Here is a 115,343-nt window from a genome sequence, read left to right on the forward strand (position 1 = left end):
AGCAGCGCCAACTACGCGATAGACCTCAAAGCACCCACGGCCAGCATCGCCCTGAGCGACAACGCGCTCAAAGCAGGCGAGAGCGCCACGGTGACCATCACCTTCAGCGAAAAAGTCAAAGACTTCAGCAACGCGGACATCACAGCGCCCAACGGAGCCTTGAGCACATTCACCGCCAGCACAGACGGCCTGATCTGGACAGCCACCTTCACGCCAGCAACAGACACCGAAGCGGCCAGCAACACGCTGAGCCTGGGCACGGCCTACACCGACGAAGCGGGCAACGCAGGCACGGTAGCTACAGCCACGTACGCAGTGGACACAAAGGCACCGAGCTTCACGGTCAAGCTCGATGACGCGAGCAACAGCGGCACGCTGACCGATCTGATGACCTCTGACGCCACACCCACCATCAGCGGTTCGGGTGTGGAGGGGGACCTCATCCGTGTCACCATGCCTGGCACACTGGAAGTGATCAGCACCACGGTGGCCGCAGACGGTACTTGGACGGTGACGCCCACTCTGGCTATCAACACGGGCACGGTCAGTGTGGTGGCCATTGACGCGGCGGGCAACATCAGCACTGCGCAGTCGCTGAGCTTGGTCATTGATCAAGTGATCGCAGTGCCCACGCTCACCCTCACTTGCGACAGCGGATCGAGCAGCACCGACAACAGCAGCCGGTTTGCGGCCTTGACACTCGCAGGCGTTGAGGCAGGCGCACAAGTGGCTTACAGCACCAATGGTGTCCTCTGGACGACCACCTTTAATGCGGCAGAAGGCGTCAACCAAGTCACCGTCAAGGTGACTGATGGGGCAGGCAACAGTGCCCTGTCTGCGCCGCTCAATTTCACCCTGGACACGACAGTCGCTGCCTTTGCCGTGGCGCTTGGCTGTGACAGTGGCACAGCGAGTGACTTGATCACCAACACTGCGAACTTGAGCCTGTCCGGAGTGGAGGCGGGTGCCCAAGTGCAGTACAGCACCGATGGCACGAGCTGGACAAATCATTTCCAGGCGAGCGAAGGTGCCAACTCCGTCACCGTGCGCGTGACGGACTCGGCAGGCAATCAGAGAACGCAAAACCTGGCCTTCCAGCTTCAGAGCGTCAAACCCAGCGCGCCCGTGATCACCCTGGTTTGCGATGGCGGGCTGGACAGCAGTGACCTGATTTCTGCCAAAGGGGGCATCAATGTGTCCCATGGTGCAGGCACGGTCCTGGCTTACAGCACCGATGGCAGCACCTGGGGCACCACCTTTGTGGCCACTGAAGGCGTCAACAAGGTGTATGCCCGGGCCACCGATACGGCAGGCAATGTCAGTGATGCCAGCAGCCTGAGCTTCACCCTGGACACCACGACACCCGCCGCTGTGGTCACCACCCTGGTCTGCGACAGCGGCAGCAGTGGCAGCGACCGACTGAGCAAGCAGGCCTTGCTGCAAAGCGTGTCCAGCGAAAGCGGTGGGCAAATTGAGTACAGCACCAATGGCAGCACCTGGCTGACCACGTTCAGCGCCATCGAAGGCGCCAATGCTGTGCAAATTCGGGTGACGGACGCCGCAGGCCATGTGGGAGCGGTCAGCACCTTCAACTTCACCCTGGACACGCTGGCCCCCACGGTGCCCACTTTGGCGCTGGTCTGTGACAGTGGCAGATCGGGCACCGACAAAATCAGCCAGAACGGCAGCATTTTGGCCACGACCCTGGAGTCAGGCGCCACCCTCCAATACAGTGTGGACGGACTGGCTTGGGGCAGCACCTTTGCCGCAGGCGAGGGCAGCAATACCGTGCAGGCCCGGGTGGTGGATGCTGCGGGCAATGCAGGGGCTGCCAGCACCTTGACATTCACCGTCGACACCTTCATCAGCACACCGACCTTGACGCTGGTGACCGACACGGGCACGCCGGGTGACAAAGTGACGATTGATGGCTCGCTCAATGTGCCCGGTAGCGCAGGCGGCTCTGCCATTGAAAGCGGTGCCGTGGTGGAATACAGCACCAATGGCACCAGCTGGACAAACACCTACAGCGCGGCCGAAGGCAACAACACCGTGTATGCCCGTGTCACGGATCAGGCGGGCAACAGCGCCGTGTCGGACATGCTGACCTTTGTGCTCAACACCAAGGCGGGCACCTTCACGGCAGGCCTGAACAACCTCAGCAACAGCGGTTCACTCAACGATCTGATCACCCGTCAGGACACGCCCGTCATCAGCGGCACGGGGGCAGTGGGCGACCGCATCCGCGTGACCATGCCCGGCACCAACGAGGTTCTGGACGCCGTGGTGGACATCAATGGTCTGTGGTCGGTCACGCCATCGCTGACGATTTCCACGGGCAACGTTCTGGTGGCCAGAACACTGCAGGCGGGCAGCAGCGTGGACTCGACCATCAGTCTGGCGGTAATCATCGACAAAATCGCGGCCTCACCCACAGTCAGCCTGCTGTGCGACTCGGGCACCAGCAGCAGCGACAAAATCACCACGGTGGGCAATCTGAACATTGGGCAGATTGAAAGCGATGCGGTGCTGGAATACAGCACCGACGGCAGCACTTGGGGCAGCACCTTCACGGCGCAAGAAGGCCTGAACACCGTGCAGGTGCGTCAAACCGACAAGGCCGACAACATCAGCACACCCACGGTGTTCAGCTTCACGCTGGACACGCAAGTGCCCGTGCCCAGCATCACCGTGGCCGCCATTGGCGGTGACGACGCCGTGGGGCCTGCCGACGCCGCCAACCTGAGCACCACCATCACGGGTGTGGCCTTGCAGGCCAGCCAGGGCGATCTGGTGCAAGTGCAGGTCAATGGGCAAACCTACTCCGGCACCGTGAATGCGGTGGGGGGGTACAACATCCAGATTGACACGCTGGACTTGGTGGACGATGCCGACAAGAAACTGGAAGTGTTCATCAACGCCACAGACGCTGCAGGCAATGCCGCCAACGCGCAAGCCAGCCGCGCTTACAGTGTGGACACATCGGCACCTTCGGTGCAAAGTGTCACCCTGGATAAAACCTTACTCAAAGCCGGTGACACCGCCACAGTGACGGTGCGTTTTTCAGAAAAAGTGCAGGCCTTTGACCTGGGCGATTTGATCGCTGACAACGCCAGCCTGAGCGCTTTGGCCAGCACGGACGGTGGTTTGACCTGGACCGCCACCCTGACGGCCAGCAACCTGATCGAAGACACCAGCAACCTGGTGCAGGTGTTTTCCAACTACACCGACCTGGCCGGCAATGCGGGCACCACCGGCAGCAGTGGCAACTACAGCCTGGACACCAAAGCGCCCACAGCGGTCATCGCTCTGGCCGATGAAGCCCTCAAAGCGGGCGAAACCACGACCTTGACCATCACCTTCAGTGAAAAGGTGCAGGGTTTTGGCAACGAAGACGTCACGGTGCAAAACGGCGCTCTGGGCACGCTCTCCAGCGCCGATGGCGGCATCACCTGGACCGGCACTTACACCCCCAACGCCAACACCGAGGCGGCCCTCAACACGATTGCGCTGCTCAACACCTACAGCGATCTGATCGGCAACGCCGGTGTGGCCGTCACCAGCGGCAACTACAGCGTGGACACCAAAGCGCCCAGCGCCAGCATCGTCCTCAAAGACAACACCAACTCGGTGGTGACCAGTTTGACGGCTGGCCAAAGTGCGGCGGTGACGATCACCTTCAATGAAGCGGTCAAAGACTTCAGCAATGCCGATGTCAATGCCCCCAACGGACAGTTGAGCACGCTGGCCAGCACGGATGGCGGCATCACCTGGACAGGCACCTTCACGCCGAACGCCAATGTCGAAGTGGCCGTCAACAGCCTGAGCATCAACCCAGGCGCCTACAGCGACTTGGGCGGCAATTCAGGCGGCGCGGCCTCCAGTGCCAACCACGCCGTGGACACGCAAGGCCCCACAGCCACCATCACCCTGAGTGACACCGACCTGCAGGCCAACGAGACGGCAGTCTTGACCATCACCTTCAATGAAAAAGTCAGCAATTTTGACAACGCCGATGTGACGGTGGACAACGGCACATTGAGCATCCTGAGCACCACCGACGGTGGACGCACCTGGGTGGGCACCTTCACCCCCGCCAATGCGCAAGACAACAGCAATGTGGTGAGCCTGTCCAACGGCTACACCGATGTGGCCGGTAACCAGGGCAGCAGCGCCGTCAGCGCCAACTACACACTGGACCGACTCGCCCCCACAGCCACCATCAGCTTGAGCGACACCGCATTGACGGCCGGTGAAAGTGCCACCGTGACCATCGCTTTCAGCGAAGCCGTGAAAGGGTTCTCCAATGGCGATGTGAGCGCGCCCAACGGCATGCTCAGCACCTTCACCCCCAATGCAGACAGCACGGTCTGGACGGCCACCTTCACCCCCACGGCCAACTTCCTGGCCTTGAACAACACCCTGACACTGGCCAGCACCTACAGCGATCTGGCCAACAATGCTGGCACGACGGCCAGCGCGCTTTACAGCGTGGACACCCGTGCGCCGTCATTCACCTTCCAGCTCAATGACGCCAGCAACAGTGGCACCACCAGCGACCGCATCACCAACGATGACACCCCCACGATCAGTGGCACGGGCGCGGCCGACGACATCATCGTGGTGACCTTCCCGGGCTCTGGTGAAGTGCTGTCCACCACCGTGGACGCCAACGGCCAGTGGTCGATCACCCCCAGCTTGACCATGGCCAGTGGCTCGGTCAGTGTGCAGGCCAGGAACAGTGCCGGTGCGGCATCGCTGCCGCAAACACTGGCTTTGACCATCGACAATTCTGTGGCCAAGCCCAGCGTGGCCTTGGTGTGCGACAGCGGCTTCAGTGCCAGCGACCGGGTATCCCAAAGTGCTGAACTGGTGCTCAGCGGCCTTGAAAATGGGGCCTCGCTGAGCTACAGCACCAATGGCACGGCATGGGCCAGCACCTTCACCGCCACCGAAGGAGTCAACACCATTTATGTGCGCCAGACCGATGTGGCAGGCAACGTGGCCACCTCGTCTGCCTTGACTTTCACCCTGGACACCACGGCACCTGTGCCCACATTGAGCATAGAGCCCGTTTTTGGCGATGACGCCATCGGCCCGGTCGATGCGCAAGCCTTGACCTCTGCGGTGTCCGGTGATGTCACGCAAGCGCGCGCAGGCGATCTTGTCAGCGTGTTCGTCAATGGCCGCACCTTCACCGCCACGGTGGACTTGTCAGGGCATTACAGCGTGGATGTGACCACCACCGATTTGATCGCTGACACCGACCGAAGCCTGGATGTGGTGCTGAGCGCCAGCGACGCAGCAGGCAACCTGGCCAATGTCTCAGCCAGCCGTGCTTACACGGTGGACATCGTGGCTCCTGTGGTGCAAAGCCTGAGCATCGACAAGAGCAGCCTCAAAGTGGGCGAAACCGCCACGGTGGGGGTGGTCTTCAGCGAAAAAGTCACCGCTTTTGATGTCAGTGACATCACCGCCGAGTACGGCAGTCTGAGTCAGTTGATCAGCAGCGATGGCGGCATCACCTGGAGCGCCGTGTTCACGCCCAGCTTGAACATTGAAGACACCAGCAATGTGCTGCAGATCACGGCCACCTACACCGATCTGGCGGGCAATGCGGGCAGTGGGCTGAGCAGCGCCAACTTCAGACTGGACACGAAAGCGCCCACGGCCATCATCCAGCTGGCCAATGAAACCCTCAAAGCCGGGGACACCACGACACTGAGCATCCGATTCAGTGAGGCGGTGCAAAACTTCAGCCAGGACGATGTGACGGTGCAAAACGGCAGTCTGGGCACCTTGTCGAGTGCAGATGGCGGCTTGACCTGGACGGGCAATTTCACGCCTTTGAGCAATGTGGAAGATGCCAGCAATGTCGTCACCCTGGCCAACACCTACACCGACCTGGTGGGCAATGCCGGGCAAACAGGCAGCAGTGGCAACTACAGCCTGGACACCCAGGCCCCCATGGCCACGATCACGCTCAAGAGCGCAGGCGTGGCCATCAGCAGCTTGACGGCAGGCCAAAGCGCGGATGTGACCATCACTTTCAGCGAAGCGGTCAATGGGTTCAGCAACGCCGATGTCCTGGCACCCAACGGCACGCTCAGCACCCTGACCAGCGCAGACGGCGGCATCACCTGGACGGGCACATTTGCAGCCGATGCGGCCATCGAAGACGCGACCAACAACATCACCGTGGCAGTGGCCAGCTATACCGACAGGGCAGGCAATGCCGGGGCAGCGGCCGCCAGCGCCAATTACGCCATTGACACCCAGGGGCCAAGCGCCAGCATCAGCTTCAGCGATGTCGATTTGCTGGCCGGTGAAACCTCCTCGGTCACCATCACCTTCACGGAAAAAGTCACAGGTTTCAGCAACGCCGATGTGACGGTGCAAAACGGCACCCTGAGCACCTTGGCCACGACCGACGGCGGCCGCACCTGGGTGGGCACCTTCACACCGGGGCAGGTGCAATCGGCGAGCAATGTGCTCAGCCTGGCCAACAGCTACACCGATCTGGCAGGCAACCAGGGCGCAGCGGCCGCGAGCGCCAACTACGCCATTGACCGCCTCTCGCCCACAGCCAGCATCAGCCTGAGCAACACGGCCATCAAAGCCGGAGAGACCGCCAGCGTCACCATCACCTTCAGTGAGCGCGTCAGTGGCTTCAGCAATGCCGATGTGTCTGCGCCCAATGGCACGCTGAGCACCTTCACCGCCAGCTCCGACGGCCTGAGCTGGGTGGCCACGTTCACGCCATCTGCCAACATTCAGGTGCCCGTCAACAGCTTGTCCCTGGCCAGCACCTACACCGATCTGACAGGCAACGCCGGTACCGTGGCCACTGCCAGCTATGCGGTCGATACCCGCGCACCCAGCTTTACCGGACGTCTGGATGACAGCAGCAACACGGGTGCCAAGAGCGATCTGGTCACCAGTGACGACACCCCCACCATCACGGGCACCGGTGCCGAGGGTGATGTGATAACGGTCACCATGCCCGGCACCGGCGAAGTGATGACAGCCACCGTCGGGGCCAATGGCCTGTGGTCGGTCACGCCCTCATTGGCCATCGGCAGCGGCAGCGTCACTGTCAGCGCCACCAGCACCGGAGGTGCCACAGCTGCCACGCAAACACTGGCCGTGGTCATTGACAAAACCATTGCCAACCCTGTGGTGGTGCTGGCCTGCGACAGCGGCATCAACGCGGTCGACAAAGTCACGCAGCAAGGCACCATCAGCGTCACGGCCGAGGCCGGTGCAACGCTGGAATACAGCACCAACGGCATCTTGTGGTTAACCACCTTCACGGCCAACGAAGGCCTGAACACCTTGACCGTGCGCGCCACGGACGGTGCAGGCAATGCGGCCGTCTCCAGCCCCTTGAGTTTCACCCTGGACAGTTCGGTGGCTGATTTCACCGTGTCCTTGCTGTGTGACAGTGGCGTGGCCACAGACAAGGTGTCCAACACCTCCGGGCTGCAGACCACAGGGGTCGTGGCGGGCGATGCCATCAGCTACAGCCTCGATGGCGGCAGCACCTGGCTGAGCACGTTTGTGCCAGTCGAGGGCGGCAATGCCTTCAAAGTGCGTGTCAGCGATGCGGCAGGCAATGCGCGCATCAAGGACATGGCCTTCACGCTGGACACGGCGCGGCCCGATCAGCCCGTCATCACGCTGGTGTGTGATGGGGGCTTGAACGGCAGCGATCGGGTTACCGCGCAAGGCGCGATCAATGTGAGCCATGAAACGGGTGCCACAGTGATGTTCAGCACCGATGCGCTCACTTGGGCCACCACGTTTGCAGCCGCTGAAGGCGCCAACACGGTGTATGCCCGTGCCATGGATCTGGCGGGCAACCTGAGCGCGGTGGGCAGTCTGGTGTTCCGTCTGGACACCACCGCCCCGTCCAATCCCACAGTGTCCCTGGCCTGTGACAGTGGCAGCTCTGCCAGCGACAAGCTGAGCTTGAATGGCAGCTTGCAAGTCACCACTGCCGAAACCGGTGGCTTGATTGAATACAGCACCAACGGCAGCACCTGGGCCAGCACGTTTGCGGCCTCAGAAGGTGCCAACACCGTGCGTGTGCGGGTCACCGACTTGGCCGGCCTGGTCTCGGGTGTCAGCGAATTGAGCTTTACCCTGGACAGCCAGGCGCCCATCGCCCCCGCCTTGTCCTTGGTGTGTGACAGCGGCAGCACGGGTACCGACAAAATCACCCGCAACGGGGCCATCACGGCGGCCACATTGGAGACGGGCGCAAGCTTGCAATACAGCACCGACGGCGTGTCCTGGGCCTCCACCTTTGCCGCAGGCGAAGGGGTCAACACCGTCAAGGCGCGGGTCATCGATGCGGCGGGCAATGCCGGTGCCGTGTCTACGCTGAGCTTCACGCTCGACACCCAGATCACCAAGCCCAGTGTGGCACTGGTCTGTGACACGGGCACGCCCAGCGATTTGGTCACAACACAAGCGGGGCTCCAGGTCATTGGCGTCGATGCAGGTGCGGTGATCGAATACAGCACCAATGGCAGCACTTGGGTCAGCAACTACAGCGCCGTAGAAGGCAGCAACACGGTGTATGTGCGCAGCACCGACGCCGCAGGCAATCAAGCCATTTCGGAGCCCTTGACGTTCACCCTGAACACCAAAGGGGACACATTCACCGCGGCGCTGGCCAACACCAGCAACAGCGGCAGCGTGACCGACCTGACCACCAACGACGACACGCCCACCATCAGCGGCACAGGCAAGCCGGGGGATTCGGTCAAAGTGACCATGCCCGGCACCCTGGAAGAGCTCAACACCACGGTGGACATCAATGGCCTGTGGAGCGTCACACCCGTCAACCCGATCAGCTCAGGGCTGGTGGTGGTCAACTACACGGGCTCCACCATCGCCACGCAAAACCTCACGGTGGTCATTGACAAAACCGTCAGCAACCCTGGCGTGAGCTTGCTGTGCGATTCGGGCGTGAGCAGCAGCGACAAGATCACCACCATCGGGTCCTTGAACGTCACGGGTGAATCGGGGGCTTTGCTGGAATACAGCACCAACGGCAACACCTGGAGCGTGACCTACACGGCCACCGAAGGTGCCAACAGTGTGCAAGTGCGTCAAACCGATGTGGCAGGCAACATCAGCACCCCTGTGGTGTTCAATTTCACGCTCGACACCACCAGCCCGGTGCCGGTCTTGACGGTGGGTGCCATCACGGGTGACAACGGCATCGGACCGGTGGACGCCCAGGCAGCCCTGACGGCCGTGACAGGTGCTGTCACCCAAGCGCGCGCAGGTGATGCGGTCAGCGTCATGGTCAATGGCCAAACCGTGATGGGTGTGCTCGATGCGGTGGGCCAGTTCAGTCTGGACGTGGACACCGCTGATCTGATTGCCGACCCCGATAAAACCGTGACGGTGTTGGTGATTGCCACCGACGCCGCAGGCAACAGCCGCAGCGTCAGCCAAAGCCATGCCTACACGGTGGACACGCAGGCCCCCGCGGTGCAGAGCATTGCCATCAGCAAGGCGTCCCTGAAAGCCGGGGAAACGGCCACCGTCACCATCGTCTTCAGCGAAAAAGTCACGGCCTTTGATTTGGGCGATGTGGTGGCTGACAACGCCGTGCTCAGCAATTTGCTCAGCAGCGATGGCGGCCAAACCTGGACGGCCACTCTGACCCCCGCCAGCAACGTGGCGGACACCAGCAACATCATCACCCTGGGGAATGTCTTCAACGATCTGGCCGGCAATGGCGGCACAGGCAGCACCAGTGGCAACTACAGCCTGGACACGCAGGCACCCACCGCCATCATCACATTGGGCAGCGAGTTCCTCAAAGCGGGCGAAAGCACCACTTTGACCATCAAGTTCAGCGAGGCTGTGCAAGGCTTCAGCAACGAAGATGTGACCGTGGCCAATGGCAGTCTGGGCACCTTGACGAGTGCAGACGGGGGCATCACCTGGCAGGGCAACTTCACGCCCACGGCCAACGTGGAAGACGCCACCAACCTGGTGGCACTGGCCAACACCTACACCGATGCCTTGGGCAATGCGGGCAGCAGCAGCGTGAGTGGCAATTTCATTCTGGACACCAAGGTGCCCAGTGCCCAAGTGACCCTCAAGGACGCCAGTGGCGCTGCCGTCACCCGCCTGACCGCTGGGCAGAACGCCACACTGACACTGGTCTTCAGTGAAGCGGTGCAAAACTTTGACAACAGCGATGTGACGGCACCCAACGGCACGCTGAGCACCCTGGCCAGCAGCGATGGCGGCATCACCTGGGTCGGCACCTTCACTGCCAACGCGGGCCTGGAAGTGGCCAGCAACAGCATCACCGTGGCCTCGGCGGGTTACAAAGACCTGGCGGGCAACCTCGGGGGCACGGCGTCCAGTGTCAATTACGCTGTGGACACCCAAGGGCCCACGGCCAGCATCAGCTTGAGCGATGTCAACTTGCAGGCGGGCGAAACCGCGCAGGTGACGATCGCCTTCAGCGAAAAGGTGACCGGCTTTGACAACAGCGATGTGAGTGTGCAAAACGGCACCCTCAGCACGCTGGTGTCCACAGACGGCGGCCAAACCTGGTTGGGCACCTTCACGCCCGACGCGGTGCAGTCGGCGACCAATGCCCTGCGCATCACCACCGGTTACACCGACGTGGCGGGCAACAACGGCGTGGCAGCCAGCAGCGCCAACTACGCCATTGACCGGCTATCTCCCGTGTCCGTGGTTCGCCTCAGTGACACCTCACTCAAGATGGGCGAAAGCGCGACGGTGACCATCACCTTCAGTGAAAAAGTGTTGGGCTTTGGCAGCGGCGATGTCACCGCGCCCAACGGCACGCTGGGCAGCTTCACCGCCAGTCCGGACGGACTGGTGTGGACGGCCACATTCACCCCATCCGCAGGCGTGGAGTCGGCCAGCAACACCTTCGTGCTGGCCAACACCTACACCGACGAAGCGGGCAATGCGGGCACCGGGGCCACCGCCAGTTATGCGGTGGACACGCGCGCACCTGACTTCACCGTCAAGCTCAACGATGCCAGCAACACCGGCAACCTGAACGACCTCATCACCAGCGTCGACATCCCCACGCTGAGCGGCACCGGCCTCAAAGACGACATCATTGTGGTCACCATGCCCGCCACGGGCGAGGTGCTCAGCACCACCGTCGATGCCAGTGGTGCCTGGACGGTCACGGCCAGCCTGGCCATGAGCAGTGGCACCATCAGCGTGGTCGCCATCGACCCGGCGGGCAACACCAGCGCCGCCCAAACACTGGCCGTGGTGATTGACAAAACCATTGCCACGCCCACTTTAGGCCTCGCGTGCGACAGCGGCGCCAGCAGCAGCGACAAAATCACCAGCCTGTCCACCCTGAGCCTGGGCAATGTGGAAAACGGCGCCAGCGTCACTTACAGCACCGATGGCAACACCTGGAGCACCACCTTTGCAGCGGCCGAAGGTGCCAACACCGTGACCATCAAGGTCACCGATGGCGCGGGCAACACGGCCAGCGCCATGCCCCTCTCCTTCACGCTGGACACGGCGGTGACCAACTTCACCCTGGCTTTGGCCTGTGACAGCGGCACCAGCGCCACCGATGCCATCACCCATACTGCCATCCTGGCCTTGACGGGCGTGGAAAGCGGCGCAACGCTGGAATACAGCACCAACGCCACCACTTGGGCGAGCACCTTCACGGCTTCTGAAGGGTCAAACACCGTGAGCGTGCGCGTCACCGATGCGGCGGGCAACCAGCGCACCCAATCGCTGGCCTTCACGCTTGACACCACCGCCGCAGCAGCGCCCGTGGTGGCTCTGGTGTGTGACGGTGGCCTGTCAGCCACTGACCTGATCAGCCAGCTCGGCGCGGTCAATGCCAGCAGCGCAGCGGGCACCACGGTGCAGTACAGCACCAACGGCAGCACCTGGGCATCCAGCTTCACGGCCGTGGAAGGCGTCAACACCTTGCAGGTGCGTGCTGTCGATGCGGCGGGCAACCTCAGCCCGATCAGCCAATTGAGCTTCACGCTGGACAATGCCGCGCCACTGGCACCCACGGTCAGCCTCAGCAGCGACAGCGGCACCAGCACTTCAGACAAGTTGAGCAATTCCGGCGGTTTGCAAGTGAGCACCCCCGAAACGGCCAGCCTGATTCAATACAGCACCAATGGCAGCACCTGGGCCAGCACCTTCAGTGCGGCAGAAGGCCTCAACGCGGTCAAAGTGCGCGTCACCGATGCGGCCGGCTTGGTGGGCGCGATCACCGATTACAGCTTCACCCTGGACACCACTGGCCCGGATGCACCCACGGTCGGTTTGGTGTGCGACAGCGGCAGTCTGGGCACAGACAAGATCAGCAATGTGGGCACCGTGGTGGCCAGCTCTTTGGAGACGGGTGCCGCCTTGCAATACAGCACCGACGGCAGCACCTGGAGCACCACGTTTGCAGCCGGTGAAGGTTTAAACACTTTGCGTGTGCGGGCCATCGACAGCGCCGGAAATGTGGGCACGCCTGCAACGCTCAATTTCACGCTGGACACCCTGGTCACCAAACCCACCTTGGTGCTGGCCTGCGACAGCGGCACCTCGGGCGACAACATCAGCAACAACGGTGCCATCTCCGTGGTGGGGGCCAGCGTGGGTGACACGCTGGAGTTCAGTACCGATGGGACCGTCTGGATGGGCACATTCTCTGCCGTGCAGGGCAGCAACAGTGTGCGCGTGCGGGCCAGTGACGCAGCGGGCAACCGTGTGGTGTCCGAGGTCTTGACCTTCACACTCGACAACACGGCCCCCAGCCCCACAGTGACATTGAGCTGCGATTCGGGCACCAGCGCGATTGACCAATACACCAATTCGGGCGGCATCTCGGTGGCGGGCTATGTCGCCGGTGAAGTGCTGTCCTATTCCACCGATGGTGGCGCGACATACTCCAGCACCTTCTTTGCGGTGGACGGGCTCAACACGGTCAAGGTCCGAGCCATTGACGGCGCTGGCAACGTGGGCTTGAGCAACAGCCTGAGTTTCACGCTCGATACGGCGCTCAACAGTCCCAAATTGAGTTTGACCTCGGACACCGGCTCCAGCAGCACCGACCGGGTGACCTCGAATGTGGCCCTGTCCCTGAGTTTTGACCCCGGTGCCGATGCGCTGGCCGATGTGCGCACTTTTTACAAAGTGACCCTGGCCAACGGCACGCTGGTGCGGGATTGGGCGGCCAGCTATGTGCAGCCCACGCTGGACGCGGATTACACCGTCAGTGTCAAAGTGGTGGACAAAGCGGGTAACGAGCGCACCGATGCGCTGGACTTCACGCGCCTGACCGTGAGCCCGATCACACCGACACTGAGCCTCAAAACCGACAGCGGCCGCAGTCTGCTCTTCATGGCCGACCGCATCACCAACGACGGTTTGGTCAAGTACACACAGACCTACGCCTCAGGCGTGACGCTCACCTACCAGTTCAGCACCAATGGCGGCAGCACTTGGAGCACACCCACCGCCACCTTTGCCCCCATCACCGATGGCGCCTACCAAGTCCGGGCCATCGCCACCGACCAGGTGGGCAACTTCAGCACCAGCACGCCCCTGACCTTCACGCTGGACACCACAGGCCCTGCAGCGCCCACGGTGGCACTGCTGTGTGATGCCGGGGTGGATGGCGATTTGCTGACCAACGACGGGCGCATCCAGGTCACCGGTGTGGAAGCCAATGGTCTCGTCCAGTACAGCATCGATGGTGGCAACACCTGGACCACGACTTTCAGCGCCATAGAAGGCATCAACGTCGTGCAAGTGCGCGCGGTGGATGTGGCCAACAACAACGGCACCGACCGCGTGTTCAGTTTCCTGCTCGACCTGAGCACCCCTGCACCGACCTTGACCTTGACCTGCGACAGCGGCAGCAGCAACAGTGACAAGATCAGCAAGGACGGCCGCGTCAGCGTGGACAACGTCGAAAGCGGCGGCACGGTGTCTTACAACTTGAACGGCGGCGGCTGGTTGCCGACCTTTGCGGCACCCACCACCGATGGCGAGCACACCTTGCAAGCCCGGGTGACCGACCCCTTTGGCAACGTCAGCGCCATCACCAGCTTGACCTTCACGGTGGACAACACCACCTCGCGGGCGGAGAGTTTCTTCAGCAGCAGCTTGCTCAATTACGCCGTGATCAATGGTGTGGCCACGGGTGGTGCGGTGGTGGGCTCTGCCATCAATGTTTCGGCCACGATCAACGAAACCGTGCAGGCGGGCTCTTTCATCCGTGTGTCATTGGACACGGGTGCTGTGGTCACCCTGACGGCGGCCACGAACGGCCGCTTGCTGGAGGGCACCTACACCGTGGGAGCCAACCAGTCGACCGCTGACCTGACGATCAACAACATCCTGAGCGCGCGCCTGACCGATCTGGCCGGCAATGTGATCAACGAAGCGGCCATTCCCCTGGGCTTTAACCTAGGTGACAGCAGCGCCATTGTGGTGCGTTGGGGCATGTCGGGCACGGCGCAGGGTGACTTTTTCAATGGCTTGGTGCGTGGCAACGGCCTGAACGACGACTTTGATGGTCTGACGGGCAGCGACACCATCAGTTACAGCACAGCGGCCAATGCCGTGACCATCAACTTGCAAACGGGCGTGGCCACCGGCACCGATGTGGCTGCCAGCAGCGACAGCCTGGTGTCCATCGAAAACGCCGTCGGTGGCGCGGGCGCTGACATCATCTTCGGCAGCACGGAGGCCAACATCATTGACGGTGGTGCGGGCACCGACAGCGTGTCTGCGGGCGCTGGCGACGACACGCTCATCAGCGGCGCAGGCAATGACACGATCGATGGCGGAACGGGCGAAGATTGGTTCATCTTCGATGGCGCAGCGACTGTGGGCGCCAGTGGCACTTTGGCCGGTGGTGCCATGGCCTCGTTTGCTGACGGTGTGGGGTCAACCGACTCCCTGGTGAACATCGAACACATGCTGGGCACGGCTTATGCCGATACCCTGGGCGGTGACAGTGGCACCAACAGCATCATTGGCGGCGCGGGTGCCGACACCTTGTGGGGTGGCGCGGGCAACGACAGCTTGCGTGGCGATGACGGCAACGACTCTTTGGCGGGCGGCTCTGGGGACGATACCCTGGTGGGCGGCTCAGGCAACGACACCTACTTTGGCGATGCGGGCATTGACCTGGTCAACTACGACTTCGACCTGAGCGCGGTCAATGTGGATTTGTTCGCATCCCTGGGCACCGACGGTTATGGCAACCAAGACTCCTTGGTGGGTGTTGAAAACCTGCTGGGCAGCAAGTTCAATGACACCCTGATCGGCGATGCCGCCAACAACCTGCTCATGGGCGGCACGGGCAACGACTACTTGTGGGGCCGTGCGGGCGCTGACACCTTGCAAGGTGGTGCCGGAGACGACACCCTGGCCAGCAGCGGCGGTGCCTTGCTGGTGGGTGGGGACGGCAGTGACTGGGTCAACTATGCCCAGGTGGCAGTGGGGGTCTCGATTGACTTGACCGCCGGTCGTGCCAGCGTGGGGGCAGCCACAGACTTGATCAGCCAAGTTGAAAACGCGCAGGGTTCCACCAGGAGCGACCGCATTGTGGGTGATGCCCAAGACAACATCCTGGTCGGCGGTCTGGGCAATGACACCATTTTGGGTGGCTTGGGCAACGACACCATCTACACCCTGGGCAGCGACAGCACCTCGCTGATCGACGGCGGCCTGGGCAATGACTTCATGAACATCAGCGCGGCGGGGGTGATCACCGCAGGTGACGGCAATGACACCATCGTGTTTGAGCAAATGGGTGGAGATTTTTCGGGCATCAATTTGCAAGGCGGCGCAGGCACCGACGAATTGCAATTGGTGGGCAGCGGGCAAACCTTTGAACTGACGGTGGCAGACATTGTCACGGGCGGGCGGGTGCTCGGGGCTTTGACCAGCATCGAGGTGATCGACATCGGCAGTGGCCTGAACCAGCTCAAACTGGGCACGGACATGGCCAACGTGGAAGTCATCACCGGGCAAAGTGGTGCGGCTGCGTTCTTGCGCATTGACGGGGTGAACGGCAAGGTCTTCTTGCCCGATGGCTGGGACATCCTGGATGTCAATGCCGACTTGGCGGCCGACACGGTGCAGATTGAAGGCAGCAGCTATTTGCTCTACACCAACCGAGGCAGCACCGGGGGCAATGACACGGTGGCGGTGCAAAACGGCGTGAGTGCGGTGTATTTGTCGCAACTGTCATCGGCCAACACCTTCTGGATGGGCACAGCCGGCCCCGACTTTGCAACCGGCCGGGGGGGCAACGACACCATGAACGGCTCGGGTGGCGACGACACTTTGCGTGGCGGCACTGGCAACGACACCATCAATGGTGCCTCGGGCAATGACTGGGCCGACTTCACGCCCAATTCGGGCGATGCCACGGGCCCCGTCACGGTCAACCTGGTGGCCGGCACGGTGCAGGGGGCCACGGGCAATGATTCGCTGTTCAGCATTGAAAACGTGCTGGGCGCAGGCGGCAACGACTCCTTGGTGGGCGACGGCTTGAACAACTGGCTCAATGGTGCGGCAGGCCAGGACACCTTGAGTGGTGGCTTGGGCGACGACACCCTGACCGGTGGTGCAGGCAACGACACCTTGCTCGGCGGTTCGGGCATTGACTGGGCCGATTACAGCCAGGCCGCATCTGGCGTGACCGTGTCCCTGGGCATTTCCCTGGGGGCCACGGGCACAGCCTTGGGCGTGGGCACGGCAGTCCTTGGGGGCAACGGCAGTGTCTGGGGGGCTGAGGGCACCGACATCCTGACCGGCATTGAAAACGTGTACGGGGGCTTTGGCGCTGATTTGCTGGTGGGTGACACGGTGGCCAACTTCTTGCAGGGTGGCGCAGGCCGCGACACCTTGAGTGCCGTGGGTGCCAACGACACCCTGTGGGGCGGCGCGGGCGATGACAGCCTGGTGGGCGGATCGGGGGCCGATGCTTTTGTGCTGGAACTGGGCAACGACACCTATTTGGGGGGCGAAACCGTCAGCGGGGGCCCGGCGGACACGCTGGACCTGCGCGCCTTGAGCGGCGATGTCACGGCTCTGGCCACCTCCGCCAACAACGTGACCAGTGTCACCGTCAATGGTGGCCAGACCTATGGCACAGACGAAGTCCGTTACATGGATGTGTGGTTGTTTGGCAATGGGAATGTGACGTTCCAAAATGGTCTGGGTTCGGGCAGTACGGTGACCGGCACCTGGGCTGAGACCATCACCACGGGAACGGGCAATGATTCCATCTGGTCGGGTGGTGGCAACGACATGATCAATTCGGGGGCGGGCAATGACACGATCAGCCCCGGAGCCGGGGCCACCAGCGATGACTCTGACACGGTGGATGGCGGCGCAGGTGTGGATTGGTTGTTCTACCAATCTGTCAATTCGGTTTGGGTGAGTCTGGATGGCGGGTCCGCCAGTTACCAGCAGGTATCCCTCAGTGGTGCGACCACGGGCATGGACTATGTGCGCGGCTTTGAGCACATTTGGTTGGGCTCGGCGGCTGACAGGGTGAATGGCTCAGCGGCCTCGGAAAGCATCATCGGGGGCAACGGCGCAGATACCGTGTGGGGTGGCGGCGGCAATGACTTCATCAACGTAGCCGGTACGGATGTCGGTGCTGTGGATTACGTCTATGCGGGCATGGGCAATGACACCATTTTCACTGGCGGAGGTGCCAAGGAATTCGTGAGCGTGACCGGTGGTGACAACTACATAGACATGGGTGACTTTGCCGTGAACAGCTACACCGACTACCAGAGTGACACCGTATATGCGGGGGCGGGCAATGACACCATCGTCAACTTCATGGGTGGGCCCTACTACGGGACCTGGAACAGCACCACCATCACCTACATCGATGCAGGCAACGGCAACAACTGGATTCAGGCCGGGGCGGGTGCCTATGGCGCGGAGCGGGTGGTGACCGGCAGTGGCAATGACTACATTGACGTGGGTAAAACGGGTGAAACATCTCTCGCCACGGACACGGTCAGCTCCGGTGCGGGCAACGACACGGTGTATGTGGGCACGGCCTACGACACCTATGTGCAGCGGGTCGATGCAGGCGATGGCAATGACCAGGTGTATGCCTCGGGCTCAGGCTATAACTACTTGCTGGGTGATGCAGGCAACGACACCCTGGTGGGCGGCAGCGGCGTCAACACCTTGTTGGGCGGCGATGGCAACGACTCGATTGTGGGCGGAGCCAGTGTCGACAGCATCAGGGGGGATGCCGGTGACGACACCCTGATCGGTGGCACCGCTGCCGATTACCTGTGGGGGGGGGACGGCAACGATTCTGTCGTGACCGATGGTGTCAGTGCCAGCGTTTTCGGCGGGCTGGGCAATGACACCGTGATCAGTACCGGCACCAGCAAATACCTGCAAGGCGATGACGGAAACGACTATTTTGTGCAAACCGGTGGCGCAGTCAGCGTGATCTCTGCAGGCCTGGGCAACGACACCATTTTCACCACGGGCAGCTCGTCGGTGGAAACCATTTATGGTGGCTATGGCAACGACTTCATCGATGCGCGCAACGGCGGATCCACCAATGGCGAATACCTGTTCGGCGATGAGTCCTTGATCGAAACCATTGGCGGCAATGACACCATCTACAGCTCGGACGGGGCCAGTTCGGTGTATGGCGGTGGCGGTAATGACCTCATCACCACCGGGTTTTCAGCCGACTCTGTCAGCGGTCACACCGGCGACGACACCATCAACACCAATGCCGGTAACGACACCGTGTTTGGCGGCTCGGGCAATGACGTGATCAACAGTGGTGCCGGCAGCGACTCCATTTACGCCAACGATGGCTTGGACACGGTGTATGGCGGCGATGGTGCGGACAGCATCAGCGGCGGCATTGGCGACGACTGGCTCGACGGCGGCGCGGGTGATGACAGCATCGTCGGCGGCGAAGGCACGGTGGGCACCATTTTTGGCAACGACACCATCGTGATGGGCGCTGGCGCCAACACGGTCTATGGCGAGTTGGGTTCGGATGTGTTCATCTTCAATTTCGACTGGCAAAACGATGCGAACTCGGACACCGTCAGCGGGGGCGCAGGCATGGACATGGTCAAGTTCGATGGTGCCGGTCTGGTGCTGGACTTGACGCTGAGCATGCACGCCACGGGCAACTGGTTGAACGTGGAGCGCATTGACCTGACCGGCACCGGCAACAACACCTTGAAGCTGGCTGCCGCAGACATTGTGGATCTGTCCGATTTGACAGTGGGTGACGCCTCCAGCAGCAACTTCACTTTGCGACCCTTCCTGATGATGGACGGCAATGCGGGCGATGCGATTGACATGAGCGCCTTGGGCTCAGGCATGACCTTGGCCAGAATTGTTTCGGGCACGCTCAGCTATGACTTCAACGGCAACACCGTGATCGATGCGGTCGAGACTGCTGCGATCCAGAGTCCCGGCAGGGTCACATTCACCACCGCATTGACCGGTTTGCAGACCTACAACGTCTACAACGTGCTCAACTCATCTTCGGTGTCACAGGGCATGCTCTTGATAGACACGGACATTTCGATCACCGGCGCGGTGCTGCCGGTGTGATGAGGGACCTGTGCCGAAGCGGACAAACGTCGGACTCTGCGAGTACCGACCTACGGGGCGCTGCCATCACGTAGGTCGGCGGTCGAAGACCCCGACATGGTGCCTGCGCCGGAGGCTGAAAACGTCGGACTCTGCGAGTACCGACCTACGGGGCGTTGCCACCTCGTAGGTCGGCGGTCGAAGACTCCGACATGGTGCCTGCGCCGGAGGCTGAAAACGTCGGACTCTGCGAGTCGCCGACCTACGGGGCGTTGCCATCTCGTAGGTCGGCGGTCGAAGACCCCGACATGGTGCCTTCGCCGGAGGCTGAAAACGTCGGACTCTGCGAGTACCGACCTACGGGGCGCTGCCACCTCGTAGGTCGGCGGTCGAAGACCCCGACATGGTGCCTGCGCCGGAGGCTGCAAACGTCGGACTCTGCGAGTACCGACCTACGGGGCGCTGCCATCACGTCGATGTTCGAAGACCCCGACATCGCTCGTAGGTCGGCGGTCGAAGACTCCGACATGGTGCCTGCGCCGGAGGCTGAAAACGTCGGACTCTGCGAGTACCGACCTACGGGGCGTTGCCATCACGTCGATGTTCGAAGACCCCGACATCGCTCGTAGGTCGGCGGTCGAAGACTCCGACATGGGGCCTGCGCCGGAGGCTGACAACTGGATTGCCACGTCGCAGGCTCCTCGCAATGACGGGGTAAGTGGTATTGCACAGCATCACCACTGTCATTGCGAGCGAAGCGCGGCAATCCAGTATGTTTGTCGGTGGCAACAGAGCCGACAACTGGCTGCGCCCCCATCACCACGGCGTGTCACACGTCGAAGGACTCGGGCGGGAGGCCTTGTTGGTGACGTTGGTCCATGCGCAGATAGGCCGCCTCCATGCGGGAGGCCAGGCGTTGGCCGTCAAACAGCTCGGCGCGGTGGGGGCTTTTGAGCACGCGCTGGCGCAAGGCGGCCAGTTGCCCGGGTTGTTGGCACAGGGCCAGGGCCTTGGCGCGGTATTGGGCCAGGTCGTGCGTGATCAGCTCGGGCAGGCCCAGCGTGCTGAGCAAGCTGGCGCCCACGCGTGAGGCAAAGCTGCGTCCGCGCAGGGTCAGCACCGGCAAGCCCACCCACAAGGCGTCGCTGGCCGTGGTGTGGGCGTTGTAGGGGGCCGTGTCCAAAAACAGGTCGGCCAGGCGGTAGCGCGACAGGTGCATGGGCAGCGGGGCATAGCCTGCAAAGACCAGCCGTTCAGGCGCAATGCCCCGCGCTTGCGCCACTTGCCGCAGGGTGTCTTGCACTTGACGGTTTTTGTCAAACAGCCACAGCACGGCTTGGGGCAGGTCGTGCAGCAAGCTCAGCCAGGTGTCAAACACTTCGGGCTTGATCTTGAAGGTGCTGTTGAAGCAGCACAGCACCAGGGCATCGGCGGGCAGTCCTGCGGTTTGCCGACTGAAGCCGGGGCTGGCCACGGCTCTTTGGGTGTCGTTGGCCTGGTAGCAGCCGGGCAGGCGCACGACTTTTTCGCTGTAATGCACCAGGTCTTCGGCTTGGATGACGTGGGTGTCGGCCACCACATAGTCCATCCACGGTGAACCCAATGTGCCCGGAAAGCCGATGTAGCTGACCTGGATGGGCGCGGCACGCCAGGCAAAAATCTGGGGGCGTCCTTGCCGTGTGTGGCCTTTGAGATCCACGGCAATGTCGATGCCGTGCGTGCGCGCGAGTTCGGCAATCTGGCGTGCGCCCAGGTGATGCACCTGGTGAAAGTGTTCGATGCCGCGCACCAGTCGTTGGCGGTAAGCATGGTCTTTGGCATCAGGCCCAAAGCTGTAGGCAAACACTTCAAAGCGCTGGCGGTCATGCGATTCGAGCATCTGCGCCATCAGGTAGCTGGTGGCGTGGTCGTGCAGATCGGCCGAAAAATACCCGATGCGCAGGCGCTGGCCCGCAGGGCGGGGCGCTTGGCTTGCAGGGGGCCAGGGAATGGGTGTGATGTTTTGTCCGATTTGCGCCGATTCGAGTTCGCCCACCCGCAGTTGCAGCGCGGGGTCATCGCTCACGATGGTCATCAAAAACGGGTTGACCGGCACATCGCTGTGCTCGGCGGCGTGCAGCACCTGCGCCAAACTGGGGGTGTGGTGCTGCCAGTCGCCCACGCAGCGTTCGGCACGCATGAGGGCCGACAGGGCGTGCACATTGTCCGGCGCAATGCGCAGGGCCTGCACATAAGCGTCTTTGGCCTCTTGGTCTTTGCCCAGCGAGGTGCAGCTGTGGCCGTATTGCAGCCAGGCTTCAAAGTTGTCCGGCTCTGCTTGTGCGGCTTGGAGGAACAAGTCCATGGCTTGCTGCGTTTTGCCCAGTTGTTCTGCACCGTGCGCCTGCAACAGCAGCACGTCGGCGGGCGGCGTGCCCGGCAAATTCAGCAGGCTTTGCCACCAGGGCAGGGCGGCGCTCAGGCGGCCCAACTCATCGAGTGTGATGGCGATGTTGGACAGGTAATAGGGGTTGGCAGGCTCCAGGCGGTGTGCGCGCTCAAAGTCGGCCAGGGCTTGGCTTGTGGGCAGGCCGTTTTCGCGCCCCAGCAGGCCACGCAGGTTCAAGGCGTCAGCGGCATCGGGGGCCAGGCGCAGCGCCTCTTGCACGCTGGCTGTGGCGGGCACGGCTTGTTGCAGCGCCCAGTGCGCCGAGGCTTGCTGGGTCCAGGCCTGCGCTTCAGAGGGTTGGCGCTGCACCCATTGCTGGCACACGGCCAAGGCCGCCTCGAGCTGGCCCATGCTGCGCAGGCAGCGCACATGTTTGAGGGGGTATTGGCTGTCTTGGGGGGCCTGCGTTTCCAGATGCGCCAGGTGCTGGCAAGCGGCGGCGACATCGCCCGATTGCTCCAGCGTCAGCGCCAGTTCAAAGCGCAGGCGCTCATGCGTGGGGTCGAGCTGGTGGGCGCGCTGCAAGTCGGCCAGGCCTTGGGCGCGCAGGGCCGCTTCGGGCAGGCGCAAGGCGGTGTGCGCACGGGCCCGCCACAGGGCCGACTCTTGCGGGCGCGCCTTGAGCGCTGCATCAAACACGGCCAATGCCAACTGCGGCGGCCCCGAGGTCAGCAGCCCCAGGCTCAGGGTTTGCAGCTGGCTGGCCGTGGCTTGTGCCAGGTCGGTGGTCACAGGCTGAGTCTGTGCTTGGGCTTGGGATGGCACAGGCGCTGAGCGGGTCGGTTCGCTGGCGGCAATGTCCATGGCCGCTGGGGCCAAGCCCGCTTGCCAGCGCTGCCACATGGCGCTGTAAGCGGCTTGCAGGTGGTGGCAGGTCAGCTCAGCATCGAACAGCGGCAGACGGGCGCGCTGCATGTGCAGGTGGTCTTTGAGGCGCTGCAAACGGGCCGGGTCACGGGCCAGATCAATGGCGCGCTGCACATACCCATCGCTTTGCTCCACCGCCAGCTCTTGCACCAGCGGCGCGCCGCCGGGCACTTGGCAGCCGTGCAGCAGCGAATAGGCCACGCGGCTGGAGAAACTGCGCCCATAGCGGCTGAGCACGGGCAGGCCCATCCACAAGGCGTCGGCGGCGGTGGTGTGTGCGTTGACCGGAAAGGTGTCCAAAAACAGGTCGGCCCCGGCGTGCCTGGCCAGGTGCTCGGGCGTGGGCACTCGCGGGGCAAACAGCAAGCGGGCCGGGTCCACGCCCTGCGCGCTGGCTTGCTGGCGCAAATTGTTTTTGACCCAGTCGTTGGCTTCGAGCAGCCACAGCACGCTGCCCGGTGTGGCCTGCAAGACTTGCATCCACTGGGCAAACAGCTCGGGGGTGATTTTGTAGCTGTTGTTGAAGCAGGCAAACACAAAGCCCTGGGTGCCGTTGCCGCGCTCGGGCAGGCCCAGCGCCTGGCGGCTGGTGGGTGGGGGTGCCACCTCGCGTGTGGGGTCGTTGGCCTGGTAGCTGTGCGGCAGGCGCACCAGGTGTTCGCTGTAGTGCACGCTGTCTTCGATCGCGATGACATGCGCGTCGGCGATCAGGTAGTCCATATAGGGCGCACCCGAAGAGCCGGGGTAGCCCAGATAACTGACCTGAAGGGGGCAGGGCCGGTGCGCAAAAATGCCCAGGCGGTAATGGCTGGCAAAGCCCTTGATGTCCATGCAGATGTCGATTTGCTGGGCATGCAGCCACTGCGCCACCTGTTCGTCGCTCAGTTTGGAGATGTCGATGAAATGCTCGACCGCGTTGCGGATGCGCTGGTGCATGGCGTCTTGCAGCGGGCTCCAGGACAAGGCAAAGATTTCAAACCGGTTTTTGTCATGCAAGGCCAGGACCTGCGCCAGCAGCACCGCCGTGGCGTGGTTGCAAAAGTCGTTGGACACATAGGCCACTTTGATGCGCGTATTCGTCCAGCGCTGACCTTGCCACAAGGCTTGGGGTTTGGCGGGGTGGCGGTCGGCCACCAAGGTGCGGGCGCTGGTCAGGTGTTCGGCCGGATCGTCGCTGAAGCCCAAAAACTCAAACGGAAACGCTGCCGTTTGTCCGGCGTTCAGGGCCTGCTGCAAGGCTCGTATTTGCGCGTCATCGTCGCGCCAGTCGGCCATCAGGCGGCGGGTGTAGGCCAGTCGCCCCATCACATAGGGGGCTAACTGGGCTTGCCCGGCAGCGGCTTGCAGCCAGCGCTGCAGATGCTCGGCGGCCTGCTCATAGCGCTGGGTGCGGTGCAAGAGTCCGGCCAGGTTTTCCAGCGCGTCGGCATGCAGGGGCTGGTGTTGCAGGGCCTGAGCAAAATAGCCCATGGCTTCTTCATGGCGTCCCATGCGCGAGAGCACGGCCCCCAGGGCGTTGAGGATTTCGGGGCTGCTGGGGGCCAGTTGACGGGCTTGCTCGAAGGTGGCGAGCGCCTGCGATCCATCGAGGCGTTTGTCGGCGTGCAGTTGCGCACCCAGCGCGAACAGGGCTTGGGCCTTGGCCAGGACGGCGGGGTCCAAAGCTGGCAAAGCCGCAGGAGAATCAGAAGAAGCAGAAGAAGCCATAGGTCAACAGGGGCCTAGGTAGGGTGGTCATGCGGGCATGGGCATGCCGGTGATGATCTGGTGGTGGCGCGGTAGGCAAACCTGTTGGTAGTCGTAATGCTCAACCACATGCGCACGCGCAGCTCGGCGGATGTCTTTGACATCTTTCGGCCGGGCCAGCACATCGCACACCTGGCGGGCAATGGCTTCGGGGTCAAAAAAGTCCACCAGCAAGCCGTTTTGGCCGTGGGTGATGACTTCTTGCACCGGCGGCGTGGCCGAGCCCACCACGCAGCAGCCCAGGCTCATGGCTTCGAGCATGGACCAGGACAGCACAAAGGGCACCGTCAGGTACACATGCACGGCCGAGACGCGCAGCATGTTGACCATGGTGGTGTAGGGCACCTGGCCGACAAAGTGCACCCGCGACAGGTCGATTTTGTCTTGCACTTCACGCAGGAACTGGGCCTTGTAACCCCCGCCTGTGGGTGGCGCCGGGCCATAGCTGACTTCGCTGCCGCCCAGCAAAATGACGCGGGCATTGGGACGTTCGGCCAGGATGTGGGGCAAGGACCGCATGAAGCTGTGGTAGCCGCGCATGGGTTCGAGGTTGCGGTTGATGAAGGTGATGATTTCATCGCCCATCTGGGCCTTGATGTTGTCGCGGCCCAGCTGTATCCAGGCGTCTTCCCGGGGCGTGAGGCGGTGGGTTTCGATGCCGTCATGACAGACTTCGATGCGCTGGCGCAAAAACGCTGGGAACTGGCTGGCCTGCCATTCGGTGGGCGAGAGCCCCACGTCGGAGTCAACCAGCGATGAGGTCAGGTGCAAGTTGCGCACATGGCAGCGCATGACGGCGTCCGGGGCGGCGGAAAACTCGGGGTCAAAGTCCACATCGCTGCCTTTGCCGTTGTAGAAATACTCGCAAAAACTGGTGATGCGCGCGTGCGGTGCCACGTGGCGCACCAGCATCATTTCGCCCCAACCGGCGTGCCCCACGATCACATCGGGTGTGAAGCCGTTTTTCATGAGTTGCGTCAAGGTGCGGGCCACCGCTTCGCCCCGGATGACGGCCGCCTCGGTCGAGGTCAGCCAGGGGTGGATGGCTTTGCTGGACCCCCGGGCGTTGTCGTAGCTGACATTAGGGATGCCCTGGATGGTGGTTTCCTTGCGGCTGGAGATGGCCATGACCTCGTGGCCCAGCTTGGCCATGGAGGGTGCCAGCGCCCGGTATTGGCCGGGAAAATTTTGATGGATAAAGAGGATTTTCATCGTCGGCACGGGCGGCGGCTTGCGCGTTCAACCCAGTTTGGATTTGAGGAACTTGGCGTCCATGAAGGCCGGGTTGCTGATCGGGCCTTCAAAGCCGGTGGCCAGGCTCATGGGCGGGTTTTTGCGGCGTTTTTCCATGACGATGACCGAGTCAAACACCGAGATCGAATACAGGTGCCTGCACAGGTAGTTTTTGGCAATGGCTTCATCGCTTTGGTGGTACCAGCCGTGCATGTCGTCGATCATGCCTTTGACAAACTCGTGGAAGGTGCCCGGCTTTTTCAGGCCCCCGCCGAGCTTGGACAGGTAGCTGCTGTGGGTGTCTTCGCAGATGTAGAGCCCCCCATCACTGAGCGCCGGGAACAGTTCCACAAAAGTGGTGATCTGCTGCTCCATGGTGTGGCCGCCGTCATCGAGCACGATGTCCAGTTGTGGGTGCTTTTGCTTGAAGCCCGCCCAGAAGTCCTTGCTCGCTTGGTCACCGATCCAGACTTCCAGGCCTTCTTTTTCGAGTGATTGGCAGCGTGGGTCGATGTCCAGGCCGATGTAGTGGAAGTTGCTCTGCGTGAAGTATTGGTTCCACATCTGGGCGCTGCCGCCGTTCTGGATACCGATCTCCAGGAACTTCAGGTTTTCCAGGTGGCGATAGGGCGCCAGGCAGCGGTGGTAGATCTCGAAGTAGTGCGTCCATTTGTGAATGGCCCGCTGGTTGTTGTTGATGAAGTAGTTCAACAAGGGGTTGTCGGCAAGGGGCTTCATGGGGTGCTCTAGTCTGCGGCCAGGGGCTTGGTGGCTGCGGGGTTGGGGGCGACTTTGTCCGCTTTCTGGGTGGCTTGGGGCCAATGCAGTTGGCGGTAGGTTTTGTAGGCGTTTTTCCAAGACTCAGTGCTGAAGTCGCCAGCACTGAAATGGGTGATGGCAATGGGCCAGACCCCCAGGCGCAAACCGGCGCGGTGCGCTTGCAGGCAAAAGTCCAGGTCGTAGAGGTGAAAAGCCAGCTCCGGGGCAAACTGCACATGGGCTTCTTGCAGTGTGCCCGCCCGCGCAGCGATGAACACGCCATCCAGCAAGCGGGCGGCCGCTCGCGTGGGGCCATACAGGCTAAAACCGTTGGGGTGTTTGGGGGTGATGTGGTGGAGCCCACCCAGCAGCTTGTGCGGCAAGTCCCATGTGCCCATTTTTTCGGCAAAAGCCCAGGCACCCTGGCCTGGGTTGACGCCTTTGTTGCCCGCGACGCCCACGACATCGAACACGGCCAGTGCTTCTGACAAGCGTTGCGCGATTGCAAAATCATCGAGCCGAACATCGTCGTGCAAGAACACCAACATGCTGTCTGCTTGGCTCAGCGCGATGGCCTTGTTGTAGTGCGTGGCCAGCGGGCTGGTGTTGTGGCTGGCCAGTTCCAGCCGAAAGTCCACGCCCCGGTTTTGCAAGTCGGTCAAGGCAAGGCCCAGGGGCGCTTGTGTCCAGAAGTCTGCCGTGCTCAGGCGCGTGGCGCAGACAAACACCAGTTGGCCAGGCGGGGGGGCGGGATAAACCAGGGGGGCATCAGCCAAGGCTTGCTTTTTGGATTTTTGCGCGACAGTGGCGGGGCTCAGGGCCACAGGCCAGTCGCCTGTTGGCCGTTGGTGTTTTTGTGCCGCCTGCTGCAAAGCCGCATAAATCCGGGCCGATGGGGTGGGCCAATTCAAGTTTTGCAAGGCTGACTTGGCCGTCAATCCTGTCAATTGGACCAGCAGGTCGTGACGAATGGCCAGTGCATTGGGCGAGAGCTTGACCAGCGCGAATCGGGCAAAGGCATCGTGCAGGCGTTCGACCAGCCAGAAGTCATGCAGCGTTTCTTGGGGCGAGAGCAGCACCGCATGCCCGCCGCTCAGCTGAATCTGGTGCAGCTGTTCTTGCAAAGTGCCGGGCGTCTGGCTCAGCAAGCAGCGCTTGTCGGTCAGCAGCCTTCGGAGATCGGCTTGCGCGGCGTGCTGTTTGTCGCCTGCGATCAGGTGCACGCTGCGCAAAGCGCTGTCTGGTGCCGGTGGCTGCGTGCTGGCCTGACCGATTTTGATCAGCCAAGCCGCCAGGCGCAGGCTTTGGGGGCGGCTCAGTTGCTGGGTCTGGCCCCAGTGCTGAATGCTTTGCGCTTGTTCCGGGTGCAGCGCCAGTGTGGCTTTGCTCACTTGATCAGGGCCTGCAATCCAGTGTTGGGCCAGAAAAGCCCACATGTCCCACTGGCGCGCCGCTTGGGCAGCCGAAGCAGCCGCTTTGCCGGTGTAAACGCCAGTGGTCGGTGCCAGGTACAGGGGGGTGTCGGGTGTCAGGCGCTGGGTGGGGTAGTGGCGAAACAGGTCGGCCGGGCTCAGTTGCGCCGCATTCACGCGGGGCAGTCTGATGCCTCGGTGCTGCGCCTGGCGCGCCGTTTGTTCGGTCCACAAGGCCTCGTACTGCGCCACCACGCCAGCCCAGTCGTAGTGCTGGCGCACATGCGCTTGCCCTGCGGCACCCATTTGCTGGCGCAGATCGGGCCGGGTGGCCAGGGTTTGCAGGGCCTGCACGGTCAGCTCCACGTCCACCGCCGTCACGGCTTGCATGTGGCCGATGTAATGGTCGTAGTTCAGCTGCTCGCTGGCAAAGCGCTGCTCGATGCGGTCCAGTCCCGATGGCCCCGGCATTTGGGTCGGGATCAAAAAGCCATGCTGGCCGTGCTGCAAGGTTTCGCGGTAACCGTCCCAGTCACTCAGGATGCAGGGCAGACCTGCCGCCATGGCTTCGATGGGGGTCAGCCCGAAGGTTTCCTGAATGTTGTCCGACAGCGAGCAAAACACGTCGGCCGCAGCCAGGCTGCGTTTGAGGGCGTGGGGCTTGCGGCCGTCCAGGCGCAGCACCTGCACGTTGTGCTGCAAGGCCACTTCATTGAAGGCTTTTTCAGTGGCGTCGTTGGCAAACCAGCCGCATTCCAGAATGCGGATGCGCTGGCCGGTGCGCACCGCCACCTCGGCCACAGCGCGGTACAGGGCCACCGGGTTGGCCTTGGCATGAAAGCTCAGCCGCCCCACAAACAAGACCACCAGATCCTGTGGCGAAAAACCCAGCGTGGTGCGGGCCGCCAGGCGGTCCGCAGGGCTGAAGGCAAAGTCCTGGGTGTGCACGCCCAGGGGAATGATGGGCAGGCCGGGCAATTCGGGCTGGCGTTCAAACTTGCCAAAGCGGCGCTGCAACACGGCTTTTTCCACCCGCCAGATGCGCTCCACCGCTGTGCGCACCGACTGCGAGGTGCAGATCAGCGCATCGCTTGGGCGGGTCGGAGCGCTCACATAGTCGGCCAGTTGCTGCATGACGTGGGCCGAGCTGATGGTGTGGGTCACGCCGCTGAACACCAGGTGGTTCAGGCGCCAGGCGCTGCGCTGGCTCATTTGCAGATTGGCCAGCGGGGCGGGCATGTGCAGCACATCCAGCGCGGCCCACTGGGCAGGGGCGTTCAGGTCCAGACAGGGCAGGGGAGCGGGGGAAGATTCTTTGGCAGTGAGAGACTTGACCACCGCCTGCACCGCTTCGCGGGGTTTTCCGCTAGGGGTGACCAGGGTGATGCGCTCACGCAGATCGGGGTTTTGCAGGCAGGCCTTGAGGAACCCATGCCCTGCAGACTGCCTGCCCATCAGCTTGGGGGTGTCCATGGACACAGCATCTTCGGTCATGATCAAACCGATGCGCGGCTTTTTGACGTGTTGGGTCATGTGACAAATTCAAATGTGAATTCAAAAGCAGGTGCAAAACGGGTTTTGCGTGTCCTATCTGTCAGAACATTGTCTCATTGAAAACGGGTAGTGCCCGATGCGCATCGACTGGCCAGCTGAAGCCTGCTGGCGCCGCCGCTTGGAGCCGGTCATCACAAAGAAGTTGCAGGTCGGCGGTCGAAGACCCCGACGCGGGCCGTAGGTTTTCGCAGGTCGGTGGTCGAAGACCCCGACGTGGGCCGTAGGTTTTCGTAGGTCGGTGGTCGAAGACCCCGACGTGGGGCTGTGGGTTTTCGTAGGTCGGCGGTCAAAGACCCCGACGTGGGCCGTAGGTTTTCGCAGGTCGGCGGTCAAAGACCCCGACGTGGGCCGTAGGTTTTCGTAGGTCGGTGGTCGAAGACCCCGACGTGGGCCTGTGCCGAAGCCCATCACGTCGGACTCTGCGAGTGCCGACCTACGAGAAGACATTTCTCACGCATTTCAAATTTCTGCGTGCCGGGTCCATAAAATGGTCGGATATGTTTGTTCACCTGCGCCTTCACTCCGAATTTTCCGTCGTTGACTCCACCTGCCGCATTGACGAAGTGCTCAAGGCGGCGGCCAAAGACGGCCAGCCCGCTTTGGGCCTGACCGACCTGAATAACCTGTTTGGCGGGGTCAAGTTCTACAAGGAAGGCCGGGGCAAAGGCGTCAAGCCGGTTCTGGGCGCAGAAATCAACCTTGAAGGCCTGGGCGGGGACCAGGGGGTCATCAGCCGTGTGGCCTTGCTGGTGCAAAACCACCAGGGTTACCTGAACATTTGCGAACTGCTGGCCCGGGCCTGGACCCAAAACGTGGTCAAAAACGTGGCGGTGGTCAAGCTGGCCTGGCTCAAGGAGCTGGCCGAAGGCCTGATCCTCATGTCTGGCGCGCAGGCCGGCCCCGTGGGGCAGGCCCTGGTGCAAGGCGACAGCGACAAGGCCGCCGATGTGGCGCTGCAATTGGCGTCCATCTTTCCGCACCGTTTTTACCTGGAACTGCAGCGCGCAGGCCGCCCCGAAGACGAGCCGCAAGTGGCAGGCGCGGTGGCTTTGGCGGCCCGCTTGCATTTGCCCGTGGTGGCCACTCACCCGGTGCAGTTTTTGGCGACCGAGGACTACGAAGCCCACGAAGCGCGGGTGTGCATTTCCGAAGGTGAAATCCTGGCCAACCCGCGCCGGGTGCGGCGTTTCACCCGGGATCAGTATTTCAAGTCCTCGCAAGAGATGTGCGACTTGTTTGCCGATGTGCCCAGCGCCATCGCCAACACGCTGGAAATTGCCAAGCGCTGCAACCTGACGCTGGTGCTGGGCAAGCCGCAGCTGCCGAACTTTCCGATCCCGCCTGTGAATGGCGTGGTCATGTCGGTGGACGACTATTTCCGCCACGTCTCGTTTGAAGGCCTGGAAGAACGCCTGCAGCACCTTTACCCCGACGAAGCCAAACGCAACGCCGAGCGAGCGCGCTATGTGGAGCGGCTGGAGTTTGAGCTGGGCACCATTTTGAAGATGGGCTTTCCGGGCTACTTCCTGATCGTGGGTGACTTCATCCAGTGGGCCAAGGCCAATGGCTGCCCTGTGGGGCCAGGCCGGGGCTCAGGTGCGGGCTCGCTCGTGGCCTATGCGCTCAAGATCACCGACCTGGACCCGCTGCAATACAGCTTGCTGTTTGAGCGCTTTTTGAACCCCGAGCGGGTGTCCATGCCCGACTTCGACATCGACTTTTGCCAAGGCAACCGCGACCGGGTCATCGACTATGTGAAGGACAAATACGGGCGCGACGCGGTCAGTCAGATCGCCACCTTCGGCACCATGGCCGCGCGTGCGGCGATCCGCGACGTGGGCCGCGTGCTCGACATGAGCTACACCTTTTGCGACGGCATCAGCAAGCTCATCCCCAACAAGCCGGGCATGTCGGTCACGCTGCAATACCCGCCCGCCACGCCCAAAGAAGGCGACAAAAACAACTACGCCATTGCCATGGAGCCCATCCTGGCCGAGCGCATCGAGCGCGAAGAGGATGTGAAGACCCTGATCGAACTGGCGCAAAAGCTCGAAGGCATGACGCGCAACATCGGCATGCACGCCGGGGGTGTGCTGATCGCGCCAGGCAAGCTGACCGACTTTTGTCCGCTGTACCAGCAGCCCGGCAGCGAATCGGCGGTGAGCCAGTACGACAAGGACGACGTGGAAGCGGCGGGCTTGGTGAAGTTCGACTTCTTGGGCCTGGCCACGCTCACCATTTTGGAGATTGCCCGCGAGTTCATCATGAAGCGGCACAAAGGCCAGGAGAACTTCGCCTTTGAAAACATCGCCATCGACGACGCGGCCACCTACAAACTGTTTTCGGACGGCAAGACCGAAGCCGTGTTCCAGTTTGAAAGCCGAGGCATGCAGGGCATGTTGCGCGACGCCCGCCCGAGTCGCCTGGAAGACCTGATTGCGCTCAACGCCTTGTACCGCCCGGGGCCTATGGACCTGATCCCCAGCTTTGTGGCGCGCAAGCACGGGCGCGAAGTGGTGGAGTACCCGCACCCGGCGGTGGCCGAGATGCTGAGTGAGACCTACGGCATCATGGTCTACCAGGAGCAGGTGATGCAGACGGCGCAGATTCTGGGCGGTTACTCGCTCGGAGGCGCCGACTTGCTGCGCCGCGCCATGGGCAAGAAAAAGGCCGAAGAGATGGCCGAGCACCGCGAGAAGTTCCGCGCGGGGGCACTGGCCACCCACGGCATTGCGCAGGACAAGGCCGACGAGGTCTTTGACCTGATGGAAAAATTTGCGGGTTATGGCTTCAATAAATCGCACGCGGCTGCGTATTCATTGCTGGCCTATCACACCGGCTGGCTCAAGGTGCACTACACCGCCGAGTTCTTCTGCGCCAACATGACGGTGGAAATGGACGACACCGACAAGCTCAAGGTGCTCTACGAAGATGCCCTGAAGTTCGGCATCACCTTCGACCCGCCCGATGTGAACCGGGGCACGCACCGCTTCGAGCCGGTCACCGACAAAATCATCCGCTACGGCCTGGGCGCCATCAAGGGCACGGGCCAGCAGGCCATCGAAGCCATTGTGGCCGCCCGCAACGAAGGCGGCCCCTTCACCAGCCTGTTTGACTTTGCCGTGCGGGTGGACCGCTCGCGCATCAACAAACGCACGGTGGATGCGCTGATCAAGGCCGGGGCCTTTGACTCGCTGCAGATGAACCGGGCGGCGCTGTCGGCCAGCATTGACAAGGCCTTTGAATTTGCCAGCGCCACAGCGGCCAACGCCAACCAGGGCGGGCTGTTTGACATGCTGGGCGACGACTCGCACGGCTCCAGCACGCAAGAGCCTGATCTGGCCGATGTCATGCCCTGGGGCATTAAAGAGCGGCTGACCTTTGAGAAAACCGCCGTGGGCTTTTACCTGTCGGGCCATTTGTTTGATGCGGTCGAGCGCGAGGTGCGCCAGTTTGCCCGCCGCAAGATCGACGACCTGATCGACAGCCGTGAGTCCATGGTGCTGGCGGGCATCGTGAGCGACTTGCGCATCATCAACGGCCAGCGCGGCAAAGTGGCGATCTTCAAGCTCGACGACAAATCGGGCGTGATGGAGGCCACTGCCGATGAAAGTCTGATCAATTCGGCCAAACATTTGCTCAAAGACGACGAGCTGATCATCGTCACGGCCAAGATGCAGGCCGACCGTTTTTCAGGAGGCTTTCGCCTCAAGATGGAACAAATCATGGACCTGGGGCAGGCCCGTTGCCGCTACGGCAAATTCCTGCGCGTGACCGTCAATGGCCGAGCGCCCGACGTGGCCCGCCTGGTCAAGGAATTCCCGGCCCAGCGCGAAGAAACCGAACAGGGTGAACTGGTGCGCGGCCTGCCCGTGCGCCTGACACTGGAGCGACGCAGCGACACCGTAGGCGCCCGCGCCGAGCTGGCGCTGGGCGAGCAAGCCCGATTCTTCCCCTCTGACGCCGCCCTGGCCAGCTGGATGGCCCAAGCCGACCAAGGCCAAGCCGCCATCGTCTACGAAGACAACCACCCCATGCTGAACCTGCGCACCGTCTCGCAATAAAGCCTGGCAGCCCGCGCCCTTGTCGGGGTCTTCGACCACCGACCTACAAGGCGTCATTTGCCCTTCGCAACATGACGCCCCTCGTAGGTCGGCACCAGAAGAGTCCGACGACTTTCCCCGTAGGTCGGCACTCGAAGAGTCCGACGACTTTCCGCTTAGGTCGGCACTTGAAGAGTCCGACGACTTTCCCCGTAGGTCGGCACTCGAAGAGTCCGACGTTGTGTGCAGACCGGTAGCCTCGTTGCGCAACACATTGGTTCGCATGCCCTTGTCGGGGTCTTCGACCACCGACCTACAAGGCGGCATTTGCCCTTCGCACCATGACGCCCCGTAGGTCGGCACTCGCAGAGTCCGACGTTGTGTGCAGGCAGTTAGCCTCGTTGCGCAGCACATTGGCATGCATGCCCTTGTCGGGGTCTTCGACCACCGACCTACAAGGCGGCATTTGCCCTTCGCACCATGACATCCCGTAGGTCGGCACTCGAAGAGTCCGACGTTGTGTGCAGGCCAGAAGCCTCGTTGCGCAGCACATTGGCTCGCATGCCCTTGTCGGGGTCTTCGACCACCGACCTACAAGACGTCATTTGCCCTTCGCAACATGACGCCCCTCGTAGGTCGGCACTCGAAGAGTCCGACTACTTTCCGCGTAGGTCGGCACTCGAAGAGTCCGACGTTGTGTGCAGACCGGTAGCCTCGTTGCGCAGCACATTGGCTCGCATGCCCTTGTCGGGGTCTTCGACCACCGACCTACAAGGCGGCATTTGCCCTTCGCACCATGACATCCCGTAGGTCGGCACTCGAAGAGTCCGACGTTGTGTGCAGGCAGTTAGCCTCGTTGCGCAGCACATTGGCTCGCATGCCCTTGTCGGCGTCTTCGACCACCGACCTACAAGGCGGCATTTGCCCTTCGCACCATGACATCCCGTAGGTCGGCACTCGAAGAGTCCGACGTTGTGCCCGCTGCGGCAAAAGCCGCATGTCGAGGCTGAAGCCGACCTACAAAATGCCGTCTGCTCGTTTTTCCATGGTCCAACAAACATCAAGGGGTAAAGGCGTCGATGTGTAAGCGGTGATGGCGGACCCTATTGATCCGGCCCTGAGAAGTTTTCAATGCGCAACGATGTTGTAGGTCGGCGGTCGAAGACCCCGACATGGGCCTGTGCCGCAACCAAAATTGTCGGACTCTTCGAGTACCGACCTACGAGATAACATGAATCACACATTTCAAACTTCAGCGTGCCGGATCAATGAAAGTTTCAGTGAAGCCAAACACCATGTGCAATTTTTCAGCAATGTTCACTTCATGCCGGTAAACCTGGCTGCACCTAGTCTCAATTAGTTTGCAGCCGCATTCTTTGAACACGTCCTTCACATCTGCCATCAATTACAAGGAAATACCGTTCATGTACAGACGACTCCTGTTATGCCTCGTGACCGCCCTAGCGCTGACCGGTTGCGCCACCGGGCCGCGTCAGGTCGATCACAACTTTTCATTCGACGGCTGGAAAGACGGCTGGTACAGCGGCCCCAATAGCAATGTGCAGTTGCAGGAATACAGCTACGGCGACCAATACCACATGGTCAGAGAAAAAGTTAAGTCTGGTGAGACTCGCATTCCAGCCAACACAAGCGTCAGCGGCCCCATGCCTGTGGGCGAGTTTCTGTATGTGCGCTGGCTGCTCAAGGGCAGCGGCGAGATGGTTGAGCACCGGGTGGATTTGCGCGACCGGTTGCCTAAGGACATGCACGATCACCGCGTCAGCTTTGTCATAGACGGCAAAGACTTGTACGTCTATGTCGTCACCACCCGGCCAAAGCCCTATTACGGGGCGCCGCCTGTATTAAGACATTGGCTGTCAGAGCAAATGTACACCTACGAAATCTACCCCTCCCATCACAAGTTTTAAGGAGAACACACCATGGGAACATCTGTCACAGGGCAATTGACCGCCGAGCAAATGCAGCAAGAGGCCGCCAAGCAGCAGGCCATGGCCAACGCGGCCAACGCGCCAGCCACCGCGCGCAAATTCCAGTTCTTTGCCGCCTTTGACGGCACCAACAACGACAAGGACAACGTCCCGAAAGGGGAGTTTCAGACCAACGTGGCCAACTTGTTTGTTCAGGCGCGGACAGCATCAGAAAGTAACGCAGCGTCAAATCTGGCCGTTGGCAATTGCAAAGGCGGCGGCACCTGCGGCAACGACGAGATTGGCGGCTCCACGCGCAATGACAAGCTGCGGGCAGCCAACGACAGCGCCTGGAGGCAAGCCGCATGAAACACTGGATGCAATCCAAACGCGCCCGTCGCTGGCTCATTGCAGGCGGCTCATTGCTGCTGACAGCGGCCCTTGTGGCGTGGAACTGGCAAGGCATTTGCATCTTTGTGAACATGGTGCCCATTGGAGAAGAGCCTCCGCACCTTGGGGACTTTGACCGCAGCAAAGCCCAAAGCCTAAGCGCTGAACGGCGGGCAGAACTGGAGCGCGAGCTGTTCAGTGAACTGTGGATGTGGAATGGCAGCAGCCGCCGCTATGGCCCACCCAACGGACGGGCAGAGCGCCAACAACGCTGGATTGAGATGGCGCAAGAAGGCTCGGAGCTGGCTTATCTCACGCTCAAGGTGCTGCCGCCCGACAGCTTTGCGCGTGACCCGCGCCCCACGCTCAAGCGGCTCGAAGAGATTGCCCAACAAGGCAACGCAGCGGCCATGTGTTTGTATGGCGGCATCGTGTTTCAACTGCCCTATGGGGTGGTGGACTGGACGCCGCAAGAGGAGCGAGGACGCTTATGGGTTCTAAAAGGCGCTGAGCTGGGGCACCCTGCATGTTTAATTCGATTGGGAGGGTGGCGAATGTCGGGTTACATCCCCCCCAAAGATTTAAAGCTTGGTCTAGAGATGACGTATCAAGCTTTACGGTCAGGCTATGACCATGGAGCGAGGTCGCTGTGGGTGAGAGCGCGCGAACTGAACTTCGTCGATCCACCAAGTCGAAAGTTGGAGTATTGCTGGGCCTACAGCTTAGCCAAATATGAGGACAGTGAAGCTGATTCGTTTTTTGAAGGGTACATCCGAAACGAAGCGCCACCGCAAGACCGTCTAGTCCTTGAAGACGAGCTGAACCAACTGCGCAGATGGCACCCCAACATTGAAGACTGCATCAAATTAACTCAAAAACTCTTTGGAGAATGAATATGAGCAACATCAACACATCTATTCTGCCCGTCGTCAAAACTGAGTGGCAAGCCCAACTCTATGCCTTGCAGCAGGCTAACAAAAACGCAAATACCACTGTCACTAGTATTCAGCGGCGAATCGATGACAACGCAGCCCTTGCCACCACCCTCAAACCCCAACTAGAAAAAGCCCAATTAGCCCAATTGGCGGCGGTACAAAAGTACAACAGCTTTATCGAAAGCGGCAGCCAGATGCTCAAAGTGGCCGCCGATGCGGGGACGCGCCTCCAGAGCAGCAAATTGAGCCTGCTTGAACGTAGCCAACTGGAGCACGCTCGAGACAACATGATTAACCTGGCGAGTGAATTCATAACCTTCAAAAGCCAAAACGGTGCCAAGCTTGAGTTTCTCAGCCCTATGGATATTGGCGCTAAAACCTATTACAGCAATGGCCGCATTGAGTGGAATAACAGCATCCTTGGACAGTTAGGCCAACTCTGGGACGGCACCAAAGAAATTGCCCCGCCTCTCAAGGATGCCTTGCTCAAAGGCCCGTTGACAACAGAACAAAACTACACGATTTGCGCGAATTCACTAGGGGAGGTTTTAACAGGATTGGCCGGAAAGATTCTCAAGCCAATCCCAGGGACGCCTGACAATCTGTGGGACAAGATACTGGATCAGGCTGTTGGCGCAACTGATCCGGCAGGCGTGACGTGTCGACTCGTGTATCCCAAGGGCATGAGCCCAAGAGAGTTGTGGCTCTTGGGCGAAGTCATTCAGGGTGGAGAGTCTGAGGCACTGCTCATCAAGCCAGAAAAATTTGCCTCAGCGATCTTGATGGAGGCATTCTCCGATGCGCAGATTCAAGGCTTGTGGAGCAGTGCCCAAGCGAACCAAGTGATCAAAGCTGTGACGGGCAACGATTGGACGCCATTCTTGGATGCACCTGACAGTCTTGCAGATTTTTCTGCATTGGCCCCTGTGTGGGCAAACCCCCAGTGGGGCATACAGTTGGCCAGCGCCGGCGGCATTGAAAGCGATGCAGGCAATGGTTTGTATCTGGGCGATCTGGGCACCAGCATCTACAGTTTGGCCGATGGTGGCCTCAAAGCCAGAGTGGGCGAAGATGGCGCAGGCCTTTTGCTGGGGAATGACAGCACTGATGAACTCAAATTTGGTGCAGGCACTTCATGGGAGCTGACAGGTACAGGGCTCAAGGTCACTGCCAACAACCAAACCACCACCCGCAACTGGCTCACAGACAACGTCTACCAGACCGACACCTTTGTTGGCCCACCTGCGCCCACTAACACGACCCCCAATACGGCACCCACTTTCAGCAGCCTGGACTTCGGCCCCGTCAGCTACAACCTGTTTGACGCCGCGCAGAACAACAACGCCTCTTACAAGATGTGGCAGCTCAACCAGAACAATGGCTTGAGCAGCAACGCCTACAACAGCTTCACCCAGCAAAGCAGCAATTTTGTGGTGGACTATTCATTGGGCGGCACGGGCAGCAGTGGCTTGGGTTTGCAGCCACCACCCAGCTGGAGCGACCCGATCGGCGCTTTCTACGACAGCCAAAGCAGTGCCTTTGACAATGCCGCCAGCATTGCCAACAAAACCACGCGGGCGATGAATGCGCAGGGCCAGGGCTTGAGTGCTGCCCAACTGGCCGCACTGGACACCAACAATGATGGGCAACTGAGCACCGCAGAAGCCAGCGGCGTGCGCCTGTGGGCTGATGTGAACGAGGACGGACATCTGGACAGTGGCGAGTTGTTGAGCGTGAACAGCCCACTTAAGAGTGCGGACTACAACTTCTACACCCGGGGCAGTGCCTTGACCGTGTCGGCCTCTGCGGATGCGCCTTTGGTACCGACGATCAACGTGCCCACGGATCGGCCGCAAACACTCACGGCCAATTCGCCGGGCAACACGGTGTTGACTGGGCCTGTGGCACCAGTCAACCCTGTCTACGCCAGCTTGCCAGTGGCCATCGGCTTCACGGCGGCGGCTTTGCCTGCTGCGCCGGGCTATGGCGGCGTGCCCGCCAGCAACTACCGCAGCTTGCGCGACACGGACAACGTGTACTTGTTTGGCAATGGCAGCTTTGTGGCGTTCACGGCCAGCCAAGTCAAGATCAACAACGGCAACCGCACCTACATGATCGGCACCGATGGGGCCGACAGCTTTGACAGCAGCACGTATGCGAACACGGGGTTTTTTAACAACAACTTGTTGGTGAACTTCTTGGGCGGTGGCGGCAATGACGAAATGGGCGGCTCCACGCGCAATGACAAGCTGTGGGGTGGCACCGGCAACGACACGGAATATGGCTACGCCGGGGACGACTCGGTCTATGGCGAAGAGGGTGACGATGTGTTGCTGGGGCAAGACGGCAATGACCTGCTGGACGGCGGCGTGGGCAACGACGCGCTGGTGGGCGGCAATGGTGACGATCTGGCCTGGGGTGGTGATGGAGCCGATCAGCTGGAAGGCAATGAGGGGGCAGACAAGCTGCTGGGCCAAAACGGCAACGATGTGATGTTTGGTCAGGTGGGCAATGACAGCCTGTGGGGCGGCGAGGGCGATGACCTGCACTTCGTCATTACCGGAGGTCAGGTGGTGAATTTGGTGATTGACAACAATTGGGCGGTCAACGATCCGAACTTTTTGATTGCAGCAAACAGGCTGTAAATCTGATTGAACTTGAAGAAATTATTGGTTTGAAATATTGGCGTAGTGTGGCCGACGCAGAGTTGCGGATTTCAAGCTGTTCACGTGCTTTTGACAATGCGTTGTTTTGACATATTCGACACGCAGTGGCACACGTTTTGATGGCACTCATCTACCCGCATAAAGGACAAAAAATGACATACGTGAATGAACGAATTTCTGATGAAGACATAGTCAAGTACCGCGTGGAAGAAACCTCTTGGCCGCATGGTTTGTACTGCCATAAGAACTGGGTGATCGACCGTGAGCGCGACATTTATTTGCGAAATGCCTACGACGACCGAGGCGAGACCACCAATGAGTATTGGTCGTTTTACTGGAAAGGCCATGAATGGCCCGTGTATGGCTACAGGGTGAGCTATACGCCTAAGACCGATAGCCACATCGCACAGTACACGGTGCGATTGAAGTTCACCAAATTCCCCGAAGGGTTGCTCGACAAACTAGATGAAATCAGAGCCGATTTCATGGAGGCGTACCGGGCGCACTTGCTCAACCAAAACATCGACATCACCTTTATTTTTGAATAAGTTTGGGCAGGGACGGATTGAGGAGCGGAAAGATCCGAGCGGTGTACTCGATTCCAAGGGATTTTTTTCGATTGGAAACAATCCGTTTCAGTTTCTCATCCGGATTACAAGCAGCCCCAAGCCCCCCGGTTACGGCAGTCTCACCATCGGTGACTACAAGCGTGTGTTGCCCTTCGATCATGAACTGATCGAGAAGCACCTGATGCCCGGCGTAAATGGCAGTGATCCCCTTGGACCCCTCAAACCCATGACCAACGAGGCCAGAGTTATTGCCGGGACCAGGCCGCTGGCCACTCATCCCAAGGGTTACTGGGTTTATGCCAACAGCAACACAACTGCTTCTTACGACGCAAGTCTGATCATCGATCTGGATCGCAACGCACAAGTTTTGAATATCAAGTTAACGCAAAAGGAGGAGTAAAAAAAGGCTACTTTGACTACGCAAGCCGTAAAGGCAATCAGGGATTGGGCAGACCAATTCAACCCCGCAGCAGGCCAAGCCCTGATCGATGCAGCCGCTCGTTCCCCTTATCTGACCAGCCAATTCAACCAGTTTGTGGCCACTGGGGGTGAGTTTGCGGCGCCTGCGGCCAATTCAGCCAGTGCACAAAGACTGGACGACGGAAGTTCCGAAACCCATCATGTCGGATTCTTCGAGTGCCGACGAGGTGACATTTCTCACACATTTCATTCGTCAGCGTGCTGGATCAATAACCCAATTTTTTTTACACATCAAAGATGTTTCTTCATGACCGACAACACACGACACACAGCACCCCACGCCACAAATGGCTAGCAGGCTGCTGAAATACTCAACGATTCAGAGGGGCCACCTTGCCCCGAAGATGCATTTTCAGATTTTCATTTCGCATTTTGAAATTCCAGTGGTTTGAAACGCTTCAAAACCGCGTTTTGCCGCACCTATCCCTGCTTTTTTCGCTCATCGGGCACCTTGCAGACGCACCTGTCCCAGCGTGCGCAGTCGCGTGAGGTTGTAGGCAGCCATCGTCAGCACAAACATCTGATCGACTTTCTCCAAACCTCGCACCAACACCTGGCGCATGTGGCCCACAGTCTTGGCCCAACCAAAGCCTTGTTCGATGCGCTTGCGTTTTTCCCGCGACATGGCGTAACCCTCACTGTCGGCCACTGCATCGGGTACGGCCGATTTACGCCCTGATTTGTTCTGCGCCACATGCGGCAACACGTTCATCTGCTGCAAGGCATTGATGAATTCTTGCGCGTCGTAGCCTTTGTCTGCCCCCAGCGTGAGCGTTGTCTCTTCTTCATGCGACTGGCGCACATCGTTGATCATCGCTTTTGCCGCTTCGCGCTCAGCGTAGCCGTCCGCTTGCGTGACCATGGCATTTACCACCAGGCCGTTTCGGTTGTCCGTAAGTGTGTGGCCCATGAATCGCAGTTCGCTGGCGGTCTTGCCTTTGCGATACAGCCGGGCATCACCGTCCGTCTTGGATTCGTGCGTCTCGTTGCTGCGCTGCTGGTTGCGGAAGTTGCTGCCATCGCTGTCGTCACCATCTTGGCGATCCTTGGGCACAAAACTCTTGTGGCCTGCCCACGCCTGGATCAAAGTGCCGTCTACGCTGAAGTGCTCGCCCGACAACAGCTGGCGCTCATCAGCTTGCGCCACGATCTGGTTGAACAGCTCGACCACCGCATCATGCGCAATGAGTCGCTGGCGATTCTTGGTGAAGACCGTGGGCACCCAGACTGCATCGTCCATGGCCAGTCCTACAAACCAGCGAAACAGCATGTTGTACTGAATTTGCTCCATGAGCATGCGCTCCGAGCGCACGCTGTAGAGCACCTGCAGCAGCATGGCGCGCAATAGCTTCTCGGGGGCAACGCTAGGGCGACCGCCTTTGATGTCAGCCTCATACATGTCCGCAAACAAGCCGTCCATGGCCACCAGTGCTTTGTTGACCATCTCACGGATGGCTCGCAAAGGGTGTCCAGCAGGTACGAAATCATCCAGCCGTTTCATCAGAAACAAGCTCTCGGTAAAGGTGTCTGCGCCGCGCATGTCAAACTGTTTTTTTGTGATGCCTGAATTCTCGAACGCGCAGCTGAATTGACGCTTTCAGCGTGTCAGTATTTCAGCAGCCTGCTAGAGCGCCTTCGGCTGGCTCCTATGTTAAGGAAATCATCTGGCCTTTATGTGTCGTACACGCATTGGCTCGTATATGCCGAAAACGGGGTGGCATTTAAGTGCCCAAAACGGATTGGCCTCTATTTGGTGAAAAGTGACATCTGAGAAAACCGCAATCGAAAAGCGTTGCACTGGCGTTGGCGACGGAATGAGTGCCAAGCATCAACCGTATGAGTAACGATGTGTAAATAGTGCGCGGCATGTCGTTGCATGTTTTGATAAAAACGAATTTTACAAAGTTATAAGTTTGTGAATAAGTCAAAATGTTGGTGCTAAATAATTCAGTGAAGCAAACCACCATGCGTAATTTCACAGCAATGTTCAGAGGTACAGGCAGCTTCAATTGTTTGATGGGCGGCTGCAGCCAGGCAGACAAGCTGTGGGGCGGCGCGGGCAATGAAACGGAATATGGCTACGCCGGAGACGAGTCGGTGTATGACGGGGGTCTGAATTTGGACTTTATTGCCAGCAACGCCAACGAACGAAAAAAGATGGCATGCTAAAGAATGTAATCACCATGCTCATGGCCTGCATGGGCGCTCTTGTGTGGACGGCTTCTAACGCCCAAACCCGACACAACACCCCAGCAGCAGCAACGCTGACGCCCGCCCAACTGGACGCTAAGCGCAAATGCCCGGATGGGCCGCACTATCGATGCGGTGAACTTGTTGGCCTCTATGCGGACGACGTGTTTCAGCCAGGGAATCAAAAAATACTGGGTAAGGACATGCCTGCACATCAGTGCACCTTTGGCGGGGTGCGCTACAAAATTCCCTACAGCTTTGCCAAAGTGATGCACCCCAAATGCGCATCGGCAGAAACGGTGGCGTTCTGGATACCGCTGGCGCACATGGCCAATGGCACGGAAGCCGCCGGGACCAAGCTGGCACGCGAAGCCCTCAAACTGGGTTTGATGTCGCCTTATGGGGTTCGGATTTCCCTGCAAGCCAACGATTCGACCTTGCGGCAACGCAGCACGTATGACAGCTGTAAACCGAGGCACATTGATGCCGACACCCTGCCCACGAAGCTGTACTTTGACATGACGATGTATGTGGACCGCAGCGCCAAAGGCAAACTGGCCACGGACGACCATTGCTATGTCTCGGATGACCCGAAGTACGAGTTTTACCCGGGCATTCCGGTGAGCTATTTTGTGCCCTTCATCTATAGCTTTCGGGGTGGCAGCAAGGCGAGCCCCAAAGAAACGCGGGCAAAAGCCGCCTTCACTTTGCACAACGACAAAGTGTTTGTCGAGTACTTGCTCCAGACGGACATGTTGCCGTACTGGAAAGAAATCCACACCGCAGTCCTGAATCTTGTTCAATCCTGGGAGCAATAAAAAATGTCGTACACCTTCACCACCACCCAACTCAGCAAGATCAACAGCCTATTTACCGAGGCCAAGGACAAAGGGGCTGATGCCAAGGGTGCTTACGCCCAAGCCTACCAATACGTGGCCGATGTGCTGGCTGGCAAAGTGGATCAAGCACAGGGCCAGCCCGCGCCCTGGTCGCTGGGCAAAGATGTTCAGCAAGTGCAGCTGTGGTTTGCCGAAGCTGCTCGAGCCAATGCGGGCGAGGGCGCTTTTGCAACGCCGATCTGGGGGGACACCCAGACCCAGGCCGAGTTGCGAGGCCTGGGGCAGTTCAGCGACCAGAAGCTACAGTTGGCCTCCAATCAGGTCGGTTTCAATGCCTTCAGCGACATCATCGACCCACGTAACGAAGGCATCCTGCCTTCAATCACAGCCATCGAAAAAAATGAAGCAACAGTCGTTCAACGAGTTCTCTTGCCCGACGTCACCAACGCCACCAGTGACCCGTTGCTGGCCATGACTGGGGCGAGTTCGACCATCATCGGTGCGAACACCACCGTGCAAAAGCTGTCATTGTCCTTCGCTACTAACAGCACCAAATATTACTCTGCTGCCACGACCTCGAGCACGCAAGCGCCCAGTGTGGTCAACGGTGCTGAAGCTGTGAACACTGCCAGCTTCACTGGCACCACCCCCAACAACGCCAGCTTGGTGACCACGACCAGCGCGCACACGGCTAAACAGGCAGTGAGCAGCAATGCAACAGTGATCAGCAGCGCAGCCGTGAGCAGCAACGTAACCGTGAGCACCAACGCAACAGCTAGCAGCAACGCATCACTGAGCAGCAACGTAACCGTGAGCACCAACGCAACAGCTAGCAGCAACGCATCACTGAGCAGCAATGCAACAGTGAGCAGCAACGCAACACTGAGCACCAACGCAGCAGTGAGCAGCAACACAAGCACAACAGGCACCCTGGTGGCCAGCACTACCGATGGTTTGGGTACAAATGGAAGTTTGAATAGTTCTGCCACGGGCCTGGTTGTTGTGCAGGCGATTGAAGGCACTGACGCTGCAGATGTGCTTCTAGGCCAGAGCTTTGCCGATATTCTTTTGGGCGGTGCAGGCAATGACACCTTGGCGGGCGGTGGTGGACGGGACTTTTTGATGGGCGGCGCTGGTACGGATACCGCTGATTACAGCGCCACAGTCCGTGCGGTGGGCCAGACCCAAGGTGTTCGGGTGAACCTGCAATCGGGTCAGCAAGGCGAGCTGATTCAACGTGGCAGTTTTGTCAGTGGCACGGCCAGCATGCTGGCCCAGGGTGTGCGATTGGCAGATCTGGATGTGGAGGGCCTGAGTTTTGTGATGCAAGGCTCGTGGATCAACCATGGCAAGCCCATGTCGGGTCAGGCGATTTTGGTCAATCGCAATATTGAAGGTCAGGTGACTTTGTGGGCGGCCACGTTGGATGCCAGCATGACCAAGGCGGTGCAGTTGAAGCTGGTCGAAACCGAGCAAGGTGTGACTGTGCAGACCTTGCAAGCCAAGTACACCATCGGGAATGTCCTGGGTGGCAGTTTTAACTTCGACACATCGGGGACGGCTGCACCTGTGGCAAGTCGGACCCATGGTGGTGGTTATGGGGTTGCATCAGTCAGTGGCCAGACATGGGGTGACACCCTCAACAGTGTTGAAAACGTGACTGGCAGCGTTTATGACGATCAACTCACGGGAGATGCCCATGCCAACGTTTTGTTGGGCGGTGCAGGCAATGACACCCTGTCTGGCGGTGCGGGACGCGACGCCTTGATGGGTGGTGCTGGTATGGATGCCGCTGATTACAGCGCCACAGTCCGTGCTGCGGGCCAGACCCAAGGTGTTCGGGTGAACTTGGAAACCGGACAGCAAGACGAGCTGATTCAACGTAGCACTTTTGTCAGTGGCACGGCCAGCATGCTGGCCCAGGGTGTGCGATTGGCAGATCTGGATGTGGAGGGCTTGAGTTTTGTGATGCAAGGCTCGTGGATCAACCATGGCAAGCCCATGACGGGTCAGGCGATTTTGGTCAATCGCAATATTGAAGGTCAGGTGACTTTGTGGGCGGCCACGTTGGATGCCAGCATGACCAAGGCGGTGCAGTTGAAGCTGGTCGAAACCGAGCAGGGTGTAACTGTTCAGACCTTGCAAGCCAAGTACACCAACGGGAATGTCCTGGGTGGCAGTTTTAACTTCAACACATCAGGAACGGCTGCACCTGTGGCAAGTCAGACCCATGGTGGTGGTTATGGGGTTGCAGCAGTCAGTGGCCGAGCATGGGGTGACACGCTCAACAGTGTTGAAAACGTGACTGGCAGCGTTTATGACGATCAGCTCACGGGAGATGCCCATGCCAACGTCTTGTTGGGCGGCGCTGGCAATGACACGTTGACGGGCGGCTCCGGTGGTGACACTTATGTGTTGGCGCGGGGTGCGGGGAAAGACACCATTGTGGAGTCGGATGCCACAACTGGCAGTTTGGATATTGCCCAGTGGGACAGTTCGGTCAGTTCTTCTCAATTGTGGTTCAAGCGCTCGGGCAATGATTTGCAGGTCAGTGTGATCGGTACTGCCGATCAGGTGCTTGTACAAAACTGGTACAGCGGTTCGGCCAATCAGATTGAGCAGTTCAAGGCCGGTGATGGCAAGACGCTGTTGAACACGCAAGTCAATGCCTTGGTCAATGCCATGGCGACATTTGCACCGCCAGCCGCTGGCCAAACGACATTGGGCGCGAGCTATCAGACGGCCTTGTCTGCGACTTTGGCCGCCAACTGGAAGTGAGTTCGTGCAAGTGAGTTCGGCAGTCGATCAGGAGATTGCCACAGAACCGTTGCCTAGCCGCACAGGGCTGCCCGCTCTGTGCGCTTTGGCGCGGTTTCATCAGATCGCAGCTGACCCACAAACATTGGCCCATCAACTGGGCCTGTCGCCACACCATGCGGGTAAGCCAGCAGATTTGCTGCTGGCTGCAAAGCATTTGGGGCTCAAGGCCAAGTGGGTGAAGACCTCGCCTGAGCGGCTGTCTCGGGCACCCTTGCCTGCTTTGGCCTGGTTGGGGCATGAAGACGATGGTCACGCTGTGGTGCTGGCGCAAACCGACGGCAAGCAGGTCTTGGTGCAGGACTTTGAGTCGGACAGCAACGCAGGCCAAGAGGCTTCTCGCCCCATGGTGCTGGATGTGGCTGCATGGCAGCAGCGCGGTTGGTCCGGTCAGCTGATGCTGGTGACCAGTCGCGCCAGCCTGATGGGGGAATTGGCCAAATTTGATTTTTCCTGGTTCATTCCAGCGCTCATCAAATACCGCAAGCTGCTGGGTGAGGTGTTGCTCATCAGTTTCATGCTGCAGCTGTTTGGGCTTGTGAGTCCGCTGTTTTTTCAGGTGGTGATGGACAAGGTGCTGGTGCACAAGGGGCTGACAACCCTGGACGTTCTGATCATCGGCCTGGTGGTGGTGGTGGTGTTTGAGAGTGTGCTCAATGCGCTGCGCGGTTATGTGTTCAGCCACACCACGAGCCGCATGGATGTGGAGCTGGGGGCCAGGCTGTTTCGGCATTTGGTGCAGTTGCCGCTGGCGTACTTTCAGGCCAGGCGGGTGGGCGATTCGGTGGCACGGGTGCGCGAGCTGGAAAACATTCGCAGTTTTCTGACTGGCAATGCCATGACGGTGTTGCTGGATGTGGTGTTTTCGGTGGTGTTCATTGGGGTGATGTTTTGGTACAGCGTGCCGCTGACCTTGATTGCGTTGCTGAGCTTGCCTTTGTATGCGGCCTTGACGTTGGCCGTGGTGCCGGTGTTGCGAAGGCGACTGGATGAGAAGTTTGCCCGAGGGGCAGAAAACCAGGCCATGTTGGTGGAGACGGTCACGGGCATTCAGACGGTGAAGGCGGGGGCGCTGGAGCCTTCGTTTGCCAACCGCTGGGATCAACAATTGGCAGCCTATGTGGCGGCAAGCTTTCGCGTGCAAAACCTGGCGAACGTGGCGCATGAGGCCATCAACCTGATTGGCAAGTTGATCAATGCCGCCACCTTGTGGTGGGGCGCGCACCTTGTCATGGACGGGCAGCTCACGGTGGGGCAATTTGTGGCATTCAACATGTTTGCCGGTCGGGTGTCTCAGCCCATCATGCGCATGGCGCAGCTGTGGACGGATTTTCAGCAAACCGGCATTTCCATGGCCCGTTTGGGTGATATTTTGAACACGCGCACGGAGTTGCCACCTGTGCAATCGGCGGGCGCGGCGCAGCTGCCGCCCTTGCAAGGGCGTATCACTTTGGACCAGGTTTTATTCCGCTACCGGCCCGAGGCCAGCCCGGTGTTGCGGAGCTTGTCGGTGGATATTCGTTCTGGTGAAGTGTTGGGTATTGTGGGGCGCTCGGGCTCTGGCAAGAGCACTTTGACCAAACTGGTGCAGCGCCTGTATGTGCCCGAGAGTGGTCGGGTGCTGGTCGACGGCATGGACATCAGTCTGATCGATGCGGCGCAACTGCGCAGGCAAGTGGGTGTGGTGTTGCAAGAGAATTTGCTGTTCAACCGAAGTGTGCGCGAGAACATTGCGATTGCCGATCCGGCTGCTCCGTTGGAGTCAGTGGTTCGGGTGGCCCGCATGGCGGGTGCGCATGATTTCATCAGTGAGCTGCCCGAGGGTTATGACACGGTGGTGGGTGAACAAGGCAGCAGCCTTTCAGGGGGGCAGCGTCAACGCATCGCCATTGCCCGTGCCTTGTTCACAAATCCGCGAATTCTGATTTTGGACGAGGCCACGAGTGCGCTGGACTATGAGAGTGAGGCCATCATCCAGCGCAACATGGCCAGCATTTGCAAGGGGCGGACGGTGTTGATCATTGCGCACAGACTGAGCGCTGTGCGTGATGCCAACCGCATCATCGTGATGGACAAAGGGCAGATCGTTGAGGCGGGGGCGCACGATGAGTTGGTGGATCGCCCGCAGGGGCTGTATGCCTATTTGTGGCGCATGCAAGGGCAAGGGCCTGTTGCAGCAGGAGGGGCGGCATGACTGAGGGTTCAAGGCGTCACGCGCTCTATGAGTTGTGGGCGAGATACAGGGCGGTGTGGTCGGCCGTATGGGCTGATCGCAAACAATTGGATGGCCCGCCACGTTCAGAAGATGAAGTGGCGTTTTTACCCGCTGCTTTGAGTTTGCAGGAGACTCCGCCGCATCCCTTGCCGCGTCGTCTGGCGTGGTTGTTGATGATCTTGTTTGTGATTGCGCTGTTATGGGCCTGTTTGGGGAAGGTGGACATTGTGGCCGTGGCATCGGGGCGAATTGTGGTCTCGGATCGGACCAAGGTCATTCAGCCTTTGGAGGCCAGTGTGGTGCGCCAGGTTTTGGTCAAAGATGGTGACCATGTGAAAGCCGGTCAGGTGCTGGTGGAGCTGGATGCAACCATGGCCGAAGCGGATCTCAGCAGCGTTCGCGAGCAATTGCTGGCCGCCCTCAGTGATGAATTGCGGTCAAAGGCGCTGCTCAAGGCGCTCGAGGGTGGGCAACCTTCACTGCCTGATCAGTTTGATCAGGGCTTGTCTGCCGTGTTGTTGCGCCAGCAATTGCAAGCCGAGTGGCAAGACATCGTTTCAAAACGTGGAAAGTTACAGGCCGAAATCTTTCGCAAGCAAGCTGAGTTGGCGACTGCGCGTGAGCTGGTGACCAAGCTGGAGGCGACTGTTCCGCTGAGTCGTCAGCGGGAGACGGATTACCAAACCTTGGTGGGGCAGGGTTTTATTTCTGGGCACGCGACGCAAGACCGTACGCGTGAGCGCATTGAACTGGAGCGAGATTTGTCTGCGCAGCGTGCGCGTGTTTTGGAAGCGCAAGCGGGTCTGGCCGAGTCGAGCCAGGCACTGACGGCGTATCAGGCCGAAACCCGACGAACCTTGCACGAACGCCAGTTTGTCAGCAGCACCAAGCGAGCCCAGTTACAGGCCGAAGGTGCCAAGGCAGAGCAACGGGAGCGCTTGACTTTGCTCAAGGCACCAGTCAGTGGTGTCGTTCAGCAGTTGGCGATTCATTCGGTGGGCGGTGTCGTGACCAGTGCTCAGCCGCTGATGGTGCTTGTGCCTGATGCCGAAGAGGTGACTGCCTTGGTTCAGGTCGCCAATCTGGACATTGGTTTTGTGAACCCGGGCCAGGTGGCCGAAATCAAGCTTGAAACTTTTCCGTACACGCTATACGGGGCCGTTCCCGCACGGGTGACTGTGCTCGGTAGTGATGCGGTGACGGATGAAAAGACGGGTGTGTCCACGTATCCGGCTACTTTGACCTTAGAGCGCAAGCATATGCGGGTGGACGGTAAAGCGGTGTCCATCAGCCCAGGCATGAATGTGACGGCCGAAATCAAAACAGGTCAGCGTCGCATCATCGAATTTTTTCTGAGCCCCATTGTGAAGGCAGGCAGGGAGAGTTTGAGAGAGCGGTGAAAACCCAATGTGTCCCGCATGCAGTTGTCGGGGTCTTCGACCACCGACCTACGAAGACACGGTATTCCCGTAGGCACTCGGATAGTCCGACTACTTTCCCCGTAGGTCGGTACTCGCAGAGTCCGACTGCCTTACCCGTAGGTCGGCACTCGAAGAGTCCGACTACTTTCCGCGTAGGTCGGCACTCGCAGAGTCCGACTGCTTTCCGCGTAGGTCGGCACTCGAAGAGTCCGACTACTTTCCCCGTAGGTCGGCACTCGAAGAGTCCGACGACTTTCCGCGTAGGTCGGTACTCGAAGAGTCCGACGTTGTGTGCAGACCAGTAGCCTCCTTGCGCAGCACATGGGCATGCATGCAGTTGTCGGGGTCTTCGACCACCGACCTACGAAGACACGGTATTCCCGTCGGCACTCGCAGAGTCCGACGACTTTCCGCGTAGGTCGGCACTCGAAGAGTCCGACGTTGTGTGCAGGCAGTTAGCCTCGTTGCGCAGCACATTGGCTCGCATGCCCTTGTCGGGGTCTTCGACCACCGACCTAAAAAATGCTACTTGCCTCTGACACGGAAACTGCCGCGCTCAGTCTTGCGGCCTGAAGCCCAGGATGATGACGGGGGGCACGCGGCCATCGGTGTCTTTGGGCAGGATTTCGGTTTTGTCGATGGCGCGCAGCACGGCGTCGTCCCAGGCTTTGTTGCCGCTGCTTTGGGCGATGCGGCGGCTCGTGATGGTGCCGTCGGAGCTGACCCTGACTTCGACTTCGGCGCGTGGGTTGCCCACCACATCGCCGGGGTAGGTGATGTTGGGTTTGATGCGGCCCACCAAGCGGCCCGCATAGCTGGCCGAGGGGCCGGATGACTTGAGGGCCGAGCCTGTGGCGTTTTCGCCGCCTGAAGCACCGGCCATGCCTTGCATGCGTTTGAGGTTTTCCTGGCGCAGGGCGTCGGCGCGGGCGGCATCGGCTTTTTCAGCGGCTTTTTCAGCAGCCTTTTTCTTGTCGCGTTCTTTGTCTTCTTGCGCTTTTTTCTCTTTGGCCGCTTTTTCTTTTTCTTTCGCGGCTTTGTCTTTTTCCGCTTTGTCTTTGGCGGCTTTTTCTTCTTTTTCGCGCTGCAGGCGTTGCTGTTCGGCCTTGGCCTTGGCGGTTTTTTCCTTTTCAGCTTTTTCGGCTTCTTTCTTTTTTTCGAGTTGTTTTTGCTTGTCGAGCGCAATTTGGGCTTCGCGCCGCTCGATGGCGGGGTCGGGCGCTGGTGGCGGCGGTGGGGTGGGCTTGGCTTTGGGCGTGACAGGCTTGGGTTCTGGCTCGGGCTCGGGCTCGGGCTCGGGTGGGGGCTCTTGCAGTTTGGGGGCGGCCTCTTGGGGTGTGGCGGACCACAGTTCGGCTTGTGCTTGCACGGTTTGGGGTTGGGTTTTCCAGGCGGTGGCCAGGCCCAGGGCCAGGAACAGCAGCGCGTGCACCAGGCCTGCAGTGAGCCATGCTCTGCCCGCGCCGGGCTGAGGGGGCGGTGCAAATTCGAGGTGCGGGGCTGCCTTGGCGTTCAAAACCGAATCCTCAAGGGGCCAACTGGACCGACAGGCCCACACGGGCAATGCCTGCGCGTTGCAGGCTGTCCATGACTTTGACGACGGTTTCGTATTTCACGTTGCGGTCGGCGCTGATGACGACGGCGGTGTTTTGCTGGTCGCCCATCAGGCGCTGCACGCTGGCCGCCACGCTGCTCAGGGTGGCGCTGTCGGTTTTGCCGTCGCTGACCAGCTCCAGCCGTTCGTCTTTCTGGATGGTGATTTGGATGACTTTGTCGGGCTGCTTGGCGGCTTTGCCCACGCTGGGCAAATCAACCATGCTGGGCGTGATCATGGGGGCCGTGACCATGAAGATGATGAGAAGCACCAGCATCACGTCGATGAAGGGCACCATGTTGATTTCGGCGATGGTGCGGCGACCACGGCCTCGGCTGGAGACGGCTGGCATGGTGGCTGTCCTTTTCAGTGGCCGGAGGCCGAGCCGCTGGTGCCGCCCAGGCTGCGTTGCAGGATGTTGGAGAACTCTTCGATGAAGGTTTCCAGTTTGATGGCGATGCGGTCCACATCGTGCGAGAAGCGGTTGTAGGCGAGCACGGCCGGGATGGCGGCGAACAGGCCAATGGCAGTGGCCACCAGCGCTTCGGCGATGCCCGGAGCGACCACCGCCAACGTGACTTGCTGCAAGCTGGCCAAGCCGGTGAAGGCGTGCATGATGCCCCAGACGGTGCCAAACAAGCCGACATAAGGCGAGATGGAGCCGACCGAAGCAAGGAAGGCCAGTTGAGATTCGGCCACGTCCATTTCGCGCTGGAAGCTGGCGCGCATGGCGCGGCGTGCGCCGTCGAGCAGGGTGCCTGCGTCGCTGATGTGGCGCTCGCGCAGTTTTTGGTATTCGCGCATGCCGCTGGCAAAGATGCGTTCCATGGGGCCGGACAGTTTGGCGTTTTGGCTGGCGGAGTGGAACAGCTCGTTCAAACTGGTGCCAGACCAAAACACGCGCTCAAACTCTTCGTTGAGTTTTTTGATGCGCTTGATGGCACCGAGCTTGCGCACGATGGCCGCCCAGCTGGCCACAGATATCGTCAGCAGCAGCAAAACCACCAGTTGCACGACAAAACTGGCGTGCAGCAGCAGCGAGACGATGGACATGTCTTGGTTCATTTCAGGGCTTCCAGAACGGGGGCCGGGATGCGGCCGGGTTTCAAGGTGTGGCTGTCGACCCAGCCCAGGCGTATGGTGCCTTCGGCCAGGAGTCGGTCAGTTTGACCGGGGTTGCGCAGGACGGCGCGCTGGGCAATGGTCAGGCTGGCTTTGCCGCCGGTTTGCAGCTCGGCGGTCACGACCAGGGTGTCGTCCAGCCGGGCGGGCGAGTGGTATTTGACGGCGGTTTCACTCACGACAAACATGCCGCCCGATTGGTCGCGCAGCACCTGTTGGCCAAAGCCCAGGGCACGCAGCCATTCGGTACGGGCACGCTCAAAAAACTTGAGGTAGTTGGCATAAAACACGATGCCGCCCGCATCGGTGTCTTCCCAATAGATGCGGATGGGGTGTTCAAACAGGCTGGGGTTATCGCTGGTGCTGTTCATGGCTGCAACCAGGCTTTGAGGCGGGCGATGGCGGTGTGCAATTCGGCCATCGAGTTGGCGGTGGAAAAGCGGACAAAGCGGGCGGTTTGGTCGGTGCCAAAGTCGCGCCCGGGCGTGATGGCCACATGGGCGTGTTGCAGAGCGGCAAAGGCAAAGTCCCAGCTGTCTTTGAGGCCCAGTTTTTGGCAGGCGGCGCTGCAGTCGGCCCAAGCGTAAAACGCGCCATCGGGGGCGACTGGAACGGTCAGGCCCAGCTCGTTGAGGGCCGGCAGAAAATAGTCACGCCGCGCTTTGAATTCGGCGCGGCGGCGCTCGTATTCGGCCAGGCTCTCGGGCTCAAAACAAGCCAAGGCCGCTTGTTGTGCCACGGTGCTGGCACAAATGAACAGGTTTTGCGCCAAACGCTCCAGCACGGGGGTGAGCTGCTCTGGTACCACCAGCCAGCCCAGACGCCAGCCGGTCATGTTGAAGTATTTGCTGAAGCTGTTAATGCTGATGACGTCGTCGCCCAGGGCCAGGGCGCTTTGGCCGAACTGGTCGTCGTGGCTCAGGCCCAGGTAAATCTCGTCGATCAGGGTGATGCCGCCGTGGCTGCGCACCACGTCAAGGATGCGGGCCAGCTCGGCCGGGTCGATGGACGTGCCCGTGGGGTTGGAGGGCGAGGCCAGCAAGACGCCACGGGTGTTGGGGCCCCAGGCGGCGGCCACTTTGGCAGCGCTCAATTGAAAACGCTCTTCGGCTGTGGTGGGCAGCAAGACCGCTGTGCCCTCGGCCGCGCTCACAAAGTGGCGGTTGCAGGGGTAGCTCGGGTCGGGCATGAGGATTTCATCGCCCCGGTCAATCAGCGCCAGGCAGGCCAATTGCAAAGCTGCCGATGCGCCCGCAGTGACCACGATGCGGCTGGCGGGCACTTGCACGCCAAAGCGCTGCGCGTACCAGCCGCTGATGGCCTGCCGCAGGGCGTCCATGCCCAGCGCGGGGGTGTATTGTGTTTGGCCGGAGGCGACCACGGCCTGAGCAGCGGCTTTTACGCGGGGCGGGGCGGTGAAGTCGGGCTCGCCAATGTTCAGAAACACCACGGGCCGGTCGGTGTGCGCGACCTCGCGGGCTTTTTGCGATGCGGCTTTGGCCACTTCCATCACCCAAAAGGGCTCGATCCGCTCGGCTCGCTCAGAGATGCGCATGGTGTGGGCTTTTATTTGGCGCGGCCGGACTGGCGGTCGGCTTGCACTTCGGCGCTGCGCAGTTCGGGGGCCAGGCCGTTCAGCACGGCGTTCACATACTTGTGCCCGTCGGTGCCGCCAAAGTCCTTGGCCAGCTCGATGCACTCGTTGAGCACCACGCGCCATGGCACGTCCAGGCAGTGCTGCATTTCGTACACGCCGATCCACATGATGGCCCGCTCGACAGGCGAGATTTCGGCAAAGCTGCGGTCCAGCTTGGGCGCGATCAGGGCGTCCAGCGCCTGGGCTTGCTCCACACAACCATAGAGCAGGGCGTCGTAGTGGGCCGAGTCGGCTTTGTGAAAGCCTGAGAGGTCGCGGGTGAAGACATCGATGTCGGCCGCTTCGTTGCGACCCACCAGGTGCTGGTAAAGCGCCTGCAAAGCAAACTCACGCGAGCGGCTGCGGGCGGGTTTAGCCGATGATTTGCGCGTGCCAGCGGCAGGCTTTTGGCCTGCGTCTGTGGTGCCCGGTGTGGGGGTGGCTTCGGTCATCAAGCGTTCTCTTCGTCGTCAAAATCATCGGCCAGCTCGGCCATGTCGGCAGACAGGTCGTCCATGATGCAGGCCATCTCGACCGCCACGCGGGCTGCGTCGCGGCCTTTTTCGGTTTGGCGCACGATGGCTTGTTCCAGGTTCTCGGTGGTCAGGATCGCATTGGCAATCGGCAGGTTGTAGTCCAGCGACACGCGGCTCACACCGGCACCGGATTCGTTGGCGACCAGCTCAAAGTGGTAAGTCTCGCCACGGATGATGCAGCCCAGCGCGATCAGCGCGTCGTATTCGGAGCGCTCGGCCATGGCCTGCAGGGCCACGGGTACTTCCAAAGCGCCGGGCACCATGACGTGGTCGATGCTGGTCACGCCCAGGGCTTCGAGCTCTGCGATGCAGGCTTTGGCCAGGGCATTGGTGATGTCTTCGTTGAAGCGGGCTTGCACGATGCCGATGTGCAGAAATTGGCCGTCGAGTTCTTCGGCTTGACCTTTGTTGGCTTCGAGCATGTTTATTCCTTGGAGATGTAAGCGGTGATTTCGAGGCCGTAGCCGGTCATGCTGGGCATGCGGCGCGGCTGGCCCATGAGGCGCATTTTGTGCACGCCACATTCGCGCAAAATTTGTGCGCCCACGCCGTAGGTGCGCAGGTCCATCTTGCCGCGCTCGGGCGCTTGGGCTGAGCGGGCACGGCCTTCAAACTGGGCCAGCAATTGGTCTGCTGACTCGCCGCAGTTGAGCAGCACGGCCACGCCGCAGCCTTGGGCGTTGATGTATTTCAGGCTCGCGTCCAGGCTCCAGGAGTGCATGGCGCGGTTGACTTCCAGCGCATCGAGCACCGACAGGGGCTCGTGCACGCGCACGGCCACTTCAGAGTCGGCCGACCATTGGCCTTTGACCAGGGCCAGGTGAACGGTCTGGCTGGGCTGGTCGCGAAAAGCATGGGCGGTGAATTCGCCGTGGGCGGTTTGCAGGCTGCGGCTGCCGATGCGCTCGACCAGCGATTCGTTGCGGCTGCGGTACTCGATCAGGTCGGCGATGGTGCCGATTTTCAGGCCGTGCTCGGCCGCGAAAATTTGCAGATCGGGCAGGCGGGCCATGGTGCCGTCGTCTTTCATGATCTCGCAGATCACCGATGAGGGGCTGCATCCAGCCATGGCGGCCAGGTCGCAACCGGCTTCGGTGTGGCCCGCGCGCATGAGCACGCCGCCGTCGACCGCTTGCAGCGGGAAGATGTGGCCGGGTTGCACCAGGTCGGTGGGCTGGCTGGCCTTGGCCACGGCCGCTTGCACGGTGCGTGCGCGGTCGGCGGCCGAGATGCCGGTGGTCACGCCTTCGGCAGCTTCAATCGACACGGTAAAGGCCGTGCTGTAGACGGTGCCGTTGCGAGCCGCCATGGGTGGGAGCTTGAGGAATTCGCAGCGCTCACGGGTGAGCGTCAGGCAAATCAGGCCCCGGCCAAAACGGGCCATGAAGTTGATGGCTTCGGGGGTGACGTGGTCAGAGGCCAGCACCAAGTCGCCTTCGTTTTCGCGGTCTTCCTCGTCGACCAGGATCACGATGCGGCCGGCTTTCATCTCGGCCACGATCTCTTCGACGGGCGAAATTGCCACGGGTGTCAGTTGCGCTGGGGCGTTCATGCGGGGTCCTTCTGGATCAGGCCTGCGCTGAGCATGCGCTCCACGTAGCGGGCCACGGTGTCGATTTCGAGGTTGACCCGGCTGCCCGCTTGGAGGCTGCCGAGGGCGGTGTTGTCCACGGTGTGGGGGATGAGATTGATGCTGATCTCGCAGCCATTCGCCAAATCGGCCACCTTGTTCACCGTCAGGCTCACGCCGTTGACGGTGATCGAGCCTTTGTAGGCCAGGTATTTGGCCAGGGCCAGCGTGGCCAGGATGCGCAGTTCCCAGCTTTCACCAATTTGCTCGAAATGGCTGATTTGGCCCACGCCGTCCACATGGCCTGACACGATGTGCCCGCCCAGTCGGTCGTTGGCACGCAGTGCTTTTTCGAGGTTGACGGTGCCTTGCTGGTCCAAGCCACTGGTTTTATTCAGCGATTCGGCCGAGATGTCGATGGTGAACTGACGGCTCTCGGGGCTGAAGGTGGTGACGGTCATGCAAGCGCCGTTGAGGGCGATGCTGTCGCCCAGGCCCACATCGTCAAGGTACCCGGCGGGGGCCTCGATGGTGAGGCGCTTGCCGTGGTGTAAAGAGCGACCCAGGTCGTGGATGGCGACGATTCGCCCCACGCCGGTGATGATTCCGGTGAACATAGCCGTGTATTTTCGCAGGTAAAGAGGGTGAATCGGCTGGTGGTGCAAGAAAAATGCACCCATTCCAGGGTTTCAGGCGCTGGCTTGACGCTCGAAAAGCTCAGGGTTAACCAAGGCGACAAGCGCCAAAGTGTGTGCCTAAAATGGTGCATTGCAGCAGATTTTTCATGATCTGCCTGTCACCAGGAGTTTTCTTTGCCGGTCAAGCCCTCAGTCAAGTCTGTCAATTCGACCAAGCCCCCTCGGACTTCCCAGAAGGTGCGCACACCCGATTCGCCGCCCGCAGCCGGAGCCGTTCGGACGATCAAAAAATACCCCAATCGGCGTTTGTACGACACGCAAACTTCCACCTACGTGACTTTGGCCGAGATCAAGAAGCTGGTCATGGCCGCTTCACCTTTGGTGGTGCTGGATGCCAAAAGCGGCGAAGACCTGACGCGTTCCATCTTGCTGCAGATCATTTTGGAAGAGGAGTCTGCGGGCGTGCCCATGTTCAGCGAAGCGGTGTTGTCCAACATCATTCGTTTTTATGGCCATGCCATGCAGGGGCACATGGGCGCTTATCTGGAGAACCATGTCCAGTCCTTCATGGATTGGCAAAGCAAACTCGGCGAGTCCAGTCCGGCTCTGAGCCCTGAGGTCTGGACAAAGTTCATGCAGTGGCAGACCCCGTTGATGCAGAACATGTTTTCCGGGTTGGCCAATCCCTCGCAAAACGTCGTGACGCAGATGCAGGACCAGATGCAAAAGCAGATCCAGAAGAACACGGAGCAGCTGCTGGGCGTCATGGGTTTGAGGGCCTGAAGATCGCTTCATGCCCTTTTGTGACAAGCCAGTCGTTTTTGCGGGGACAATGTGGGCATGAGTGAAATGACTGCAACTGCCCCCATCCCAACCCCTAAAGTGGGTTTTGTCAGCTTGGGCTGCCCCAAAGCGCTGACCGATTCCGAACTGATCCTGACGCAACTGAGCGCCGAGGGTTACCAGACTTCCAAGACCTTCGAAGGCGCGGATCTGGTCATTGTCAACACCTGTGGCTTCATTGACGAAGCCATCCAGGAAAGCCTGGACACGATTGCCGAGGCCCTGAATGAGAACGGCAAAGTGATCGTGACCGGCTGCTTGGGCGCCAAAACAGGCGAGGGCGGTGGCAACATGGTCCTGGAAATGCACCCCAGCGTGCTGGCCGTGACTGGGCCTCACGCCACGCAAGAGGTGATGGACGCGGTGCACACCCATTTGCCCAAGCCCCATGATCCCTTTCTCGATCTGGTGCCCGGTGGTTTTGGCGAAGCCGGCCTCAAGCTCACGCCGCGTCACTACGCTTACCTGAAGATCAGTGAAGGCTGCAACCACCGCTGCACGTTTTGCATCATCCCTTCCATGCGCGGCGATTTGGTGTCGCGCCCGATTGGCGATGTGCTCAAGGAAGCCCAAGCCCTGTTTGAAGGCGGCGTGAAAGAGTTGTTGGTCATCAGCCAGGACACGTCGGCTTATGGCGTGGATGTGAAATACCGCACAGGTTTTTGGGACGGCAAGCCGGTCAAAACCCGCATGCTGGAGTTGGTGCAGACCCTGGGCGAAATGGCCCGCGCGCACGGTGCCTGGGTGCGTTTGCACTACGTCTATCCCTACCCGAGCGTGGACGACATCATTCCTTTGATGGCGCAGGGCTTGGTGTTGCCGTATCTGGATGTGCCTTTCCAGCACAGCCACCCCGATGTGCTCAAGCGCATGAAGCGCCCAGCCAGCGGTGAAAGGAACCTGGAGCGCATTCAACGCTGGCGCGAGATGTGCCCTGAGCTGGTGATTCGCAGCACTTTCATTGCCGGTTTTCCAGGTGAAACCGAAGAAGAGTTTGCGCACTTGCTGGACTTTTTGCGGGAAGCGCAAATCGATCGCGCAGGTTGCTTTGCTTACAGCCCTGTCAAAGGAGCCACGGCCAATGATTTGCCGGGCATGTTGCCCGAGGCCTTGCGAGAAGAGCGCCGTGCGCGATTCATGGCGGTGGCCGAGGAGGTTTCCATCGCTCGCTTGCACCAGCGTGTGGGCTCCAGCATGCAGGTCTTGGTGGATTCGGCACCCGCCATGGGGCGTCGCGGCGGGGTGGGTCGCAGCTATGGTGATGCGCCGGAGATCGATGGTGTGGTGCGTTTGTTGCCGCCTGAGAAGATCAGCAAAACACTCAAAGTGGGTGAGTTCACCCGAGCGCGCATTGTGGGCGTGGAAGGTCACGACTTGGTGGGGATGCCGGTTTGATGCGCCAGGGGCTGGCCAGCATTTGGGCTGGCGGCTTGAGCCGCGTTTGGGGTGCCCTGAAGATGGGCAACAAAAAAGCCGTTGATGAGGCATCAACGGCTTTAAATTGTTTGGTTTTGGTGCCCAGAAGAGGACTCGAACCTCCACGCCTCTCAGCGCTAGTACCTGAAACTAGTGCGTCTACCAATTCCGCCATCTGGGCATCTCAGGAAGCTTTGAATTGTAGGGTATTCAGGAGACGTTTTTGCCGCCAACTTGAAAAAAGCGTGTTGTTTTTGAATTCTCAAAATCTGGCCAAGAAAAAAGCCGATGACTTGTGGTCATCGGCTTTTTTTGTCATCTTATTTGTATAAGATTGGTGCCCAGAAGAGGACTCGAACCTCCACGCCTCTCAGCGCTAGTACCTGAAACTAGTGCGTCTACCAATTCCGCCATCTGGGCATCTCAGGAATCCAAGGATTGTATATTAAAAAATTAGCTCCAACCAGCGGGATGCTGGAAGAAATTGAAGGTCAGGTGCAGGGTCACCGCGATGGCCACGGCTTTTTTATTCGTGACGATGGCGAAGCCGACATCTACCTGCCTCCCAACGAAATGCGTGCGGTATTGCACAAGGATCGGCTGAAGGTTCGTGTGGTTCGCCAGGATCGAAAAGGTCGGCCCGAAGGACGAGTGGTTGAGATCATTGAGCGCCCCGAGCAGCCCATCATTGGCCGATTGCTGCAAGAAAGCGGTTTGTGGCTGGTGGCACCTGAAGACAAACGCTATGGGCAAGATGTGCTGATTCCCAAAGGCGCGACGGGCACAGCCAAGCCTGGTCAGGTGGTGGTGGTCGAGTTGACCGAGCCGCCAGCCTTGTTTGGCCAGCCGGTGGGGCGAGTCAAAGAGGTCTTGGGGGAGATTGATGATCCGGGCATGGAGATTGAAATCGCCGTGCGCAAATACAGCGTGCCGCACGAGTTTTCTGCGGGTTGCCTGGAGCAGGCCAAAGGTTTGCCTGACAAGGTGCTGGCCAAGGACCGCAAGGACCGGATCGATTTGCGCGATGTGCCTTTGGTCACGATTGATGGTGAAGATGCCCGCGACTTTGACGATGCGGTGTATTGCGAACCAGCCAAAGTGGGGCGTGGCAAAGGTTGGCGTTTGCTGGTGGCCATTGCCGATGTGAGCCACTATGTGCAAACCGGCAGTGCCATTGACATTGATGCGTATGACCGTGCCACCAGCGTGTATTTTCCCCGCCGTGTCATTCCCATGTTGCCGGAAAAGTTGTCCAACGGTCTGTGCTCATTGAACCCGGATGTGGATCGCTTGTGCATGGTCTGCGACATGCTGGTCAATGCCAAGGGGGATGTTCATGCGTATCAGTTTTACCCGGCGGTGATGCACAGCCATGCACGCTTCACCTATACCGAAGTGGCCGCGATTTTGAGCAACACCCGTGGCCCTGAAGCGCTCAAGCGCAAGGACAGAGTGAGCGATTTGCTGAATTTGCAGGACGTTTACAAAGCCTTGTTGGCTTCGCGTGCGGTGCGCGGTGCGGTGGACTTTGAAACTACCGAAACGCAGATCGTTTGCGACGAGAGCGGGCGGATTGAAAAGATCGTGCCGCGCGTGCGCAATGAGGCGCACCGCCTGATTGAAGAAGCCATGCTGGCGGCCAACGTCTGCAGCGCCGACTTCATTCAACAGGGTAAGCACCCGGGCTTGTTTCGGGTGCACGAAGGCCCCACGGCTGAGAAAAAAGACATTCTGCGCAATTACCTCAAGGCCATGGGCCTGGGCTTGAGCATCAGCGATGATCCGCACACGTCTGAATTTCAGAAAATCGCTCAAGCGACCAAGGACCGTCCGGACGCTCAGCAGATCCACACCATGCTGCTGCGTTCCATGCAGCAAGCCATATACACCCCGGTCAACAGTGGGCATTTTGGTTTGGCCTATGAGGCGTACACCCATTTCACCAGTCCGATTCGGCGTTATCCGGATTTGCTGGTTCACCGGGTGATCAAGTCGATTTTGCTGGGCCGCAAATACCAGTTGCCTCGATTGCCAGTTCCCGGCGAGGCACACGCCAAGCTGACCAAGCGCCTCGAAAAGAGCAAGGCGGCCAAGGGGCAGACCGAGTCTTCGGCACCACGCGTTCACATGACGGCCGCTGACCAGCAGGCGTGGGAGGCGGCGGGCCTGCATTGCAGTGCCAACGAGCGCCGCGCCGACGAGGCCAGCCGCGATGTGGAGGCTTGGCTCAAATGCAAGTACATGCGCGAACACCTGGGCGAGGAATACGGTGGCGTGGTGTCTGCGGCTACCAGCTTCGGGATTTTCGTGACCCTGGATTCGCTGTATGTCGAGGGGTTGGTGCACATCACGGAACTGGGCGGGGAGTATTTCCGCTTTGACGAACTGCGCCAGGAATTACGCGGCGAACGCACAAGCATACGTTATGCGATTGGCTCACGCGTTCAGGTGCAGGTCAGTCGGGTCGATCTGGATGGTCGCAAGATTGATTTTCGTCTGGTCCAACCGGGTGAGGATTTGTTGCCGCGCGCCATGCGGGACAAGGGCTTGCCAGCGCCGCCAGAGGGGGCTCGCGGCACCAAGCGCAAAGTGGTGGATCGTCGTCTGGCGGATGCAGAACGAAACCGTTCGCCCATCCAGGCCCTCAAGGCTTCGGTGAAAAAGGCAGGCGTCAAAAAGCAGGCGAGCAAGAAAAAGAGCCCAAGACCCAGCAAGTCGCGCCGCTGAAAGCCCGGCTGGGCATTTCAGCGCAAACTGCTGGCCAATCGGCTGGCGGTCAGCGCTGTGTGCTCGGGCCATTCATCGGCAAGCGCCCCGTGCTGATGCACGGCTGAGCAAGCGGCTTCGAATGCGCTCATGCCCTGCGCCAGACGTGCGCCCATCAAACCCGCCAGAACGTCGCCTGTGCCGCCTGTGGCCAGCTTGCCGTTGCCGGTGGTGTTGATCCGGGGTGTTTGCCCTGGGGCCGCAATCACCGTTCCCGAGCCTTTCAACACCACGGTGCAGTGGAGCCAATCAGCCAAGTCTTGGGCTGCTTTCAGGCGGTTGTTCTGGATGTCGCTGCTGGTGGTCTTGAGCAGTCGGGCTGCTTCAAGGGGGTGCGGGGTGATCACGGTGGGCTGGTTTGCCGACCTTTGTTGTAGCAGGCTTTGCAGGTGGGCGTCTTGGGCCAAGGCGTTCAGGGCATCGGCATCCAGCACCAGTCGGGCGCTGCCTTGCAGAACTTCGGGCATGACGGCGATCACGGCTTGCCCTCCGCCACAGCCGCAGACCACAGATGATGTGTACAGGCTCAAACTTGACCAGTCGCGGCGCATCACATCGCTGGGGATGTCCGTGCAGGGGGCGTCATCGAGCAGGTGGAGCATGACGCGGCCTGCACCGGCATGCAGGCTGGCCGTGGCGGCAAGTACCGCTGCGCCGGTCATGCCCATGCCGCGCCGTGCCATGGATTCACCGCCGATGACCACCACATCACCATGACTGCCTTTGTGGCTGGCGTGGCTTTTGGTCAAGGTTGAGGGGCGCGGGTTCAAGCAGGCCTGAGGTGTTGTGTCGGTGGGCGGTCTGTGGGTGGGGCCTGCCAGGGTGTCCAGCCAGATGTGGCCACACAAGTCCCGGCCATGGCCCATGAACATGCCGGGTTTTGCGGCGATGAAAGTCAGGGTGTGTTCGGCATGAATGGCTTGTGGCTCGGCATCCACGCAGCCCAGCAGCTGACCGGATTCAGGGTTCAGACCCGTGGGAATGTCCAGGGCCAGGATGTGCGCTTGGGCGTTGTTGATGGCCTGAATCCAGGAGCGCATGGCCTGTGACAGGGGGCGGCTGGCCCCCAGCCCCAGCAGGGCGTCGATGCACAGGTCTTCTTCGGTCATGCTTTGAAGGTCGTTCCAGGGCATGTGCTGCGTGATGTGAATGCCTGTCTGCTTGGCCCGCTGCCAGGCCGACCGGGCATCTGCAGGCAGGGCTTCAGGCTCACCGAGCAAGCTGACGATCACAGATTTTCCCCACTGGTGCAAATGGCAAGCGGCTGCCAGGCCATCGCCGCCGTTGTTGCCAGGGCCCGCAGCAATCCAGATGCGCTGGGCATGCGGCGCGATCGACAGGGCCAGTTGCGCGGCTGCCAGGCCCGCTTTGTCCATCAATGGGCTCGGGCTGCTGCGTTGCAGGCTTCCTTCGAGCATGCGCATGCCCTCGTTGTTAAAAACAGGCCAACAGGCGGTGGCGCTCAGGCGCTGCATGTGTGTCACTTGTCAATGGGCTTGCAGCAAAGGCTCCAGCAGCAAAGCCAGCTGCAGGACGGTGTCGTCGTGCATGGCCGCATGCCAGGCCATCAGGCCCACAGGCAAGTCGCCTGCTTGGTGACAGGGCAGGGAAATGGCGCAGCCATCCAGGGTGTTGATGGCGCTGGTGTTGCGCAGCAAAAGGCCATTGACTCTGAAGAATTCAGCGTCTCGTTCAGCGCCTGGGGCCACATCCGCCAGTTTGGGGGCCGTGATGGGCGTGGTGGGGGAAAGGATGGCGTCATAGCCCAACAATGCCTTTTCGACCCGGCGAATCCACGCGCTGCGGGCGTTGACCAGGTCGATGTACTGGTGTGCTTTCATGGGGGCGCCCAGTTGAATGCGTTGCGCGACGCGGGGGTCGTATTGGTCGGCATGTGCCGCGAGCAAGTGTTGGTGCCAGGCGAAACTTTCCGCCGGGCTGAAGCCCCCCGCGCTCATCATGGTGCCAAGCTCTGTGAGTTCGGGCAGGGCAATTTCTTCAATCTGGGCCCCGGCTGCACGCAGCGTGACCAGGCTGCGTTCAAAAGCCCTTGTGACGTGGGGGTCCATGTGGTCTTGCATCAGGTTGTTCACCACTGCGAGGCGGTAGTGGGGCAGGGGGCGGTGGGCGCTTGGCACTTTTCGGGCCGACAAAATTTCGTGGGCCAAAATCGTGTCGCGCACAGAGCGTGTCATGGCACAGACGGTGTCCAAAGTGGTGGATAAAGGCAGGGCACCTTGGGTGGGTACACTGCGAGCCGTGTTTTTGAAGCCCACCAGGCCGTTCAAGGCTGCCGGGATGCGGATCGATCCGCCGGTGTCTGAGCCCAATCCGATGAAGGCGGCTCCCGTGGCCACTGACACGGCAGCCCCGGAGCTGGAGCCGCCAGGCACGCGTGGCTCAAAGGTGGAGCCTGCTGCCGAATTGGTCAGCGCGTCCCAGGCCGCAGGCGTGCCGTGGTGTGGATTGACGCCCACCCCCGAAAATGCAAACTCCACCATATTGGTTCGCCCGATCAGTCCAGCGCCTGCGGCACGCAGCCTGGCGACGGCTTGAGAATCCACGCTGGCGGGCGCTTGGCCTTGTAAGACCACGGAGCCTGCGGCGGTGACTTGTCCCTGAACGTCGAACAAATCCTTGATCGAGACTGCCAGACCCGCCATAGGTCGTTTCTGCAGGGCTTGTGTGGAATCAGACTTGTTAAGACATTCGGGTGTCAGCTGGATGAAGGCGTGCTGACACGAGTCACTTTGGGCCAAAGCCAAACATTCTTCGGCCACCGCTTGGGCGTGAATATGGCCCTGCTCAATGGCTTGTCGGGTGGCGATCAGGTCTTTTCTCATGGGGTGGGGCCATATTGGGGTAAGTGCGGATGCTATAATCCTAAGGCTTTGTTGAGCTTGACGTCTGTCTTTCGGGTGTCTCATCCGTCGGCCATGATTCAAATCAAACAAACACACTCGCAAACCAGTCCCGTCAAGGTGTTGCGCTGAGGTGTCAGCGTGATCAGTGGATTGGTTTTAGAACTAACCTTTGGAGTATTCATATGTCCGTTACCATGCGCGAAATGCTGGAAGCCGGTGTCCACTTTGGTCACCAAACCCGTTTCTGGAACCCCAAGATGGCCCCGTTCATCTTCGGTCATCGCAACAAGATCCACATCATCAACCTGGAAAAATCGCTCCCGATGTTCCAGGACGCGATCAAGTTCGCCAAGCAACTTTCTGCCAACCGCGGCAACATCCTGATGGTGGGCACCAAGCGCCAAGCCCGTGAACTGGTGGCTGCCGAAGCCCAACGCGCTGGCGTGCCTTTTGTCGACCAACGCTGGTTGGGCGGCATGCTGACCAACTTCAAAACCGTCAAGACCTCGATCAAGCGTCTGAAGGACATGAAGGCTCAGCAAGAAGTCGGCCTCGAGAGCCTGAGCAAAAAAGAACAGCTGATGTTCAAGCGCGAGATGGAAAAGCTCGAAAAAGACATCGGTGGCATCCAGGACATGGCTGCTTTGCCTGATGCGATTTTCGTGATCGACGTCGGTTACCACAAAATTGCCATCTCGGAAGCCAAGAAATTGGGCATCCCATTGATCGGTGTGGTGGACTCCAACCACTCGCCCGAAGGCATCGACTACATCATCCCCGGCAACGACGACTCGGCCAAGGCCGTGGCTTTGTACGCCCGTGGTATTGCTGACGCGATCATTGAAGGCCGTGCCAACGCCGTCAACGACGTGGTCAAGGCCGTGACTGAAGGCGCTGACGAGTTCGTTGAAGAAGACAACGCTTCTGCCTGAGTTTCCAAGACTCGATGAAAGGGGCTTCTTGGCCCCTTTTTTTTAACCTGACTTTTAGACTGAATACGGAGAAATCAAATGGCTGCAATTACCGCAAGCATGGTCGCTGAACTGCGCGCAAAAACCGACGCCCCCATGATGGAGTGCAAAAAAGCCCTGACCGAAGCTGAAGGCGATATGGCCAAAGCGGAAGAGTTGTTGCGCGTCAAGCTGGGCACCAAGGCTGGCAAGGCCGCTTCCCGCGTGACCGCTGAAGGCGTGGTGACCAGCTTTGTGAACGGCACCACAGGCGCCATGATCGAAGTGAACTGCGAAACCGACTTCGTGACCAAAAACGACAGCTTCCTGGCTTTGGCCAACGCCGCTGCCAAGCTGGTGGCTGAGCACAACCCTGCCGACATCGCCGCTTTGGGCGAGTTGCCTTACAGCCAGGACGGTTTTGGCCCGACTCTGGAAGAAGTGCGCAAGGGCCTGATCGGCAAGATCGGCGAGAACATGAGCTTCCGCCGCTTCAAGCGTGCTGCTGGCGCAGCCAAGATCGCCAACTACCTGCACGGCACCCGCATCGGCGTGTTGGTCGAGTACGAAGGTGACGAAACTGCCGCCAAAGATGTCGCCATGCACGTGGCTGCCATGAAGCCCGTGTCCCTGACCAGCGCCGAAGTGCCCGCCGAGTTGATTGAAAAAGAACGCTCGGTCGCTGCGGCCAAGGCGGCCGAGTCCGGCAAGCCTGCCGACATCGCCACCAAAATGGTCGAAGGCTCGGTGCAGAAGTACCTCAAAGAAGTGTCTTTGTTCAACCAGTCTTTCGTCAAGAACGACAAGCAGACCGTCGAGCAGATGCTCAAGGCCGCTGGCACCACCGTGAGCGCATTCACTTTGTACGTGGTCGGCGAAGGCATTGAGAAGAAGGTCGACGACTTCGCCGCTGAAGTGGCCGCTCAAGTGGCTGCTGCACAAGGCGCAGCCTGATTTCACTCCCCTGCTGATTTGCCAACCCATCGTCCACATTGAACCCCAAGGAGCCCTTCATGTCCTCAGCCAAGCCAGCCTTTAAGCGCATTTTGCTCAAGCTGTCCGGTGAGGCCTTGATGGGGGACGATGCCTTTGGCATCAACCGCGTCACCATCGTGCGCATGGCCCAAGAGATCGCCGAGATCAACCGCATGGGCGTTCAGGTGGCGGTGGTCATTGGTGGCGGCAACATCTTCCGCGGTGTGGCCGGGGGTGCAGTAGGCATGGACCGTGCCACGGCCGATTACATGGGCATGCTGGCCACGGTGATGAACTCCTTGGCCTTGGCCGACGCCTTGGACAAGGCGGGCCTGACGGCACGCGTCATGTCGGCCATTGGCATCGACCAGGTGGTCGAGCCCTATGTGCGCCCCAAGGCTTTGCAGTACCTCGAAGAGGGCAAGGTCGTGGTGTTCGCTGCGGGCACGGGCAATCCGTTTTTCACGACCGACACGGCCGCTGCTTTGCGCGGTGCCGAGATCGGTGCCGAGATGGTGCTCAAGGCCACCAAGGTCGATGGTGTCTACACCGCCGATCCGAAAAAAGACCCCTTGGCCACGCGTTACAGCGAAATCAGCTTCGACGAGGCCATTTCGCGCAATCTGGGCATCATGGACGCCACGGCTTTTGCCTTGTGCCGCGACCAGAAACTGCCGATCAAGGTGTTTTCGATCATCAAGAACGGCGCTTTGAAGCGCGTGGTGCTGGGTGAGGACGAAGGCACCCTAGTTTATGCTTGAGCCCGTTCTGACGAGGAGAACCCCATGACCATTGCAGACATCAAGAAAACAACTGAAACCAAAATGGAGCAATCCATTGCGGCCTTCAAAAATAACCTGACCAAGATTCGCACCGGGCGTGCCAATCCGGCCTTGCTCGACACCATCCATGTCGATTATTACGGCTCCATGGTGCCTTTGTCGCAAGTGGCCAACGTGTCTTTGATGGACTCGCGCACCATCAGCGTGCAGCCTTGGGAAAAAGGCATGGGCGCCAAGATCGAAAAAGCCATCCGCGAAAGCGATTTGGGCCTGAACCCCGCTTCCATGGGCGATTTGATCCGCGTGCCCATGCCGCCCATGAGCGAAGAGCGCCGCAAGGAAATGACCAAGCTCGCCCGCACTGAAGGTGAGAACGGCAAAATTGCCATCCGCAATCTGCGCCGTGACGCCAATGAGTCGGTCAAAAAGCTGGTCAAGGACAAATTGGCATCAGAAGATGACCAAAAGCGTGCAGAGGCGGATGTGCAAAAATTGACCGACAAGCGCATGACAGAAATTGACCAGTTGGTAACTGCCAAAGAGCAAGAAATCATGGCCGTCTGAATGTGAGCTGATGCCGTGGCTGTCCACGGCCCGCACGGCCGCCCGATTGGCGGCCTTTTTTTTGGAGAAACCATGCTCAAGCAAAGAATCATCACCGCCTTGGTGATGTTGACTGTTTTGTTGCCTGCACTGTTCGCCTCGGATTCCGGGCTGTTCATGGGCTTGACGATGCTCTTGATCGCCGCAGGTGCCTGGGAGTGGGGTCGCATGAATGGCGTGAGCACTTGGGTGGCTTGGTTGGGCGCAGGCATTTGTTGGCTGCTGTGTATGGGGGCCATGCAGTCGGGATGGGTGCAGCATGCGCCTGCTTCAGTTTGGTGGCTGTCAGGGCTGCTGTGGGTGCTTTTGGGGGCCTGGATGATTCGCCGAGGTGTGGCGGGGTGGTTACGCTGGCCACAAGGTTTGCGCTGGACCGTGGGTTTATGCCTTTTGGCCTTGGCTTGGCTGGCGATGGCGCAGGCCCATCACAGGGGTGTCAATTTTTTACTTTCAGTTCTGGTCTTGGTTTGGGCTGCTGATGTTTTTGCTTATATCTTTGGCCGTACATGGGGAGGGCGATGGGTCCCCTTCAAATTGGCTCCAGGCATCAGTCCGGGCAAAAGTTGGGAAGGTGTTCTTGGCGGCATGTTCGGTGTCTTGCTTGTCGCTGTGGTCTGGGCCCAAGTTGATCGGTATGCTGGGCTGTCGAATTTGAGTTTTTTCAGTTTGTTGTTTCAGCAAGGTGGGTGGGTGGCCATACCTGCTTTGCTTTTCATGTCCACCATGAGTGTGGTGGGTGATTTGGTGGAGTCACTGGTCAAACGCAGTGCAGGATTGAAGGACAGTTCGGGTTTGTTGCCTGGTCACGGCGGCGTACTCGACCGTGTGGATGCCTTGCTGCCGACCTTGCCTTTGGCCATGATGATGCTGGCCTGGATGTAAAAGGATTGAGATGACTGTCAAACAAAACATCACCATTTTGGGGTCGACCGGCTCGATTGGCACCAACACGCTGGATGTCATTTCGCGCCATCCCGAACGGTTTTCGGTTTACGCCCTGACTGCATCCAGTCAGGTGGATGTGATGTTGGCGCAATGTGCGCAATTCAAGCCTGCCATGGCCGTCATGGCCCGTGAGGATGCAGGTCGTGCTTTGGCCGATAAAGTCAAGGCGGAGGGCTTGCCTGTAGAGGTGCGCTGGGGCGCGACCGCTTTGGATGAGGTGGCCAGTGCTCCGGGTGTCGATGCGGTGATGGCGGCTATTGTGGGGGCAGCAGGTTTGTCGCCTTGCCTGGCTGCTGCGCGAGCGGGCAAGAGATTGCTGCTGGCCAACAAGGAAGCTTTGGTCGTAGGCGGGGAAGTGTTTTTGTCAGCGGTGCGCGATGGCGGTGCGACTTTGCTGCCCATCGACAGCGAACACTCGGCCATTTTTCAATCATTGCCAGATGATCCGGCAACTTGGCAGCGACGTGTGCACAAAATCATCTTGACGGCATCGGGTGGGCCTTTTCGCACGCGCGAGCCCCAGAGCCTGAAAGACGTCACGCCGGAGCAGGCGTGTGCGCATCCCAATTGGGTCATGGGTCGGAAAATATCCGTGGATTCGGCCACCATGATGAACAAGGCCTTGGAGGTCATTGAGGCCCGTTATTTGTTTGGCGTGCTGCCTGATCAGTTGGAGGTGGTGATTCATCCACAGAGCGTGATTCACTCCATGGTTCAGTACCGTGATCATTCTGTGGTGGCTCAGCTGGGAACGCCTGATATGCGTGGTCCCATTGCTTATGGCCTCAGTTGGCCCGAGCGCATTGAATCAGGCGCTGCCGCCCTTGATTTCCATGCCTTGGCTGCGATGACTTTTGAGGCCATGGATGCGCGCGACCATGCACAGCGGTTTCCGGGACTGAAGCTGGCTTGGGAAACCTTGAAAGGGGCACCGGGCAGTTGTGCCGTGCTCAATGCGGCCAATGAAGTGGCTGTGGATGCGTTTTTGAACCGGCAAATCCGATTCGATCAAATCCACGAGGTCAATCAAGGTACCTTGGATTCATTGGTCTGGATGGCACCTGAGAGTTTGGAAAATTTGATGGTCTTGGATCAGCGCAGCCGTGAGGCTGCTCTGGCGGTCGTTTCTCGTCTGAAGTCTTGATGCGCTTGGTCACGTCTTTGCTGATGCAAAGCTGCTTTTTCGCATGTGTCCTGATGTATTATCTTTCGGGTGTCGGTCGTGCTTGGTCAGAGGGTGACTGAGCGGATTTGAGTCAGATCTTTTGTGGTCGAATTTGCTGCAAAAATGGTGTTTTAACAATTCTCAGGATGCATCAATGCCACCATGTGTTGGTGTCTGATGCATCTTGATGTCTCCACGGTTGCTTCATGAATTTTTCAATTACTCGCGCCTTTTCACAACCCGCGTCCATGGCTGCATTGACCACACTGTTGGCCTGCATGCCTGCCTGGGCCGTGACGCCATTCACTGTGCGTGATATCCGGGTTGAAGGTTTGCAGCGCATTGAGCCCGGTACGGTGTTTGCATCGCTGCCTTTACGAGTGGGTGATCAATACTCGGATGACAAAGGTGCTGCGGCTATTCGCGCGCTCTTTGCTTTGGGATTGTTCAAGGATGTTCGCCTTGAAACACAGGGTGATGTGTTGGTTGTGGTCGTTGAAGAGCGTCCTTCCGTGGCGCTTGTCGAGTTTGTGGGGCTCAAGGAGTTCGACAAGGATGTTCTGATCAAGGCGCTGAAAGAAGTGGGCTTGTCAGAAGGGCGTCCTTTTGACAAGGCCCTTGCGGACAAGGCCGAGCAGGAACTGAAGCGCCAATACATCAACCGAAGCCTTTATGGCGCAGAGGTCGTTTCAACTGCCACCCCCATAGACCGCAACCGGGTCAACCTGACCTTTACGATCACCGAAGGTGGGCCTGCGAAGATCAGTCAAATTCAGATTGTGGGCAATAAGGCTTTCACCGAATCTGAATTGAGAGATCAATTCAATTTGGACACGGGTGGCTGGATGAGCTGGTACACCAAGTCAGACCGCTATTCGCGCACCAAACTCAATGCTGACTTGGAGGCCTTGCGGTCTTTTTATCTGGCCAGGGGGTTTTTGGAGTTTCGCATTGATTCCACCCAGGTGGCCATGTCGCCCAACAAACAGGACATGTCCATCACGATCAATGTGACTGAAGGTGAGCGATTCGTGGTTTCTGGCGTCAAGCTCGACGGCAATTACCTGGATAAAGAAGACGAATTCAGGACTTTGGTCAAAATCAAGCCCGGTCAAGCCTACAACGCAGAAACTGTGGCAGAAACGACAAAGGCGTTCACCGATTACTTTGGGAAGTTTGGTTTTGCCTTTGCTCGCGTCGAAGCCAAGCCTGAAATTGATCGTCAAAACAACCGTGTCCAGTTTGTTTTAATGGCCGAGCCCTCTCGTCGGGCTTATGTTCGTCGCATCAACATTGCGGGCAACAACCGCACGCGAGACGAGGTGATTCGCCGTGAGTTCCGTCAATTTGAAGCGGCTTGGTACGACGGTGACAAGATCCGATTGTCACGCGACAGAGTGGACCGTTTGGGTTATTTCACGGACGTGAATGTGGAAACACAAGAAGTGCCCGGTGCGCCGGATCAGGTTGATTTGGTTTTGTCTGTGGTTGAAAAGCCCACAGGCAGTGTCACACTGGGGGCTGGTTTTTCTTCTGCTGAAAAAGTGGCGCTGAGCTTTGGTATTCAGCAAGAAAATGCCTTCGGATCTGGCAACTATCTGGCTATTTCGGTCAACACCAGCAAGTTTAACCAGAACCTGGTCTTGAGTACGACCGATCCTTATTTCACCCAAAATGGGGTTTCCCGTACTTTGGATGTCTTTCACCGCACAACGCGTCCTTTATTGGGCGATCTGAATGCTTACAGTCTGGTGAACTCGGGATTGGGTCTTCGCTTTGGTGTCCCTGTTACCGAAACAGATCGGGTTTTCATGGGGCTCAACGTTGAGCAGACCCAGATCCGCGAGGGAACGACTCTGGGTTTGCCCGTTGAATACAAAGACTATGCAGCTCAGTTTGGATCAACCAGCACTGCTTTGCCCTTGACTTTGGGTTGGGCTCGTGACGGTCGTGACAGTGCTTTGGTGCCCACCCGTGGCTCTTTGCAGCGTTTCAATTCTGATGTCAGTGTGGCAGGCGATGTGCGTTACATCCGCAGTAATTATCAGTTTCAGCAGTACATTCCCCTCAGCAAAAAATACACATTGGCATTCAATACCGATCTGGGTTGGGGTAAAGGCCTGAATGGTCAGCCTTACCCACTCTTCAAGAACTTTTATGTCGGCGGGCTGGGGAGTGTTCGGGGTTTTGAGCAGTCGACGCTGGGGCCTAGTTCAAAGACAACGGGCATTTACTTGGGTGGACCTAAGAAAATGGTCTTCAATGCCGAGTTCATCACGCCATTCCCCGGCGCTGGCAATGACAAAACCCTTCGCATGTTTGGTTTCGTGGATGCAGGCTACGCCTTCAAAGACTCTGAAAATGTAGCGTTCAGTGCTTTGCGGGCTTCGGCAGGTGTCGGCTTGAGCTGGATTTCACCCATGGGGCCCTTGCGCTTTTCGTATGCGAACCCGATTCGCAAGCAGAGTGGCGATAAAATTCAACAACTTCAATTCCAAATCGGAACATCCTTCTAATGACCATGATTCGCAAACACTTCACCTTGGCCCTGATTGCAGGTGCCAGCGTATTCGCATCATTTGCTCAAGCGCAGGAATTTAAATTGGGCTTTGTGAATACCGAACGCATCTTCCGCGAGGCAGCGACTGCCAAGCAAGCGCAAGCCAAACTTGAGCAGGAGTTTTCTCGACGCGAAAAGGAACTGGTAGAGGCGGGTAACACCCTGAAGCTGGCGTCTGAAAAATTTGAGCGAGAAGCGCCCACTTTGCCAGAGTCCCAGCGGACAGCTCGTCAAAAGCAGTTGATTGATCAGGATCGTGAATTCCAGCGCAAGCGCCGTGAATTTCAGGAAGATCTCAACGCCCGCAAAAACGAAGAGCAGCAGGTGGTGGTCGAGCGTGCAAACCGTGCGGTCAAACAAGTCGCCGAGTCTGAAAAATACGATGTGATTTTCCAGGAAGCGGTGTATATCAATCCCAAGCATGACATCACCGAAAAAGTCATCAAGGCGCTCAATGCGTCTGCTGGCAAATAAGCCGTCCCGCGCCTGCTTCGCATTGTGTCGTTGAAACTTGGCTCGATCGTCGGGACCCTCGGCGGTCGATTGTTGGGAAGCCCGGATCTGCTCATGACGGGGCTGGCACCTTTGCAGTCTGCGCATTCCCATCAAATCAGCTTTTTGAGCCAACCCAGGTACCGCAGCCAATTGCCCGCCAGCCAGGCCGGTTGCGTGATTGTCGGGGTTGATATGGAAGACGAGGTCAAGGATCGTTTGTCAGCGATCATCACCGACGACCCCTATCTTTACTTTGCACGTCTGACCCGCTTGTGGAAAAGTGAACACCGGCAAACTGCAGGTCCTCGCATTCATCCATCCGCTGTCATTGATTCAACCGCAGTCATTGCCTCAGATGCCGTGGTTGGTCCCTTGTGCGTGATCGAACGAGGCGCTCAGCTAGGGGCGGGTACTGTGCTCAAATCCCGCGTGTCGATTGGCGAAGATTGCATCGTAGGTGCGCGCTGTCTGCTGCATTCTGGCGTAGTGATCGGTGCCGACGGCTTTGGTTTTGCGCCGCACCAAGGGCAGTGGGAAAAAATCGAACAGTTGGGTGCGGTGCGCATTGGTGATGATGTGGAGATTGGTGCCAATACCTGTATTGATCGCGGCGCATTGGAAGACACGGTCATCGAAGACGGCGTCAAGCTCGATAACCTGATTCAGATTGGACACAACGTTCACGTCGGTCGTCACACCGCCATGGCCGGGTGTGTGGGCGTTGCGGGCAGTGCCCGAATTGGCGCGCATTGCACTGTGGGTGGAGGCGCTGTGGTGCTGGGGCATTTGACCGTGGCCGATCATGTTCACATTTCGGCGGCTTCTGTGGTCACGCGCTCTATTTTGAAGCCCGGACAATATACAGGTATGTTTCCCTTGGACAGCAATGCGAATTGGGAAAAAAATGCGGCGACCCTCAAACAATTGTCTCGCTTGCGTGATCGCATCAAATCGCTTGAAAGCGACAATCAAAACAACAAGGAAAATTGATCATGATGGATATTCATAAAATTTTGAAACAGCTGCCGCACCGGTATCCTTTTTTGTTGGTGGATCGTGTGTTGGAGATTGAAAAAGGCGTGCGCATCAAAGCCTTGAAGAATGTCACCATCAATGAACCTTTTTTCACCGGGCACTTTCCACACCGTCCCGTGATGCCGGGAGTGCTGATGCTGGAGGCCCTGGCCCAGGCTGCTGCCTTGTTGTCCTTTGACACGCTCGACTCCACACCCGATGACAACACGGTGTATTACTTCGCCGGGATTGATGGTGCCCGATTCAAGCGGCCCGTGGAGCCGGGTGATCAATTGACCCTGGAAGTTCAGCTCGACCGCATGAAGGCCGGCATTTTTAAATTCAAGGCACAGGCCAAAGTCGGTGATGAGTTGGCCTGCGAGGCCGATTTGATGTGCACCATGCGCAAAATTGCCTGAGGACCTATGGCGACTATCCACTCCACCGCTTTGGTCGATCCAGCCGCACAACTGGACCCTTCTGTGACCGTTGGCCCCTACACCATCATTGGCCCGAACGTGGTCATCGGGGCTGGCTCCACGGTGGGCTCGCATTGCACGATCGAAGGCCACACCACCATCGGTCAAAACAACCACATCCACAGCTACTCCTCGCTGGGGGCCGCACCGCAAGATAAAAAATACGCGGGTGAGCCCACCCGATTGGTGATCGGCAATGGCAACACCATTCGGGAGTTTTGCACCTTCAATGCCGGTACCGTCAACGGTGGCGGTGTGACCCAAGTGGGTGATGACAACCTGTTCATGGCTTACGTCCATTTGGCGCACGATTGCCAAATTGGCAGCCACACGATTTTTGCCAACAACTCGCAACTGGCGGGTCATGTGGTGGTGGGCGACTGGGTCATCCTGGGTGGCTTCACGGTGGTACGACAGTTCTTGCGTTTGGGTGCGCACAGCTTCACGGCGATGTGCACCTTGTTGTTTGCAGACCTGCCGCCTTATGTGACGTGCCAGGGCCAGCCTGCTTCTGCCCGCACTGTGAATGCTGAAGGTCTGCGCCGCCGGGGGTATTCTCCGGCCCGAATCGCTGCGGTGCGCGCTATGCACAAGGCGCTTTACCGGGAAAACCTGACTTTGGAGGCTGCAAAAGAGCGCATCCTGCAGATGGCCAAGGACAAACCCGAGGTTCAGGCCGATGTGGACATGATGCATGACTTTTTGTCCGGCGTTTCGCCTAAAGTGGGCATTGTGCGGTCGCGTCGTCGCTCGGTTGATTGAACAATTCAAGGGCCTGGAATTTTTCCGGGCCTGAGCATGAAAGGAGGGCCCCGTGGCCCTGTTGCGTTGCGCCGTCATTGGCGTTGGTTATCTGGGCAAATTTCATGCTCAAAAGTACGCCAAAATTCCCGAGTGTCAGCTCGTCGCGGTCGTGGACAGTCGGCAAGAGCAGGCCGATGCTGTCGCCGGGCCTTTGGGCTGCGAGGCACTGACGGATTACCGTGCATTGATTGGTCAGGTCGACGCGGTCTCCATCGTGGTGCCCACACAGGGTCATTACGACGTGTGCGCAGATTTTCTGAGAGCCGGGGTGCATGTCTTGGTCGAAAAGCCCATGACCACCACCTTGGAGCAGGCCGATGAACTGATTCGCTTGGCCAAGGAGAACCGGTGCGTGTTGGCGGTGGGCCATCTGGAGCGCTTCAACCCGGCCGCTTTGGCGCTGGAGCCCTTGTTGTCCAACCCCCGATTCATCGACAGCTCACGCCTGGCCCCTTTCAAGCCGCGTGCAACCGATGTGAGTGTTTTGCTCGATCTGATGATCCACGATGTGGATTTGATTTTGTCGCTGGTCGACAGTGAGTTGGAGAGCGTGGAATGTTCCGGCGCGCGTGTATTGACCTCTGACATTGACATTGCCAATGCCCGGATTCGCTTTGCCAACGGTTGCGTAGCCAACGTGACGGCCAGCCGCGTCAGCGCCAAGAGCGAACGCAAGATGCGCGTGTTCCAACATCAGGCCTGCCATTCGCTGGACTTTCAGGCCCGCACCCTGACGACTTACCGTGGTGCCACCGACCCGAAAGCCGATCCCGAGCAAGCCATTGAGCGGCATGAGCAATCGTTCGGTGAAGCTGACTCGCTGTTTGCGGAGATTGTGGATTTTGTTGACAGTATTCGTGGGCAGCGCCCCCCCAAGGTGAGCGGCGAGGCGGGCCGTCGCGCGTTGGAAGCCGTTCAACGCATCACCGAAGCCACCCGTCTGATTTCCTGATTTTTGATTTTTTGAAAGGACCGCCATGCGCATCCCTATGGTCGATCTGGTCGCGCAATACCGCGATCTTCAGCCCCAGCTGGAGCCCGCTTTTTTGAGTGCCCTGAATGCTGCCCAATTCATTTTGGGCCCCAATGTCCAGGCTTTTGAGAAAGAGGCTGCGGACTACCTGGGCGTGGCCCACGCCATCACTTGCGCCAACGGCACGGATGCCTTGCACCTGGCCTTGCTGGCGGCCGACATTGGCCCGGGGGACGAGGTCATCACCACGCCCTTTACCTTCATTGCCACCGCCGAGGCGATTGCCTATGTGGGGGCCAAAGCGGTGTTTGTGGACATCGATCCACGCACCTTCAACATCGACGTTGAGCAGACCCGCCGTGCGATCACATCCAAAACCAAGGCTTTGCTGCCTGTGCATTTGTTTGGACAGCCTGCTGACCTCGCGCCGCTCATGGCTTTGGCCCAAGAGCACCGCTTGCAGTTGGTGGAAGATTGCGCGCAGTCCTTCGGTGCTGATATCGGTGGCCGCAAAACCGGCGCCATGGGCGATGTGGCAGCTTTCAGCTTCTTTCCCAGTAAAAACCTGGGATGCTACGGTGACGGCGGCATGGTGACCACGCAGTCCGATGCCATGGCCGAAAAGCTGCGCATGCTGCGCAACCACGGCAGCAAAGTGCGTTATTACCACGACATCATTGGCTACAACAGCCGCCTCGACGAGTTACAGGCGGTGGTTTTGCGTGCCAAGATGCCCTTGATCGATCGTTACAACCAGGAGCGCCGCCGCGTGGCCCACCGCTACAACGCGGGTTTGGCTGGGTTGAATGTACAAACGCCTTATGAAGACGGTGTGGGCCTGCACGTCTACCACCAATACACCTTGCTGACCGATGACCGTGCAGCCATCCAGCAGGCCTTGACTGCGCAACAAATCGCCAGCGCTGTTTATTACCCCGTGCCATTGCACCAGCAAAAAGTGTTTGCCTCCATCGCGTCTGGTGCCAGCTTTCCGGTGACCGAATCGGTGGCCGAGCGTTGCCTGTCTTTGCCGATCTACCCGGAGCTGAGCAACGAAGCCATTGACGAGGTGTGCGGCGTGATTCGCCAGGCTTTGAAGGCGTGATGGCGCAAGCACGGCCAATATCGACCATGGCCACGCCAGACTTGCGTGTGAGCATGGTGGCGGCCGAGCGTTCGGGCGACATGCTTGCGGCCTTGTTGTTGCAAGGCATGCAAAAAACCTGGCCACTCTTGCAAGCTTCGGGCATTGGCGGACCGCAGATGGATGCGACCGGTTTTGTGTCGCGCTGGTCATGTGACGAGCTGTCGGTGCGAGGTTTGGTGGAGGCGCTTTGGCGATACCGCCACATCAATGGCATCCGGCAGGCCTTGATTCAGGATTTGCTGGCCTCGCCCCCGGACTTGTATGTGGGTGTGGATGCCTCCGATTTCAACTTGCCCGTTGAGCGCTTGCTGCGGCAAAAGGGTGTTCCCACGGTCCAGTTGGTGTGTCCTTCCATATGGGCCTGGCGTCCAGAGCGTGTGAAAAAAATCCGCGACAGCGTGGACCATGTGCTGTGTATTTACCCTTTTGAGCCGGATTTGTTGGCCCAGCATGGGATCAGTGGCACCTTTGTGGGACACCCTGTAGCCGATGTCATTGCGCTCACACCTGACCGTCAGCAAGCTCGGCTGGCATTGGGCTTGCCAGTCGATGCCACCGTTGTGGCCTTGTTGCCCGGCAGCAGACCCTCCGAGGTCAAAGGTTTGGCTTTGTCATTTTTGCAAGCGGCTCAGCTCATGCTCCAGCAAAGGCCAGAATTGAAATTTGTCTTGCCGACGCACGGGCTCTTGAAGCCCATGATCGATGCCGCTATTGCCCAAGTCGGCATGCAAACTCATGTGCAGGTGGTGATGGGCCGTTCGCACGAGGTGCAAGCGGCTTGTGATGTGGCGCTGGTGGCCAGCGGTACGGCCACCTTGGAAACTGCTTTGCACAAGCGTCCCATGGTCATCGCGTACAAAATGCAATGGCTGTCCTGGCAGATAGCCAACCGTCAGCGTTTGCTGCCTTGGGTTGGTTTACCCAATATTCTGTGCAACGAAAGTTTGGTGCCTGAATTTTTGCAAGAGCAAGTTCAACCCACGGCGCTGGCCCAAGCGGTCATGCGGTGGCTGGACGATCCTGACGCAGTGACCCACATACAGCAGCGGTTCGCCGATCTGCACCATCAATTGCGTCAGGACATGCCGACGGTGGCGACCCATGCGATCCAAAAAATCATTGCTGCTTGAACAAAAAACCTTGAACTGGGACACCTCTGGCCTGATGGCTGGCGTGGACGAGGCCGGCCGCGGCCCCTTGGCTGGCCCGGTGGTCGCGGCTGCCGTGATCCTGGACGACCTGGACCCCATTCAAGGTTTGAACGATTCCAAAAAACTCACAGCCAGGCGCCGTGAGGCCTTGTTTGACGAAATTCGGGCGCGTGCTTTGTGTTTTGCCATTGCTGAAGCGAGCGTGCAGGAAATCGACCGAATCAACATCTTGCAGGCCACGATGCTTGCGATGAAGCGTGCCGTGGAGGCTTTGCGGCTGCCGCCCAAACTGGTTCTGGTGGATGGAAATCGCTTACCCAAGCTGGCCATGAGGGCTGAAGCTGTTGTGCAGGGCGATGCCTTGGTGCCAGCCATCTCTGCTGCATCCATCTTGGCCAAGGTTCACCGCGACCGTTTGTGTGTAGAGATGCACGAGCGCTACCCCGCGTATGGTTTTGACCAGCACAAAGGCTATGGTACGGCCCTTCACATGGCCGCTTTGCAAGCGCACGGCCCGGCAGACTGCCACAGACTGACATTCGCCCCAGTGGCCAGGAGTGTGCGATGCATCTGATCACGTCCCGCGAGAACCCTCATGTGAAGGCCTGGCGACGATTGGCCCAAGACAGCACTGCCTACCGCAAATCAGGGCAATTTTGGCTGGAGGGCGATCACCTGTGCCGCGCGGCGCTTGAGCGCGGTGTACGCCCATTGCAGGTGGTACTGACCGAGTCGTTTCAGTTAGAGCAGGGTAACGCGTGGGTGGGATTGACAGATCAGGTGTTTGTCTTGCCGGACACTTTGTTTGCCAGTCTGAGTGGCTTGGAGTCGCCTGCTCGAATGGGCTTCGTGGTGGCTTGGGCGGCTGAAAACCAGGTCTTGCCCGCTGTCGCTACTGTGGTACTGGACCGATTGCAAGATGCGGGTAATGTGGGTGCCATCTTGCGATGCGCTTCGGCTTTCGGTTACCGTCAGGTCTTGGCTGTCAAGGGTACAGCAGCCCTGTGGTCTCCTAAGGTTCTCAGGGCGGGCATGGGGGCGCATTTCGGCTTGCAATTGATAGAGTCTGTCAGTCCCGCTGAAGTCGCTGCTTTACATGTGCCCCTATTGACCACCAGCTCGCACCAAGGCCCTTTTTTGCACGAGTTGCTTCGTCGGGGCGAACTGCCCACACAATGCGCTTGGGTGTTCGGTCACGAAGGGCAGGGCGTGAGTGAATACTTGATGGCCATGGCTCGCCTGTCCGTGCGAATTGCCCAGCCCGGCGGAGAGGAGTCTTTGAATGTGGCCACTGCGGCGGCTATTTGTTTGCATGCCAGCGCGAGCGCTGGTCTCTAAGGCCGGGGTGGTTGGAAGGCTCTTCAGGGTCTGATTTGTCAGGGTTTTCAACTAGTCCTCAGTTATAATGAGAGGCTTTCCCGCATCAACCTGTACGCCACAGTCCATCCCAGGCCCATTCCTCGAACAAGCAGCCAAAAAGAGATCACATCTCTGGTGAGTGCTGAGGCGTACCCGAACTATTCCGGAGAACCCAGTGCTTTTGTCTCTTCAGGGAACCTTCCCGCCCGCCATCCTGGCGCTCGCAGACGGCACGGTCTTTATCGGCAACTCGATTGGAGCCACCGGCTCCACTGTCGGCGAAGTGGTGTTCAACACCTCTCTCACCGGCTACCAGGAAATCCTCACTGACCCCAGCTATTGCCAGCAGATCGTCACCTTGACTTATCCGCACATTGGTAACTACGGCGTCAATGTGGAAGACATCGAAGCCGATCAAGTCCATGCTGCTGGCTTGATCATCAAAGACTTGCCTTTGATCGCAAGCAACTTCCGTTCTGGCCAAACCTTGTCGGCTTATTTGATTGATGCAGGTACGGTGGCCATTGCCAACATCGACACCCGTCAACTCACCCGTATCTTGCGTACCAAAGGCGCGCAAAATGGGGCGATTGTGGGCTTGGCCAAAGGTCAAGAAGTCACGCAGGCATTGATCAACCAAGCCTTAGCAGCCGCCAAGGCCGCGCCCCATATGGCAGGTCTCGATTTGGCACAAAAAGTGACCGTGGCCCAACCGTACGAGTGGACGCAAACCGAATGGAAGCTGGGGGAAGGCTACGGCAATTTGGCTGAACCCAAGTTCCACGTGGTGGCTTATGACTACGGCGTCAAGAAAAACATCTTGCGCATGTTGGCCCAGCGCGGTTGCAAAGTGACGGTGGTGCCAGCCAAGACCCCTGCAGCTGACGTGCTCAAACACAAGCCCGACGGCGTTTTCTTGTCGAACGGTCCTGGTGATCCGCAGCCTTGCGACTACGCCATTGCAGCAGCGGCCGAGCTGATCGAAACCGGCATCCCCACATTCGGCATTTGCCTGGGGCACCAGATCATGGCTTTGGCCAGCGGTGCCAAGACTTTCAAGATGAAGTTTGGCCACCACGGTGCCAATCACCCCGTGAAAGACCTTGACTCGGGGCGCGTGTCCATCACCAGCCAAAACCACGGTTTTGCGGTGGATGAAAAGTCCTTGCCTGCCAACTTGCGTGCCACACACTTGTCCTTGTTCGACGGCACTTTGCAGGGCCTGACCCGCACCGACAAGCCAGCTTTTTGCTTCCAAGGGCATCCTGAGGCATCGCCCGGCCCGCACGACATTGCTTACCTCTTTGACCGCTTCATCAATCTGATGGAGAAAAAATAATGCCAAAGCGCACCGACCTCAAAAGCATTCTCATCATTGGCGCAGGCCCGATCATCATTGGTCAGGCCTGTGAGTTCGACTACTCCGGCGTGCAGGCTTGCAAAGCCTTGCGCGAAGAGGGCTACAAAGTCATTTTGATCAACAGCAACCCCGCGACGATCATGACCGACCCTGCAACCGCAGACGTCACCTACATCGAGCCGATCACCTGGCAAACGGTCGAAAAGATCATTGCCAAAGAGCGTCCTGACGCGATCTTGCCGACAATGGGTGGCCAGACCGCGCTCAACTGCGCTTTGGACCTGTGGCACCACGGCGTACTCGAGAAATACAAAGTCGAGTTGATCGGCGCCACGCCCGAAGCCATTGACAAAGCCGAAGACCGCTTGAAGTTCAAGGACGCCATGACCAAGATCGGTCTGGGTTCGGCCCGCTCTGGCATCGCCCACAGCATGGAAGAAGCCTGGGACGTGCAAAAGACCCTGGGTTTCCCCACCGTCATTCGCCCCAGCTTCACCTTGGGTGGCACGGGCGGCGGCATCGCCTACAACCCGGAAGAGTTCGAGACTATCTGCAAGCGCGGCCTGGAGGCTTCGCCCACCAACGAATTGTTGATCGAGGAATCGCTGCTCGGCTGGAAAGAGTACGAGATGGAAGTCGTGCGCGACAAGGCGGACAACTGCATCATCATCTGTTCGATTGAAAACTTGGACCCCATGGGTGTGCACACGGGTGACTCGATCACTGTGGCCCCTGCACAGACACTGACTGACAAGGAATACCAGATTCTGCGTAACGCCTCTTTGGCTGTGTTGCGTGAGATCGGTGTGGACACCGGCGGCTCCAACGTCCAGTTTTCGATCAACCCCAAAGACGGTCGCATGGTCGTCATTGAGATGAATCCCCGCGTGTCGCGTTCATCCGCATTGGCGTCCAAAGCCACGGGTTTCCCGATTGCAAAAGTAGCCGCCAAGCTGGCTGTTGGCTACACGCTTGACGAACTGCGCAACGAAATAACGGGGGGTGCCACACCCGCTTCGTTCGAGCCTTCGATCGACTACGTGGTCACCAAGATCCCGCGTTTCGCCTTTGAGAAATTCCCAACCGCCGACAGCCGCTTGACCACCCAGATGAAATCGGTGGGCGAGGTGATGGCCATGGGCCGCACCTTCCAGGAGTCCTTTCAGAAAGCCCTGCGTGGTCTGGAAGTGGGCGTAGACGGCTTGAATGAGAAAACGCAAGACCGTGAAGTGCTCGAAAAAGAACTGGGTGAGCCCGGGCCTGAGCGCATTTGGTATGTGGGCGATGCCTTCGCCATGGGCCTGAGCGTGGACGAGGTGTTCGCCTTGACCAAGATCGATCCTTGGTTCCTGGTGCAGATCGAAGAAATCGTGAAGATTGAGCTTGAGCTGGAGACCACGACTTTGGAAGCGATCACCGCCGATGAGTTGCGTGCGCTCAAGAAGAAGGGCTTCTCCGACCGCCGCTTGGCCAAGTTGCTCAAAACCACCGAGCATGTGGTGCGTGCGCGCCGTCATGCCCTGAACATTCGCCCCGTCTACAAACGCGTGGACACCTGCGCGGCCGAGTTCTCGACCGACACCGCCTACATGTACTCTTGCTACGAAGGCCATGGTGACGGCGAGTGCGAAGCCGAACCGACGACCAACAAGAAAATCATGGTGTTGGGTGGCGGCCCCAACCGCATTGGCCAAGGTATCGAGTTTGACTACTGCTGCGTGCATGCCGCTTTGGCCATGCGCGAAGACGGTTACGAAACCATCATGGTCAACTGCAACCCCGAGACCGTGTCGACCGACTACGACACCTCGGACCGTTTGTACTTTGAGCCCGTCACCTTGGAAGATGTGCTGGAAATTGTGGACAAGGAAAAGCCCACGGGCGTCATCGTGCAATACGGTGGCCAAACGCCGTTGAAGCTTGCTTTGGATCTGGAAGCCGCTGGCGTGCCCATCATCGGCACCAGCCCCGACATGATCGACGCGGCCGAAGACCGCGAGCGTTTCCAGAAATTGCTGCAAGACCTCGGTCTGCGCCAGCCGCCCAATGCCACAGCTCGCACCGAGCCCGAAGCTTTGGAAAAAGCCGCTGCGCTGGGTTACCCCTTGGTGGTGCGCCCCAGCTACGTGCTCGGTGGCCGTGCCATGGAAATCGTGCACGAGCAACGTGACCTCGAGCGCTACATGCGCGAAGCGGTCAAGGTGTCGCACGATTCGCCCGTGCTGCTGGACCGTTTCCTGAACGACGCCATCGAGTGCGATGTGGACTGCCTGCGCGACCCCGAAGGCAAGACCTTCATCGGTGGCGTGATGGAGCACATCGAACAAGCCGGTGTGCACAGCGGCGACTCGGCATGCTCCTTGCCCCCTTACTCTTTGTCGTCTGCCACGGTGGACGAGCTCAAGCGCCAATCGGCTGCGATGGCTGGTGCCTTGAACGTGGTCGGTTTGATGAACGTGCAGTTCGCCATCCAGCATGTGGATGGCCAAGACGTGATCTACGTGCTGGAAGTCAATCCCCGCGCTTCACGTACCGTGCCCTATGTCTCCAAAGCCACAGGCATCCAGTTGGCCAAGGTGGCGGCTCGTTGCATGGCGGGTCAGACTTTGGCCTCGCAAGGCATCACCAAAGAAGTCACACCCCCATATTTCAGCGTGAAAGAAGCGGTGTTCCCTTTCGTGAAGTTCCCCGGAGTGGACACAATTCTCGGACCCGAGATGAAGTCTACGGGCGAAGTCATGGGCGTGGGCAAGACCTTTGGCGAAGCCTTTGTGAAGAGCCAATTGGGTGCCGGCACCAAGTTGCCACGCCCGACCAAGGCTGATGGCACGCCATCGGGTAAGGTGTTCATTTCAGTCAAGAACAATGATAAGGCGCGGGCCATTGAGGTGGCTCGTCAGTTGGTCGCACAAGGCTTCGAGTTGATCGCAACCAAGGGGACCGCTTCTGCCATTCAGGCCGAAGGTGTGGCCTGTGCCACGGTGAACAAGGTGACCGAAGGCCGCCCTCACATCGTGGACATGATCAAGAACAACGAGATCGTGCTGGTGATCAACACCGTCGAAGAACGCCGCAACGCGATCGCCGACTCGCGTCACATCCGCACCTCGGCCTTGCTCAACCGCGTCACCACATTCACAACCATTGCCGGCGCGGAAGCGGCTGTTGAGGGCATGAAGTACATGGACCAGCTGGACGTCATTTCAATCCAGGAAATGCACGCCCAACTCGCCGCCTGAAGCCCCCGCCTTGCATTCAGGTGCAAGGCATAATGCAATTCACGACCGCCGAGTTTCAACCCTCGGCGGTTTGCTTTTGGAGAAAAGAACATGTCAACCATCCCGATCACAAAACGCGGCGCTGAAAAACTCAAGGACGAGTTGCATCGCCTCAAAACGGTCGACCGTCCCGGTGTGATTCAAGCCATTGCAGAAGCGCGCGCGCAGGGTGACCTGAGCGAAAACGCAGAGTACGATGCGGCCAAAGACCGTCAAGGCTTCATTGAAGGCCGGATTCAGGAAATCGAAGGCAAGCTGTCGGCCGCGCAGATCATTGACCCAGCGTCGGTGGATGCGGGTGGTCGCGTGGTGTTTGGCACCACCGTCGAACTCGAAGACGAGAGCTCTGGAGAGGCCGTGACCTACCAGATCGTGGGCGAGGACGAAGCCGATTTGAAGCTGGGTTTGATCAACATCAGCAGCCCTATTGCCCGGGCCTTGATCGGCAAGGAAGAGGGCGATGTGGCCGAAGTGCAGGCCCCGGGCGGCGTGCGCCGTTACGAGATCGTGGGCGTGTCTTACGTTTAAGGCAAAACAAAGGCCGCTGTCTAGCGGCCTTTGTAGGTGGTGCCAGCCCGATGCGGGCGCTGTCATTGAAGCCGGAGCTTTCAGTCGTGGCGGCCTTTTTTGACCGATTTTTGTTTGGGTTTGGCACGCTTGATCTGGCCGCCAGCGGCCAGGCGTTGGTTGCCCAGCACACGAACGGTTTTGACCTCGGGGCGCTGTCCGCCACGTGAGCTGTACTTGAGTATCTTGAAGTCGCGTGGTCCGGCTTTGCGGTCCTCGTCGTGCTCTTTGACTTTTTCGGGCTGTGGTCGCCAAAGGATCAGCAGTTTGCCGATGTGCTGGATGGGCGCTGCGTTAAGTTGGTCAGCCAGTTGAGCGAACATGGCTTCGCGTGCAGCGCGGTCATCGCCCAACACGCGGATCTTGATCAGGCCGTGGGCGTTCAGGGCCGCTTCGGTTTCCTTGACGACGGCAGGGGTCAGGCCATCGCCGCCGATCATGACGACCGGATCAAGGTGGTGGGCATCGGCGCGAAAAACTTTGCGCTCGGCAGGTGTAAGTTGTATTTGGGGCATCCCCGTATTATCCCCGCAAGGACGCAAAAGAATGAAAGTCAAAACTAAAAGTAAAAAGGTCAATAAAGCCTGGTTGAATGACCATGTGAATGACACCTATGTGAAACTGGCCCTGAAAGAGGGTTACCGTGCGCGCGCTGCTTACAAATTGAAGGAAATCGACGAAACCCTGGGCCTGATTCGCCCAGGTGATTTGGTTGTTGACCTCGGATCTGCGCCGGGTGCCTGGAGCCAATACCTGCGCCGCCGTTTGTCGCCTGATGGCGCGGCGGTGGGTGAACTCAACGGCAGCATCATCGCCCTGGACATTTTGCCGATGGCCCCTGTGGAAGGGGTGCATTTCATTCAGGGTGATTTCCGTGAAAACGAGGTGGCCGCCCAGTTGGAAGCGGCACTGCAGGGGCGACACGCCGATGTGGTGGTGTCTGATATGGCCCCCAACCTGTCGGGCATTGAATCGTCAGACGCTGCCCGCGTTCAGCATTTGATCGAGTTGGCAGTCGAATTTGCTCAGAACCACATGAAGCCTCAAGGGGCCTTGGTGGTCAAGGTCTTTCATGGCAGTGGCTACAGCCAGATCGTCAAGATGTTCAAAGAGACATTCAAAGTGGTCAAACCCATCAAGCCCAAGTCATCACGCGACAAGTCCTCTGAGACGTTTTTGGTCGGCAGGGGCCTGATTCATGGGGTTTGATGGTGAAAATCCTGCCTTTTCAAGGGCCAAACCCTCATGCTTTTGTCATGAGGGCCTTCCACAGGCCTAGAATGAGAGCAGTCTTTATTTTCGATTGGAGCCTCTCTTGAATAACCCCTGGTTTTCCAAAATTGCCGTTTGGATGGTGATTGCCATGGTGCTGTTCACCTTGTTCAAGCAATTTGACAACCGTGGTGTCGCAGGTGCGAGTGCCGTTGGCTATTCAGATTTTCTCGAAGAGGTTCGCGGTAACCGTATCAAGAGTGCCACCATTTCCGAGAGCCCTGGTGGCACCGAGATTTTGGCCATCACCAACGACGACCGCCGCATCAAAACGACGGCCACTTACCTCGACCGAGGTCTGGTCGGTGACCTGATCAACAGTGGTGTTAAGTTCGACGTCAAGCCCCGCGAGGAGGGCTCCTTGCTCATGACCTTGCTGGTCAGTTGGGGCCCGATGCTCCTCCTGATTGGTGTTTGGGTGTATTTCATGCGCCAGATGCAAGGCGGCGGCAAAGGTGGAGCGTTCAGCTTCGGCAAGTCCAAGGCCCGTATGCTGGACGAAAACAACAACCAGGTCACCTTCGCTGACGTGGCAGGTTGCGACGAGGCCAAAGAGGAAGTCAAGGAGGTTGTGGACTTCCTGAAAGACCCCCAGAAATTCCAGAAACTGGGTGGTCGCATTCCCCGTGGTTTGTTGTTGGTCGGCCCTCCTGGAACGGGTAAAACCCTGCTGGCCAAAGGCATCGCTGGAGAAGCCAAGGTGCCGTTCTTCAGCATCTCTGGTTCCGACTTTGTGGAAATGTTTGTCGGTGTTGGCGCTGCCCGTGTCCGTGACATGTTCGAAAACGCCAAAAAGAACGCCCCTTGCATCATCTTCATTGACGAGATCGACGCGGTCGGTCGTCAGCGTGGCGCTGGCCTGGGCGGTGGTAACGACGAGCGTGAGCAAACCCTCAACCAGATGCTGGTCGAGATGGATGGCTTTGAAACGAATCTGGGTGTGATCGTGGTAGCGGCCACCAACCGCCCTGACATTCTGGACGCTGCCTTACTGCGTCCGGGTCGTTTTGACCGCCAGGTGTACGTGACCTTGCCCGACATCCGTGGTCGTGAGCAGATTTTGAATGTGCACATGCGCAAAGTGCCCATTGGTCAGGACGTCAATGCCGGTGTGATCGCGCGTGGCACGCCTGGCATGAGCGGTGCTGATTTGGCCAACCTGTGCAACGAAGCGGCTTTGATGGCAGCCCGTCGTAACGCCCGTGTGGTCGAGATGGTCGACTTTGAAAAGGCCAAGGACAAAATCCTGATGGGCCCTGAGCGCAAAAGTATGGTCATGCCCGAGCATGAGCGTCGCAACACGGCTTATCACGAAGCGGGTCATGCCTTGATTGGCAAGTTGCTGCCCAAGTGCGATCCAGTCCACAAGGTCACCATCATCCCCCGAGGCCGTGCCCTGGGTGTGACGATGAGCCTGCCTGAGCAAGACCGATACAGTTACGACAAGGAATTCATGCTGAACCAGATCAGCATGCTCTTCGGTGGCCGTATTGCCGAGGAGGTGTTCATGCACCAGATGACCACGGGTGCCAGCAATGACTTCGAGCGGGCCACATCCATCGCCCGTGACATGGTGATGCGTTACGGCATGACTGATGCCCTGGGTCCGATGGTCTATGCCGAGAATGAAGGCGAAGTGTTTTTGGGCCGATCAGTCACCAAGACCACCAACATGAGCGAGTCCACCATGCAAAAAGTGGACATGGAAGTGCGCCGAATCATTGATGAACAGTACAAACTGGCCCGCAGTCTGATCGAAGAGCACAGTGCCCAGATGCATGCCATGGCCAAAGCTTTGCTCGAATGGGAAACCATCGACAAGGACCAGATCGATGACATCATGGCTGGACGTGATCCATTGCCTCCCAAGGACTGGACGCCCCGCACGCCTCCCTCAGGTGGCAATAGCGGTGGCGGTACACCGGGTGTGCAACCGGAGCCAGCCACGACGGCGGCTTGATTTTCAAGTCCGTTGTTCAAAAGAGCGGGGCCTTAGGCCCCGTTTTTCATGGGAAGAACTTTGATGCCATCCACACCCTTGTCGCCGCCATCCGTCAATCACTGGCAAACCTCGCGTTTTGACTTGGAGTTGACGCAGCCTTTGGTGATGGGCATTGTCAATGTCACGCCAGATTCATTTTCCGATGGCGGGCTGCATGCTGAGACCTCACAGGCTCTGCGCCACGCCGAACAACTGCTGCGCGAGGGGGCGGACATCTTGGACATCGGTGCAGAATCCACGCGTCCTGGCGCTGTCGTTGTGCCCTTGGAACAAGAATTGGCACGGCTTGAGCCCTTGTTGCGCGAAGCGGTGCGCTGGCAGGTTCCCATTTCTGTGGACACTTACAAACCCGAAGTGATGCAGGTTTGCCTGGACTGGGGTGTCGACATCGTCAATGACATTTGGGCTTTGCGTCAGCCTGGCGCTCAGCAAGTGGTTGCGGCTCACCCCAGGTGTGGCGTGTGTTTGATGCACATGCACCGGGACCCCCAGACCATGCAAGTTCAACCGATGACGGGTGATGTGTTGTTCGAGGTGGATGCCTTTTTGCGTGACCGTGTGAACGCCTTGCTGGATTTGGGTGTTTCGGCATCCCGAGTTGTGCTGGACCCCGGCATTGGCTTTGGCAAAACCGTAGCGCAGAATTTTCAGATCCTGGCCAGACAATCCGATTTGTTGCACTTGGGTTTTCCGATCTTGGCCGGATGGTCCCGCAAATCTGCCCTGGGGGCCGCACTTGCGCAAGACGGACTGGTGCCAGAACCTGCGCAAAGACAAGTAGCCAGCGTGGCTGCTGCATTGATGGCGGTGGAGCGAGGTGCTTCGGTGCTCAGAGTGCATGACGTCAAGTACACGGTGGATGCTCTCAAAATTTGGCTCGCCATGCATCAGCAAACCAGCGCCTGATCAAACGCAGGGCCTGAAGTCGTCAGTTTTGGAGCTTGTTGGGACGGCTAGAATTCCGGCACTCAATACACAATTCAGGATCATTCAGATGGCACGTCAATATTTCGGGACCGACGGCATTCGTGGCACGGTGGGCCAAAGCCCCATCACGCCCGATTTCATCTTGCGTTTGGCGCATGCCGTGGGCCGTGTATTGAAATCCCAAGAGGCGCACCCCACCGTGTTGATCGGTAAAGACACCCGCATATCCGGTTACATGCTGGAAAGTGCCTTGGAGTCGGGCTTCAATTCTGCGGGGGTGGATGTCGTTTTGTTGGGGCCGGTTCCTACTCCTGCCGTGGCTTACCTGACCCGTGCGCAGCGCGCTTCACTGGGGGTTGTCATCAGTGCAAGTCACAACCCCTTTGCCGACAACGGGATCAAATTTTTCAGCGCTCAAGGTAAAAAGTTGTCAGACACTTGGGAAGAGACCGTGGAAGCGACCTTGCTGGAGGCGCCTGTTTGGGTGGACTCTGCTGCACTGGGTAAAACCCGCCGCTTGGACGATGCAGCAGGCCGGTACATTGAATTTTGCAAGAGCACTTTTTCGAACGACTTGACGCTCAAGGGCCTGAAGATCGTGGTGGATGCTGCGCATGGTGCGGCCTACCAAATCGCCCCGAAGGTCTTTCATGAATTGGGAGCTGAGGTCATCGCCATCGGCTGCTCGCCCGATGGGTTAAATATCAACAAAGAAGTGGGTGCCACGCATCCTGCGGCATTGGTTCAGGCTGTGAAAGACCATCGAGCCGATTACGGCATTGCTTTGGATGGCGATGCCGACCGCCTGCAGTTTGTGGACGCGAGCGGGCGTTTGTTCAATGGCGATGAACTCTTGTATTTGATGGTGGCTGACCGCTTGGCCCGCGACGAAGCCGTACCGGGTGCGGTGGGCACTTTGATGACCAACTTGGCGGTCGAAGTCGCTCTCAAGCAGCGTGGCGTGGAGTTTGTGCGGGCCAAAGTAGGTGACCGCTATGTGCTCGAGGTCTTGCACGACAAAGGCTGGTTGCTGGGGGGCGAGGGCTCTGGCCATTTGTTGGCTCTGGACAAGCACACCACTGGCGATGGTCTGGTCAGTGCCTTGCAAGTGTTGCAGGCTTGTGTGGGCAGCGGCAAGACCATGTCGCAATTGCTGGAGGGCATCACGCTGTTCCCTCAAACCCTCATCAATGTCCGCTTGGCCCCCGGTTTTGACTGGCAAGGTCACCAGCCTTTGTGGGATGCCACACGCAATGCAGAAGCCGAGCTGGGCGATTCGGGTCGGGTCTTGATCCGTGCCAGTGGCACCGAGCCTTTGGTGCGCGTCATGGTCGAGGCACGCGATGCGGTACAAGCGCGCGAATGTGCCCAACGCATCGCAGCGACTCTTTCTTGATGTCTGCCACTTGCCCCTGATGGGCTCATTGTTGGTGTGCGAGTGGACTGGATGCAGGTGTTATCCAGCTTCAGTAGACCAGCCGCTCCGGCTTGATTTCTTGCAAGATGGTGGTCGCAATTTCTTCGATTGACTTGGTTGTTGTCGACAGCCAGCGGATGCCCGAGCGGCGCATCATCGCCTCTGCTTCCGAGACTTCCATGCGGCAGTTTTCAATGCTGGCGTAACGCGAATTGGGGCGCCGTTCGGCGCGTATCTCGGCCAAACGGTCCGGGTGAATGCTCAGGCCGAAAATCTTTTTACGGTGCGGCACCAAAGCCGGTGGCAATTGGCGGCGGTCAAAGTCTTCTGGAATCAAAGGGTAGTTGGCGGCTTTGAGGCCGTGCTGCATGGCCAGGTAAAGGCTGGTGGGGGTTTTTCCGCTGCGGCTCACGCCCACCAATATCACCTCGGCCGACTCCAGATCGCGGTTGGATTGCCCATCGTCATGTGCCAGAGAGAAGTTGATGGCCTCGATCCTGTCGTGGTATTCCTTGCTTTTGCTCACATCCGAAAAGCGACCCACTCGGTGGTGGGATTTGATGCCCAGCTCGTTTTCAAGCGGATTCACAAACGTTCCAAACATGTCCAGCAGCATGCCTTGGCAGTGCTCTTGCAAAACCTTGAGCACATCCATGTTCACCAAGGTGGTGAACACGATGGGTTTCTTGCCTTCTGTTTCGCCCGTGTGGTTGATCTTCCGCACGGCTTGGTGCGCTTTGTCGATGGTGTCGGTGAAGGGCAATCGCACATGTCGGGTTTTCATGTCGAACTGGGCCAGGATGGCGTTGCCAAAAGTCTCTGCCGTGATGCCCGTGCCGTCAGAGACGAAAAAAACAGTGCGTTTTGACATGCTTGTAACTTTTTTCAAATGCGGGGGTCAACAAGACCCCTAAAATGAATCGATTATCCATCGTGGTCAGCTCGGGGTTCCATTCCAAGAACAACAAAAACCCTGACCTGTGACTCTGGAGCCCGGTTTTAACTTTGGAGCTTTGCATGTCTGATCTTTTCAACGAGACCGCTTTGGTCGTTCCCTTTGAGCTTTTGCGCATGACCGATGTCGAGTCGGTCGGCGGCAAAAACGCCAGCTTGGGGGAGATGATTTCCCAGCTGCCTTCGGGCGTGCGCGTGCCCACGGGCTTTGCCACCACCGCCCACGCCTTTCGCCAGTTTTTGGCGTTTGGCGGCCTGACCGAGCGCATCAATGCCCGACTCGATGTGCTGGACACCGAGGACGTGCGCGCTTTGGCTGCAGCAGGTGCCGAAATCCGCGCCATGGTTGAAGCCCAACCTTTCCCGGCCGATCTGGAACAAGCCATCCGCGCAGAATTTGTGCGACTGCAGGGCGGTCATCCCGAGGCCTCATTTGCGGTGCGCTCTTCAGCCACAGCCGAAGATTTGCCCGATGCTTCCTTTGCCGGGCAACAAGAAACCTTCTTGAACGTGGTCGGCATCGACGATGTACTGCACAAGATGAAAGAGGTGTTCGCCTCTTTGTACAACGACCGCGCCATCAGTTACCGCGTGCACAAGGGTTTTGCCCACGCCGATGTGGCCTTGTCGGCGGGGGTGCAGCGCATGGTGCGCTCTGATCTCGGTGCGGCGGGCGTCATGTTCACCATCGACACTGAGTCGGGCTTTGAAGACGTGGTGTTCATCACCTCCAGTTACGGCCTGGGCGAAACGGTGGTGCAGGGCGCGGTGAACCCTGATGAGTTTTATGTGCACAAGCCGATGCTGGCCGCGGGCAAGCGCTGCGTGATCCGCCGCAACCTGGGCTCCAAACTGATCGAGATGGTGTTCGCCACCTCCGAAGAAAAGGCTGCGTCGGGCAAGCTGGTCAAAACCACCGACGTGCCCACCGAACTGCGCAACCGCTACAGCCTGACCGATGACGAGGTCGAGCAATTGGCCCGCTATGCGGTGGTGATCGAACAGCATTACGGCCGCCCCATGGACATCGAGTGGGGCAAAGACGGCACTGACGGCTTGCTCTACATCTTGCAAGCACGCCCCGAGACCGTGAAAAGCCAGGCCAAAGGCACGCCCGAGTTGCGTTACAAGCTCAAAGGCAAAAGCGCCATCCTGGCCGAGGGCAGGGCGATTGGCCAAAAGATCGGCACGGGTCCGGTGCGCTTGGTCCACCACATCAGCGAAATGGACAAGGTCCAGCCTGGCGATGTGCTGGTGACCGACATGACCGACCCGAACTGGGAGCCGGTCATGAAGCGTGCGAGCGCCATTGTCACCAACCGGGGCGGGCGCACCTGCCACGCCGCCATCATTGCCCGCGAGCTGGGCATTCCGGCAGTGGTGGGTTGCGGCAACGCCACCGAACAATTGACGGAGGGTACGCTGGTCACCGTCAGCTGCGCCGAGGGCGATACCGGCCACATTTACGACGGCTTGCTGGAAACCGAGATCAGCGAGATCCAGCGCGGCGTGCTGCCTGAGATCAAGACCAAGATCATGATGAACGTGGGCAACCCCCAGCTGGCCTTTGACTTTGCCCAGCTGCCCAATGCAGGCGTGGGCTTGGCCCGTCTGGAATTCATCATCAACAACAACATTGGCGTGCATCCCAAGGCCATCCTGGACTACCCCGCCATCGACGCCGATCTGAAAAAAGCCGTGGAATCTGTGGCCCGTGGCCACGCTTCTCCCCGAGCTTTTTACGTCGACAAGGTCGCCGAAGGTGTGGCCAGCATCGCGGCTGCTTTCTGGCCCAAGCCGGTCATCGTGCGTTTGTCGGACTTCAAGAGCAACGAATACCGCAAGCTCATTGGCGGCAGCCGTTATGAGCCTGAAGAAGAAAACCCGATGCTGGGTTTCCGTGGTGCAGCACGGTATATCAGCCGCGATTTTGGAGAAGCTTTTGCCATGGAGTGCGAAGCCCTCAAACGCGTTCGCGGTGAGATGGGCCTGACCAATGTTCAGATCATGGTGCCCTTTGTGCGCACCTTGGGCCAAGCCGAAAAGGTCACCCAACTGCTGGCCAGCCAAGGCTTGCGCCGAGGCGAAGAGGGCCTCAAGGTCATCATGATGTGTGAAGTGCCGAGCAATGCCATCCTGGCCGAGCAGTTCCTCGAGTTCTTCGACGGCTTCTCGATTGGCTCGAACGATCTGACGCAGCTGACTTTGGGTCTCGACCGCGATTCGGGCATGGAGCTGCTGGCGGCTGATTTTGACGAACGCGATCCGGCGGTCACGGCCTTGATCGCGCAAGCCATCAAAGCCTGCTTGGCGCAGGGCAAATACATCGGCATTTGCGGTCAGGGCCCCTCGGACCATCCGGACTTTGCGCATTGGTTGATGGACCAGGGCATCAGCTCGATCTCGCTGAACCCGGACACCGTGATCGAGACCTGGACCAATCTGGGCAATTGATGCGGCAACCCAAGCCCTTGCGATGAAATCACCCATGGCAGCCCGTCCCTCTTCGGCCTACCACTGGCGGCTTCACCGCAATGTGCTGATTTACATGGCCATCCTCGTCAGCTTGATGGGGGCCATGGCTTGGGCTGAACGGTGGGGTTTGTCACGCAACCTGATTGGCCCCATCTTTTTGTTCAGCACGGTGATGATGTATGCCTTGATCGGCATTTCCAGCCGCACCACCGACGAAGACGAGTATTACGTGGCCGGTCGGCGCATCCCGGCGATGTACAACGGCATGGCCACGGCAGCGGACTGGATGAGCGCGGCGTCTTTCATCAGTTTGGCGGGGGCGCTCTACCTGCAGGGCTTTTCAGGCAGTGGCCAGCAGCCCGGTGGTTTGGCTTATGTGTTGGGCTGGACAGGGGGGTTTTGTCTGGTCGCTTTGTTGATTGCGCCCCAGTTGCGTGCCATGAAGCTTTATACCTTGCCGGACTATTTCGATCAGCGCTACGGCGGCCGCTGGCCCCGCATCATTGCCGCCTTGGCGTCTGTTTTGTGTTCCTTCACCTATGTGGTGGCGCAGATTTATGGCATTGGCTTGATCGCCTCTCGACTGACGGGTGTTCAGTTCGAAATTGGAATTTTGCTGGGCCTCGGAGGGGTCTTGCTGTGTTCTTTTTTGGGGGGGATGCGCGCTATCACTTGGACTCAGGTGGCGCAATACATCATGCTCTTGCTGGCCTTCATGATTCCAGTGTCGTGGCTCGCTTATAAGCAATTGGGCACCCCCTTGGCCCCCTTGGCCTACGGCAAGCAATTGGCTCAAATTGAGGCCATTGAGCAAAAACTGATCAACGACCCCGCTGAAATCGAAGTTCGGCAAGCCTTTGCTCGTCGTGCCCAAATTTTTGAAGACCGCTTGAAAAATATCGATGGCGCGATGGTGGCTTTGCGTCAAGAGCTGGAAGAAAAAATTCGCCTTCTGAAGGCTCAATCGGCGGATTACTCGGCCATTGCCCAAGCCCGGCGTGAGCTGTTGGCCGTACCTCGCGATGCCGCCACTGCCCGTGATCAGTGGACGAGGGCCATGCACGACAACCGGGAGCGGTCCAAGCCCTTGGGGGGCATGCCCCCGCACGCACAGGCTTTTGCCGGCAATCCTGAAGGTAGCCCAGAAGAGATCAAGTTGTTTGGTGAGTCCCGACTGAACTTTTTGGCCTTGGTCTTTTGTCTCATGGTCGGGACCGCGGGTTTGCCGCATTTGTTGACCCGCTTTTACACAGTGCCCTCGGTGGCCGAGGCACGCACCTCAGTCGCATGGTCCCTGTTTTTCATCGGTTTGCTTTACTTAAGCGTTCCCGCCTTGGCCGTGATGGTCAAGTTCGAGGTGCTCAACAACCTGGTGGGAAGCAGTTTTGAGGACCTGCCCAGCTGGATGGCCCAATGGGCTCGCCTGGATTCGGCGCTCCTGGAGTTTTCCGATGTCAACGGGGACAGGGTTTTGCAACTGGGCGAGCTGAAACTTGGGGCCGACATGGTCATGCTGGCTACGCCCGAGATGGGTGGTATGCCCTTTGTGGTGTCGGGCCTGGTGGCTGCAGGTGGCTTGGCGGCCGCTTTGTCAACGGCTGATGGCTTGCTTTTGACCATCAGCAATGCGCTGGTGCATGACATCGGACCCGGTCGCGAGCACAAACCCAAATCCTCCGAAGGTCGTGTCATTTTGTCCAAATTTGCACTGCTGGCTGTGGCGATGTTGGCAGCCGTGGTGGCTGCTTTCAAGCCTGCCGAAATTTTGGCTTTGGTGTCTACTTCGTTCTCGCTGGCGGCTGCCGCATTTTTCCCCGGTATGGTCTTGGGTATGGTCTGGCGAAAAGTGCATCGCCCCGCGGTGGTGGCTGGCATGCTGGCGGGGTTGGGCGTCACGCTGTACTACATGATGATCAACTCGCCTGGTTTCCGCCACTTTTGGGGTTTGGCTCCCAGTGACGGCTTGTGGTTTGGCATTCAGCCACTGTCGGCCGGTGTTTTCGGTGTGCCAGTTGGTTTTTTGGTGATGGTCGTATTGACCTGCTTGTTGCCCAGTTCATGGGTGATGACATCTGCGCCGCATGCTGCCACAGCTTCTGGTGTCAAGCGCAACTATCTGGGCTCTGAAGTCGAGCTATAATCGCAGGCTTCGCCTTGCCGCACCCCGACCAGACGCTGGGGGCGGCTTTTCCAACCTTTAGGGTTAACCGCAAGGAGTCTCAATGCGTCATTACGAAATCATTTTGCTGATCCATCCCGATCAGTCCGAACAAGTTCCAGCCATGCTGGAGCGTTACAAAGGCATGATCACCGCCGGCGGTGGCAGCATCCACCGTGTCGAAGACTGGGGCCGCCGTCAACTGGCATACCAGATCAACAAGCTTGGCAAAGCGCACTACCTGTGCGTGAACATCGAAGCCGATCAGGCTGTGATGGCGGAGCTCGAGCACGCCTTCAAGTTCAACGACGCCGTGCTGCGTCACCTGACGGTGCTGAAGAAAAAAGCCGACACAGGTCCTTCGTCCATGATGAAGACGGTCGAGCGCGAAGAAGCCCGCAAGTCACAACAAGCCGAATTCGCCGCTTGATGCTGACCTGTTGAGGAGTGAACCGTACCGAACTGAATGCCTGTATTGCCGAGCAAGCCGCTTTGCGATACACCCCCGCCGGTTTGCCTGCTCTCGATTTGATTCTGGAGCATGCCTCTGAAGTAGAAGAGGCTGGGCAAATGCGCAAAGTCCAGTTGAAGCTTCGTGCCTTGGCCATCGGGTCATTGGCCGAAAGACTGGCCAAGCAAGCGGTTGGCAGTGTTTGGACGTTCAAGGGCTTTTTAGCCACCCCTCGACAAGGCAAAAGTGTCGTGTTGCACATTCAAGAGTTTCAGCAAGATTAATTTCAGGAGGCCCCATGGCCACGTTCAAAAAATTCAACAAAGACAAGCGCCCCAAGCGCAACACCCAGTCACTGCTGTTCAAGCGCAAGCGTTTTTGCCGCTTCACAGTGACCGGCGTCGAAGAAATCGACTACAAAGATGTGGACACTCTGCGTGACTTCATCGCCGAAAACGGCAAGATCATTCCCGCACGTCTGACTGGCACCCGTGCCATCTTCCAGCGTCAGCTCAACACCGCCATCAAGCGCGCACGCTTTTTGGCCATGTTGCCCTACACCGACCAGCACAAAGTCTAAGGAGTCCAACCATGCAAATCATTCTGCTCGAAAAGGTTGTGAACCTGGGTAATCTGGGCGATATCGTCAAAGTCAAAGACGGCTACGCACGCAACTTCCTGATCCCCCAAGGCCGCGCACGCCGCGCCACCGAAGCCAACAAGGCCGAGTTCGAAGCTCGCCGCGTTGAATTGGAAAAAGCCGCTGCTGCCAAGTTGGCCGAAGCCCAGGCCCAAGGCGAGAAGCTGTCTGGCCTGGTGGTCAAGCTGTCGCAAAAAGCGGGTGTGGATGGCCGTTTGTTTGGTTCCGTGACCAACCACGACATTGCCGAAGAGCTGAACAAGCAAGGCTATAAACTGGTCAAGTCTCAGATCCGCATGCCTTTGGGCCCCATCAAAACAGTGAGTGATTCCACGGTGTCCGTGGCCTTGCACACCGATGTGGTGGTCGAAGTGACGGTGACGGTCTACGGCGAAACTGCCTGATTGTTGACCACTCATCAAAAAGCCGCCTGGCGAAGAGCTCGGCGGCTTTTTGTTTTTTTGAGTAGCGCCTTTGCATTCCTCTGCGCGTTCTTTTGCACTGCCCACCGTTTATCCACAGGCTTATCCCGTGACGATGTTCAAGAGCGGGGCTACCATTGAGTTTTTCATACTGTCTTAGATGTCTGCTGTATTCACGAACCATTTGAACGAGTTCCCCGCTGATTTGTCGATTGACAGTCAAGTGGCCAAATTGCGGGTGCCTCCACACTCGATTGAAGCAGAGTCCAGTGTCCTGGGAGGATTGTTGCTGGACAACAGCGCTTGGGACAGGGTTGGGGATTTGCTGGTGGATTCGGATTTTTACCGCCATGAGCACAAACTCATCTACACCGCGATTGGGGCGCTGATCAATGCGTCCAAACCAGCGGACGTCATCACGGTCAGCGAGCAGCTGCAAAACCAGGGCAAGTCTGAAGAGATGGGGGGGCTGGGCTATTTGAACTCGTTGGCCCAGTATGTGCCGAGCGCCAGCAATATCCGCCGCTATGCAGAGATCGTGCGTGAGCGCTCCATCTTGCGCAAATTGGTGACCGCCAGCGATGAAATCGCCACCAATGCCTTTAACCCGCAAGGCAAGGCGATTGACCGCATTCTGGATGAAGCCGAACAAAAGATCTTCAACATTGGCGAAGAAGGCTCCCGCATGAAGCAGGGCTTTCAGTCCATGGATACGCTGGTTGTGGAGTTGCTCGACCGCGTTCAGGAGATGGCGGACAACCCCAATGACATCACGGGTGTCCCTACCGGTTTTTATGACCTCGATCGCATGACATCAGGCCTGCAACCAGGCGATATGGTGGTGTTGGCGGCGCGCCCATCCATGGGCAAGACGGCATTTGCGATCAACATTGCAGAACATGTGGCTTTGAACGAAGGTCTGCCTGTTGCTGTGTTTTCCATGGAAATGGGTGCATCCCAGTTGGCTGTGCGTGTCGTGGGCTCGATTGGTCGCGTGGATCAGGGGCATTTGCGCACCGGCAAATTGACCGATGAGGAATGGCCGCGGCTGACCGAAGCCATCGAAAAACTCAGAACGGTGTCCTTGCACATTGACGAAACACCAGGCCTGACCCCATCTGAATTACGCGCCAATGCCAGGCGCCTGGCACGCCAGTGCGGCAAGTTGGGCCTGATCGTGGTGGACTACTTACAACTGATGAGTGGTTCCGGCTCTTCGGGCGGCGATAACCGCGCCACCGAATTGGGCGAAATTTCGCGCGGCTTGAAAATGCTGGCCAAGGAATTGCAATGCCCGGTGATTGCCTTGTCTCAGTTGAACCGAAGCGTGGAGCAGCGCACAGACAAACGCCCGATGATGAGCGATTTGCGTGAATCGGGGGCCATTGAGCAGGATGCAGACATCATCATGTTCATTTACCGCGATGATTACTACAACAAGGATTCGAAAGATCCAGGCGTGGCGGAAATCATCATTGGCAAGCAGCGTAATGGTCCCACGGGAACCGTTCGGCTTGCGTTCCTGAAGAACCTGACGCGCTTTGAAAGCCTCGCATCCGGTGGGCTAGGCAGCGACGATTACTGATCGCCGCCGCCAATCTCTCAGAGTGTTTCGCTGGCGAAATCGGCCAAACGAGAGCGTTCACCCCGAGCCAGCGTGATGTGCCCGCCGTGTGCCCAGCCTTTGAATCGGTCCACCGCATAGGTCAAACCGGACGAGCCTTCGGTCAAGTAGGGTGTGTCAATTTGGGCCAGATTGCCCATGCAGATGATCTTGGTGCCAGGCCCCGCGCGCGTGATCAAGGTTTTCATCTGCTTGGGCGTCAGGTTTTGCGCTTCGTCGATGATCACGTACTTGTTCATGAAGGTGCGGCCGCGCATGAAATTCATGCTCTTGATCTTGATGCGACTCTTGATCAGTTCGTTGGTCGCGGCTCGCCCCCATTCACCCGCATTGCCACCGTCGCCCTTGGCCAAAAACTCCAGGTTGTCGTCCAGAGCGCCCATCCAGGGGCCCATTTTTTCCTCTTCGGTGCCGGGCAGAAAGCCAATGTCTTCGCCCACGCTCACCGTGGCCCGGGTCATGATGATTTCGGTGTAGCGGCGATCATCCAGGACCTGGGTGAGGCCCGCAGCCAGTGCCATCAGTGTTTTGCCTGTTCCGGCGGTTCCTGCCAAGGTGACGAAGTCGATGTCCGGGTCGGTCAGCAAGTTCATCGCGAAGTTCTGTTCGCGATTGCGGGTCGTGACACCCCAAACAGCATTCTTCAAATGGGTGAAATCTTTCAGCGTGCGCAACACCGCTGTCTTGTCTCGAATTTCAGTCACGCGGGCATACAGGCTGGGCTCGCCGGGGGCTTCAAAGTACACAAACTGGTTCATGAACAAGCTGGGCACGATGGGGCCTGAAATTCTGTAAAACGTGCTGGTGCCTTGTTGCCAGCTTTCAACGGTTTTGCCATGCTGGGTCCAGAAATCCGCAGGCAAAGCCAAGGAGCCGGGGTAGAGCAAATCGCCGTCTTCCAGCGTCTTGTCGTTTTGATAGTCTTCGGCCTGCAGGCCCAAAGCGCGGGCCTTGACCCGCATGTTGATGTCTTTGGAGACCAGCACCACCTCGCGCGGGGCGTGCAACTGGCCCAAAGCCTTGACGACGCCCAGAATCTGGTTGTCCGCCTTGCCTTGAGGCAGTGCCAAGGGCAGGCTCAGATCAAGCGCTTGTGTCTGAAAGAACAACTGTCCCAGCGCGTCGCTGTAACCTGTGGTGTTCAAGGGCGAACCTTTGCCCAGATCGGCGCCTTGGGCACAAGCCAGTGCATCCAATGATCGACTGGCCTGACGGGCATTGCGGGCCACTTCGGTCATGCCTTTTTTGTGACCATCGAGCTCTTCCAGCACGATCATCGGCAAAAACACGTCGTGCTCTTCAAAACGGAACAGGCTCATCGGGTCATGCATCAACACATTGGTGTCGAGCACAAAAAGCTTGGTGGGGCCGTTTCTGCGCTTGGGTTTGCTCGTGGGGGCTGCGGGTTTTGTGGTCTTGGGGCTCGAGCGAACGGGCGCTGGGGCAGGTGAGGGCAGGGCGCTTGGGCGCTTTTCGACGGCAGCTGTGTTGGCTTGCACTTTGCGAGGCGTGGTGGCTGTCTGGGTGCTGCGGGTTTTGGCCGGGGTCACTTGCGCTGTTTTTGTGAGCAGTTTGGGATCTGCAGGCTGTGCATCGAAAGCCTTGGGGGACAAGCGACTGGCGCGTTGGGCTGGGGCGGGTGGCAATGGCATGAACAAAAGCCTCTTCAAAAAAAGTGGGGGGCGGGTTGGTGCAGAAAAAAGAAAAGCCGCCTGGGTTTCCAAGCGGCTTTTGGCAGATGTGAGGGGCTGAACTTCAGCGGCATGGAACCATTATGCATGAGCCCCATGACATCTCATTCTCATGAATTTCCAATGCCGCTTAGCCTGCCTTCTTGAGGTCATTGACCGCTTGGAGCACTTCCTCGACATGGCCGGGCACTTTCAGGCCGCGCCATTCTTGCTTCAAGGTGCCATCGGCACCAATCAGAAAAGTGCTGCGCTCAATGCCTTTGACTTTCTTGCCATACATGATCTTGTTTTTGACCACACCGAACATGTGGCACATTTTTTCTTCGGTATCGGCAATCAGCTCGAAAGGCAGTTCCAGCTTGGCTTTGAAGTCGTCGTGAGACTTCATATTGTCTCGGGAGACCCCCAGCACCATGGCACCAGCTTTGACAAAATCCTTGTATTTGTCGCGGAACTGCATGGCTTCTGTGGTGCAACCTGGTGTGTTGTCTTTGGGGTAGAAAAACAAAACTACAGTTTGACCGACATGAGAGATGTTCGAAACTTTCAGGCCGCTTGTAGCGTTCGCTTCAAATTCTGGGAGGGGTTTGTTTAGAACGATCGCCATAAAACTCTGATCTCGCTTGACTGTTTGAGCTTAGTCCACTGGGTGTGTCCTATCGCTGCACTTGAAGCCCGTAAGCCTCGACAACCTTCTATTTTACTCTGAAGCCACGTCCACCGACTCACCGAACACCGCTTTGCGCGTGCGTGTGGATAAATGCATGCTTTAAGTTTCGATGAGCAAAAGGGCGGTGACTTTTCGCCCTTCACTGGCCAGGATGTTGTAAGTGCGACAAGCAGCCGCTGTGTCCATGGTTTCTACGCCGATGCCCAAGCAAATCAATGGGGCCAGCCATTCGGGCTTCGGAAAGCGCAGTTTGGTGCCGCTGCCAAAAATCACCAATTCGGCACCAGTGGTGTCGGCATGCGCGAAATCTTGATCGCTCAGCGTGTCGAAGTGCTGAGCAGACCAAGGACCTGGGGGGGTGTTGGGCAGGCTGCTCACGCGCATGGCTTGCGTGAATTTTTGGCCGTTCACTTCAATCCAGCCTTCGCCATAGGCATTGATGGTGGGCGCATTCGATTTGTCGGGTTGGAGTTTCATGTCGCGATGTGGCTGTGGTAATGGACTGCGCGCAACATCAGCATGTTGTGCGTGCCGTTGCGGCTGAAATGTGCTTGAAATGTGGTCAAATTATAGGTTTTCCCCAACGCACCCGCCTTTGGAGGCACTTTGAAGCCCATTCAGAAATCTGCCAAGCTCGCCAACGTTTGTTATGACATTCGCGGACCCATCATGGACCGAGCGCGTCAGATGGAAGAAGACGGCCACAAGATCATCAAACTGAACATCGGCAACCTGGCGGTTTTTGGCTTCGATGCCCCTGAAGAAATTCAGCAAGACATGATCCGTAACCTGCCCAATTCGGCGGGTTACTCGGACAGCAAAGGCATATTTGCCGCCCGCAAAGCCGTGATGCACGAGACCCAGAAACAAGGCATTTTGGGTGTCACGCTGGATGACATTTACCTGGGCAACGGGGCCAGCGAATTGATCGTGATGGCCACCAACGGTTTGTTGGACGATGGCGACGAGTTGCTCTTGCCATCGCCCGATTACCCGCTGTGGACAGCGGCGGCCAGTTTGTCGGGCGGCACGCCCGTGCATTACCGCTGTGACGAGGCCAATGGCTGGATGCCTGATTTGGACGACATCCGTGCCAAGGTCACACCGCGCACCAAGGGCATTGTGGTCATCAACCCCAACAACCCCACGGGAGCCTTGTACGCCGATGAGTTGCTCAAGGGCATTGTGGCGATTGCGCGTGAGCATGGCCTGGTGATTTTTGCCGACGAGGTGTATGACAAGGTCTTGTACGACGGCGTCAAGCACACGCCCTTGGCCAGTTTGTCGCAAGACGTGGTGACCTTGACCTTCAACTCCTTGTCCAAAAGCTATCGCTCCTGCGGTTACCGTGCGGGGTGGATGGTGATTTCGGGCGACAAGAAAAGAGCCCGCGATTACATCGAGGGCCTGAACATGCTGTCGAACATGCGTTTGTGCGCCAACGTGCCGGGCCAATGGGCCATTCAAACGGCGCTGGGTGGGCACCAGAGCATCAATGAATTGGTGTGCGAGGGGGGGCGCTTGCGCAAGCAGCGCGATTTGGCGCACCAACTGATCTCGGCGATCCCGGGTGTCAGCTGCGTCAAACCTCGTGCGGCTTTGTACATGTTCCCCAAGCTCGACCCCCACATTTACCCGGTGCAAGATGACCAGGATTTCTTTTTGCAACTGCTGGAAGAAACCAAGGTCATGCTGGTCCAAGGTACGGGCTTCAACTGGCCCGATGCCGACCATTTTCGCATCGTGTTTTTGCCGCATGAAGACGACTTGCGCGAGGCGATTGCCCGTGTCGCCCGTTTTCTGGAGGGGGCGCGCAAACGTTTTGGCACCGAAGCCGTTTTGGCCTGAATTCAATCCCTGCCCGAGTCTTTCGGGCGCATTGCAGTAAAGAAGATAAAAATGAAACCGATCAAAGTGGGCCTCTTGGGCATGGGCACTGTGGGCAGCGGCACTTTCAATGTGCTCAAGCGCAACCAGGAAGAAATCCAGCGCCGTGCAGGCCGTGGCATTGAAATCACCATGGTGGCCGATCTGGACGTGGCGCGGGCCCAAGCCCTGGTGGGCGAGGGCGTTCAGGTGGTGGGCGATGCCCGCGCGGTGATTGCCAACCCCGAGATCGATATCGTCATTGAGTTGATTGGTGGTTACGGCATTGCCAAAGCACTGGTGATGGAGGCCATTGCCGCAGGCAAGCATGTGGTTACTGCCAACAAGGCCTTGCTGGCGGTGCATGGCACCGAAATTTTTGCAGCCGCTCAGGCCAAGGGCGTGATGGTGGCTTTCGAAGCGGCCGTGGCAGGCGGCATTCCAATCATCAAGGCGCTGCGCGAAGGCTTGACGGCCAACAGCATCCAGTGGGTTGCGGGCATCATCAACGGCACCACCAACTTCATCTTGTCCGAGATGCGCGACAAGGGCCTTGACTTTGGTGTGGTGCTCAAGGAAGCCCAGCGACTGGGTTATGCCGAAGCCGATCCGACCTTTGACATCGAAGGCGTGGACGCCGCGCACAAAGTGACCCTGATGAGCGCGATCGCCTTTGGCATTCCGGTGCAGTTTGACAAAGCCTATGTCGAAGGCATCACCAAGTTGGGCGCAGCCGACATCAAGTACGCCGAGCAGTTGGGCTACCGCATCAAGCTTTTGGGCATCACCAAGCGTACCGCGCAAGGCATTGAGTTGCGCGTGCACCCCAGCCTGGTGCCGACCCAGCGTTTGATTGCCAACGTCGAAGGCGCGATGAACGCCGTGATGGTGCAAGGCGATGCCGTGGGCACGACCTTGTATTACGGCAAAGGCGCAGGCTCTGAGCCCACCGCCAGCGCCGTGATCGCCGATTTGGTGGACATCACCCGTTTGCACACCGCCGATCCGCTCAACCGCGTGCCGCATCTGGCTTTCCAGCCGGGGGCCATGAGCAACTTGGCCGTATTGCCGATGGCCGAAGTCGTGACCAGCTATTACCTGCGTTTGCGCGTGGCCGATCAAGCGGGCGTGCTGGCCAAGCTGACCGGTTTGCTGGCCGATGCGGGCATCAGCATCGACGCGGTCTTGCAGCGTGAGGCCGATCAGGTCAGCCAAGCGGGTGAAAACCAGACCGATGTGATCATCCTGACCCACGACACGCGTGAAGGCACTCTGAACGAGGTGTTGGCCCAGATGCAAGCCTTGCCCACCGTGATGGCACCCATCGTCCGCATTCGCAAGGAAGAGTTGAACTGATGCGTTATCTGTCCACCCGTGGTCATGCTGACCGCAAACAATTTTGTGAAATCTTGCTCGAAGGCCTGGCGCCCGACGGCGGCTTGTACCTGCCCGAAAGTTACCCCCAGCTGGATGCCGCCAGGCTCCAGGCGCTGCGTCAGGTCTGGCAAAGCCGTGGCTATGCGGGCCTGGCGTTTGAAGTGCTGTCGCTCTACATCGACGACATTCCTGCCGCCGACCTGAAAGCGCTGTGCGAGAAAACCTACACCGAAGCGGTGTTTGGCACCCCGCAAATCGTCCCCCTCAAGCCCTTGCAGGCCGCGGGTCACGCACGGCCCGAGATGTTCCTGGAAGCCTTGTCCAATGGCCCCACCTTGGCCTTCAAGGACATGGCCATGCAGTTGTTGGGCAACTTGTTCGAGTACGAACTGGCTCGCCGGGGCGAAGAGCTGAACATTTTGGGCGCGACATCCGGCGACACCGGCAGCGCGGCCGAATACGCCATGCGCGGCAAGGCCGGTGTGCGCGTCTTCATGACCAGCCCGAACGGGCGCATGAGCCCCTTCCAGCAAGCGCAGATGTTCAGCCTGCTCGACGAGAACATCCACAACATCGCCATCGACGGCGTGTTCGACGACTGCCAGGACATCGTCAAGGCCGTCTCCAACGATCTGGATTTCAAGCGCCAATACAAAATCGGCACGGTGAACTCCATCAATTGGGCGCGTTTGCTGGCCCAGGTGGTGTATTACTTTGCAGGTTACTTCCAGGCCACCCAAAGCAACGACCAGAAAGTCAGCTTCACGGTGCCCAGCGGTAACTTTGGCAATGTGTGTGCAGGTCATGTGGCCCGCATGATGGGTTTGCCGATTGACCGCTTGGTGGTGGCCACCAACGAAAACGATGTGCTTGACGAGTTTTTCCGCACCGGCGTTTACCGCGTGCGCGGCACGGCCGACACGCATGAAACCTCCAGCCCCTCCATGGACATTTCCAAGGCCAGCAACTTCGAGCGCTTTGTGTTTGACTTGCTGGAGCGCGATGGCGACCAAACCAAAGCGATTTTTGGCGAAGGTTTGAGCCGCCAAGGCTTCTTCGATTTGTCGGGCGACCCACGCTTTGCCCAAGCCGCCACCACCTATGGTTTCGACAGCGGTCGCAGCACCCACGCCGACCGACTTCAAACGATTCAACAAGTGTTTGCCGCTTACGGCATGATGATCGACACCCATACAGCCGACGGTGTGAAGGTGGCCAAAGAGCACCTGAATCCACAGGTACCCATGATCGTTCTGGAAACAGCCTTGCCCATCAAGTTTGCGTCGACCATTGTCGAGGCGCTGGGCCGTGAGCCTGTGCGGCCGCCGCAGTTTGAAGGCATTGAGCAATTGCCCAAACGGGTCCAGGTCATGCCCGCCGATGTGGCGCAGATCAAGTCCTACATTGCCCAACATTGCGATTGACCCCCCCACATGAGCACGGCACGTTCTCCCTTGATGCCCCTGGACCAGGCCCTGCAGACGCTGCTGGCCCAGATTGAGCCGCTGCCTGGCTCGCAAGAGGTGGCCACGTTCGATGCGGATGGTCGTGTCTTGGCCCGCGATGTGGTGTCGAGCTTGCAGGTGCCCGCTTTTGACAATTCGTCGATGGATGGCTATGCCGTGCGCAGTGCGGACATCGCCCAGGTGGGTGATCAACTGCAGGTCACGCAGCGCATTCCCGCCGGGCACCACGGCCAGGCTTTGCAGCCCGGACAAGCTGCACGCATCTTCACGGGGGCACCAGTTCCTGCAGGGGCCGATGCCATCGTGATGCAAGAACAAGCCGAAGTGGTGTCTGACGAGGTGCAGCCCTGGGTTCGGTTCATGGTCAAGCCAGAAGCCGGGCAATGGATTCGCCAAAGCGGTGAAGACATCCGCCAGGGGGAAACGGCCCTGCGGCGGGGACAAAAACTGGGGCCTGCCGAGCTGGGTTTGGCGGCCAGTTTGGGTCTGGCCCATCTGCAGGTGATGCCGCGTCCGCGAGTGGCCCTGTTTTCCACCGGTGATGAGCTGGTGATGCCTGGGGATGTGCCGCCAGACCAGATGCCTGCGGGGTCCATTTACAACTCCAACCGCTTTTTCTTGCGGGCTTTGTTGCACCGATTCGGTTGCGAAGTCAGCGATCTGGGCATTGTGGCCGACCGCCGTGATGCGACGGTGGCTGCCCTGAAAACAGCTGCCGACCACCATGACTTGATCCTGACCAGCGGCGGTGTGTCGGTGGGTGAAGAAGATCACGTCAAACCGGCTGTGCAATCCCTGGGCGCCCTGGCGCTTTGGCAAATCGGCATGAAGCCCGGCAAACCTTTTGCCTATGGCCACATCAACCGTGCCACCACCCCTGGTGCGGCACATTTTGTGGGTTTGCCCGGCAATCCGGTGTCCAGTTACATGACCTTTTTGTTGCTCGTCAGGCCCTTGATTTTGAAGTTGCAGGGTGTTGATCAACTCACCCCCCCTTGCCTGAAATTGCCTGCCCACTTTGAACTGCCCAAGGCAGACAAACGCCGAGAGTTTTTGCGTGCTCGCCGCAACGCGCAAGGTGGCCTGGATCTGTTTCCCAACCAAAGCTCTGGGGTGCTGACGTCCGTGGTCTGGGGTGACGGTGTGGTGGATAACCCTGCAGGGCAGACCATTGCACGGGGTGATCTGGTCGATTTTTGGCCTTTTTCGGAGTGGTTGGCATGAAAGTTCAAGTGCGTTACTTTGCCTCGCTGCGTGAAAGCATTGGGCATGCCTCGGAGGGCGTGCACACCGAAAGCCTCGATGTGGCGGCGTTGCGCGCCGAATTGATCGCCCGTGGTGGTGCTTATGCGCAATGTCTGGCGCTCGGGCGGCCCGTGCGCGTGGCGGTCAATCAGGTCATGGCCCAAGAGCACACCGCTTTGACTGCTGAATGCGAAGTGGGTTTTTTCCCGCCCGTCACTGGAGGCTGAAGCCATGACATCACGCGTGTCTATCCAAACCGAAGACTTTGATGTCTCTGCCGAGCTGAGCACTTTGCGTGGACAAGACCTGCGCGTGGGCGCGGTGTGCAGCTTTGTGGGTACGGTGCGCGATACACGCGCCTTGACGGGCGCAGCGCACGATGAAGTGCAGGCCATGGAGCTGGAGCATTACCCGGGCATGACCGAAAAGTCGATCGAGGCCATGATTGAAGAAGCGCACCGCCGTTTTGATTTTTATGCCGCTCGGGTGGTGCACCGCGTGGGGCGTTTGTTGCCTGCCGATCAGATTGTGCTGGTGGCGGTGACTTCTGCGCACCGTGGCGAGAGTTTCAAGGCCTGTGAGTTTCTGATGGACTACCTCAAGACCCAGGCACCATTTTGGAAAAAAGAACAAACCCCGCAAGGCGCGCAGTGGGTCGATGCGCGTGTCTCGGACGATGCTGCACTGGCACGCTGGGGCATTGAGGCGACCAACGCCTGATATTCACGCCTCAATGGGTGTAACGCGGTGGGGCAGCGGCCTCGCTGGGGGCGGCTTCAGCAGGGGCTGCGGCCGGTGCAGCCGTGTAGCCCCAATCTGCTTTCACCAATGCTTGCTGGATCAGGTGAATCAGTCCGTGCACCAAAGACGCTTGCAAGTTCAGCTGGCAAGACTTGACGGGGGCGTCAGGGACTTTTTCCTGAAAATTGATCGACAGCCCGCCACCCGCTTGCAAATTCAATTGCGCGTCGGTGATCAGCAAGGGCTCATCGCCCAGGGGCAATTGCTGGGCCTTGGCTTCAAAGGGCGTTGAAAAATCTGCCTTTTGCAAAAAAGCGTCGCGTTTGAGTTCGGTCAGCATTTGCTTGGCTGCCGGGTCGGCCGCTGCCACACCGGGCTGCGCGGCTTCCAACCGAACCACCGACTGGTCGATGGCGGGCATCAAGCGTGAGCACATCCGCCGAGTCAGCCAGAACCTGAACTCCTGGCTGTCTTGGGTGTTCAGTCGCAAAAGCAGCCGATCCTGGCGCTCTTCATAAGTGACGGAAAGTTGGTGAATGTTCATGAGCTTGATTTTAGGCAAACTCCAAAGCGTGTTGTGGCCTTGAAAATGTCCTGCATCCCCCAAGTTAGGAAGCATTGGAGAACCATTATGCGCATTGACAAATTGACCACCAAATTTCAAGAAGCCCTCGCCGATGCCCAATCTTTGGCCTTGGGGCGTGATCATGCTTACATTGAACCTGTGCACTTGTTGCTGAGCATGCTCAAGCAAGACGAAGGCCCCAAAGCCTTGCTTTTGCGTGCGGGCGTGCAGGTGCAGGGCCTGCAGGCCGCATCCGAAGCTGCTGTGGCGCGCTTGCCCCAGGTGACAGGGCAAGACCAGGTGCAAGTGGGGCCGGATCTGGTCAAGCTGCTGCAGGCGGCCGAGAAAGAGTCCATCAAGCGGGGGGATGCCTTCATTGCCAGTGAACTGTTCTTGCTGGCCGTGGCTGACCACAAAGGCGAATTGGGGCGCATGGCCAAAGAATATGGACTCAACCGCAAGAGCCTAGAGACGGCCATCACCGCCATTCGAGGCGGCGAATCCGTGGGCAGTGCCGAGTCGGAAGGCCAGCGCGAAGCCCTCAAAAAATACTGCATCGACCTGACAGAGCGCGCCCGTTTGGGCAAGCTGGACCCGGTCATTGGGCGCGACGATGAAATTCGCCGTGCCATCCAGGTCTTGCAGCGCAGGACCAAAAACAACCCGGTGCTGATCGGCGAGCCAGGCGTGGGCAAGACCGCGATAGTCGAGGGCCTGGCCCAGCGCATCGTGGCGGGCGAGGTGCCCGATTCGCTCAAAGGCAAACGCGTGCTGTCGCTGGACATGGCCGCTTTGCTCGCTGGGGCCAAATTCCGGGGCGAATTTGAAGAGCGGCTCAAAACCGTTCTGAGCGAATTGGCCAAGGACGAGGGGCAGACCATCGTCTTCATAGATGAGCTGCACACCATGGTGGGCGCAGGCAAAGCCGAAGGTGCCATGGATGCGGGCAATATGCTCAAGCCTGCATTGGCCCGTGGCGAGTTGCATTGCGTGGGTGCCACGACGCTGGACGAATATCGCAAATACATCGAAAAAGATGCGGCACTGGAGCGGCGCTTCCAGAAAATTCTGGTCAACGAGCCCAGCGTGGAAGCCACCATTGCCATCTTGCGTGGGCTGCAAGAGAAGTACGAAATCCACCATGGCGTGGACATCACCGACCCGGCCATTGTGGCTGCAGCCGAGCTGAGCCACCGCTACATCACCGACCGATTCCTGCCCGACAAGGCGATTGATTTGATTGATGAAGCGGCGGCCAAGATCAAGATTGAAATCGATTCCAAACCCGAAGTCATGGACAAGCTCGACCGGCGTCTGATCCAGTTGCAGATCGAGCGTGAAGCTGTGCGCAGGGAGCACGATGAGTCCTCGCAAAAACGCTTTGCCTTGATCGAAGAAGAAATCGTCAAGCTGCAAAAAGAAGCCTCCGATCTGGAAGAAATCTGGCACGCTGAAAAAGCGCAGGCGCAGGGCGGCCAGCAAGTGCGTGAGCAGATTGACCAATTGCGCCAGCAAATTGAAGAGTTGACCCGCCAAGGCGATTTCAACAAAGTGGCCGAGTTGCAGTACGGCCAGTTGCCCGCTTTGGAGAAAACGCTCAAAGAAGTGCAGGCCAAAGAGGCTGCGCCCGGTGAAAAGCCGGTTCACCGCTTGTTGCGTACCCAAGTAGGGGCTGAAGAAATTGCGGAAGTGGTCTCCCGTGCCACCGGCATTCCGGTGTCCAAAATGATGCAGGGCGAGCGTGAAAAGCTGTTGCAGATGGAAGCCAAACTGCACCAGCGCGTGGTGGGGCAAGACGAGGCCATCGCCGCTGTGGCCAACGCGATTCGCCGTTCGCGCTCGGGTTTGTCCGACCCCAATCGTCCCACAGGCTCTTTCCTGTTCCTGGGCCCCACTGGCGTGGGCAAGACCGAGCTGTGCAAGGCCTTGGCGGGTTTCCTGTTTGACAGCGAAGACCACCTGATCCGCATGGACATGAGTGAGTTCATGGAAAAGCACTCAGTGGCCCGCCTGATCGGCGCGCCTCCGGGCTATGTGGGTTACGAGGAGGGCGGTTACCTGACCGAGGCCGTGCGCCGCAAGCCCTACAGCGTGTTGCTGCTCGATGAGGTGGAAAAAGCCCACCCGGATGTCTTCAACATCCTGCTGCAAGTGCTTGACGACGGTCGCCTGACCGATGGGCAAGGCCGCACCGTGGACTTCAAAAACACGGTGATCGTGATGACCTCGAATTTGGGATCGCACCTGATTCAGGCCATGGTGGGGCAGCCCGCTGAAGACATCAAGGACGCGGTGTGGGATGAGCTCAAAGCCCATTTCCGCCCTGAGTTTTTGAACCGCATTGATGAGACGGTGGTGTTCCACGGCCTGGATGCCCAGCACATTGCCTCGATTGCCAGCATCCAGCTGCAAGCGCTCAAAGACCGCCTGGCCCGCATGGATCTGGGTCTGCAGGTCACCCCTGCAGCCCTGGCGGAACTGGCCAAAGTGGGTTTTGATCCGGTGTTTGGTGCCCGTCCCCTGAAGCGGGCGATCCAGCAGCGCCTTGAAAACCCCTTGTCCCGTTTGCTGCTGGAAGGGCGTTTCTTGCCCAAGAGCACCATCGAGGTGTCGGTAGACCCTGTTCAGCACCCGGGACAGTTTGACTTCAAAGTGCTCGAAACCGCAGCCTGAACCTCGATAGGTGGATGAGAGGGGCTGGATGGCGACATCCAACCCTTTTTTGTCAATGTCCAAAGGCTTGCGTGGCACCCATCAACCGGTGTGACAGCGCTACCAAGAGGGTGTGGGCACAATGCGCCCCATGAACTCAAAAATCGCTGGCCACCTGCTTGTTGAATGCCTTTTGGCCCAAGGCGTTTCCCATGCTTTCGGGGTGCCAGGCGAAAGCTATCTGGCGGTGCTGGACGGTTTTCATCTGCACCGCGACCAGATCCGCTTTGTGACTTGTCGCCAGGAAGGCGGCGCCGCATTCATGGCCGAAGCCCAGGGCCGACTCACGGGTCGTCCGGGGGTGTGTTTTGTGACACGCGGCCCCGGCGCGACCAATGCCTCCATTGGGGTGCACACGGCATTTCAGGACTCCACGCCGATGGTGTTGTTTGTGGGCGATGTGGCCAGCGACACGCGCGATCGTGAAGCCTTTCAGGAAATGGACTACACGCATTTCTTTGGCTCCTCGACCAAAGGCATGGCCAAACGGGTGGAGCGCGTGGATGACCCCAAGCGCCTGCCCGAGTATGTGGCGCGTGCATTTGCCACGGCCATGAACGGGCGTCCCGGTCCGGTGGTGCTGGTGCTGCCTGAAGACATGCTGACCCAGCCCGTTCAGGCAGCCCAGGCGCTGCCACGCGTGGAGCCCGTGCAGGCCTGGAGCGACCCTGGCGCACTGCGCAGTTTGCGTGACATGCTGTTGGCTGCGCGAAAACCTTTGGTCATTTGTGGTGGCGGCGGCTGGACGGTTCAAGCTGCACAGGCCTTGCAGCGATTTGCCGAAAACTGGCAGTTGCCCGTGGCCAATGCGTTTCGTTTTCAGGACACCTTCGACAACCACCATCCTCAATACGCTGGTGATGTGGGCATTGGCATCAACCCCGCCTTGGCCGCACGCATCAAGGAGTCCGACCTGATCTTGGCCATTGGCCCGCGTTTGGGCGAGATGACCACCGGTGGCTACACACTGCTTCAGGTGCCCAAGCCGGTCCAAAAGCTGGTGCACATCCATGGCAGTGCAGAAGAATTGAACCGCGTCTACCAAGCTGACTTGGCGATCCTGTCGACGATGAATGCCGCAGCCCGCAGTCTGGAGGTCCTGACCGCGCCGCCTGAGGTGCCATGGACGGCCTGGACGCGGCAAGTCCATGAGGGGTATCTGAACAACCTGCAGCCCCAACATTTGCCTGGCGACATTGACATGCCTGCCATCGTGGGGCTGTTGCAAAAGCATTTGCAAAGCGATGCAGTTTTGACCAATGGCGCGGGCAACTTTGCCAGCTGGATACACCGCTTTTTCAAGCACCATGGTCTGGTCAAAGGGCACAAGACCCAATTGGCCCCCACGGTCGGGGCCATGGGTTATGGCGTGCCGGCGGGCATTGCGGCCAGCTTGTTGACAGGGCGCATGGTGTTCACCATCGCTGGGGACGGTGATTTTCTGATGAATGGACAAGAGTTGGCCACAGCCACTCAGCATGGTGCCAAAACCATCATCTTGCTGTTGAACAACGGCATGTACGGCACGATCCGCATGCACCAAGAGCGAGAGTATCCACAGCACGTCACCGGTTCCCAGCTGCAAAACCCTGACTTTGTGGCCTTGGCTCAAGCTTATGGCTATGCCGCCACCCGCATACGCCAAACCGATGAGTTTGAGCCTGCACTGACAGCCGCATTGGCCCGCCCGCAAGGCACATTGATTGAGGTGATGCTGGACCCCGAGGTCATCACCACCCGAGGCACTTTGCAGGCCATCACCGATGCCGCATTGGCCAGACCTGCAACTTGAATCGTGGTCTCCGGGCGCGCAACTTGTACACCGCGCCCATGAAAAAACCCGCCGAGGCGGGTTTTTTCATGGGGGGTGTCTGAATTACTTCAGGTGCTTGCCGATCAAGCCAGCCATTTCAAACATGGTGACCTGGGCTTTGCCGAACACGGCCTTGAGCTTGTCGTCGGCGTTGATGGCGCGACGGTTCACGCTGTCTTGCAGGTTGTGCTTCTTGATGTAAACCCACATCTTGCTGACCACTTCAGTGCGTGGCAGTGGCGTTGCGCCAACCACAGCAGCCAAGGCTGCGCTGGGTGTCAATGCTTTCATGAAAGCTGGGTTAGGCGTGCGCTTTTTGGCAGGAGCTGCCTTTTTAGCGGGCGCTTTGGCAGCTGCTGTTTTAGCAGGAGCCGCTGTTTTGGCTGTTGCTGCTTTTTTAGCGGGAGCAGCTTTTTTTGCCGGGGTTTTTTTCGCAGTTGCCATGATGGAAGTTCCTTTGATCGGAAGTTGGTTTCTCCGCTGAGAAACAGTTTGTTTTCAGCTGAACGCATGCTACTGGAGAAACAGCCTCTTTCCAAGCAGATGTGTCAACTTTTACTCAGGGTTGTTGCGTATTTGTTTCGCTCGGAGGGCATTTTTTTGCTTTCGGCCCGTTTTTTGCCTTAGGCACCCTGAAAAAAACCTGCATTTCACTCTTGGCTTTGTGCATTTTGGAATAGCTCATTGGATGACAAAGGACAGTGCGTTTTTCGTTTTCGACCTGTGATTTTTGCGATGCCCATCGGTATCCGTGGACTGGGGCTTCACACCATGCCCGCCTCAGATGCGATCGGGGGCTGCGTGATGTTGCCAGCCTTATCCAAGGCGATTGTGTGAACCCAGGTGACTGGCTCTGTGCCCACGCAGACGGCATGATGGTCCGAGCAGAAGTTGTCTGTGGTTGCTTTGACTGACGCTGTTGATGAACAGTGATAATCAGGGGATGGACATCTTGCTACAACTCATTGATTTCATCCTCCACGTAGACCGCTACTTGGAGCTCTTTGTGAGCCAGTACGGCGCCTGGGTATATGCCCTGCTGTTTGCGATCATTTTTGTCGAGACAGGTCTGGTGGTCATGCCGTTTTTGCCGGGCGACTCCTTGCTGTTCATCGTGGGGGCCTTGTGTGGTGCCGAATTGCTCAATTTGCCCT

78 protein-coding genes and 2 tRNA genes (1 of these 80 running past the window's edge) are annotated in these 115,343 nt (G+C 58.9%); 55 read left to right on the forward strand and 25 right to left on the reverse strand.

Annotated features, from left to right (window positions below):
- Positions 1-18 precede the first annotated feature (18 nt).
- Entirely contained in the window at positions 19-19,638 is a 19,620-nt protein-coding gene (locus tag H663_RS23195) for an Ig-like domain-containing protein (protein ID WP_276309813.1), read from the forward strand.
- A gap of 808 nt (positions 19,639-20,446) precedes the next feature.
- Here the strand turns inward: H663_RS23195 and H663_RS23200 are convergent.
- From H663_RS23200 to H663_RS23215, 4 genes are read right to left on the reverse strand one after another with little or no spacing between them, the layout of a single operon-like run.
- On the reverse strand, positions 20,447-24,619 hold the full coding sequence (locus H663_RS23200; protein ID WP_053176682.1) for an O-linked N-acetylglucosamine transferase family protein: 4,173 nt from the start codon (positions 24,617-24,619) through the stop codon (positions 20,447-20,449).
- A gap of 27 nt (positions 24,620-24,646) precedes the next feature.
- Complete coding sequence (locus H663_RS23205) at positions 24,647-25,870, reverse strand: glycosyltransferase family 4 protein (RefSeq protein ID WP_053176680.1); 1,224 nt, start codon at positions 25,868-25,870, stop codon at positions 24,647-24,649.
- A 27-nt stretch (positions 25,871-25,897) separates the two neighbouring features.
- The gene (locus H663_RS23210) at positions 25,898-26,629 is read right to left on the reverse strand and encodes a class I SAM-dependent methyltransferase (protein ID WP_053176678.1); all 732 of its coding nucleotides are present in this window, start codon (positions 26,627-26,629) and stop codon (positions 25,898-25,900) included.
- Between the two features lie 8 nt (positions 26,630-26,637).
- The gene (locus H663_RS23215) at positions 26,638-29,595 is read right to left on the reverse strand and encodes a glycosyltransferase (protein WP_053176676.1); all 2,958 of its coding nucleotides are present in this window, start codon (positions 29,593-29,595) and stop codon (positions 26,638-26,640) included.
- A 518-nt stretch (positions 29,596-30,113) separates the two neighbouring features.
- Between H663_RS23215 and dnaE the strand changes: the two genes are divergently transcribed.
- The 7 genes from dnaE (at position 30,114) to H663_RS23250 (ending at position 40,547) form a co-directional block, all read left to right on the forward strand.
- Positions 30,114-33,680, forward strand: coding sequence for a DNA polymerase III subunit alpha (dnaE, locus tag H663_RS23220; RefSeq protein WP_053176674.1), 3,567 nt, complete (start codon positions 30,114-30,116; stop codon positions 33,678-33,680).
- Positions 33,681-35,035: 1,355 nt separating this feature from the next.
- Entirely contained in the window at positions 35,036-35,587 is a 552-nt protein-coding gene (locus tag H663_RS23225) for a hypothetical protein (RefSeq protein ID WP_053176668.1), read from the forward strand.
- 12 nt (positions 35,588-35,599) lie between these two features.
- Complete coding sequence (locus H663_RS23230) at positions 35,600-35,956, forward strand: hypothetical protein (RefSeq protein WP_053176666.1); 357 nt, start codon at positions 35,600-35,602, stop codon at positions 35,954-35,956.
- Entirely contained in the window at positions 35,953-36,870 is a 918-nt protein-coding gene (locus tag H663_RS23235) for an SEL1-like repeat protein (protein WP_053176664.1), read from the forward strand. The genes H663_RS23230 and H663_RS23235 overlap by 4 nt, the downstream gene beginning before the upstream one ends.
- Before the next feature lie 2 nt (positions 36,871-36,872).
- The gene (locus H663_RS23240) at positions 36,873-39,557 is read left to right on the forward strand and encodes a calcium-binding protein (RefSeq protein ID WP_053176662.1); all 2,685 of its coding nucleotides are present in this window, start codon (positions 36,873-36,875) and stop codon (positions 39,555-39,557) included.
- Positions 39,558-39,730: 173 nt separating this feature from the next.
- Entirely contained in the window at positions 39,731-40,126 is a 396-nt protein-coding gene (locus H663_RS23245; protein WP_133239951.1) for a hypothetical protein, read from the forward strand.
- Positions 40,119-40,547, forward strand: coding sequence for a hypothetical protein (locus tag H663_RS23250; protein WP_053176658.1), 429 nt, complete (start codon positions 40,119-40,121; stop codon positions 40,545-40,547). Before H663_RS23245 ends, H663_RS23250 begins: the two co-directional genes overlap by 8 nt.
- A gap of 519 nt (positions 40,548-41,066) precedes the next feature.
- Here H663_RS23250 and H663_RS23255 read toward each other — a convergent pair.
- Positions 41,067-42,167: an IS5 family transposase gene (locus H663_RS23255; protein ID WP_053176656.1), complete on the reverse strand. Its 1,101-nt coding sequence runs from the start codon at positions 42,165-42,167 to the stop codon at positions 41,067-41,069.
- A gap of 425 nt (positions 42,168-42,592) precedes the next feature.
- Between H663_RS23255 and H663_RS23260 the strand changes: the two genes are divergently transcribed.
- Genes H663_RS23260 through H663_RS23280 form a run of 5 tightly spaced genes read left to right on the forward strand, consistent with a single transcriptional unit; the run spans position 42,593 to position 50,088 of the window.
- Positions 42,593-42,796, forward strand: a complete 204-nt coding sequence (locus tag H663_RS23260) for a hypothetical protein (protein WP_133239952.1) — start codon at positions 42,593-42,595, stop codon at positions 42,794-42,796.
- Positions 42,790-43,635 (forward strand): hypothetical protein, encoded by an 846-nt coding sequence (locus H663_RS23265; RefSeq protein WP_133239953.1) that lies wholly within the window; start codon positions 42,790-42,792, stop codon positions 43,633-43,635. Before H663_RS23260 ends, H663_RS23265 begins: the two co-directional genes overlap by 7 nt.
- Before the next feature lie 3 nt (positions 43,636-43,638).
- Positions 43,639-46,434 (forward strand): calcium-binding protein, encoded by a 2,796-nt coding sequence (locus H663_RS42365; protein ID WP_053176652.1) that lies wholly within the window; start codon positions 43,639-43,641, stop codon positions 46,432-46,434.
- Between the two features lie 10 nt (positions 46,435-46,444).
- The gene (locus tag H663_RS23275; RefSeq protein ID WP_053177035.1) at positions 46,445-48,667 is read left to right on the forward strand and encodes a type I secretion system permease/ATPase; all 2,223 of its coding nucleotides are present in this window, start codon (positions 46,445-46,447) and stop codon (positions 48,665-48,667) included.
- A complete protein-coding gene (locus H663_RS23280; RefSeq protein ID WP_053176649.1) occupies positions 48,664-50,088 on the forward strand; it encodes an HlyD family type I secretion periplasmic adaptor subunit in 1,425 nt (474 codons plus the stop codon). The genes H663_RS23275 and H663_RS23280 overlap by 4 nt, the downstream gene beginning before the upstream one ends.
- Positions 50,089-50,665: 577 nt before the next feature.
- On the opposite strand, the gene tolA is transcribed toward H663_RS23280, so the two are convergent.
- From tolA to H663_RS23325, 9 genes are read right to left on the reverse strand one after another with little or no spacing between them, the layout of a single operon-like run.
- Complete coding sequence (gene tolA, locus H663_RS23285) at positions 50,666-51,625, reverse strand: cell envelope integrity protein TolA (RefSeq protein WP_053176647.1); 960 nt, start codon at positions 51,623-51,625, stop codon at positions 50,666-50,668.
- A 10-nt stretch (positions 51,626-51,635) separates the two neighbouring features.
- The gene (gene tolR / locus H663_RS23290) at positions 51,636-52,055 is read right to left on the reverse strand and encodes a protein TolR (RefSeq protein ID WP_053176645.1); all 420 of its coding nucleotides are present in this window, start codon (positions 52,053-52,055) and stop codon (positions 51,636-51,638) included.
- Between the two features lie 14 nt (positions 52,056-52,069).
- The gene (gene tolQ / locus H663_RS23295) at positions 52,070-52,768 is read right to left on the reverse strand and encodes a protein TolQ (protein WP_053176643.1); all 699 of its coding nucleotides are present in this window, start codon (positions 52,766-52,768) and stop codon (positions 52,070-52,072) included.
- Entirely contained in the window at positions 52,765-53,196 is a 432-nt protein-coding gene (ybgC, locus tag H663_RS23300; RefSeq protein WP_053176641.1) for a tol-pal system-associated acyl-CoA thioesterase, read from the reverse strand. The genes tolQ and ybgC overlap by 4 nt, the downstream gene beginning before the upstream one ends.
- The gene (locus H663_RS23305) at positions 53,193-54,380 is read right to left on the reverse strand and encodes a pyridoxal phosphate-dependent aminotransferase (protein ID WP_053176639.1); all 1,188 of its coding nucleotides are present in this window, start codon (positions 54,378-54,380) and stop codon (positions 53,193-53,195) included. Before H663_RS23305 ends, ybgC begins: the two co-directional genes overlap by 4 nt.
- Positions 54,381-54,391: 11 nt before the next feature.
- Positions 54,392-54,913, reverse strand: coding sequence for a transcription antitermination factor NusB (gene nusB / locus H663_RS23310; protein WP_053176637.1), 522 nt, complete (start codon positions 54,911-54,913; stop codon positions 54,392-54,394).
- Positions 54,913-55,419: a 6,7-dimethyl-8-ribityllumazine synthase gene (gene ribH / locus H663_RS23315; RefSeq protein ID WP_053176635.1), complete on the reverse strand. Its 507-nt coding sequence runs from the start codon at positions 55,417-55,419 to the stop codon at positions 54,913-54,915. The genes nusB and ribH overlap by 1 nt, the downstream gene beginning before the upstream one ends.
- A 2-nt stretch (positions 55,420-55,421) precedes the next feature.
- Positions 55,422-56,549, reverse strand: coding sequence for a bifunctional 3,4-dihydroxy-2-butanone-4-phosphate synthase/GTP cyclohydrolase II (gene ribBA / locus H663_RS23320; protein ID WP_053176633.1), 1,128 nt, complete (start codon positions 56,547-56,549; stop codon positions 55,422-55,424).
- A complete protein-coding gene (locus H663_RS23325) occupies positions 56,546-57,184 on the reverse strand; it encodes a riboflavin synthase (protein ID WP_053176631.1) in 639 nt (212 codons plus the stop codon). The genes ribBA and H663_RS23325 overlap by 4 nt, the downstream gene beginning before the upstream one ends.
- A gap of 258 nt (positions 57,185-57,442) precedes the next feature.
- Here H663_RS23325 and phaR point away from each other — a divergent pair, with 258 nt between their 5' ends.
- Both phaR and rimO read left to right on the forward strand, forming a co-directional pair.
- On the forward strand, positions 57,443-57,988 hold the full coding sequence (gene phaR / locus H663_RS23330; protein WP_053177033.1) for a polyhydroxyalkanoate synthesis repressor PhaR: 546 nt from the start codon (positions 57,443-57,445) through the stop codon (positions 57,986-57,988).
- 57 nt (positions 57,989-58,045) lie between these two features.
- Entirely contained in the window at positions 58,046-59,443 is a 1,398-nt protein-coding gene (gene rimO / locus H663_RS23335) for a 30S ribosomal protein S12 methylthiotransferase RimO (protein WP_053176630.1), read from the forward strand.
- A gap of 117 nt (positions 59,444-59,560) precedes the next feature.
- Here the strand turns inward: rimO and H663_RS23340 are convergent.
- Both H663_RS23340 and H663_RS23345 read right to left on the reverse strand, forming a co-directional pair.
- Positions 59,561-59,645 (reverse strand) — tRNA-Leu (locus tag H663_RS23340).
- Between the two features lie 154 nt (positions 59,646-59,799).
- Positions 59,800-59,884, reverse strand: a tRNA-Leu gene (locus tag H663_RS23345).
- Positions 59,885-59,935: 51 nt separating this feature from the next.
- Between H663_RS23345 and rnr the strand changes: the two genes are divergently transcribed.
- Complete coding sequence (rnr, locus tag H663_RS23350; protein ID WP_116695797.1) at positions 59,936-62,191, forward strand: ribonuclease R; 2,256 nt, start codon at positions 59,936-59,938, stop codon at positions 62,189-62,191.
- Positions 62,192-62,208: 17 nt separating this feature from the next.
- Here the strand turns inward: rnr and H663_RS23355 are convergent, their stop codons facing one another.
- Together H663_RS23355 and H663_RS23360 are read right to left on the reverse strand one after the other, a co-directional pair.
- Positions 62,209-63,705 (reverse strand): bifunctional ADP-dependent NAD(P)H-hydrate dehydratase/NAD(P)H-hydrate epimerase, encoded by a 1,497-nt coding sequence (locus H663_RS23355; RefSeq protein ID WP_053176628.1) that lies wholly within the window; start codon positions 63,703-63,705, stop codon positions 62,209-62,211.
- Between the two features lie 12 nt (positions 63,706-63,717).
- Entirely contained in the window at positions 63,718-65,073 is a 1,356-nt protein-coding gene (locus H663_RS23360; protein WP_053176626.1) for an amidase, read from the reverse strand.
- Between the two features lie 203 nt (positions 65,074-65,276).
- Between H663_RS23360 and rpsB the strand changes: the two genes are divergently transcribed.
- From rpsB to greA, 19 genes are all read left to right on the forward strand, one after another.
- On the forward strand, positions 65,277-66,026 hold the full coding sequence (rpsB, locus tag H663_RS23365; RefSeq protein ID WP_053176624.1) for a 30S ribosomal protein S2: 750 nt from the start codon (positions 65,277-65,279) through the stop codon (positions 66,024-66,026).
- Between the two features lie 78 nt (positions 66,027-66,104).
- Positions 66,105-66,998: a translation elongation factor Ts gene (gene tsf / locus H663_RS23370; protein ID WP_053176622.1), complete on the forward strand. Its 894-nt coding sequence runs from the start codon at positions 66,105-66,107 to the stop codon at positions 66,996-66,998.
- Positions 66,999-67,057: 59 nt separating this feature from the next.
- Positions 67,058-67,780 carry a UMP kinase gene (pyrH, locus tag H663_RS23375; RefSeq protein WP_053177029.1) on the forward strand — a complete coding sequence of 241 codons (723 nt, stop codon included), beginning with the start codon at positions 67,058-67,060 and terminating at the stop codon, positions 67,778-67,780.
- 24 nt (positions 67,781-67,804) lie between these two features.
- Positions 67,805-68,365 carry a ribosome recycling factor gene (frr, locus tag H663_RS23380; protein WP_053176621.1) on the forward strand — a complete coding sequence of 187 codons (561 nt, stop codon included), beginning with the start codon at positions 67,805-67,807 and terminating at the stop codon, positions 68,363-68,365.
- Positions 68,366-68,437: 72 nt separating this feature from the next.
- Complete coding sequence (locus H663_RS23385; protein WP_053177027.1) at positions 68,438-69,286, forward strand: phosphatidate cytidylyltransferase; 849 nt, start codon at positions 68,438-68,440, stop codon at positions 69,284-69,286.
- A 10-nt stretch (positions 69,287-69,296) separates the two neighbouring features.
- Positions 69,297-70,493: a 1-deoxy-D-xylulose-5-phosphate reductoisomerase gene (ispC, locus tag H663_RS23390; protein ID WP_053176619.1), complete on the forward strand. Its 1,197-nt coding sequence runs from the start codon at positions 69,297-69,299 to the stop codon at positions 70,491-70,493.
- Between the two features lie 269 nt (positions 70,494-70,762).
- Positions 70,763-73,030 carry an outer membrane protein assembly factor BamA gene (bamA, locus tag H663_RS23395; RefSeq protein ID WP_053176617.1) on the forward strand — a complete coding sequence of 756 codons (2,268 nt, stop codon included), beginning with the start codon at positions 70,763-70,765 and terminating at the stop codon, positions 73,028-73,030.
- Positions 73,031-73,035: 5 nt separating this feature from the next.
- Positions 73,036-73,548 (forward strand): OmpH/Skp family outer membrane protein, encoded by a 513-nt coding sequence (locus tag H663_RS23400; RefSeq protein ID WP_420844033.1) that lies wholly within the window; start codon positions 73,036-73,038, stop codon positions 73,546-73,548.
- A gap of 24 nt (positions 73,549-73,572) precedes the next feature.
- Positions 73,573-74,559, forward strand: a complete 987-nt coding sequence (gene lpxD, locus H663_RS23405) for a UDP-3-O-(3-hydroxymyristoyl)glucosamine N-acyltransferase (RefSeq protein WP_053176612.1) — start codon at positions 73,573-73,575, stop codon at positions 74,557-74,559.
- A 2-nt stretch (positions 74,560-74,561) separates the two neighbouring features.
- Positions 74,562-75,002, forward strand: coding sequence for a 3-hydroxyacyl-ACP dehydratase FabZ (gene fabZ / locus H663_RS23410; protein ID WP_053176610.1), 441 nt, complete (start codon positions 74,562-74,564; stop codon positions 75,000-75,002).
- A gap of 6 nt (positions 75,003-75,008) precedes the next feature.
- Complete coding sequence (lpxA, locus tag H663_RS23415; protein ID WP_053176608.1) at positions 75,009-75,824, forward strand: acyl-ACP--UDP-N-acetylglucosamine O-acyltransferase; 816 nt, start codon at positions 75,009-75,011, stop codon at positions 75,822-75,824.
- Between the two features lie 52 nt (positions 75,825-75,876).
- The gene (locus H663_RS23420; protein ID WP_053176607.1) at positions 75,877-76,818 is read left to right on the forward strand and encodes a Gfo/Idh/MocA family protein; all 942 of its coding nucleotides are present in this window, start codon (positions 75,877-75,879) and stop codon (positions 76,816-76,818) included.
- A gap of 25 nt (positions 76,819-76,843) precedes the next feature.
- Entirely contained in the window at positions 76,844-77,944 is a 1,101-nt protein-coding gene (locus tag H663_RS23425) for a DegT/DnrJ/EryC1/StrS family aminotransferase (RefSeq protein WP_053176606.1), read from the forward strand.
- Between the two features lie 26 nt (positions 77,945-77,970).
- Positions 77,971-79,116 (forward strand): lipid-A-disaccharide synthase, encoded by a 1,146-nt coding sequence (lpxB, locus tag H663_RS23430; RefSeq protein ID WP_240620343.1) that lies wholly within the window; start codon positions 77,971-77,973, stop codon positions 79,114-79,116.
- Complete coding sequence (rnhB, locus tag H663_RS23435) at positions 79,088-79,711, forward strand: ribonuclease HII (RefSeq protein WP_053176605.1); 624 nt, start codon at positions 79,088-79,090, stop codon at positions 79,709-79,711. The genes lpxB and rnhB overlap by 29 nt, the downstream gene beginning before the upstream one ends.
- A complete protein-coding gene (locus tag H663_RS23440) occupies positions 79,702-80,475 on the forward strand; it encodes a TrmH family RNA methyltransferase (protein WP_053176604.1) in 774 nt (257 codons plus the stop codon). Before rnhB ends, H663_RS23440 begins: the two co-directional genes overlap by 10 nt.
- Before the next feature lie 196 nt (positions 80,476-80,671).
- Positions 80,672-81,835, forward strand: coding sequence for a glutamine-hydrolyzing carbamoyl-phosphate synthase small subunit (gene carA, locus H663_RS23445; protein WP_205872671.1), 1,164 nt, complete (start codon positions 80,672-80,674; stop codon positions 81,833-81,835).
- Complete coding sequence (gene carB / locus H663_RS23450) at positions 81,835-85,095, forward strand: carbamoyl-phosphate synthase large subunit (RefSeq protein WP_053176601.1); 3,261 nt, start codon at positions 81,835-81,837, stop codon at positions 85,093-85,095. Before carA ends, carB begins: the two co-directional genes overlap by 1 nt.
- 90 nt (positions 85,096-85,185) lie before the next feature.
- Entirely contained in the window at positions 85,186-85,662 is a 477-nt protein-coding gene (gene greA / locus H663_RS23455; protein WP_053176598.1) for a transcription elongation factor GreA, read from the forward strand.
- A gap of 80 nt (positions 85,663-85,742) precedes the next feature.
- Here greA and H663_RS23460 read toward each other — a convergent pair whose 3' ends face one another.
- A complete protein-coding gene (locus tag H663_RS23460; protein ID WP_053176593.1) occupies positions 85,743-86,216 on the reverse strand; it encodes a YhbY family RNA-binding protein in 474 nt (157 codons plus the stop codon).
- Between the two features lie 31 nt (positions 86,217-86,247).
- Between H663_RS23460 and H663_RS23465 the strand changes: the two genes are divergently transcribed.
- The 4 genes from H663_RS23465 to glmM all read left to right on the forward strand — a co-directional run bounded on the left by H663_RS23465 (position 86,248) and on the right by glmM (position 91,298).
- Positions 86,248-86,910, forward strand: coding sequence for an RlmE family RNA methyltransferase (locus H663_RS23465; RefSeq protein WP_053176591.1), 663 nt, complete (start codon positions 86,248-86,250; stop codon positions 86,908-86,910).
- Positions 86,911-87,016: 106 nt separating this feature from the next.
- Positions 87,017-88,933 carry an ATP-dependent zinc metalloprotease FtsH gene (gene ftsH, locus H663_RS23470; RefSeq protein WP_053176589.1) on the forward strand — a complete coding sequence of 639 codons (1,917 nt, stop codon included), beginning with the start codon at positions 87,017-87,019 and terminating at the stop codon, positions 88,931-88,933.
- Positions 88,934-88,996: 63 nt separating this feature from the next.
- The gene (folP, locus tag H663_RS23475; protein ID WP_053176587.1) at positions 88,997-89,881 is read left to right on the forward strand and encodes a dihydropteroate synthase; all 885 of its coding nucleotides are present in this window, start codon (positions 88,997-88,999) and stop codon (positions 89,879-89,881) included.
- 88 nt (positions 89,882-89,969) lie between these two features.
- Entirely contained in the window at positions 89,970-91,298 is a 1,329-nt protein-coding gene (glmM, locus tag H663_RS23480) for a phosphoglucosamine mutase (RefSeq protein ID WP_053176580.1), read from the forward strand.
- Between the two features lie 70 nt (positions 91,299-91,368).
- On the opposite strand, the gene ppsR is transcribed toward glmM, so the two are convergent.
- Positions 91,369-92,190, reverse strand: a complete 822-nt coding sequence (gene ppsR, locus H663_RS23485; RefSeq protein ID WP_053176579.1) for a posphoenolpyruvate synthetase regulatory kinase/phosphorylase PpsR — start codon at positions 92,188-92,190, stop codon at positions 91,369-91,371.
- 146 nt (positions 92,191-92,336) lie between these two features.
- On the opposite strand from ppsR, the gene ppsA reads away from it, so the two are divergent.
- From ppsA to dnaB, 7 genes are all read left to right on the forward strand, one after another.
- Entirely contained in the window at positions 92,337-94,727 is a 2,391-nt protein-coding gene (ppsA, locus tag H663_RS23490) for a phosphoenolpyruvate synthase (RefSeq protein WP_053176577.1), read from the forward strand.
- A gap of 34 nt (positions 94,728-94,761) precedes the next feature.
- On the forward strand, positions 94,762-96,888 hold the full coding sequence (locus H663_RS23495) for a VC_2705 family sodium/solute symporter (protein ID WP_240620345.1): 2,127 nt from the start codon (positions 94,762-94,764) through the stop codon (positions 96,886-96,888).
- Positions 96,889-96,970: 82 nt separating this feature from the next.
- The gene (gene rpsF, locus H663_RS23500; RefSeq protein ID WP_053176575.1) at positions 96,971-97,336 is read left to right on the forward strand and encodes a 30S ribosomal protein S6; all 366 of its coding nucleotides are present in this window, start codon (positions 96,971-96,973) and stop codon (positions 97,334-97,336) included.
- Between the two features lie 17 nt (positions 97,337-97,353).
- Positions 97,354-97,641 carry a primosomal replication protein N gene (gene priB / locus H663_RS23505; protein ID WP_053176574.1) on the forward strand — a complete coding sequence of 96 codons (288 nt, stop codon included), beginning with the start codon at positions 97,354-97,356 and terminating at the stop codon, positions 97,639-97,641.
- A gap of 14 nt (positions 97,642-97,655) precedes the next feature.
- Entirely contained in the window at positions 97,656-97,937 is a 282-nt protein-coding gene (rpsR, locus tag H663_RS23510; RefSeq protein WP_019427495.1) for a 30S ribosomal protein S18, read from the forward strand.
- An 11-nt stretch (positions 97,938-97,948) separates the two neighbouring features.
- Positions 97,949-98,401 carry a 50S ribosomal protein L9 gene (gene rplI, locus H663_RS23515; RefSeq protein ID WP_053176573.1) on the forward strand — a complete coding sequence of 151 codons (453 nt, stop codon included), beginning with the start codon at positions 97,949-97,951 and terminating at the stop codon, positions 98,399-98,401.
- Between the two features lie 178 nt (positions 98,402-98,579).
- On the forward strand, positions 98,580-100,004 hold the full coding sequence (dnaB, locus tag H663_RS23520; protein WP_053176572.1) for a replicative DNA helicase: 1,425 nt from the start codon (positions 98,580-98,582) through the stop codon (positions 100,002-100,004).
- Positions 100,005-100,021: 17 nt separating this feature from the next.
- On the opposite strand, the gene H663_RS23525 is transcribed toward dnaB, so the two are convergent.
- The 3 genes from H663_RS23525 to H663_RS23535 form a co-directional block, all read right to left on the reverse strand.
- Complete coding sequence (locus H663_RS23525; RefSeq protein ID WP_053176571.1) at positions 100,022-101,695, reverse strand: PhoH family protein; 1,674 nt, start codon at positions 101,693-101,695, stop codon at positions 100,022-100,024.
- 169 nt (positions 101,696-101,864) lie between these two features.
- Positions 101,865-102,341, reverse strand: a complete 477-nt coding sequence (locus tag H663_RS23530; protein WP_053176570.1) for a peroxiredoxin — start codon at positions 102,339-102,341, stop codon at positions 101,865-101,867.
- 162 nt (positions 102,342-102,503) lie between these two features.
- Entirely contained in the window at positions 102,504-102,881 is a 378-nt protein-coding gene (locus tag H663_RS23535; RefSeq protein WP_053176568.1) for an Mth938-like domain-containing protein, read from the reverse strand.
- A gap of 129 nt (positions 102,882-103,010) precedes the next feature.
- Here H663_RS23535 and H663_RS23540 point away from each other — a divergent pair, with 129 nt between their 5' ends.
- From H663_RS23540 to H663_RS23565, 6 genes are read left to right on the forward strand one after another with little or no spacing between them, the layout of a single operon-like run.
- A complete protein-coding gene (locus H663_RS23540; RefSeq protein WP_053176566.1) occupies positions 103,011-104,252 on the forward strand; it encodes a pyridoxal phosphate-dependent aminotransferase in 1,242 nt (413 codons plus the stop codon).
- 51 nt (positions 104,253-104,303) lie between these two features.
- Positions 104,304-105,626 carry a homoserine dehydrogenase gene (locus H663_RS23545; protein WP_053176564.1) on the forward strand — a complete coding sequence of 441 codons (1,323 nt, stop codon included), beginning with the start codon at positions 104,304-104,306 and terminating at the stop codon, positions 105,624-105,626.
- Complete coding sequence (thrC, locus tag H663_RS23550; RefSeq protein ID WP_053176562.1) at positions 105,626-107,071, forward strand: threonine synthase; 1,446 nt, start codon at positions 105,626-105,628, stop codon at positions 107,069-107,071. Before H663_RS23545 ends, thrC begins: the two co-directional genes overlap by 1 nt.
- 9 nt (positions 107,072-107,080) lie before the next feature.
- On the forward strand, positions 107,081-108,337 hold the full coding sequence (locus H663_RS23555; protein WP_053176559.1) for a molybdopterin molybdotransferase MoeA: 1,257 nt from the start codon (positions 107,081-107,083) through the stop codon (positions 108,335-108,337).
- Positions 108,334-108,585 (forward strand): MoaD/ThiS family protein, encoded by a 252-nt coding sequence (locus H663_RS23560; RefSeq protein ID WP_053176558.1) that lies wholly within the window; start codon positions 108,334-108,336, stop codon positions 108,583-108,585. Before H663_RS23555 ends, H663_RS23560 begins: the two co-directional genes overlap by 4 nt.
- Before the next feature lie 4 nt (positions 108,586-108,589).
- The gene (locus H663_RS23565; RefSeq protein WP_053176555.1) at positions 108,590-109,078 is read left to right on the forward strand and encodes a molybdenum cofactor biosynthesis protein MoaE; all 489 of its coding nucleotides are present in this window, start codon (positions 108,590-108,592) and stop codon (positions 109,076-109,078) included.
- 10 nt (positions 109,079-109,088) lie between these two features.
- On the opposite strand, the gene H663_RS23570 is transcribed toward H663_RS23565, so the two are convergent.
- Complete coding sequence (locus H663_RS23570) at positions 109,089-109,643, reverse strand: hypothetical protein (protein WP_053176550.1); 555 nt, start codon at positions 109,641-109,643, stop codon at positions 109,089-109,091.
- An 87-nt stretch (positions 109,644-109,730) separates the two neighbouring features.
- On the opposite strand from H663_RS23570, the gene clpB reads away from it, so the two are divergent.
- Together clpB and H663_RS23580 are read left to right on the forward strand one after the other, a co-directional pair.
- Positions 109,731-112,337, forward strand: coding sequence for an ATP-dependent chaperone ClpB (gene clpB / locus H663_RS23575; RefSeq protein WP_053176548.1), 2,607 nt, complete (start codon positions 109,731-109,733; stop codon positions 112,335-112,337).
- Between the two features lie 130 nt (positions 112,338-112,467).
- Positions 112,468-114,168, forward strand: coding sequence for a thiamine pyrophosphate-binding protein (locus tag H663_RS23580; RefSeq protein ID WP_053177023.1), 1,701 nt, complete (start codon positions 112,468-112,470; stop codon positions 114,166-114,168).
- A gap of 84 nt (positions 114,169-114,252) precedes the next feature.
- Here H663_RS23580 and H663_RS23585 read toward each other — a convergent pair whose 3' ends face one another.
- Positions 114,253-114,633 carry an SWIB/MDM2 domain-containing protein gene (locus H663_RS23585; RefSeq protein ID WP_053176546.1) on the reverse strand — a complete coding sequence of 127 codons (381 nt, stop codon included), beginning with the start codon at positions 114,631-114,633 and terminating at the stop codon, positions 114,253-114,255.
- A gap of 499 nt (positions 114,634-115,132) precedes the next feature.
- On the opposite strand from H663_RS23585, the gene H663_RS23590 reads away from it, so the two are divergent.
- Positions 115,133-115,343, forward strand: partial view of a DedA family protein gene (locus H663_RS23590; RefSeq protein WP_053176544.1) — the 5' end (the start) only. Its footprint extends 428 nt past the window's final position; 211 of the gene's 639 nt are visible here — the first part of the coding sequence; its start codon is at positions 115,133-115,135; its stop codon lies off the right edge, out of view.

This window comes from Limnohabitans planktonicus II-D5 (genome assembly GCF_001270065.2).
Taxonomy (GTDB): domain Bacteria; phylum Pseudomonadota; class Gammaproteobacteria; order Burkholderiales; family Burkholderiaceae_C; genus Limnohabitans_A; species Limnohabitans_A planktonicus.

Coding starts and splice junctions, on each gene's coding strand:
- H663_RS23580 (WP_053177023.1), top strand. CDS start 112,468: ATGAACTCAAAAATCGCTGGCCACCTGCTTGTTGAATGCCTTTTGGCC.
- H663_RS23265 (WP_133239953.1), top strand. CDS start 42,790: ATGCTAAAGAATGTAATCACCATGCTCATGGCCTGCATGGGCGCTCTT.
- H663_RS23240 (WP_053176662.1), top strand. CDS start 36,873: ATGAGCAACATCAACACATCTATTCTGCCCGTCGTCAAAACTGAGTGG.
- tolR (WP_053176645.1), bottom strand. CDS start 52,055: ATGCCAGCCGTCTCCAGCCGAGGCCGTGGTCGCCGCACCATCGCCGAA.
- H663_RS23245 (WP_133239951.1), top strand. CDS start 39,731: ATGACATACGTGAATGAACGAATTTCTGATGAAGACATAGTCAAGTAC.
- H663_RS23585 (WP_053176546.1), bottom strand. CDS start 114,633: ATGGCAACTGCGAAAAAAACCCCGGCAAAAAAAGCTGCTCCCGCTAAA.
- H663_RS23305 (WP_053176639.1), bottom strand. CDS start 54,380: ATGCGCATCTCTGAGCGAGCCGAGCGGATCGAGCCCTTTTGGGTGATG.
- H663_RS23570 (WP_053176550.1), bottom strand. CDS start 109,643: ATGAACATTCACCAACTTTCCGTCACTTATGAAGAGCGCCAGGATCGG.
- clpB (WP_053176548.1), top strand. CDS start 109,731: ATGCGCATTGACAAATTGACCACCAAATTTCAAGAAGCCCTCGCCGAT.
- lpxA (WP_053176608.1), top strand. CDS start 75,009: ATGGCGACTATCCACTCCACCGCTTTGGTCGATCCAGCCGCACAACTG.
- H663_RS23440 (WP_053176604.1), top strand. CDS start 79,702: ATGCATCTGATCACGTCCCGCGAGAACCCTCATGTGAAGGCCTGGCGA.
- rimO (WP_053176630.1), top strand. CDS start 58,046: ATGAGTGAAATGACTGCAACTGCCCCCATCCCAACCCCTAAAGTGGGT.
- H663_RS23205 (WP_053176680.1), bottom strand. CDS start 25,870: ATGAAAATCCTCTTTATCCATCAAAATTTTCCCGGCCAATACCGGGCG.
- H663_RS23215 (WP_053176676.1), bottom strand. CDS start 29,595: ATGACCCAACACGTCAAAAAGCCGCGCATCGGTTTGATCATGACCGAA.
- H663_RS23255 (WP_053176656.1), bottom strand. CDS start 42,167: ATGCGCGGCGCAGACACCTTTACCGAGAGCTTGTTTCTGATGAAACGG.
- H663_RS23210 (WP_053176678.1), bottom strand. CDS start 26,629: ATGAAGCCCCTTGCCGACAACCCCTTGTTGAACTACTTCATCAACAAC.
- H663_RS23530 (WP_053176570.1), bottom strand. CDS start 102,341: ATGGCGATCGTTCTAAACAAACCCCTCCCAGAATTTGAAGCGAACGCT.
- H663_RS23525 (WP_053176571.1), bottom strand. CDS start 101,695: ATGCCATTGCCACCCGCCCCAGCCCAACGCGCCAGTCGCTTGTCCCCC.
- nusB (WP_053176637.1), bottom strand. CDS start 54,913: ATGACCGAAGCCACCCCCACACCGGGCACCACAGACGCAGGCCAAAAG.
- thrC (WP_053176562.1), top strand. CDS start 105,626: ATGCGTTATCTGTCCACCCGTGGTCATGCTGACCGCAAACAATTTTGT.
- H663_RS23230 (WP_053176666.1), top strand. CDS start 35,600: ATGGGAACATCTGTCACAGGGCAATTGACCGCCGAGCAAATGCAGCAA.
- H663_RS23460 (WP_053176593.1), bottom strand. CDS start 86,216: ATGCCCCAAATACAACTTACACCTGCCGAGCGCAAAGTTTTTCGCGCC.
- ribH (WP_053176635.1), bottom strand. CDS start 55,419: ATGCTCGAAGCCAACAAAGGTCAAGCCGAAGAACTCGACGGCCAATTT.
- tsf (WP_053176622.1), top strand. CDS start 66,105: ATGGCTGCAATTACCGCAAGCATGGTCGCTGAACTGCGCGCAAAAACC.
- ppsR (WP_053176579.1), bottom strand. CDS start 92,190: ATGTCAAAACGCACTGTTTTTTTCGTCTCTGACGGCACGGGCATCACG.
- H663_RS23385 (WP_053177027.1), top strand. CDS start 68,438: ATGCTCAAGCAAAGAATCATCACCGCCTTGGTGATGTTGACTGTTTTG.
- rplI (WP_053176573.1), top strand. CDS start 97,949: ATGCAAATCATTCTGCTCGAAAAGGTTGTGAACCTGGGTAATCTGGGC.
- H663_RS23260 (WP_133239952.1), top strand. CDS start 42,593: ATGCGTAATTTCACAGCAATGTTCAGAGGTACAGGCAGCTTCAATTGT.
- ispC (WP_053176619.1), top strand. CDS start 69,297: ATGACTGTCAAACAAAACATCACCATTTTGGGGTCGACCGGCTCGATT.
- rpsR (WP_019427495.1), top strand. CDS start 97,656: ATGGCCACGTTCAAAAAATTCAACAAAGACAAGCGCCCCAAGCGCAAC.
- greA (WP_053176598.1), top strand. CDS start 85,186: ATGTCAACCATCCCGATCACAAAACGCGGCGCTGAAAAACTCAAGGAC.
- H663_RS23325 (WP_053176631.1), bottom strand. CDS start 57,184: ATGTTCACCGGAATCATCACCGGCGTGGGGCGAATCGTCGCCATCCAC.
- bamA (WP_053176617.1), top strand. CDS start 70,763: ATGGCTGCATTGACCACACTGTTGGCCTGCATGCCTGCCTGGGCCGTG.
- H663_RS23495 (WP_240620345.1), top strand. CDS start 94,762: ATGGCAGCCCGTCCCTCTTCGGCCTACCACTGGCGGCTTCACCGCAAT.
- H663_RS23465 (WP_053176591.1), top strand. CDS start 86,248: ATGAAAGTCAAAACTAAAAGTAAAAAGGTCAATAAAGCCTGGTTGAAT.
- H663_RS23235 (WP_053176664.1), top strand. CDS start 35,953: ATGAAACACTGGATGCAATCCAAACGCGCCCGTCGCTGGCTCATTGCA.
- ybgC (WP_053176641.1), bottom strand. CDS start 53,196: ATGAACAGCACCAGCGATAACCCCAGCCTGTTTGAACACCCCATCCGC.
- ribBA (WP_053176633.1), bottom strand. CDS start 56,549: ATGAACGCCCCAGCGCAACTGACACCCGTGGCAATTTCGCCCGTCGAA.
- carB (WP_053176601.1), top strand. CDS start 81,835: ATGCCAAAGCGCACCGACCTCAAAAGCATTCTCATCATTGGCGCAGGC.
- tolQ (WP_053176643.1), bottom strand. CDS start 52,768: ATGAACCAAGACATGTCCATCGTCTCGCTGCTGCTGCACGCCAGTTTT.
- rnr (WP_116695797.1), top strand. CDS start 59,936: ATGCTGGAAGAAATTGAAGGTCAGGTGCAGGGTCACCGCGATGGCCAC.
- H663_RS23400 (WP_420844033.1), top strand. CDS start 73,036: ATGATTCGCAAACACTTCACCTTGGCCCTGATTGCAGGTGCCAGCGTA.
- dnaB (WP_053176572.1), top strand. CDS start 98,580: ATGTCTGCTGTATTCACGAACCATTTGAACGAGTTCCCCGCTGATTTG.
- H663_RS23535 (WP_053176568.1), bottom strand. CDS start 102,881: ATGAAACTCCAACCCGACAAATCGAATGCGCCCACCATCAATGCCTAT.
- H663_RS23565 (WP_053176555.1), top strand. CDS start 108,590: ATGACATCACGCGTGTCTATCCAAACCGAAGACTTTGATGTCTCTGCC.
- rpsF (WP_053176575.1), top strand. CDS start 96,971: ATGCGTCATTACGAAATCATTTTGCTGATCCATCCCGATCAGTCCGAA.
- glmM (WP_053176580.1), top strand. CDS start 89,970: ATGGCACGTCAATATTTCGGGACCGACGGCATTCGTGGCACGGTGGGC.
- H663_RS23355 (WP_053176628.1), bottom strand. CDS start 63,705: ATGCAGCGCCTGAGCGCCACCGCCTGTTGGCCTGTTTTTAACAACGAG.
- H663_RS23280 (WP_053176649.1), top strand. CDS start 48,664: ATGACTGAGGGTTCAAGGCGTCACGCGCTCTATGAGTTGTGGGCGAGA.
- H663_RS23200 (WP_053176682.1), bottom strand. CDS start 24,619: ATGGCTTCTTCTGCTTCTTCTGATTCTCCTGCGGCTTTGCCAGCTTTG.
- ppsA (WP_053176577.1), top strand. CDS start 92,337: ATGTCTGATCTTTTCAACGAGACCGCTTTGGTCGTTCCCTTTGAGCTT.
- dnaE (WP_053176674.1), top strand. CDS start 30,114: ATGTTTGTTCACCTGCGCCTTCACTCCGAATTTTCCGTCGTTGACTCC.
- fabZ (WP_053176610.1), top strand. CDS start 74,562: ATGATGGATATTCATAAAATTTTGAAACAGCTGCCGCACCGGTATCCT.
- folP (WP_053176587.1), top strand. CDS start 88,997: ATGCCATCCACACCCTTGTCGCCGCCATCCGTCAATCACTGGCAAACC.
- H663_RS23545 (WP_053176564.1), top strand. CDS start 104,304: ATGAAACCGATCAAAGTGGGCCTCTTGGGCATGGGCACTGTGGGCAGC.
- frr (WP_053176621.1), top strand. CDS start 67,805: ATGACCATTGCAGACATCAAGAAAACAACTGAAACCAAAATGGAGCAA.
- H663_RS42365 (WP_053176652.1), top strand. CDS start 43,639: ATGTCGTACACCTTCACCACCACCCAACTCAGCAAGATCAACAGCCTA.
- H663_RS23360 (WP_053176626.1), bottom strand. CDS start 65,073: ATGAGAAAAGACCTGATCGCCACCCGACAAGCCATTGAGCAGGGCCAT.
- H663_RS23425 (WP_053176606.1), top strand. CDS start 76,844: ATGCGCATCCCTATGGTCGATCTGGTCGCGCAATACCGCGATCTTCAG.
- pyrH (WP_053177029.1), top strand. CDS start 67,058: ATGTCCTCAGCCAAGCCAGCCTTTAAGCGCATTTTGCTCAAGCTGTCC.
- rnhB (WP_053176605.1), top strand. CDS start 79,088: ATGCGATCCAAAAAATCATTGCTGCTTGAACAAAAAACCTTGAACTGG.
- H663_RS23555 (WP_053176559.1), top strand. CDS start 107,081: ATGAGCACGGCACGTTCTCCCTTGATGCCCCTGGACCAGGCCCTGCAG.
- lpxB (WP_240620343.1), top strand. CDS start 77,971: ATGGCCACGCCAGACTTGCGTGTGAGCATGGTGGCGGCCGAGCGTTCG.
- rpsB (WP_053176624.1), top strand. CDS start 65,277: ATGTCCGTTACCATGCGCGAAATGCTGGAAGCCGGTGTCCACTTTGGT.
- H663_RS23560 (WP_053176558.1), top strand. CDS start 108,334: ATGAAAGTTCAAGTGCGTTACTTTGCCTCGCTGCGTGAAAGCATTGGG.